Origin of the sequence: Microcoleus sp. Pol7_A1, from assembly GCF_036701085.1 — a bacterium.
Taxonomy (GTDB): domain Bacteria; phylum Cyanobacteriota; class Cyanobacteriia; order Cyanobacteriales; family Microcoleaceae; genus Microcoleus; species Microcoleus asticus.
Window position 1 is genome coordinate 1 of sequence record NZ_JAUBQD010000029.1, and the last position, 85,302, is coordinate 85,302.

The window sequence follows — 85,302 nt, forward strand, 5'->3', positions numbered from 1 at the left end:
ATTTGCCACCGCTTATCCAGATGATTTGCATATAATTCAACTAGACAATGGAGGATTTCATAGTTCATTGAACCTAAGTATACCAGAAAACGTGATTTTACTGTTTCAGCCGGCTTAGAGTCCGGAAGTGAATCCAATAGAAAGGCTATGGGGGTAGATCAAGGAACAATTGAAATGGTTAAGATTTGATGGCATAGAAGAATTGAGAGAAGCGGTGCAAAAAGAGTTGAAAAAGCTAACTAACGAAGTGATTGCTTCTTTGACAGGATATCCATTCATATTAGAGGGGCTATCTGTAGCAGAAATTTAGGAAATTGGTATTACTTACCTGTGAATATCACCAACGTTGGGCAGTCGAGAATACGATTGATGAACTCAAAGTACATTTATGAGGACGAAAAAATCATATTCGTTCTCAAAGGGCATTCATAAGTTGTGCAAGAAATTTATGGTTTACTACTAGGACCGAAGAGCTGTAAGGTCATTAATTTTTCAAGCAGCAAGCAACGCAAGCATTTCACCCTTGCCTCTTTCTTTTACTGGAACATTACGAGTTGTTCGTCGCGCGCTCCCAAAAATTCAGGGGTTACAACCACAAGAACTTCCCTTTTTTTGAGTTGGTTGACTGGGGAGATTCTCGCTCAAAATATACCGGAAAGAGTCCAGAGAAACAACCCCAGAGTCGTGAAAAAACCGGGAGCAAAATTTCGGTCTAAACAAGTTAAACACAGAGGTACTGGCATCATAATGAATACTCCTGTATTTATTGTTTTAAGCACTGCATAGCCCTTAACTCAACCGTATTGGGCTATGTCCTTGATTCTATGAATGTTTTGACTCTTGTTGTCACCCGTCAGGTGTATGGCATTGCCAGTGAAACGCAGTGAAACGAATCATCAAAGTGCGTAGCGTTCCCCCCGACAGTATCTTACGAATTCGGTTCACCGACAAGGTGCGGTTGAGCAAGTCGCCGGAAGCATATTCCCGAAAAAAAGCCGGACTCAATCCCAGAAGTTTATCCCATACCGCCATTTGCAACGAACTATCAACGCTGTTCTCGACTCGCAGCCCTATAATCCCTTGAGACATTTCAAACGCTGACCTTCCCAAACCCAGCGCCAACAATGCCAGCGCTAATTGCCATAATAAATCGCGATCGCGCCATCTGGAATCACACTATCCACCAAAATTCCCATCGCCTGCGGCACCACCATCCCCAGCAGGGTACCAATAATTCCCACCACCATAATGCTGGCGATGTCTTTTTCATACCCCTTGAAGCCAAACTGTAACAAGGGCAACACATTATTAATAACACTAGGTAACGGTCGGTAAAACTGGTAAGCTTCCTGTGCCAAAGTCGCCGCCACCGTCTCATTCACCCTCGTCCGAGTTTGAGTTACTCCATCGAACAAAACGTAACCGTTACCAACAACTAACAAAGCCACCGGATGCCCTGCAATGGTGTAAGCTAAAGCCGGGCCGTATTCTCTTCGCCACCAGCCATCCTCCAACACCACCATCCGAATCCGAAATTGTGAGGAACACGCTATAGCCTCCACCGAATCTTTTAGAGATTTGAGTTCTTCCAACTGCGTCGGAGGACTAATCGTTATTCCCATCGCTTTTACCACTGCACCCGCCGCAATTAACAAAGGAATTCCTTGCTGGAAGGATACCGTTTATTGCTGCGGTTTTACCACACCCGCTAACTTAGAAAGGGCAGAATTGACTCTCATTAGATTCAGTTCTTCTATTTCTTGAATTTGGCGAAAAGCCGCCTCTGTTTTCTGAAACTCCTGCCCGTTCAAATAATTGAATAAATCGGTATGTAAATCGGCTAAAATGTTTGGCAGTGAAGCAGCACTCCCGGAATTTATGAAGGATAATTCCTGCGAAGCGAACGCCACTGTGTATTCCTGGCTGAATGTCTTCTTTAAACGGTTTACCCAACCATTCACTAACCCAATTGCATTTTCTTCGCCAACTGTTACCTGCGCAACCAAATCTGCTGTGTTAATTTGGTATAGTTCTGTGGGTTCGATCGCCACCGCCAACAGTCCCCATTCTTCTCCCAGCGCTGCACCAAATAAAGCTTCGCCCGCACCCACATCGAACAAATATTGGCGATCGCCACTAACCAAAATATCCTTGACTTTAGTAGCAAACAATGCTATATTACCACTCTTGATAATCCAGATATTTTGTCGATCGTCCAGCAACAGCGGTTCATTTCCTTTGAGGCAGTAAAGGATATTTATTCGAGAAAGATTTACATTTTTACATTCTATAGCGATCGTAGTAGTATCAAAAAAGATAAGTCGGCAGTAATAGAGTTTAAAAAAAGGCGTTGCATAATGGTGCGATGAATTGAGGTCAAACTTTCAAATTCTGGGATGTCTCCATTCCTCAATGATTCATAGCGCCATTGAGCAACGCCATATTTTCTTCATCTCTCACTGCCCACACTCTCTCCCTCTCCCACTCGCCCACTTTTCCCATGTCCCCTCTGCCATAAGAGAAAATTTATTATATGCGTAGCAGAGCTGGCGATCGCTAATTTTACGGCGTATAAATTATGTTGAAGTAAATGCCCTTATCTTGCAGATTGTCGCCCCGATCGCTAATCCTCACCAAAGGAAAAGCGTAATCTACGCGCAGGTTCACCCGCTCTATCGGTTCCCAGATTACCCCCAAACCCACACCTGCTAAAAATGTCTCATTGGTTAATTTATTAGGATTGTTCGCAACGTTCAATACCATACCCGCATCCAAAAAAGGAGCTAATTGAAGTTTGGGATTTCCCGAAGCATCGCGCTGCAAAGTAATCCGATCCTCGATGGAAACTCTGAAGCCGTTATCGCCAGAACGGACATTTTGGCGGTAGCCGCGTAAAGATTGCCCGCCGCCAATTACAAATTGCTGGGAAGGCAACAAACTATTAGCTGACAACTGCAAGTCGGCCTGCAAAATTAATAGATGTTTGTCGTTCAATCGCTGTACTCGCTGCACTTGACCCAGCCAACTAAAAAATTGTCCGTCGGGATCGGAACCTTCGTATTGAGTAGCATCAAACAAGCTAGTGCCGATCGTAAATTGCGATCGCACGGCCCAAGCACCCTGCGGGTCGCGCCGAATGTAGTCCTGTCCCAGCTTAATTGCGCTCGTAGTGGTGACACCCTTGGACTCCTCGCGGATGCCAATAGAAACCGGTTCGCCGGCGACAAAAGTTCTGCCTGTCTGATAAGTAAAACCGGCAGACAAGGCAAATTCTTCGATGGGCGTTCTCCGCAGCGGCTGGCGGTAACTAACTTCAAATAAATGCGATTTTCCCGAAATGTCCAAACTGTTATAAGGTGCTTGTACGATACTGTTGCGGTTCGGCGCCGCCCTCAATTGCAAAGTGCCGTTCATCGCATTTAGCGGCACGCGATAGCTGAAATCAAACACGTCAGAATCGCCGAGCGATCGGTAATAAGCCCCTGCCAGTTCGTCACCATTTCCCGTTATATTGCGGTGCCGCAAACTAACTCCCAATCTTTCGGAGCCAACACTCGGAGGCGAGTAATTGTCAATGCTGAAACTAGGTTGAAACGGATTAGCTTCCAAGACTCGGACGATCAGAATGCTCTCGCCTTCATTCTCCCCAGCCCGCAGACTGGCTTCTACATTGTCAAATAAAGGATCGACTCGCAGCAGCCGGAGTTGGTCTTCTAATGAAGCTGTGCTTAAAGGCATTCCCGCCCCGAGTCGAATCCGGCTGCGGATGTAACTTGGATGCAATCTTTTAGTTCCTTCTACCTCAATTCGGGCTAGCTTGCCTTCGATAACTTGAATTTGGACTACCCCTGCGGTGATAGTTTGGGGCGGCAAGACTGCTCTCGAAGTGATGTAGCCACGATTGAGGTAAATTTCGGTAATTTTGTCGGCGATTTGTTTGAGCTGTTCTAAGGTGGTAGAACGGCCTTCTAACGGGTTGACTAAGGCATTAATTTCGTCTTGGCTTAAAATTGTGCTGCCAACTACTTGAATTTTCTGCACCTCAATTGCTGTATTCGGCAGGGTTGGGGGTACTGGCGACGGGGGGCTAGGCGCTACTGTTGGCGGTACTTGGGGAGGTTCTGGCGAAGGCTGCGGGGCCGGTTGCAGAAAGCGATCGCGATTTGGATCGGGCTGAGTCGGCGGCGACGGTAACAGCGGATTGGGTACTCGATCGCGGTTTAAATCGGGCGGGAGGTTTCCCGGTGGCGTCTGCGGGTTCTGGGCTAAAACTGGATTGCAATCTAGCTGGTTCTGACATTGGGGATCGCTGTCAACCAGATTTTTTGGTTCGGGCAAGATGCCCGCACCACAAGCAGTTTCATCGATTGTGGAACAAGCATCTTGCCTGTTCTCGGCGGGGTTCGATTTTGTTTCTGGTTCAGGATTGCTCTCGATCGAATCGGGAAGCTGATTTAAGTTTGTTGCTGTTTCATCCTGCTTGATTTCCAGTTTTTGCAGTGCTAATACTTGATTGCCCGTATCTGCTGAGTTGTCAGCGGCGACGGGCAACTGAGAAATATCCTTTGTTTGGGATATAGCTTTATTGGCATAAAAGCAAGCCATCGGGAGCGCAGTTAGAAGTGAAATTCCCAACCGAAATAGTGCAATATTTGCATTCGGGCGCATAATTAATAATTTCTCTAAAATAAGTTTGTCGGCTGCTTGACTATGCCAGTTTATCATTTAGTATTAGGCGAAATTTGACCATCAAAATCTCCACAGTCCGGCTTTCAAGATGCCAGAAGTCCGAACTGCTGATCGGTACAAAAATTTTAATTTATTTAGGACGATAGACCAAAAAACCCGGAACAGGCAAAAATCATCTGTGGCGCTGCCAAATACCGCGCTCGAAACCGAGTTTTTCGTACTTGCTGCACAAGTCATACTATTTTAGGTTTTAGATTTTAGATTTGGCAATGACTTATGGCAGCTATCACGGTTTGGGGCTTGCCTACCGTTACATTTTTTTGGAAACAGGTATCGAATTATTGTCTTGTGATAGGTGTTAACTCACTTGCGACTAAGGGTTCTTGGGCGATTTTGCCGAGTTGGACAGAGTTCAACACTGCTGACCACTTGATCGCTAAACTGGCATCGCTGGGAAACGCGATGCGCAATTGAGCTAGAGTTGCCAGGTACTCGTACCAGAGACTTTGTTGGGCGAAGATGCTGAGCTTGGCGCGATCGAGCGATCGATCCAACTGTGTTTTCACGTTTGGGGCGAGTGCGGTGCGGTTGATCCACCCGGAAACGAGAACATCATCTGTTGTATTTTTTGGGTTGCATTTGATAGTAAAGTACCATTGATAGTTTTTGCCAACTTCCAGGGCTGGCGAGTTGTCGTCGGAGCCGAGGCTGACGCTAACGATACCTGCACGGCTAGTTACCATGCGAAAACTTTTTTTGTATAGTGTTTTGTCCCTTTCGTCTGCTAACTCAAACTCAACTGTTTTGTCTAGGGCTACGGGAAGGTAGTAGAAAAATGTTGGCTTTGCTGATATGGTTTGCCCCATAGTTGATTGGGGAATCAAGGCAGTTAAGGCTGCTGTGGCGGTCGGGCATTCTAAGCCGCGGGTTCCTCCCCCTTCCCGCCTTCCGGGTACTCCGCCCTCCGGCGGTTGAAAGCTATTCCACGCGGCTCCCGTTGGCTGAATGTTCGGTCTGCTTCCCCTGGGTTCAGGGGGTTGAACTGTGTGCCAGTTGAGGGGTAGCTGCGGTTGTGAGTGGCGGTCCACGCTGTTTGCGGGGCTGTTGAGAGCCTCTGCTGGTATTAAAAAACTACCGGCGGCAACTGCCTCTAAAGACAGAATTAATGAAAAGGCACCGATATTTAGAGCAGACTTCCAAGCCATGACGAACCTGCCTTCTGATGAATCTAGGAACTTTATCGCACGGTTTTATTCTATCCAAGGTTTTGACGGATATAGTAATCTGTTGTACTTAATTTATATCTTCAGGCAGATACGATTATTTGGGTCGCTCCGATCAACATAGAATTCTGGGTCGCGTTTGTCAGTGGTAGCTTAGTAGTTATACTTACTTTTATTCACGGCAGCAGGTTGGGTTGAGCTTGTTCAACCCAACTTTGACAAAGACTAATATTCGGGCTCTTTTAACTCTGACAAGAGGCTACAACGCCTCTTTTCGTAAAAACACCCGGTTGATGCGTCAGTCCTGGATATCAGGAAACTCGGCAATTTTGCTGGTGAACCTCAAGCGCTCGGCTACAAGTTACAAATCAGGTTTTCTGTACAATACCGGCAAGAAATTTAGCATGAATCTCGATTCACCTGTTCTCTCGGACAAACAGCCTTCGGGGCTGCGGATGGTAAGACCCATAGGAGTCTTGGCACTGCACGGCATTGCTTTTTTAGGAAATAGGTTGTTCGCTATCGATCGCGCCGAAGGGCTGCTATTGGAGATCGATCGAGAAAGTGACAACACTACTGTTTTGAATCCTTATCAAACGGCTAAGTTTGCCGGCGCAACGGGGCTGGCTATTTCGGAAGATACTCTCTGGTTTGCGCGGGATGAGGATATTTGTTGCTGTCGGGGCGCAATTCTGGACGGGGCGATAACTGAACTCAAACCGGAACATTTTGTTTCGCTTTCTTATCCTGCTGACGGGATTGCTGTTTGGAAATCTACGCTTTATGTTACGTGCCATAGATTGGGATATATTCTGGTTTTTGACCTGAAAAGCGGTCGGGAAATTACTCGGTTTTACGCTCCCGGTATTGGGGTAGAAAATATCACTGTCCGGGATGAGGAACTTTGGGTTTGCGACAAGACTGAGCAAACTGTTTACTGTTTGGAACGGGGAACTGGGGAGATTAAATTTAGCGTTTTAACTCCTTTTGAGTCGCCTTCTGGTTTGGCTTTTTACAAGGATTCCGAAACCGGAGAGGAGGTTCTGTACGTGGCTTATGCCGGGGATGAACTTTACATCCGGGATGACCCGAATTCGGAAGATCCTTTTCAGTTGACGAAGCGCGATCGCACTTTTATTCACCCTTTGTATTTTCACTACAATGAAGCCGACCGCTACGCTCTGTCAAACGGTTTTTTGATGGAAATGTCTTATGTGGAGGAACTGTCTCCTCTCGATGAGGTAGAAATCGAAAATTTGGAGTGGCGGATTGCTTTGCCTTCGGAAACTCACCGGCAAAAGGTCAGGAAAATTACGCCGATCGGAATGCCTTTTACTGAGGAAATTCAGGAAGGGGAACGGGTGGCGGTATTTAAGTTCGATCGGCTGCACCCTGGGGAACGCCGAATTTTTGGCTGGAAGGCTTTGTTAGAAGTTCGATCGATTAAGTATCAGTTGTCGCCTCGGGATGTCGAAAAGATTCCGAAGTTGTCGCCGGAGTTTGCAGCTAAGTATTTGGTGGACAATGACAATTTGGCGATGGATACGGAGATTGTGCGATCGGCTGCTGTGGCTGCCATTGGCTCAGAAACTAATATTTTGAGGCAGTTACTGAGCATTCGCAATTTTGTTTACGACCAACTTTCTTACGGGATTAGGCCTCACATTGACACTCCCGATCTTGTACTGCGCCGCGGCATCGGTTCTTGCGGCGAGTACGTGGGGGTATTGTTGGCTTTGGCAAGGTTGAACCGGATTGCTTGTCGCACCATAGGCCGCTACAAGTGCCCGGCTTTTGCTGACAGAAAAGGGGTGTCGCTGGAGCCGGATTTCAATCACGTTTGGCTGGAGTTTTACATTCCGGGTTTTGGCTGGGTGCCGATGGAATCTAATCCTGATGACATTCAAGACAGAGGCCCTTATCCTTTGCGATTTTTTATGGGTTTGGCTTGGTATCACGTAGAGATTGGCAAGGGAATTCGGTTTCAAAGTCTCACGAGCGGCGGTCTTCCTTTAAACAAGGAGGATGTTTCCGTGGGGAGTCTGGCAATTAATCATGTGAGGTTTACAATTTTGGAAGAGTTGCCAGCAGTTTGAATGGAGTGTTAACAGTTAACAGTTAGCCCTCAACATTCAACTGTTCATTGTTAACATTTTTCATCTAAAATCGAAAGTAGAAAATGTAAAATCAGAGGAAGAGGGGTTGTGGAATTTTCGATTGCTAATATTCTCGTTTTAGTAGCCTTTGTACTGCTGCTGACGGTGACTGGCGGGGTCGCTTATTTGACAGCGGCTGAGTGGCGCGATCGCAGGCGGTTAGATAAGGCTAAACGGAAAAAAGAGTAGCTCTTTGCTGTTGACAAAGTGCATATTTTATGATAAAAAACAAGGCGACATGGTTGGTCGCCTTGTTTTTTGATTAGATGTATTTTCACGGCATATGATATCAAGTTTGGTAACACAACCATTATAGGTTTGTAGTGAGGACTTGAGTCATAATACAAAACTGTGATTCACGGGCTTTGAGCCCGCGCCACAATCAACACACTACAATAAATACAGATGAAAAAGGGAATTTTGGAGTCGATTTCTTAAGTCCACTGTCGGAAAAAGGTATTTTCTTCCCAAGCGGCGGCGGTGCGCTTTTCAAGTGCTGCCATTTCTGTTTGGTTCAGGGGTTTGAATGCTTGGGCGACTTTGAAGTTTTCTTCTAATTGCTTTACTGAGTCGGCAGCGATGATGCAGCAGTGCACGCCGGGAAGTGAAAGCGTGTAGCCCATTGCTTGGTGCATTCCATCTAAAACACCGTTCTGAAATAATTTGCCGTAAGCTGGTATTTTCATGGCTATGACACCGATGTTTTTGGCTTTGGCGACTGGTAAAGCGCTGGTAACAAAGGAGCGCGGGTGATGTTTTTCGGCGGCGTTGAGGGAGATTAATGTTGTGTCAAAAGGATAGCGCTGCAAGCCTGTGGCAATGATGGCTGGTTCGTGGTGTCCGGTGATGCCGGAAAAACGAATTATTTTTTGCTGTTTGGCTTCTTCGATCGCCTTTATTGCTCCTTTGGCACTGAAAATTTGGTCTAATTCTGTTTGGAATGAGACGTGATGGAGTTGCCACAAGTCTAGCCGATCGGTTTTCAATCTTTTGAGCGATCGCTCTAAGTCTCTCCACGCGCCATCTCTGTCTCTGGCGGAAGTTTTTGTGGCTAAAAATAGGCGCGATCGATATGGTGGCAAAACTTTGCCTAAGTTTTCTTCGCTGGGCCCGTACTCGGCCGCCGTGTCAAAATAGCGAATGCCTAGTTCGATCGCGCGTTCAATTTGCGCCACCGCTTCTGCTTCTCTTCCCGGCTGCGACAGCGGTGTTTGTCCGGCCCCCCCCAAACCGAAAATCGGCACTTTCACGCCGGTGTTGCCTAACAGTCGTTCTGGCATTTTTACTGTGGCGGCCCCCTGGTTATTGGGTGCGGCTGCGATTTCCCGATCCTGCTGTTCGATCGCCTTAGCGCCTGCAATGCCGCTGGCAACAGCTATACTGCTCAATATAAAATTGCGGCGAGTCTTTTTGCGGGTCATGGTTTCGGTCTCCTCAGAATATGTGAGTAGAAATTAACCGCGTTTGTGAGAGCACAATACATAGATTTTTACCGCAAATTGGATAATTTTCCCCCTATCCGACGGAGGAGATAGCCGGGGGAAAATTATTTATGTGCCGATCGATTATTCGTCAATTATCCATCTCCGAATCAGTTCGTTGATCTGTTCTGGTACTTCGTCGTGGGGACAGTGACCGGCTTTGATAAAGTGTTCTGTCAACTCTGGATAGTGGTTGCGAAATTTGGCGCTTCTTTCTGTAGAATTCATCCACGGATCGCCTTCTCCCCACAGCATTAGCAATCGGCAGTTTAATTGACTCAGCAATACGTCGATTTTTTCGCCTTGGGGTGTTCTGAATACAGAAGCGAATACTTTGGGGGCACCGGGATCGCAGGAGGGAAGGTAAATTTCTTCTACTAATTGGTCTGTGACGGCGCTTTGGTCGAGATAAACTTTTTCTAGGGTTTTCCGAATTGTCGATCGCTGGCGCACGTACTGGAACAGCAGAAAACTTGCCCAATCTTGCTGAAATAAAGTTTTAGCTACCGTAGATATCGCTTTTTGCAAGGGCGGGGCTTCGGGTGCGGGCTGCGGTTCGCTGAAGGGGCCGGCGCTGTTGATTAATATGAGTCCGGCGGCTGATTCGGGGCGCTGGGCGGCTACACACAAGGCGGCGTAGCCTCCGAGGGAGTTGCCGGCTAGTACGGCAGGCCGGCCGATGATGTTGGTGATAAAGTCGTGGAGTTGGTCGCGCCAGAGGTCGCCGCTGTACTGCAATTCGGGTTTTGCCGATCGCCCGAATCCCAAAAGGTCGATCGCCCACACTTCAAAGTCTTTGCTCAGCCCGCTGATATTTTTGCGCCAGTGGTCTGTGGAGGCTCCAAAACCGTGAATTAACAGCAGGGGAGGGCGTTCTGGATGCCGTTCGCTCGTTAGCGGAGCCCTCGAAGAGGATCGAACGTAGTACACTGAATGCCCGCGCCACTGCCAGTAAGTGCCGGCTATGGGGGCGGAATTCATGGCTGGGGTTGCTTTCATAATGTAAAGAAATAATTATTTACTTTAAATATTGTATCGCGACCCTCAGATTTATAAAGTTTTCCAAACGCGCCTGGCTTATACCAGAAGAGAATTATTCAATTTGGGCGATTTGGGATATCGCGATCGCCCGCTCTCAGAATGAATAAGTTTTGTAACGAATATTGATTTTGTGAGGGTCGCAACAATCGGAGATATTTTGCCCGATCGCCTTTGGGAAATATATCCGGTTCGGGCTGCAACACACCTAGGTATGATGATTTTGCTGTGTGGTAGCCTAGCAAGTTGTTGGCGATCGGCCCTTGCCCAGCGGCTGCGAGGGTCGATCCCGATTCGCGATGGTGAAGGGATCGACTTTTTTATAGTTATTTCCGAGCTTTTCAAGGTGGGGATCGTTTGGTATGAGCTGTTGACGGCTTGGGGGATGCAGCGAGCCTAAGCGTTGCTAGGTGGCAAAAGCCGAGATCGAGAATCTGGCTGCTGGGAGAAGTTATAAGTAAAGTTACTGATGGTTCTCTGCAGAAGTTTCTCAGAATCGCTGAATATTTTGTGACGTTCTTTGCTGTTCTTAATTGCTTGGATACTCTAAGATAGAAGTAGAGCTGCGGCGCTCAATTAATTAGCATTTTGAATACTAGGGAGCCAACTATGCAGGGTGTGAACTTTATCCACCTGAAAGTTAGGGAGTTTTCTGAGTGATTGCTATTTCACCCCGTCCGGTCGGACGCAATTGGATTACGATTAGCTTCGCTTCTACTCTATACCTTTGTCCTATTTTGGATCTGCTCCTAGCAGAGGTGCCAGATTACTGGCAAGCGGAATTGCGGTTGGGGCTTCAAGAAGCTTTGGTAAATGCTGCTAAGCATGGAAACAAGTTAGACCCCGGTAAAACAGTTGGAGTCCGTTTTTCGGTCGTCCAAAACCAATATTGGTGGGTAATATCGGATGAAGGTTCTGGCTTTAAAGCTCCTTGCAGTTGCAACCTTTATACCGATGATTGCGAGAGTCTCCTAGCACAGGATGTTGTAGATGAATCTGCACTGCCCCATGTGGAACAGGAATGTGGTAGGGGGTTGTTTATTCTTTACCAAATATTCGATCGCGTAGAGTGGAATTCTCAAGGTACAGAGTTACGGCTGTGCAAAGGACTTACGGGTGGCTACAGTCTGCCGGGCTGGCGCTAGCACCCCTATTTTGCAGAAGTTTTCACCTCAGCTAGACCTGGAAATTTATTCGTTCCCGGGCTTAACCTTGGAATGAAAATTAGGAGAATCTGGGTATAGATAGCTGATTTTAATGCAAAATGTGAGTTTTGAGTTAAAAAAGTATAAATCTTTTGAACTCACAATCGCGCTGCTCGATCGAGTGGCGCGATTGTCTAAATTTTGAGCTACTAATCAAGTCCAAACTCAAGACTCAAAATTATTTGCCGTGGGTGGGACAGGGAGGAGCAGATATCGATCGATCCAGCCATCCTGCTGCTTGGTTTAAGCGCGGGAGAGCTTCTTCTGGCTGTTTTTTGAGCAAAAAGACCAGAGCGGCCGCGGCTTGCTCGCAGGCTCGCGCGGAACGGTTGGCTTTGAGGCGGTGCCAATCTTTTTCGTGGATGGCGAGGCGCGCGGCTAGAGCCTGGGCTAGTTCTACGGTGCTAAGCTCGTTGAGGTTGACAGTTTGGGTTGTTTGTGCAGTTTCAAGCATAGGTGGCAATTATAGCGATTTGGCTGCCGTTTCTAAATTTAACAAATAATATACTGGACATAATAACAACTAAATAGCCAATTGGTTTTTTTAAATTATTGTCAGGTTTGCAGATCAAAATGCCTCAACAGCCGTCAGATTTAAATCGAGAGACACCGGGAGATGATGAAAGTGAGTTTGTTCAAGCGATCGCAGCAGTGGAGCGATCGCTCGCGGCAGTCAAAGAACGGTACACTCAAATTCAGGTCGATCGACAGCGCCAAGTCGAACTCGGCCATCGGCGCGAAGAAATCCGCCAGTCTAGACGCCAAAATCCATTGCCGCAACTCAAAAAAGAATTGCGGGAAATTGAGCAAGAATTGGAAACTATCGAGTTGAATTTAGAAAGCAGCCTGTTTTCTTGGGGAAGCATAAAACAACCTTTTTGGCAAGCAGTTCGCTTTGGGGGACTCGGCATTTTGCTCGGTTGGATTTTGAAATCCTATGCAGGTTGAACTATGTTGAGATTTATGATTTTTTTAAAGAACCGCAGAAATTCACAGGCGGGACGCCTGTTCCACAGAGGGCGCAGAGGAAGAGAAAAGAGAGAAATATGGTGCAAAATATTAAATAAACAGGAGTGGATATTATGACAAATCAACGAATTGCAGCAATTTTGCGCGCAGGTGAACCCGACGAAACAGTAACTGTTCAAGGCTGGGTTCGCACTAAGCGCGAATTGAAAGAATTTGCCTTTGTCGAAGTCAACGACGGTTCGGCGATGGCTAACTTGCAAGTAGTCATAAATTCCGATTTGCCAGACTTTGAAAACGTACTCAAACAACTGAATACAGGTGCATCTCTAGAAGTTTCGGGAGTGCTGGTAGCGTCTCCCGCAAAAGGACAGCGAATTGAGTTGAAAGCCTCACAAGTGCAAGTTTACGGGGATGCAGACCCGCACACTTATCCGCTGCAAAAAAAGCGCCATTCCTTTGAATTTTTGCGGACAATCGCCCATTTGCGGCCGCGCACAAACACCCACGGTGCGGTCTTTAGAGTCCGCAATGCTTGTTCGGCGGCGGTACACCAATTTTTTCAAGAACGCGGTTTTTTGTGGGTTCATACTCCAATTATTGCGGCTAGCGACTGCGAAGGTGCGGGGGAAATGTTCGGCGTTACCAACTTTGATTTAAAGAACGTGCCGCGCACTGATTCGCAAGAAGTTGATTATGCTAAAGACTTTTTTGGAAAGCGTGCCTATTTAACAGTTAGCGGTCAGTTGGAAGCGGAAGTTATGGCGATGGCTTTCGGCAATGTTTACACTTTTGGGCCGACTTTTCGAGCGGAAAATTCTAATACTTCGCGGCATTTGGCGGAATTTTGGATGATTGAACCGGAGATGGCTTTCTGCGATTTGCAGGGAGATATGGATTTGGCTGAGGCGTTTTTAAAGTACATTTTTAAATACGTTTTGGAGCATTGCCCGGAAGATATGGAGTTTTTCAACGAGCGCATTGACAAAACGGTTTTGGCTACTGCTGAAAATATCATTAACAATCAGTTCGAGCGGATTACTTATACGGAGGCGATCGCACTTTTGGAAAAAGCCGACAAAAAGTTTGATTTTCCGGTAAGTTGGGGCTTGGATTTGCAGTCGGAACACGAGCGTTATTTGGCTGAGGACTTGTTTAAAAAGCCGACAATAGTCAGCGATTATCCCGTCGGGATTAAAGCATTTTATATGCGTTTAAATGAGGACGAGAAAACGGTGCGAGCAATGGATGTTTTGGCTCCTAATATTGGGGAAATAATCGGCGGTTCGCAGCGGGAAGAAAGGCTGGATGTGCTGGAGCGGCGCATGGAAGCGCAGGGTATGAATAAGGAGGAATTGTGGTGGTATTTGGATTTGCGCCGCTACGGTACTGTGCCTCACGCTGGGTTTGGTTTGGGATTTGAACGGCTGGTGCAGTTTATGACGGGAATGGGCAATATTCGGGATGTGATTCCGTTTCCGAGAGCACCTTTGAGTATTGATTTTTAGTTGAGGATTGTGCGGGAAAACGTAGGGACACGGCATTGCCGTGTCCTTACCCGGATCGGCGATTCACAATCACAAATAAATTAAGTCGCCGAGGGAATTGTGATATCAACAGATTGCACTTTTACCGAAGTTCCCAAACTCGATAACGGCGGTTGAATTGCCTCCGTATTTCCCACTACTAATGTTACCAAATTCTCCGGTTTCAAGTAAGTCTTGGCTACGCGCTGCACGTCGGCAATTGTTGCTGCTTCGATGCTGCGGCGGTAGCTAAAAATGAAATCTTCGGGATAACCGTAGTATTCGTAGCGCATTAATCGCGACAAAGTTTGACTGGGATTTTCAAATTTGAAGATGAAAGAATTCAGGGTGGAATCTTTAGCGAAAGCTAATTCTGCCGGGGTAATTGGTTCGGTGCGGATACGATCGATCTCTGCCCGAATTGCCTGGATAAACGGTACTGTTGCGTCCGATCGCGTTTGGCCTCCAGCGACAAACACCCCCGGATAGTCATATCTCGGACTCCAAGCTGCGTATACTGAATAAGCTAAACCTTGGCGCGATCGCACATTATTAAACAAACGGCCGCCGAAACCGTTGAGAACCCCATTCATTACGTCCAAAGCACCGTAATCTGGACTGCTGAGCATTCCGCCCAAATGTCCCATTTGCACGTAACTTTGACTTAATTGCGGCTGATTTACAAAAAATACGCCGCCGCCCTTTGCTGGCGATACGGTTGGTAGCGCAGGCACTTCTGCACTTGGATTCGGTTGCCAGTTGCCAAATTTTTGCTCGACGAGCGATCGCATTTTAGCAGTATCAAAATCGCCAGAAATACCCAAAATCATGTTTTTGGGGTGGAAATATTTCTGGTAGAAACTCACCACATCGTCGCGGGAAATATTGGCGATGGTTTTGTATTCTACCGTGCGCGCGTAAGGACTGCGATCGCCGTAAATTAACTTTTCAAACTCGCGGCCGGTAATATCGTTAGGATCGTCATTGCGGCGGGCTATGGAACCTTGAGTTTGATTCTTGGCTAAATCCAACTTTTCCTTAGCAAAGATTGGCTCCCGAATCACTTCCGCAAATAAGTCAAACACGGGTTCCACATCTTCAGCTAAAGCACTAAAATTAGCAGTGCCTGAAGTAACATCAATCCCTGTTTCTACCGAAGCTGCTCGCTGTTCTAGCAACTGATTTAGTTCATCAGCCGTATGCCTGCTAGTGCCGCCAGTTCGCATCACTTCTCCCGTCAAACCTCCCAATCCAATTTTCTCGGCAGGTTCAAAACGCTCGCCCGTGCGAAATAGCGCCGTTCCCCCAATTAGCGGGAGTTCCCGGTCTTCCATCAGATACACCCGGATGCCATTTGTCAGCTCGAAGCGAGTATATTTAGGCAGTTTAATTTCGGGCACCGCCGGGAATGTTAATTCGTCGTAGTGTTTCGGTGCAGCCGCTAACGAAGGTAACAAATTAAACGTGCCCAGTGAAACAGTAAAAATGCAAAGCGATAGCAGAAATAACTTTACGTTTTTCAGTCTCAATTTAGTCCTTTTCATTCTTTCTCCTAAGTTTCCTATTGTGACATAGCGTCGATATCGTGCCCCGCGCCCGCGCTAGATGCAAGACTATCTCTTAGTCTGCGAAGGCAGACTTTGTTTGTGTAGGATCGGTTTCAACCGCCGATTCTAAATCAAGGCAGAGCCTCAGGATCTGCGTTCCCAGGCAGATCCTGAGAACGAGTCTTTCTTCCTTCTTCCCTCTTCCCTCTTCCTTCTTCCTTCTTCCTTCTTCCTTCTTCCCTCTTCCTTCTTCCCTCTTCCTTCTTACAGCGGCAAAAGCTTGCCAATCGTGCGATTTTCCGGCCGGAAAGTTGCCTGAGCGACACGCTGAATGTCAGCCGGAGTAACAGCCGCGATCGCATCCAATTCCTTGAACAAATTTCGCCACGAACCGGTGTTTACTTGATAGTCCAGCAGCGAAAATGCCATGCCCATATTAGAATTGAGCGATCGCAACAAATCGGCTCTCGCCTGAGTTTTCACTCGATCCAATTCCAAATCAGAAACCGGCTCAGTTTTCAGGCGATCGATTTCCTTGCTCAAAGCTGCGGCTACTTCATCAACCGTGCGGCCCGGAGCAGTTTGAGCGTAAAACAACATCAAATTCGGATACTTTTCCCCTGGATAACCGCTGAAACCTTGAGCCGCCAGCGCTAATTGCTGTTGTTCTACCAAAGATTTGTAAAGCCGAGAAGTGCGGCCATCGCTGAGCAAAGAACCAATCATTTCATAAATCGCATTGTCGGGATGGTTCATCGCCGGTCTGTGGTATCCTTCCAAATACCAAGGTTGAGTTTTTAATTTCAGCGTGACTTCCTGAGTTTGGGTTTGGGGAGGCTCCACAATTTGCAATTCTGGAGGCGCAGGTTTCGCCTTGTAGCGGCCGAAATAAATTTGAGCGAGTCGTTTCACCTCCGCAGCTTTCACGTCTCCTACCACCGCCACAGTCAGCTTGCTGGGGACGTAGTGAGTCTCGAAAAACTTCTGCACGTCGCTGCGGCTGAGGTTTTTAATGTCTTCAGTGTAGCCAATTACGGGGCGGCGGTAGGGATGAACAGAGAAAGCTTTGTTGGCAAAAACTTCAACCATTTGTCCGATCGGAGAATTCTCGGTTCGCAGCCTGCGCTCTTCTAAAATTACTTGTTTTTCTTTGTAAAATTCCCGAAATACCGGTTCTAGAAATCGCTCGGATTCCAGCGACATCCACAGTTCTAACTTGTTAGCTGGGAGGCTGTAAAAATACATTGTGGCGTCGGTGGAAGTAGCGGCATTTAGTCCGACTCCGCCTGCTTGTTCAACTATTTTGCCTAGTTCGTTGCGCTTGACAAATTGCGAAGCTTCGGCTTCAACTTTGTCAAATTCTGCTTGGAATTTGGCGACTTCTTCAGTTTTGCCGCTGGCTTTTGCTGCTTGCATTTGCTCGAAGAGTTCGTCTTGTTTTTCTAGCAGCGGCTTTTCGGCTTTGTAATCGGTAGTGCCGATTTTTGGCGTGCCTTTGAAGGCTAAATGTTCGAGATAGTGCGCGACACCTGTTTGGCCCTCGGGTTCGTTTGCGCCTCCTACGTCAGCGTGAATTAGAAACGATGCTACGGGCGATCTGGGCCTTTCGAGCACGATGAATGTCATGCCGTTGTCGAGCTTAAATTCGGTGACTTGCTTGATTACTCGATCGAGCGACGGTTGAACAGAGACTGCTTGGGAGCCGCTAGCGGGGTTGGGGCGGGCGAGGGCGATTTCGGGAGAAATGCCCCACCACAGCAGTACAGCGGCCAGCAGGGAGGCGATGAATCGAGTTTGGCGATCGGGCGATTCCCTACGGGATAGCTTCGCTTCACGGGGTTTTTGGAACTGCGGGGTCATTCGATTTTAGATTTTAGATTTTGGATTTTGGATTGTCAAACAAAAAATGTTTGTGCTCGGCGGCCAGAGATTCTTTTTTAAGGATAAAGATTTTTGGAGGCATAAGCGATCTGTTGCGCCCCAGATGTTAGGCTGATACAGCAAATCTCACAAAGGGTCATGGGATTTTAGATTTTAGATTTTAGATTTTGGATTGTCAAACGGCAAGAAGTTTATGCCGAATAACAAGAGATGCTTTTTAAGCATGAAGATTTTTGGGGGCATAAGCGGTCTGTTGCGTCACTTCCAGTTTAAGATTAAAATCACGCACAACTTAAAACTTAACATAATTTAGTTTTTCAGTCCTGAACCTGCTGTTCCAAGTCGCCAATTACCGATTGCAAAGCCATGCGAATTTTTAATCAGTCTCCTCCTTCTGAAACAGAAACCAAAAAGCGGATTTTACAAGCCGCTCAGCGGTTGTTTGCCCGCAGCGGATACGACGGCACTACAACTCGCGATTTAGCAGCGGCGGCGGGGGTGGCGGAGGGTACGCTATTTCGGCATTTTGATAATAAAAAAGCGATTTTAATTGAGGTGGCGACGGAAGGATGGGTGGAGTTGCTGACGGATTTGCTGACTGAATTAAGCGAGATGGGCAGTTACAAAGCAGTGGCTCAGGTGATGCGGCGGCGGATGCTGAATATCCGCGAGAATAGCGACATGATGCGGGTGTGTTTTTTGGAGGCGCAATTTCACCCGGATTTGCGCGATCGAATTCAGTTGGAAGTCATCGGAAAAATGAGCGATGTGGCTGAGGCTTTTTTTGAAACGGCGATGGAAAAGGGAGTTTATCGGAAGATGAATCCGAAGATTGTCGCTCAGGTATTTTTGGGTATGTTTGCAGTCGCGGGTTTCAGTCAAAATACGATTATGGAACCCAATGCTTCTCCGCTGCAAATGCAGGAAATGGCGGAAGGATTAGCCGATATTTTTCTGAATGGGGTTTTAATTAAAGATGAATAATTAGGGCAGGGAAAAGTTGTTATGGGCAAAGTTTGGGACTATTCTATTCGGCCGCTAACGCAGGAAGACGAGCCTTTTTTGTGGCAAATGCTGTATGAAGCGGCGCACATGGCAGAAGAAGGCGAATCAACGGTGCAAGCGGTTGTCAATCATCCTTTAATTGCGAAATATGTCAAGAATTGGGGACGTGCAAGCGATTTGGGCTTCGCAGCAATCGAATTGAACGGCAGCCAGCCAGTAGGAGCCGCCTGGCTGCGTTTGTTTACAGAGGATGACAAGGGGTTTGGCTGGGTTGACGATACTACCCCGGAATTGGCGATCGCCGTTCTTCCAGAATATACAAATCAGGGTGTAGGAAGCCAGTTGCTGGCTCGTTTGCTCTCAGCAGCAAAAGCATCTTATCGATCGGTATCCCTGAGTGTAAGAAGCTCGAATCGAGCCCTGAGTTTGTACGAGCGATCGGGATTTAAAGTAATTGAGGGAAGCGAGATAATCAACCGCACAGGAGGGACATCATTCACGATGAAAGTTGATTTGGATTAAGTGAATGATTACTCTATAAATTCGTACATTTCCTGTACCCAATTCTCCCGATTTTCCTGCCATTCATCCGTCACGACTTCCCAAGTTGTATTGCTTTCAAGTTCCAGCAATAGACTTGATACTTCTTCCAGGGTCGATGCTGTATGACATTCTTGTACCCAACTTTCCCTGAGTATTTTCCAGAGACTTTGTACCGCTTCCCGCTGAAAATTAGATTCTAATTCAACTAGCAATTTGGCTAGGTGTTTTTCGTCAATTGCTGCTGACACCTCGCTCATCCAACAGTTGCGACGTTCATTCCATTCTTCCGTCACTGCGTCCCCGTTTAGGTGGGCTTGAAACTCTAACAGTAATTGGTTTAGCTCTACCATATTAAATTTGGTATTGTTGGGAGTTTGTGCTAAAATTATACAATTTTTATTGATTTAGACTGTTGGTTTTTTATAATGAGCGATGTGGCTGAGGCCTTTTTGGAAACGGCGATGGAACAACAAGTTTATCCAAAGATGAATCCGAAGATTGTCGCTCAGGTATTTTTGGGAATGTTTGCAGTCGTGCCCTTCAGTCAAAATACGATTATGGAGCCGAATGCTTCTCGGCAGCAAATGCAGGAAATGGCTGAAGGACTCGCTGATATTTTTCGGAATTGGGTTTTGCAGAAAGATGAATAATTAGTCATTAGTCATTAGGAAATTTTAGAGCCTGGGAACGCATATCTACAGGCTCTGACTCGTCGAAACTACTCCTTAAACTTGTGCATTTGCTGTACCCATTTCTCGCGATTCTGCTGCCATTCATCGGTCACAGCTTCCGAGTTTATATTGGTTTCTAGTTCCAGCAATAAACTTGATACTTCTTGAACAATCGACGCTCCCAGACATTTTGCTACCCAACTGTCCCGGCGCTCTTGCCACTTAACATCAACCGATTTTCCCTGCAAATTAGATTCCAATTCCACTAGCAATTTTGCTAGATATGTCAGGTTAACTGATGCGGCCACATCGCTAACCCAACTTTCGCGGCGCTGTTTCCATTCTTTTTTCACTCCTTCCGATTTGAGGTTGTTTTCAAGCTCTAACAGTAACTGATTTAGTTCTACCATCTTAAATGTTTGACTTGTTGTAGTTTGTGCTACAATTATACCATAAGTTTCAATAAGCAGAGTGTTAATTTTTTGACAGATGGCGGTCGCAGTGAAACTACAGAATAGATAACTGAATGATGAGCGATGAATTTACTTTAGATATGCTAGACATTCCCTGCGGTTGGAGGCGCGGCGAAGGGGACTGGACTGGAGTAGCGGCGGCTTTTGCTAGAGGGGAAACTGTCGAAGTAATTCAAGAAGTTGGTTCTACGTTGTGGCAAAACAGTCTGCCCGAAAAACATTGTTTGTATTGGGAGGGGGAAAATCTATCCACTATCAAAGCCCGAATTTGGATTAGTTTCACCCAGAGAAGATTTTCGCCGGACTCTGCTTTTCCCAAAGTTCAGTGGCATCCGAGAGTGTTGTGGCTAGGGATAGGTTGCGAACGCTACACAGGGCGAGAATTAATCGAAACTGCGATCCAAAATGTATGTCGCGGTTATCATTTAGCGGAAAGTGCGATCGCAGGTATTGCGACAATAGACACTAAAGCAGGTGAAGTCGGCTTGCTGGAACTTTGTCAAGCGCGAAACTGGCCGTTAAAAACCTTTGCTGCTGACATTTTAAGTTCCGTAGAAGTCCCCAATCCTTCAAATATTGCAGCAAAACAAGTCGGGACGCCCAGCGTAGCAGAAGCTGCGGCACTTTGTGCGATCGAACAGATATCTTGTACCATTCTCAAGAACAGGCAAGATGCCTGTGAAGCGAAGAGTGAATCTGCTTGTGGGGTGGGCATCCTGCCCGCCCGTGAAAGGCTTTTAGTCCCTAAAAAAATATTTCGCTCGGGCAAAAAAACAGGTTCTGTAACAGTAGCGGTTGCAGTTTGCCCGATCGAGTATCTGGGGTAATGTATTACTGAGACAAAGTATTGGCATTCACAAATCGACCAATCAACCCAGAAACGAATGACAACACAATTGAACCCAACAAAGCCGGCCAAAAACCGTTAACCGCAAAGCCGATATTGAACGCACCCGCCAACCATGAAGCCAGGGAAAGCGAAATTGCATTCACAACGAATAAAAACAAACCTAAAGTAATAATAGTCAAAGGCAGCGTCAGCAATGTAAGAATCGGTCTGACAATCGCGTTGACCAATCCGATAACAACAGCAGCCAGCATCGCCGCCGGAAAGCTAACCACCGCAATACCTGGTACAATGTTAGCGGTAATGACCAGCGAAACCGCTGCGACTATCCAAGTCAAGAAAAAACTTAGCATATGTTTTTTTTCATCTCCATCACTATTAATTAAGATTGTACCTGTTTAGTCGATCGACAAAAGTTCGGGATACACTACGAAATACCCACCTTGCGAGAATATCAGACTTATGAAACTCCGGCAACTAGCAGCCTTCCTCTTAGCCCTAACTATCTTCATCCTGCCGCGGTCAGCCCAGGCTCAATCTAAATATTACCCTCCTCCGCTGTCCTTTAGCAACGCCGAACTGACAAGACGCGATTTTTCGGGTCAAATGCTGCGGACTGCTGAATTTTCTAACGCTAATATGGACTTGACTAATTTTTCTAATGCCGATTTGCGGGGAGCAATTATGAGCGCTTCGGTGATGACTGAGGCGAATTTGCACGGAGCAAATTTAACTAATGCAATGATAGATCAAGTTAAATTTACTAAGGCAGATTTAAGCGATGCAATTTTAGTAGAAACAATTTTGCTGCGTTCTACTTTTGAGGAAGCTGATATCACCGGGGCTGACTTTACCGACGCAATTATGGATGGCGCACAAGTTAAAGAATTGTGCATAAAGGCAAGCGGTATTAATTCCCAAACTGGGATTTCTACTCGCGATTCTTTGGGATGCCGCTGATTTATTTTATAATCCCATAATTTAAATTTATGGAATATTGGTATGGGCGGCGCCGCAGCCCACTCCTAAATCAATAAATACACCAAATAAACTTGTTTGTGGAACGGGTTCTCCTGCTTCTGACAGCCTAAACCATAATTACTGAGGCTTGGCTTTTTTGAGAGAAGCCTCATAATTCTCACTCATTAACTGATTAACTTCTGGATTGTAAATCCGCAGATAATTCCAGTAATTCTCAAACACCGATTTTACGTATCCTTTCGTTTCAGGAAACGGAATCTTTTCCGCAAAAGCATCGGGGTCACTAAAATTAAACCTCTTCAACCAATCTGATACTGCATTCGGCCCGGCATTGTAACTCGCCACAGCTAACATCGAGTTATTCTTGTACTCGTCGTGAGTGTGATCCAAGTACCACGTACCGAGTTTAACGTTGTCGTCCACATTCTCCAATGAATACTTTTTGAGGCTGATTTTCTCAGCAACCCAAGCTGCTGTTTCCGGCATTACTTGCATTAACCCCGTGGCACCAACTGATGATTTGATAGCGGGCATAAACCGCGATTCTTGCCGGATTAATGCGGTTACTAATACTGAATTTATTGTGCGTTCTTTTGACCACTTGACAATGGTTTCTAAGTAAGGAAAAGGATAAAGTGCTTGCCAATAAATCGGTTGCTGTCTCAGAGCGAGGTATTGGGTTCTATCATCTGGTTTGTCGCGCTGCCGCAAACTCCCAACCATCCACAAACCGTCTAAATTGTCTCCGACTCCAATTCGCATTAAACCGTCGGTAAACTGTTCCGCAATACTTGGTTCTACGCGGTCGATAAATTCTACTTGCCACAGATTCCAGGCATCTCTATCTTGACCTAATTGATAGAGTTCTTTCAACGCAGGAGAACCGGCGGTTGGTTCGGGGCGCTGAGGGGGCCGCACTACATTCGGAGACAAATCTCGGACTGTGGTAAAGTCGCCTACGGGCCAGCCGAGAAGTACAGCCGATCGCCACGCAAAATATGATTCTGGATAGCGTAAGAGAGTATACTCAAATGCAGTCTTGGCGTCTTGTTGGCGGCCGAGTTGCTGTGCCCATTTTCCGACCCAAAATGCTGCTTCTGGAGCTTGTTCGCTGTCGGGATTGTTGGTGGTTAATTCTCTCGCCCACTGCCAAGCTGATTTTAAATCTCCGCCTTTGGCATACTGCTGGGCGATCGTCCACCGCAATTCGCCTGCTTTATCAGAATTATTGTATTTTGTCAAGAGCAACTTCCGGGTATCTGAGGCGGATTGACCGCTGCGTGCTTTGTCGAGAAGTTGGGATTTATCTAACAAAGCTTCGGGGGCATAATTGGGGAATTTGCTAATAACTCGATCGAGCCAAACGATCGCTTCTTTCGGTTCGCTCAGCCGCGACAGCCGAATTAAACCCAAACCAGTATCTTCGGCATCGGGAAACTCGCGCACTAATTCTTGATAGGCAATTCTCGATTCCGGAATTTTTCCTTCGAGCCACAAACCGCGAGCTTTTCGGTAAAGATTTTTGGGATTGCGGGGAGCTTTACCGTAAGCAATAGCTCCTTTGCCGTAATCCTGTTTTTCCCAATAGCCAAAGGCAATTTCTTCCCAATCTTCCGGTTTCAAAGCGGCGCTGTTTCGCTGCACAAGTTGTTCCAAAATTGTACCGTAATCGTTGACATAATGACCGTATTTTGCTACGAGCAGCATCAACTCCGGCTGATTGGGATTTTCTTTTAACTTAGCGAGGGCAATTTCTACGCTGCGGGGATGAGCGGGAAATTCAGTAATTGCCTGTTGCCAATATTCCGGTTTTGACTTGCCTAAAACATATAAAGCTTCCGCTGCTACCGGGTCGCTCGGATAGTTTTTGAGCAGTTCCTGCCAAGCTTTTTGGGCTTTACCTTTGTCCCCGCTCAATTGGTAAGCTTCTGCCCTTTTTAGGGCAATGTGAGCAGCTAAAACCGGATATTCTTGCTCTAATTTGTCCAATAATTTTAATGCTTTGGCGGCATTTCCTTGCTGGATTAAATCGCTGGCAAGCAGGTAGCGGGCGCGGCTTTGAGGGGAGATTTCCTGCTGCGGGTTCGTACTTGCAGACTGACTGGTTGCAAGTTCAACTAATTTCGCCGATCGCTCGCTCGGTGACAGCGATACCAGCATCTTGACTTGCGATTCGGAATTCGCGGCATTCAGGGGCTGCTGGGCCTTCTGGACAGAGCCAAAGCCCATCCATTTCATCGCAGCAACCAAAGAGCCGATCGCAATAACGCAAACTGAAACGCTGATTAAAACAGAAAATCGGGCCCGGCGTCGTTTTAGCATGGGAAAATTTAAGAGAATAAGAATAAAGAACCGATCGTTTGTCAAAAGGCATCACAGACCGGATGGGTGTTCAACGCCATCACAGGCCGGATACCTGTTTAACGAGAAATAAATGTTAAGAGTGGGGCGGGCCCTTTCAGCAGACCCCAAAACAGATTATTGAGATTGGTGCGAGATCCGATCGCAGGCGGACTTGGCTGATATAGTAGCAGAATTTATTTCGATGCGGAGCGGAGAATTTGTGCGATCGATCTATTTACCCGCACAAAGGAAAAACGACAAAGCACCAACTACAAAGTACAATCAAAAATCTAAAATCTAAACTGTAAATCAAAACATGGAATTTCTAGTCACCGATAAACCCGGCTCTGTTTGGACGGGAGACGCCCTGGCAATTGGTTTGTTTGAGGACGCCCTGGAACTCACCGGCGAGCTGGCACAATTAGATGAAAAGCTTGCAGGCACATTGAAAGAGCTGCTACTGGAAGTAGATTTTAAGGGCAAAGCTGGCACGAGCGCCATCACCCGCGTCGGTGGCAATAATCCCATTCGCAAAATAGCGATCGTCGGTTTGGGCAAAACAGAGGAGTTAAAATTAGACACCGTGCGGCAAGCTGCGGGTATTTGCGCCAAGTTAGCCAAAAAGGAAAAATGCAAAACCCTCGGAATTAGCTTTCCTGTATGGAACAACGCGCCGGATTCTACAGCAAGCGCGATCGCCGAAGGTGTAGAACTCTCCTTGAATCAAGACAACCGTTTCAAATCGGAACCTGACGACAAAAGCCCGCAAATCGAACAAATTCATTTGCTCGGTTTTGCCGGTACCGAAAGTGCGATCGCCCGCGCCCGCCAAATCACTGCCGGAGTCATTTTAGCACGGGAATTAGTCGCAGCGCCGGCAAATTTTGTCACCCCGATTACAATGGCCGAAACCGCTCAAAGTCTAGCGGCCGAATGCGGTTTAGAATTAGAAATATTGGAGCGGGAAGACTGCGAAAAACTAGGCATGGGAGCTTTTCTCGGCGTTGCCCTAGCATCTGATTTACCGCCAAAATTCATCCACCTCACTTACAAACCCGAAGGCACACCGCGCCGCAAAATAGCAATTGTGGGCAAAGGATTGACCTTTGATTCCGGCGGTTTGAACATCAAAGGAGCCGGCAGCGGCATTGAAATGATGAAAGTAGATATGGGCGGCGCTGCGGCTACTTTGGGAGCGGCAAAGGCGATCGGGCACATCAAACCCGATGTAGAAGTTCACTTTATCAGCGCCGTCACTGAAAACATGATTAGCGGCCGCGCCATGCGCCCTGGAGACATCCTTACAGCTTCCAACGGCAAAACAATTGAAGTCAACAATACTGACGCAGAAGGCCGTTTAACCCTGGCTGATGCTTTGGTATTTGCTGATAAATTGGGAGTTGACGCAATTGTCGATTTAGCAACTCTAACCGGGGCTTGCGTAATTGCTTTAGGCGAAGATATCGCGGGTTTGTGGAGTCCTCAAGATAGCGTCGCCGCCGAAATAGTCGCCGCCTCAGAATTGGCGGGCGAAAAATTTTGGCGAATGCCGATGGAAGAGAAGTATTTTGAGGGCTTGAAAGCATTGCACGCCGACATGAAAAACACAGGTCCGCGTCCCGGCGGTTCCATTACAGCGGCGCTATTTTTGAAGCAGTTTGTGAAGGATACTGCTTGGGCGCATTTAGATATTGCCGGCACGGTTTGGAGTGACAAAGAAAATGGCTACAATGGCCCTGGGGCTACCGGTTTTGGAGTTCGGACTTTGGTGCATTGGGTGCTGGGCGGCGCTTAATTGTGGATTTCCAGCACAAACATTGAGATGTTGTCTGCCTTAAAAGCCCGTTAGTCCATGAGTGAGCCAGGGGTTTAAGACCCCTGGCTTACAGCTTAAGTCATCTAAAAGTAAACTTAATAGCGATCATTAAAAATTTAAATGTTTCAGAAGCCATAAGTAGGCGAATTTATGTATTCCGTCACTACGAGGAACGTAAGCGTTGCGAGCCGCGACACGATCGCAATCTCTCATACTTGCCGAAAGCTTTGCTCCCCGGGCCCAACCTAGACTGTTTTGACATTCCCTGAAAAAATAGCTGTTTCATAAAAAATGAAAAAAGTATATAATTATGTAAACATTTCACTAGCAGAAATCAAATAATTATATTTGATCGGATTTGCATTGGTACAGATAACTTTTTTCTTGAACTTTATGCAAGAACAATTAACAATTTTTTTTTCAACACTTGCTGTATCTTCCCCACTCGGCTGCGACGCGCTGCCTGAGTTGCGACTGTACGCTGTTTTTGACTCGCTGACGGCACTGGCTTATTGCTCGATCGCCCTATCTTTAGTTTATTTTACCCGCCAAGGTTCTCACAGCAAGATTGTGCGGGTGTTTGCCGTTGGTTTTTTTGCCTGCGGCGCTGCTAAATTGACGGAAGTTTGGACGCTTTGGCATTCCATATATTGGCTGTCGGTAACTCTCAAAGCTGCAAGTGCTTTGATTTCTTTGCTTTTAGCCGCAGTCGCCCTCGCCGTCATGCCGAAAGCACTTGCCGAGTATGGTTTAAATCAAAAAGAAAAGTTTCAAAAACAGCCGTTAAAACAGGTAGAAGAAAATCAGCACCAGCATGATATTGAGAAAGGAGAATTGTCACAACAATCGCTCAATTTTTCTTCTTCAGATACTATTGTCGATCGCGCTTTAGCTCTCAATTCGCTTAACGAACAGTTAGAAAAAGAAATTGCCGACCGCCAGCGGGTTGAGGAACAGTTGCAACTGACTCAATGTGCGATCGACCGATCTGCAGATGCGGTATTCTGGATCGGGCCGGACGGTAAATTTTTGTATGTCAACGACGCTGCTTGCTCTTCATTGGGATATTCTGCAGCAGAATTGCTCTCGATGACCGTGCACGACATCAATCCAGATTTTCCCCAAACTGCTTGGAGTTTGCACTGGAAAGTCTTAAAACGCTGCGGTTCGGTTAATATTGAAGTTCACCACCTCACTAAGTACGGTCGTATTTTTCCGGTAGAAATTACGATCGACCATTTGGAATTTAACGGCAAAGAATATCAGTGTGCGTTTGCTCGCGACATTAGCGAGCGCAAGCGGATTGAGGCAGCTTTGCGAGAAAGGGAAGAAGAATTTAGGTCATTAGTTTCTAGCATTCCCGGTGCGGTTTACCGGTGCAGTGCTGCTGGGCGATCGAGCTTAACTTTTATCAGCAGCGGCATCGAAGCTATTTCTGGCTATCCCGCAGATAACTTTATGCAAAAACCGGTGCAGGCTTTTCCGAGTATAGTTCATCCCAATGACGTGCAGCATATCGAGACAACTATCGATCGGGCTATTAAAACAAAACAACCTTACACGCTCGAATATCGCCTGATTCACTGCGACGGAAATGTGCGGTGGGTTGCAGAGAAAGGTCAAGCCATTTTCACCGCAGCAGGTCAAGTCTTATCCCTCAACGGTGCCATTTTTGACATGACAGAGCGCAAAGCAGCGGAGGATGCTTTGAGGCTCTCCGAGGCGATCGCCAACAACAGAGCCCAGCAGCTAGAAATCGCTCTTAAAGAACTCCGAGAAACTCAAGCTCACCTAATTCATACCGAAAAAATGTCAAGTCTCGGTCAAATGGTAGCTGGAGTAGCTCACGAAATTAATAACCCTGTCAGTTTTATCTACGGCAATATTTCCTATGCCAGCCAATATATCAGAGACTTGTTGCAGCTTGTAGAACTTTACCAAAAACACTATCCTCAGCCAGCCGTAGAAATTCAACAATGTATTGATAATATCGATTTAGGATTTCTGAGAGAAGATTTGCTAAAAATATTATCTTCGATGAAAATGGGAGCCGATCGCATTCGCGAAATAGTTCTGAGCTTGCGAAACTTTTCGCGTTTAGACGGCTCGGTAAAAAAGCCTATTAACCTTCACGAAGGCATAGACAATACGCTCATAATTTTGCACAACAAACTGCGAGCCAGAGGCGACTCTCCCGAAATAAAAGTAATCAAAGATTACGGTAAACTGCCATTAATAGAATGTTATGCAGGTCAGCTAAATCAGGTATTTATGAATCTGCTTAGCAACAGTATTGACGCCTTGGAAGATGCTTGCCACCAAAAAAGGCGATCGGCTGTCGGCGACGATTGGGAACCAACTATTAGCATTCGCACAGAAGCCCTGAACGAAAATAGTATTTGCATCCGCATTGCCGATAATGCCATAGGCATGACAGAAGACGTGCGGAGCCGATTGTTTGACCCGTTTTTCACGACAAAACCGATGGGAAAAGGCACTGGTTTGGGGTTAGCCATCAGTTACCGAATTGTCGTGGAAAAACACGCCGGAGCCCTTAGCTGCCGTTCCGCCCTAGGAGAAGGTACGGAATTTGCGATCGAGATTCCTTTATGAATTAGTCCGACGGAAGTATCAAGACTTTGGCAGAAGCTATCGCTCACTCTAAATCGGGCAGTAGAAGTATCAAAAAAGGAAAACTTGCTGGAGTAGGAAGTGAAAACCAGCTCATATCAAATCCCGTAGCATCGTCGGGCGTAAAATCCAGTTCAGATGGCGACAATCGCCCCAAAACCATTACAGGCTAATGTTTTAGCGCTTGGGATAAGTTCATAAATTTGGGCTGATCGACTAAATAATCTCAATAGAGTAAAAAGTGCTTAGTTGTGATAAAAATGTGATAAAAACGAAAGGTCTCGTTAATACCACAAGACCCCAAGTGATAATATGCTACCCTCATTCTATCACAACATCCTCGCAAAATATCTCTACCCACAACAGCTATTTACGCTTCAGATGCTCGCACAAGTTGTTACAATTAGAGAAACAAGTTAGAAGAGAATGATTAGCTGCCACCCTGCCACTAACAATCTTACAAAATAGTCGCCGCCGTCACATACAACGTTTTTTGGCGTTGCTGGATTAAGGTATGATAAGCGCGATAGAGCAATCCTAAATGAGCCGTAAATTTTTTACCCCACCCCACCCCTCCCCTTACTAAGGGGAGGGAGTAAGAAATTCACAAATGATTGAGGATTGCTATATATCTTCATCTCACTCGATCGTAATGATTAATTGAATAGGGAACGGGAACACTATTAAACTTAAGATGTTGTTTCAACATCAATAAACTGACGACCGCAATCTACACAAATGTGATGAGTGTTTACCTCGGATCTTACCGTTCTTACGGAAGTCTTGGGAACAGCATTCAGGACATTGCATCAGGTTTGACCTCCATTTATAGCACCATTATGCAACGCCGAAAATATTTCCTTCTTGCTTGTTCCCTCTTGCTTGTTCCCTCTTCCTTCCACATCCGATATTAATCACCGACTTCCCCGACAACCTCCGCAGCAGCCTGAGTTTCGAGCCAGAGTTTGAGCAGTAAGAACTCCGCCCGATCGCCCAACACAGTCGCAAACACGCCGTCAGCCCCCTCAGACGCGTCAGAAATCCACGTACCGCGCAGAGTCACTTCTACAAAGTCAGCATCAGCAACACAAAGGGCGATCGCATCGTTGTCGTCTCGGCGGGCCTCAGATTCCAACAGAGACAGCGCCGGCAAATTCGCCGGCAGCAAAAATGCCGCAGTGCTCGGTTCGACGCTGATGCTTTGACCAACTCGCATAGCCAGCACAACTCGCAGCGCCACTAACTGTTCGGGAGATTGAGCCAAACGCTCGAGGTTAAAGCCCGTTTCAGTGTAAGTCAACTTCAGCATATTGACAGCCCTAAATTTGGAATTGAAAGTTAAAAATTGGTAATTGAAAATTGGTAATCGGGAATTGGTAATCGGAAATTGCGCTGCATGGTATCATCACGTTGATTTTTTGCTCCAAAATTACCTAAAAGCGGAGTTTTTTTTGTCAAAAAACCAGGTTGATTCGGTAATAAGTGCGTCCCTGAAAGTTGGTCATTTGTAATTTGTTTTAAGTTTTAAGATTGCCGCGGACAGCCCACAACCTAAATTTTGTTACCAATTACCAATTACCACTTACCAATTACCTATTCCCCAATTTGGTATTCGTGCCAAAACAGTTCGGCAAAAGCAACAGTGGGGTGTATGGGGGCCTTCGGCTTAGTTCGCAGAGACATTCCAGCTTCTACGGGAGTTCGATCGCCCTTACGGGAGTTGCACCGTTCGCAAGCAGTCACCACGTTGTCCCAAGTATGCGGGCCGCCCTTCGATCGAGGCATCACGTGATCTAGCGTCAAATGTCGATTGCTACCGCAGTATTGGCAAGAATGAGCGTCGCGGCGCAGAACTTCCCGGCGATTGACCGGGGGCACTTTCCACAGGCGTTCCCTGTTGCCAAAAGTCAAGCGGATTTGTTCGGGTACGTGGATGCTGCTGCTGGGCGATCGTACCAGCCAGCCGTTGCCAATGCTAAAATCCAGAGGTTCAGCCTTGCCTGTTACTAACAGTACGATCGCCCGTTTGATGTTGACACGGCTCATCGGTAGGTAATTCTGAGAAAACACCACCACAGATTGCCTCAATACATCAGTTACTACGTTCACGGCTTGCTCCTCCTCGTCAATTTTGGATTTTAGATTTTGGATTTTAGATGTTAGATTTTGAATTTTGGGTGCTTCATCAGCATTGGCTACATCTGGTTTTTTGCCAGTTACCCAAGCAGATCGAATTTCTCAAATATCCAATCAAATGCCCCCGCTTCTCTTACTTAGAAGCGGGGGCTAGAAAAACTGCTAAAGGCAAATTTTCATCCTGTCTTGGTACAGTCGTTTAGCTGTACCTCCCGCTTCGCGTATCTCGATATGGCTGTGCCACTTGCAGACCGTGCCGGTCTACCTCGTTGTAATTAATTTCTGCAATTTGTCCTAATCCACTATAACCGTGTTTATTTAGGCCCCGGCCCGCCCACGAGTTCGCTGCGACAGTCGCCCAACCCGTCCTAAAGACGTGCCGTAACGACTCGGAGCGACCCGTGGGGCGATCGCACTTCAGTTGATAGGTGGAGTAGGTGGGGAGAAATTTCAAAGTCGGCAGAAGGTGGTTAAGAGGCTTTCAATCTAGCTGTAAACATACTACACTGATATTACACATATGTCCACCCGTCACGGAGAAAAAATTATGCATACCCTACCTAGAACCTCAACCACCGAAATGGAAGTCACCAGCATTCGACTAGAAAGAGAACTCAAAGAGAGACTTAAAGAGCTCGCGGGCAATCAAGGCTATCAAGCTTTGATTCGAGATTTGCTCTGGAATTACGTGCAGCAGAAGTCTGGAGAGTATCGGCAGATGTTTTCTCGATCGGATATTCGAGCCAGCATTAATGCCACAGCGCAGCAGGAGGAACGCTGCGCGCTTACAGGAGAGTTGATTCGACCGGGCGGGCCGATGTTATTAGGCCTGACGATGCACGGGGAAATGGTGCCGCTGAGTATAGGGAGTATGGCTGGATAAACCAGTTTATCGAAAATTTGTCAGAGCGATCGGCCTGGGGCCTTCACCCCAGGCGCTGAAGATCGTACTATTTGAGATTTGAGATTTGAGATTTTAGATTTTAGATTGGGGAATGGCTTATAAGATAAGGGTTTGGATCGCTGGTCTAGAGTTGCATTATTTTTGGGAACTGGTATAACAATACTTCGGACAGTTTTTGATTGCCAACGGTAGAATAAGGGTTTCAAGGCGATTCGGCAAGTTCGCTACCAACGGCAAATCGTGGGTTTAAGACTACGAACTAAAAACAGTCCGGACTATTGTTATAAAATCCCGCAGTATTTAAACAATTTCTATTTAACCAACCACGAAGACGCCAACAGCGCGAAGAAAGATGGAGAAGAAGATAGCTACTGTCAGCGGTTCGCAATTCTGGTGAGGCAGATGCGGATGCTCCAAAACGCGCGGGCTAGTGCTAAACTTTCCATCGGGCGTGCCGAACAGACGATCGTACATTTGATGAAAAAAATTAAAGTAATGCTGAAAAACCGCTACTTGACTGCTGCGAGTTCGATCGCCCTTCTCACAATTATTGCCGGCTGCGCAGCTACTGAATCGCCCCAACTTGCATCTCCCTCTCCTGTAGCTGAATCTTCCCCGCCGCGGGTTAAACCAAGTCAGCCTCAGCCCTTAATAATCTCTGTTAACAATCCAGAAACCCCCACAAATACCAAAATCCAGCAATATCTCAACGGGTTGACAGCACAAGGTTTTGCCAAAGAAGACCAAGGGATCTGGATGCAATCTGGCAATACTTTGTTAGCCAATCATCAAGGTACAGTGCCTCTGTCAGCCGCTTCTATTACCAAAGTAGCAACATCTCTGGTAGCGCTGCAAGAATTTGGGCCGGAACATCAATTTATTACCTTAATTGGTACAACAGGAAAAATTGAAAACGGCGTATTAAAAGGCGATTTAATTGTTCAGGGAAGCGCCGATCCGTTGTTTGTTTGGGAAGAGGCGATCGCCCTCGGTAACGCCTTAAATCAAAAAGGCATCAAGCGAGTCACTGGCAGTTTGATAATTGTCGATAAGTTTTACATGAATTTTGAACTTGATTCCCTCAAATCGGGAGAATTGCTCAAACAAGGATTGAACAGTCAAATCTGGTCCAGCGAAGCCGCCGCCCAGTATCAAACATTACCTCCAAATACGCCGAAACCCCAAATAGAAATTGAGGGTACTGTAAAAGTTTTGCCAGCACCTCCCAACGGCGTCCAGCCTTTAGCAAAACATTATTCTTTACCCCTCGCCGAACTGATCAAAAAAATGAATCAGTACAGCAACAATCTCATGGCAGATATGCTAGCTGATACTGTCGGCGGAGCTAAAACAGTCGCGCAAAAAGCAGCAGCAGCAACCGGAGTTCCTCCCGCAGAAATAAAACTCGTCAACGGTTCGGGATTGAGCGAAGAAAATCTCATTTCTCCCCGGGCTGCTTGCGCGTTGTTTATCGCTTTAGAACGCTATCTTCAACCTTACAGCATGACAGTTGCTGATGTCTTAACTGTAGTTGGGAAAGATAAAGGAATACTGTCAGAACGGCCACTTCCAAAATTAGCAGTAGTCAAATCTGGCACGTTGGATAATGTTAGCGCTTTGGGCGGAGCGCTGCCAACTCAAAAACAAGAAACAGTGTGGTTTGTGATTATGAATCGCGGGGCAAATGTCGAGACATTTCGCACTCAGCAAGAGGTTTTGCTGAAAAGCTTTTTGAATGAGTGGGGAAGTGTTCAAGTTTCGCCGCCGGAATTAACGCCAAATCCTGCTAGAAATAGTAAGGTATCTCGCAGTGAAATTGTCAATTAATCGGGTTTGTAGTAAGGACTTTAGTTCTTGATTTTTAAGTAGCGTAAGGTGCGCCACAAGCACCTAGCCCGCTCAGGAGTGCGATCCTCTTCGAGGGCTGCGCTAACGCTTATTTGCGTCATTCTAGGTGTTGGCGATCGGCAATAAACAAGATTTATTACCGATCGGCAAATTACGAGTAACGCCCTATTTAGAAAGGTGATGAAACACTCTCAGGATAGAAACACCAGATTATTATTCCCCTAAAACTTCTCTGTCTTTACAGCTTGCGAAAATAGCCGTTGGAATACTCACAAGCATAGAGTACAGAGACTTTTTCAGGCTTGTCTGCAAAAAACTCATCACAAGCACGTTTTACACCAGGCGATTTGAAAGGCTCAGCAGTATGTGGACGTGAAAACACGTTTTCATCATAATAAATGCCAAATAAGCAAATAGCTCCTGGCGTTAGACGCTCGTAAACATGGGGCAGTACATATTTAGTAGAGCTATATAGATCGCCGTCCACAATTGCAAAGCTAATCTTATCTGGAAGACATGAAGGAACAGTATCCTCAAACCATCCTTTATGAATATGTGGTAGATCCAGTCCAACAGCGGAAAAATTATTTTTGAATTCGTCGAGTCTCGCTGTCATCGAACCTCGATCGTATACTCCATCTTTAATATCGTCTCCTTGTAGTTCTGGAAGCCCTTCAAAGCTGTCAAACACATGAAATTGTTTCTCTGGCGCATACTCATGCAGAACTTCTTGGATCACAATGGAGCTTTCGCCAGCATTGCAACCGACTTCGACAACATCACCAGATACTTTGTATGCTGCTGTTTGGCTTGCCAAATGAAAAATATTCATTCGAGCTTCTATACTTGCCATACCAGGCGATTTGGGAATAACTTGACCGTTCAAACGCAATTTATTCAATACCCGATTAGCCAAACGATGGCGTTTGCGTGGAGTCCGGTGATCCCAATCAAAATAAGTTGCAATGAAAGTATTGTTCATTTCGTTTGCGAGATGAATCGTGAATAGTGGCTTAGAGGATGGATGACTTCAATTAGAATCCTGGCATCAGCAGAGCGGTGGAACCGAATTACATAGTTTTGAATAGCGGTGGAAGAAACGTTTTGGAATCAGCTAATAGCAATGACTTTAAATAGAAGAACTGAAAATCCGATCTTTGCAAAGAAGTTGAGGAACACTCACTTCATTGATGAGACTAGAGATAGAGTACCGAAAAAAAATGTTGCTACCTGAGATACTCCAAATTGGTTTACTTCTATAGAATTGCACGCAATTATGAAATCAAGATGAAATGCTTGTCGCTGCAAAGCATGAAATCATCTCCCTTTCAGAAGAAAGAGGCAATTACTTGAATTCACATCTAAGCTAAAGCCTGATGCTGGGTAGGTTCTCACGTTTTGTCAATTCACCAGGACGTAAATTATGACGACCAGCCCGCCGGCTGAGTGCGATCCTCTTCGAGGGCTGCGCTAACGACGCAGTTGTGTCATCCCTGAGTAGGCGATCGGAAATAAACCTAGTTTATTGGTAATCATTTGTTAAAAGAATGGGGAGTTCTCATGTTTAACTTGGCAATTGAATTTAGCCAACTGTGGCATCCTCGTTTTTGGCAATGGATTAGGGCTACATTATTCTGGCGTCTATTTATCGGTAGCGGCTTTGCTTGCGAGGATTTTATCGGCTATATTTTGGGATGTATTCTGGACTGGGTTTTGGTGGTTTGTGTGAAGCATAAAATCCTGAAAAGACACCAAAAATCCTAACAGGTTGGTAGTAAGGACTAAAGTGTTTTCTTTTGATAACCTCACATATCCTCTTTATCTGGGATCGATCGCCCTAGCGACTACAATGCCGATCGCACTTTCGCCTCTCCTAATATATCTCTGCAAGTCGTAAGCAACTGTCACCTCCCCAGCCGGCGAAGCGTGAATTAAACCCATATTGCCGTCAGCATTGCGGTAGACTAAACCCGTGTGGGTGACATCCAATCCTTTAACCTCCGTGGCTACCGCTACAATATCCCCCGGTTTTAACTGAGAATAAACACTTTTTATCCGATTTGTCGGGATGTAATTAACAGTAGTTTTGGCTAAGTCTGCTTCTTGGCTGACAATGCACTGATAAGTTGCTTCGTCTTTGACCATTTGCGGGTAACTGCTGCGGTGCTGGCTCATGAAATTTAGTGTTTTATTCATGGGCACTCCGCCTAATTCAGCGGTGATATTTTCCACTGTTTGCCGTTTTTGATTGTCGTTAATCCATTCGGAAAAATAATGCAATCTGCTGCAATAACCGTTGATTTTACCGTTTAAATACCGCTGTTCTTCTATGCGATTGACAAAATTTTGATAGTGGTAATCTTTTACTGCTACGCCCCTGGCGATCGCCAAAACGGTTTCTACAAACAAAACGCAATCAAATTTATTCAACGTTACAATCAACTTTTCTTCGCCGGATTTGTCCAGCAAACCCTCGGCGTAGGGCTTTCCTAGGAAATTATCCGCGATCGCCTGAACGATTTCTCCGATCGGTCGATCGTGCAAATTTTGTCGTTTTGCATACTGTACAACTTTTTCAAAACGTGCTATGTCTTCGGGTTGTGCAGCAGTTTCTCTCTCCGTATTATTGGAGTCAGGTCGTCTCGCCAGCACCTCCAGCAATTGGGAATAGGAAATTTCAGGTAAATTCTTGAAGTCCCAAAATATACTCGGGAAACTGGAAACAGTTTGGTTGTTTGTCACTTCCCGATTTGCGCTTTCTCCCGTCAAGGAAAACGCTACATCCGCGCCCTGTCCTGCTGTTTGTCGATCGACAACATATCCCGTAGCAGATTGAGACTGAAATGCCCAAACATCAGGTATCAAAGAATTATTCACGCCGACGATCGCAAATCCCAAAACAGCCAGACTCCAAAAATTTCTCATGTTTTTCAAAGGATTTTGCTTCAACTCAGTGCTATCCTGAAAATTTTACAATTACTAGAAGTCTCAATCAGCCTAGTAGACATATAAAATTGGCAACAGCGGACTAGATCGATACACTTGTCATTTAGATGCCGCCCTATTATAAACTGATCGTGCGAGTTTGATAGCACAAAACTGTAATGCAAGTAGAACGCCGACGCCGCCCCATCGGGCCCCAACGCCCAATCGAGTCCCGACGCCAAAGCAGCGAGCGTCCAGTCCAGTCCCGACGCCAAAGCACCGAGCGCCGAGTCCCATCTCGTCGCCCAATCCAGACCCGACGCCCCATAGACCTCTTGCAAAAGTCGCTCTCAATTCTTGAAATTCTCTGGGTTAATCTGCGTTCATCTGCCTGGTATCTGCGGTTGACCGAGCGAGCAAAAATTCATGCAACAGGTCTAATCCAATCCCGACGACGCCAAAGCAGCCAGCGCCCAGTCGGACGCCGACGCCAAAGCAGCGAAGGCCCAGTGCCATCTCGTCGCCGAGTGAGGACGAAATTTTCTCGCTTAAAATACCGTAACATCCTGTGCTTAATTGCCGGGGCGATCGCGATCGGTTGGATTATCACAATACCGTTCAGAATTCGCCGTCCCCCTGAACCGCCAGTCATTTTGCCTCAACAGGTCATCTCGCCTCAAGAACCACTATCGCCACCGACAATTCAAACATCGGAAAATTTAGCCGATCGTCAAAGCGAGCCTACCTTTAGCTACAATATCAAAACACCTCCCAATCCAGTTTACTCTCAAGAATTGCAAGGGATTGTTGATGAAGCTGTGAAGATTGCAACCAGCAAAGGACTGCCTGCCGAACGGCTATCAATTAGCTTATTTGATGTCAGCAATTCCCAAAGTCACACCTTTGCCGGATATCAAAATCAAACTCTCCGATTTCCCGCTAGCGTTGCCAAATTATTTTGGATGGCAGCGTTTTACGCAGCCATAGAAAAAGGCCTCATTACGCAAAGAGAATCTGCCTTTAAAAACGACCTAGAGCAAATGATTCGCATCTCCAACAACGATGCTGCCAGCAGGCTTTTAGACAAAATCACAGATACAAAATCCGGCGGACGCCTCGCAGGAGAAGAGTTGCAAACATGGCTGAAAAAGCGCACTCAAATTAACACATTTTTCCAGTCAGCAGGCTACAATGATCTTCGTATAAGCACCAAAAATTATCCCATATACTATTTAAGACAAGAAGGGCCAATCGGTCGCGACTTGCAATTGCGGGGCGATGCTTCTCAGCCGATTCGCAATCAAGTAACTACCGACCAAGCCGCCAGATTAATATATGAAATCTATACTAGACAAGCGGTTTCTAGCGTCGCCAGCCGCAAAATGGCTTACTTGTTAACGAGAGACTTAGACCCCAAGGCGTGGAAAAAAGACCCTCTCAACTCGATACAAGGATTTTTGGGCGAATCTTTACCACCTAATATTTATTTTGGTTCCAAGGTTGGCTATACCTCCAAATCCCGCAGCGAAGCGGCATTTGTCAGAACTTTAGACGATCGCGCGATTTATATCTTAGTTGTTTTCGCAGACGATCCGGCTTATGCCAAGGACGAAACAGCATTTCCGGCCATTTCCCGATACGTTTTCGATCGGCTAAACGCTCGCGGCCCCAGCACTTTGCCGTGAGATGGAATAGGGCGGGTTGACTGTTGACTGTTGACTGTTAGTCGAAAAACTGAAGGATGGTTGATATCCAATCCGGTAGTATCGGAATTATTCGTCTCTCTGTTCTCTTCCTCTGTTTTCTCGGCGTCAAGAGCGGTTTAATCATTCCAATACAACCGGATTTGATATGAGTGTTGAATGTTGACTTGATTTTATAGCAACCGCCAAGACGGTTAGGACGTTGTTAATGGCTGAAACGATTGATTTTATTGCTTCTTCCTTCTTCCTTCTTCCTTCTTCCTTCTTCCTTCTGCTATACAATTCCGGCGCAGTCAGAAGTGATCTTACGCACAAACAACGGTTTCTGCGAAAAATGGGCACTGGCGACCAAAAAAACCAATTTCTTGACCACAAATCTAGGATTTTAGGTAAAACCCGCAGCAAGAAACCCGGTTTCTTATATCCTGTGAGTAAGTCCTAATTAGATTTGTAGTTAGCAAGTTGTTTGTATCTCGTCGGTCGATCGCTAACTCTAAACTATGAGTTAAACAATTGATTGACCGAACACAATTTAACTGGGGCGAAAGGATTCGAACCTCTGAATGGCGGGACCAAAACCCGCTGCCTTACCACTTGGCGACGCCCCAACGTCTTAACCTTCACTATCTTAACATTCTAACACAGCAATCTGTCAAGCATTTTGACAATAAAATTTAAAAAATGTTTTTGAAACCGATCGCCTGCAGGTTTATTCTTTGATCTTAGGGGGGCGAGCTACCGGGATTTCAATCCAGAACTCCGCTCCCTGTCCAGGTTCCGAGATACACTTCAAGCTGCCTCCGTGTTTTTCCACCACAATCTGGTAGCTGATAGACAAGCCGAGCCCCGTACCCTTGCCCACAGGTTTAGTGGTAAAGAAAGGGTCAAACAAGTGGCATTTAGCTTTTTCGACCAATCCCGGCCCGCTGTCTTGAATCCGAATCACCACAACTTGACCGATCGACTTTCCTGACTCACCAGCCTCCAAGTCTCGATCCACCAACGCAGTCGAGATTTTGATCGTCTTGGGTGCGGGCTGATTTTCCAAAGAGTCGATCGCATTCCCCAAAATATTCATAAATACTTGGTTGAGCTGTCCGGGATAGCACTCTACCTTCGGGAAGTTGCCGTAGTCTTTAATTACCTCAATTCCCGGTATTAGCTCGTTTGACTTCAAGCGGCTCTGCAAAATCAGCAGCGTGCTGTCAATCCCTTCGTGAATGTCCACCGGCTTCATCTCGGCTTCGTCAAGGCGCGCGAAGTTCCGCAGAGACAGGACTATTTTGCTGATGCGTTCGGTTCCTATCTCTATTGAAGACAGAATTTTCAGCAAATCCGGAACTATGAAATCAACATCGATTTCTTCGTTTTTGTGGAGAATTTCGTGGCAAGGCTCGGGGTAGTGCTTTTGATACAAGTGCAGCAAATCCAGCAGATTTTTCATGTACTGCTTGCAATAAGTCAAGTTGCCGTAAATAAAATTAACCGGATTGTTAATTTCGTGGGCGACGCCGGCGACCATTTGACCGAGAGAGGACATTTTTTCGTTTTGGATGAGCTGAGCTTCTTTCTGCTGCAAACTCTGCAATGTTTCCGTCAGTTGGCGGGCTTGAGTTTGAGCGGCTAAGGCGGCCGCCCGGGTTTGGGCGTAAAGTTCGGCTTGGTCGATCGCGATCGCCAGTTGATCCACCACCGCTTGCAGCAATTCCACTTCGCTCGTCGCCCATGAACGGCTGCTGCTGTAATGGTTGCAAACTACAGCACCCATTTGACCGGAGCGAGTCTTGAGCGGCAGCAGCAGGTTAGAAACAATCCCGAGACTGGTCAAAAAAACTCGCGTGGGCGGCTCTATGCAGAGTGCTGTTGCCGTGTCGCCAATCCGGAGCGTTTGGCGGTGGCTAATTTTCTCAGCCAGCAGCGTTACTTGTTCGATCGGGTATTCTGTGAGCCGCTCTTTGAGTTCGGGATTTGCCGCCTCGTGGGTGATCGCAAAGCTTGGCTCCCCGTCTCGCGAGATTGAGTACCACAAAAAGTAGCACTGGTCAACCTGCAACAAGCTGCGAATTTCGTTGACAGCCGTATCTAAAATTTTGTCGAGGTCGAGGGAATTCCGCATCTGGCTGGCGAGGCCGAACAGCAGGCCTTCGCGGCGGCTCAACAATTCTTCTCGGGCGGTGACGCGATCGATCGCCACGGCGATGGCGTTAGCCACACAGCCCAGAACTTCTAGCGCTCCGTCGCTTGCCAAAGCGCTACTGCACAGAAGCATCACTCCCACCAGCCGCTCTTCGACAATCAGCGGATAGGCAATGGCGCAGAGAGACGGGTTCGACAGTAGGCACACAGGAGCCGTTTGGAGTTTTCCCGGTTCTGCTCGCACCCAATCTTCTCTATCCCCTGCCCACTCTTCGCTGCTGAGTCCTGAATTAGCCTGCAATTCTAACCGCTCTGTGTGCGGGTTGAACGTCCAGATGCTCGCCGCTGTGGCGTCGAGGTACTCTACCATTGCCTCGGTGCAGCGGTTGAGGATTGCCGATAGTTTCCCGCCTTGTCCGAGGACTGCACCTACTTTAGCTTGCAGGGCTCCCAAGCGCGATGGATCTGGTAGCGAGGCTGCCCTTAGTTGGCCCTGGGAGCTGTCCCGGGATCGGGCAACGATTTCTCGGATTTTTTTGGTATCAGGATAGAGCCCGATGCTTGCTGAAGTTTCGCACAAATATTGAGATTTGCCGGTTCCCCCTAGCTTCGAGAGCTTTTTTGTTCGGTATATTCTGGTGCCGCTCTGTGGCGTCTGTACCGCACAGAAGCTCGATCGGTTCGAGCCACGAACTAACTGCGAGATTTGCTGGCTCTCAGAGGTGATATCTTCTACTTCTGGCAACTGTTTCTGGGCTTTGACTAATTGCCAGCGCAGCTCCACCAAACTCGCAACTTGCCGACTCAAAGCTTCCATAGCTTCTATGGTTTCTTTTGTCAAGTCTCTCGGCACGGAGTCCATGACGGATAGCACTCCCAGCATCTGCCCATCTGAGGTTACGACTGGGATTCCGGCGTAAAATTTCACTAAGGGGTAGGAAACGGTCAGCGGATGCTCGGCAAATCCCACGTCTGTGGAAGCGTCTCGGACAATGGCGGCGGGCGGTTCCATAAAGGAATTTGCAGGGGGTTCGATCGCAGATTCGGGAGCAACTGGCGGTTTTTGCAGGGGAATTGCCCGGTCAAATTCCGAGTTTGAGTTTGAGCCGACGGCGAACTCTTCGGGAGTGCGGTCGAGCGCGCGATCGCAAAAATCCAGGTAACTATCGGCCAAAGTTCGATCGAAACCTAACTGCGACTTCAACCAGTGGCGGTTACCGTCAATCAAGCTCAAGAAAGCAATAGGAGTTCGGCTGATATGAGCTGCCAAACCGACCAAATTGTCCAAGCAAACCTCTGGATCAGAGCCAAGAAGCTGATACAAGTCGATGTTATGGAGCTTGAACACTTTTTTTACCAAGAGGCAAGGTGCTTTTATCATTTGTAACTGCCCGTCTAGTTGGTGGCAACCGCCCTTCTCAATACTTCCCTTAAAAAACAAGCTATGAATTTTGTGCTGGGAGAATGTGGGCGCAAGTCCCGCGCAGGCTGCTTGCGCCGAACTCAGACTAACCTCTTGACTGACAGGGAAACTTTGGAATTATGGGAGTTAGATCACCCCAGATCTAAGACTGTATAAATTATACTTCCAGTGAATTCTGCTTTTGAATACCTCCGGCTCTCTCAATCTAAAAGCCTCTGTTGGGAGGAAGCAGCTTTCCAAAATATATGGCGATTGCTTATCTAGAATTTTTAAATCAGTTTAATTACATTTTAACAGACTTGTTTAATCGTGGGTAGGTGGCTTGCTGGTAGATTTAAATCATTGGCTTGTGCCACAATACCAATGTCCTTTACCGAGCTGTGCCGCAGCCTGCTGTTCAACTACACTTAGGAGATGAACTACAAAAGATTGCTAATATGTTAAAATTTGTAACAATAGTTTGTCAAACTCGACCGTCTAGGGTGTATGGGCTGGGATGCACATTTTGCAAATGTTGTAATCCCCGATCGACCACTCTCCCAATCCCTTTTTTCGAGTTTTAGGTAAAAAAAACAGGGGTAAGGTTTCTACTAACGCTCCAACGGGGTTGGCAATTATTACTCAGAGACAACTCTCAAAGAATGACGGGGGGAATTATGTTTTGTATTTTCAAGAACTATAAATAAACAGGGAGAAAAATATGTGTGCAAGTAATAGTCAAGTACCAACTATTTTGGCAGTTGATGATAGCGTCGTGATGCAAGGACTTGTTAAACAGGCTTTAAGCAAAGAGTTTAGAGTTCTCGTAACCGACAATGCAGTGGATGCTTTATCAACAATTTATCACGAACAAATTTCGGTTTTGTTGCTCGATGTTTCGATGCCTGGGATTGACGGATTGGAACTCTGCCGCACAGTGCGCAGCTTGCCTCAGTTTCAGAATTTGCCGATCGTAATGCTGACAGCGCGAGATGGAGCCTTTGATAAGGTACAGGGGCGTTTGGCGGGAGCAACCGAGTATTTAACTAAGCCGTTTGATGCTGATAAATTGCGCGAGGTAATTGGTAAGTTTATCAAAATCAAATAATCAGACTTAGAAAAAAAAGTTCAGTTTTGAGTAATTAATGAACTAAAAAGTTGCGATCGTCCTTTATAACCCGGCTTCTTTAACCCGTCGGGGGGCGGGGTATTGTGCACTATTTGGGGGGTTAGTCCTAAATTTTTAATTTTGTCAGGAGTAGAGGAGCGATCGCGCTGACAGGTAGAATATATTGGGCCGCACAGAGGGCGATCGCTTCTTTCGGCATTCCGAAAACAACGCAACTAGCTTCATCTTGAGCAATTGTCAAGCCGCCGAGTTGGGCGATCGCCAACATTCCCTCAGCACCATCTCTACCCATTCCTGTCAGCAAAACTCCCGCCGCCGCCCGACCGTAAACTTTAGCAACTGACTTAAATGTTACTGTTATTGAGGGGCAGTGTCCCGCGACGTGCTCAGCTTGAGAATAAATAAATCGCCCTTGAGAATCCAATTCTAAATGACGTTTTTCAGGCGGAAAGTAAACAACACCAGCTTGCGGTAATTCCCCCAAACCCGCTATTTTTACCGGCAGTTTTGATTCACAAGCCAGCCACTCAACTAATCCTTTCAAAAAACCTTCACTGATGTGCTGAACGCAAATTACAGGCACTGGAAAATTAGCCGGAAGCTTAGAAATAATAGTGTACAGTGCTTGAGGCCCCCCTGTAGAAGCCCCTATAGCCAAGACTTTAATAGTTGGAGATTTAACATTTTCGTTGGAAAATTTGTAATTAGAAACTGGTACTTGGTTAATTTTTACAATTGTGTTATTATCTTCTTTTTGCACCATTCTTTGATGCCGTGTAAATACTTTAACTCCTGAGAGTATTTTAATTTTAGCTATTAATTGATTGGCCATGCGAGCGTAATCTGATACCGATCCGCCAATCGGTTTCGGAAAAACATCCAATGCACCAGCATTTAACACTTGAAATACATTTTGAGTATCATCCGCTTGCACTGAAGCACTAATTACTAAAATTGGTAGCGGATATTTCTTCATTACTTCTTTCGTGAATTCTAACCCGTTCATTGGTGCCATGTTCAAATCAGTACAGATTACTTCTGGGTGAAGTTTAGGTATTAATTCCAGTGCTTTTAATCCGTTGGAAGCGGTTCCTACAACTTGGATTTCTGGCGAGGAATCAAAAATTCGTTTGAGGACGACCGTAACTACTGGAGAATCTTCAACTAACAATAATTTAATGGGCGATAACATCAGTTTATTGGTAAATTGGGAAGGGGAAATTGGGAAGGGGAAATTGGGCATCGATGCACTGGGAATTGTGTACTGGAGACTGAGCATTGGGCATTGCTAATAGGTAGTCAATAACAAATGGCTAATAACTAATGACTAATGACTAATGACTAATGACTAATGACTAATGGTTAAACTAACCTTTTTAGTGTCTCTACCAGCACATCTTGATTGAACGTACCTTTAGGAATATAAGCATTTGCCCCGGCATCAGCCCCTCTTTTTCTATCTTCATCCGACGCCAAAGATGTCACTAAAATTATCGGCAACTCACTGTATTCTTTTTGCTCTCGAATTTTAACAGTCAGCGCCAAACCGTCTAAATTTGGCATTTGTACGTCAGAAATCACTGCATCAAAGTAGCGAGTTTTTAATTTATGGAAAGCATCCAATCCGTCTACCGCTGTCACAACTTCGTAACCCGCGCCTTCCAGGATGCGCTTTTCTTGAGTGCGGGTAGCGATCGAGTCTTCTGCTAAAAGTATAACTTGTTTTCGGCTGACCGTCTCAATGGGCGATCGCCCACCAGAAACCCCACGCGGCGAAACTTGCTGGCGTACAGATTTTATCAAATCGTGGGGATTGAGTATCATACAAACTTCCCCCGTCCCGAGAATCGTTGCACCTGAAACATTTCGCACCCGTTTCAGCAATTGACTTTGAGGTTTAATCACCACATCCTGTGCCTCAATCAAAGCATCTATAAATAATCCCAATCTTTCCTCCCCAACTTTCAGAACAATACAAGACATTTTCGGAGAATTTGAATTCAGGGATTCTCCCTCTACTTTTCTGTTGATATCTCTCCCGCTTTCCTGTGTCCACTCCCGATTTTTCGGAAGCCATTCTCTCTTATTTAATTCTAGTATATCTGCCAAATAAGCAACTGATATGGGCTGACCATTTGCAAGTATAGTTGCCTTACCTTCCAGGGTAAAAATATCAGAAAAAGCAACCATTTTTGCCGTTTCCACAAACTCAATTGGCAGCCCGTAAGCAAGATTTTCAACCGCCACAATTAATATATTAGCAGTAGCTATAGACGTGCTGAGTATGAGCCGTAAGCTGCATCCTTTTCCTGATACAGATTCAACTTGAATGCTGCCTTTTAGTGCTTCAACATTAGTCTTAACTACATCTAAACCCACTCCCCGACCCGAGATTTCAGTAACAAATGTTCTGGTGGAAAAACCCGGAGAAAAAATCAGGGATTGAATTTGGCTTTCTGTCATGATGGCGAGTGCTTCCGGCGTGCAGATGTTGCGTTTGAGAGCAGTTTGTTTAATGCGATCGAGATTCAGCCCCTGACCATCATCAGCAACTTCAATGATAATATTACTAGCAGTATGGTAGCCTTTAATTCGGAGAGTTCCAGCCGGAGGTTTGCCGAGCTTTTCGCGTCCAGATGCAGTCTCGATGCCGTGGTCTATCGCATTCCGAATCATGTGCATCAAAGGGTCTTTCATTTCTTCTAAAATGCGTTTATCAACTAGAATTTCTCCACCTTCGATGATTAATTCAACTTCTTTTCCTTCCCGCTTCGCCAAGTCTCTAACCGCTCGGGGAAATAGATTAAAAATAGTAGACAAAGGCAGCAGTCTGAGAGTGCGAATTCCTGAGCCTAATTCCTCAGCAATTAATTCGAGTCTGGCAGTATCTTCATCAACTCGATTGTTCAAATGATTTACTAGATCTCCCAGACATTCTAAATGCTCTTCAGTCCGCTGGCAATAACTATGTAACTGCATGACGACCGCGTTTTTTTGAAACCCAGTTTCCTCAGCTTCTATCTGATTAAGAGCCAACCGATTTTGTAAAGCTTCTCGGCTCCAATCTTCCCACAAAGCGGTCAGCTTTCCGAGAGCAGCAAGTCGGTGTACTAGCCGAGTTTTGGTAACAGTAAGTTCCCCTGCTTGAGTCATTAAATCGTCTAGATTTTGGGTAGCAACGCGAATTGTTTCAATGCGGTAAGACGAATTAAAGGAACCGTTAACAGTGGGTTGAGAAGCCGATGCAGCAGCCGATGCAGCAGCGGGCCCAGCAGCGGCAGGCAAGTTTTGAGCTTGCTGCAGCAATTCTTGCTCGGATGGTAGCGTCAACAAAGAGAAATTATTATATAAATCAGTGGCGAAAGAAGTTTCACTGTTTGTTTCTGGTGGCGGCGTTTCCGAATCAGTAAATTGCATTTTTACTAATTCTTGTTCCGGTACTTGTGAAGATGCTGGCTCTGCTGTCGGGGGGACTAACTGGGGCTGGTTAGAAGCACCCATCATGCTAGCGAGCACGTAAAATGTATTGACGCCGGAATCTTGGCCCGTGACGGCTTCGTTAACGAGTTTGCGCATGGCGTCTAAACCTTGCGAAAGTCGATCGCTAATATCTAGATTTAGTTGAGTTTCTCCCCGCTTGACACCTCCCAAAATATGCTCTATTTGATGAGCTAAAGATGCTACATCTTTTACTCCCAGCATTCCAGCATCGCCTTTAAGAGAATGGGTTTCCCGCAGCAATTCTTCTAACTTAGCTGTGTCCCTCGGGTGTTGTTCCAAGTACAGCAATCCATCGTCTAGTTTCTGCAAGTGTTCTTGACTAGCGATTTTAAATACATCTCGGAGTTCTTCATCTTCAATCATATATATCTTTCGGTAATGGGTTATTGCTAATTGAGAAGCGGTAATCGGTAATCTAGAAGTTGTAATCGGTAATGGGTAATTCTTTCTTCTATCCGTTACATTTTTTGTCGAACATCTTCCAACATCTGACTAAACTACTGCTTTTAAATTTTGGGCTGCTTGGTTGAGTTGAGAAATGCCGAGTTTGACTTGAGAAATTCCGGTGGCAGTTTCCTGAGCAGCGAGGTTAAGAGAGTTGACAACTTCAACTACATCCTCAATGGCGCTCGCCTGGTTTATTGCTGTACAAGAAATTTGTTTGCTGTTCAAAACAATGCGCTCAATCGATTCTGCCACCCCAGCAAATGCGTCAGCAGTTTTTCTGGCAATTCTTACTCCATTTGCTACAGTTTTTGTGCCATTATCCATCACCGTTTCTGTTGAAATAATCGCTTTCTGGATGTCTGCAACTAAAGCATTAATCTTGCTAGCAGATTCCTTGCTCCGATCGGCTAATTTGCGAATCTCGCTGGCAACAACAGCAAATCCTTTGCCGCTTTCACCTGCTCTCACTGCTTCGACAGCAGCGTTGAGGGCAAGCATATTTGTTTGGTTTGCTAAATCGCTGACTAAACTGGAGATATTGCCAATGCGATCGGTTTGCTCGCTTAAACGCAAAATTTGCTTTTGAATTGCTGCTACCGTTTCTGTCAAAGTTGCCATTTCTTTCAAGGTATTGTCTACAGCTTGACTGCCTCCTGCTGTGAGTTTAAGAGCCTGTGCGGCCCCGAAAGCAGCCGCTTCGGCTTGTGAGGCACAAGCTTTGCTTGATTCCCCCAATTCATCCATTGTAGTAGCAGTTCGATGGACAGCATATAGTTGTTGGCTGGCGATGCGTTCCTGCTGTTCCACGGTGACACCAATTTGCGAGGAAGAAGAGGCGATCGCCCGCACAATTTCATTAACCGAGCCAGTAGTTCGACTAGCCAAAAAAGTGGCGATAACGCTAACAATAGCAGCCGTCATTCCAACTCCAGCAATCAGAGCATACAGCATATCTTTTTGGGGAGCAAATACATTTTTTGTATCGTTGGCAATAATCACGCTCCAACCCAATTCGGGCATATTTTTTATATTTTCAATAGGAGCATAAGTAATCAGTTGCTTAGATCCATCAATGCGATCGATATCGATCGCACTGTTAATCTTTTTTTCGGCTTGCAATTTGGCAAAAACATTAAATACTGACCGTGCATCTCTGCTCACATCATCAGTTTCTGTTGCTGAAAAAAACTTGCCATTGCCGTCAATCAAATGGTATTCCTCTTTTTGAAATTCCTCCGAGTATCTGATTAATTTATCTGTGTTTTCGTAAAAACCCTGGTCTAAATAAGTTGTAGGCGTGCGAGTTCTGATGACGGCAATAGTTTTTCCTGTATTGATATCGACAACTGGCGCCGCTGCAAAAATGGCGTATTTGCCATTGATAAATGACTTCCTGGGCTGCACAACAGTAGGACGATTAGTTTTAGTTACTTTTTGAAAATAGTCGCGTTTTCCGAAATCTATAATCGGTTCTCCGCTCGATTGCAAAATAGTATTCCCCTGGAGGTCGGCGACTGCAATACTGTCGTAGCCTTCCCCTCCATTTATATATTTATCTAACAGAGCTTGTTTTTGAATGGTTGATGTTTTTTTGCTAACTCTGGGGTCGTTCAGTATAGCTAAATTAGCTAGTTCATTAACGTCTAGGTAGCGTTCAAAAAGAAAGTTGCTGACTTCATTTGCTGTAGCGATCGCCCGTAATTCTTGGTACTTAATTACGTAGTTAGTCATGTTCTCGCTGGCAAATAAATAAGTCATGGCTCCTGTCAATAGAACTGGGATTGTACTGAGGGCGATCGCAAAAACAATTGCTTTAATTCTTAAAGACCACTTGTTAATTTTTTTGATCATAACTTCATAACTAATAACTTATACTATTTGAGATTTGAGATTTGAGATGTGGAAATGACTAATGAGTATCGGGGCTGGGAGCTTGCCTGCCGCTGCATTTTTTTGGCAAACTATCATAACTGATAACTATTCTAAACAACGGCTTTTAAATCTAAAGCAGCTTCATTCAATTTTTGAGTGCCGACTTTAGTTTGAGCGATACCGCAAGCCGTTTGTGCCGCTCCTTGGTTGAGAGAGTTCATCGCTTCCACCACTTGTTCGATCGCGAGCGCTTGCTGTTTGGCATTCAGCGAAACTTGCTGAGAACTCAAAACCACGTTGTTAATTGCATTAGCCACTCCGGCAAATGCCGCAGTGGTTTCTGATGCAATCTTCACCCCAGCTTCCACAGTTTTAGTACCTTCATCTGTCACCATTACTGTTAAATTAATCACTTTCTGAATATCAGCAACTAACAGATTAATTTGCGTGGCAGATTTTTTACTGCGATCGGCAAGTTTGCGAATTTCTGATGCCACAACGCCGAATCCTTTGCCGTGTTCGCCCGCCCGTACTGCTTCCACCGCAGCATTTAGCGCTAACATATTAGTTTGATTTGCCAAATCGCTAACTAAAGTTGAGATATTGCCAATGCGATCGGCTTGCTCGCTCAACTGCATAATTTGCCCTTGCATATCTTGCACTTTAGTTTTCAGGGTTGCCATTGCTTTTAAAGTTTCTTCGACAGCTTTTGTACCTATGCCAGCTAAACTTAAAGCTTGCATTGCTTGAGATGCGGCAATTTCTATCTGCTGTGAAGTCGCTTTAGAAGATGCGCCCAATTCGTCCATCGTCGTCGTAGTTTGATTGACTGAAGCTGCTTGCTGGCTTGCCATGCGTTCCTGTTCTTCAACTGTTGCTGCAATCTCAGTGGAAGAACTGGCGATCGAACTAATTGCGCGATCTATAGTTCCAACAATTTCTGACGAAATCAGCCAAGCTAGACCCGTACCAAACAGCACTAACAGCACCGAACCAACCACTAGCGTCGATACCAAAAAGTTTAAAGATTCCTTAGTCATTTGCGTTTTTTGCTTAACCAGATTGAATTCTCTTTCCCGAAATTCCCGGTTCACTTTCAAAAAGTTATTCACAAAATTTGTGTACTTGCCTGTATTAAATACAGCGGTGGCTTTCGCTGTCTGATTTTGCTCCAATAAGCGAACAATGTCTTTGTTAGAACCCTCATAATATTGGTTGACTAGCTCTCGCATCCTGTGCAAACGCATTCTCTGTTCTCGATCTTTAACGGTCGGCTCTACATTATTCGCCGACTGCCGAGCCAACTCTGCACCTGCGCGAAAATCAGTTAAAAACTCCTGATTTTTATTATTAATTAAATACCCGCGTAGCCCCCGTACCATTTGCTCAGCACCTAGGGATATATTAGTTGTTTCTCCGACTACCTGCTGTACCCTTTCCGTTTCTTGGAAAGTTTGAAACACCTGATTTATAGTAGAAATAACTACTACGGGAAACCCTAAGTATATAGCTGCTGGCGCTAGATATCCGAGCAGCACCTTGTTTCTAATTTTTAAATTGTTTATTTTAGCAAACATCTTTTTTTCCTGAAATTAAGATAGCATTTCCCTTAGTAAGGTTGTGACGATTCGATAGTGGTTGGGAGTCCCGCGTTGGCAAAAAAAATTAATCGGCGAGTTCTAGGATCGAGGCGGTACAGTGACATTAGAAAATAGTATCATAGCAAATTCTGTTCTATTACCGTCTTTTCTTTAGCTTTGGGCTGCGTGGACATCGTTTGTGCAGCGCGACCCTGATTCGCGGGTAAAATCATGTCCCTCTAAATACTTGTCGGCAGCGCGGCGGTTGCAACAACAGAGAAAAACAGTCTCAGATAAGAACGATTGCTTCACTTCACTGCGTTGCGTTTCGCTACGCGACATCAAACGCAATGACAGATTGTAAGTAATTTGTCGGCTGTGATATAAAATATTGTTTTAAACTGATCTTTTGCACCATTTTGAGCAAAGCCTAACATGGTATAACATTGGTTCTATGGGCGGAAGTTTAAAAACGGATTTAGGATAACATTTTTTTTCAAACCTCCTCATCAACAACAACTCCCCCTTTTGTCAGCAGTTTACGCAAGTTGAGAACAGCGATAATTTTTTCTTCATAAAAAGCAGTACCCCGAAGATATTCGCGGTTAGCCGAATTTAGTGCAGCGGGAATAGTCGCAAGCTCTGCCACATTCAAATATATAATATCTAAGATTTCGTCAACAGCTATACCAACGACCAAATCTTCAATTTCAACAACGATCGCCTTAGATAGAAATTTTGTATCCGCCGACATATTTAAAACATTCCGAATATCCACTAGCGTCAGAATCTCGCCGCGCAAATTCATATTTCCAATAATGCGATCGGGAGTACAAGGAACCGGAGTTACTTGGTTAATCTGAGTAAATTCGCGCACTACCTTTAGATTAATACCAAAGTATTCGCCGTTCAAAACAACCACAACCAACGACAGATTAATTTCCGCAGAATTTTCGCGATCGCCCAATAGCCTCAAATTGTCAGCTCGCTCTCGAAAAATCGCTTTTTCTTCCGGCGTAGCATCCGGACAAAAAACCTGAGGCTGGCTCAAAACTTTAGCATCTGCCGCTAACAATTTTGGCTCTATTTCTAACGGCAAATTTGTGCCATCTACCTTGCCTGCTGCCGCCCAAGAGCCTGCACCGCTTGCAAAAACTGGCATTTCTGGCTCTGTTTTCTCGGGAGAAGATCGAATTAAGCGATCGAGATTGAGCAGCATGATAATATCGCCTTCACAGCGGGCAAATCCAGCTAAAAAACGATGCGACGCCCCTGCCTTGTCTCCCCCGTAAGATAGCTGCGGAGTTATTGCCTCTTGGGGGATATACTTAACTTCGCTAACTTCATTGACAATGATGGCAACTCGAAATCCTTGCCATTCTATGACGATCGCGCTATCTGTCAAACAATATTTTTGCCAGAGATATCCCAAACGGAGATTCAGATCCATCACGGGCAGAATTTCGCCCCTGAGATCGATCGCCCCGACAATAGCTTGAGGCGCTTCGGCGATGGGTGTAAGCTCCGGCAGAAAGAAAATTTCCCGAACGCAGCCGACTTCTACACCGTAGAGCAAACCGTTCTGTTTAAATATAAGATACGGCTTAGTTTCCATATTTTCCCTGAGACTTTATTTACTAGGACTTGCGAAAAAAAAACCCATTTCTACGATCGTATTGGGTGGGGCAGCGAGGCATCTACAAAGAAACCTGGTTTTTAGCTTCTCCCGGCGTCACTTTTGTTGGCTGTACAATTTTACCAATTTTTTTTTAACATCCATCAATACTTGACTCGCTGTCATTTTTCCCTCCGGCTCGATCGGAGTATTTGGCGGTAGTTTTTGGAGAAGATCGCAAGATGAGTTGTACATTTTAATAGCTATATTTAGCTTACCTTCTTTATTGTATATATTCCCCATTTCTAGATAAGCTGAAACAAAATACGGGCCAAGATAAATAGTTTTTCTCAAAAAAATTTTAGCTGTTTCCAAGTCGCCCTGTTCTTCCGCAATGTGAGCTTGCAAATAATAAGGAAATACTGACATAGCATCTGCTTTGCTAGCTAGCTTGCAGTGTTCGAGCGCCTGAGAATACTTACCTAAATTTGCATAAATTATCGCCAATAAATAATCTGCATCAAAAGTATGAGATTGAATAGATAATGCCTGTTTTGCCTTGTAAATCGCCTCTGTATAATTTTTATTTTTTAAGCATTTTTTTGCGTCTAAAACTAGCATTAAATAAGTTTTTTGCGCTTGTTTTTCTTCTACAATAGGATGTAAAAATGCCTCATCCTTACGCGCCAAACCTCCCTCCACATAGGGAGTTCCCAGCGTATTTACCAACCCTGTATCTGCTGTTAACAGCGACCCGATATCCCCAAGATTGCCGTTAGCAACACTAGCTAGCAGGATTCGCCTCGGTAGCAACTGACCGCTGTCGCCGTCAACTCCTCCTTCCTTTCCCGATTCCCCAAACGCCGATTTTGCCTTGAATGCTGATGCAATCAAAGGCTCTATTTTACCTAGTTCTTCCCCTAGGACATTCTTGGCTTGATAAACAACCGACTCCGGGAAAACCTTTGGTTGAAAATCGTGCATCACATGATTGTGAACTTCAGCGTGACCAGTCATTAAATATCCTCCAGGTCTCAGCGTCTTGGCAAACTTTCTCAAGACCTGTGAAATATATCGATCTTCAAAATAAACAAAAACATTTCTGCACAGGATCAAATCCATGTTATTAATATCTGTGTAAATTTTAGGAAAATTATCTGTTACTAAATTTACACAGCTAAAGCTAACTAATTTGCGCAAATTCCGGTCGATTTTCCAATCGATTTTCAGCCTCTCGAAATACCGCCTTTGCAGTTCCGGGTCAACCAAGCGAAACGACCAAAGGCTGTAAATTCCTCGCTGCGCTTTTTCTATTACTTCTTGATTGATATCTGTACCTAAAACTAAAATATCCCATTTTTCCCAATCAGGAATTAGCTGTTTTAAAATAATAACTAAAGAATAAGGTTCTTCACCTGTCGAGCAGCCTGCACTCCAGACTCGCAGTGTTGGCTTAATTCCCAATGTCTCGTGCAATTTTATTTTACGAGCTATCAATTCAGGGAAAATAACTTTTTCCAGCAGCGAAAACTGTCCTTTGTCCCGCATGAAATAACTTTCGTTGGTTGTCAGCAGCAACGCGAGTTCTTGCCATTCGCTTTGACTTTCCAGACTCGGATCGGCTAACATTTGATAATACTTCTCTGGAAAGGGTATTTTTACAGCTTTCATCCGAGTCAAAAGTTTTTGAGAGAAAGCCGATCGATCTTGCGGGCGAATTTGTAAACCCGTGTGCGCCGCAATTAATTGAATAAATAAGTTAATTTGTGCATCATTCATATCAACCCTGCTAAATGTGTTGAGATATAATCTGCTATTATCTGGAATTGGTAATGGGGGATTGGCTAGGCATTTGAGCCGATCGCACTTACAAAAAAGATACCTACGTAAATAATATCATGTCCGGTCGATCGACCCCACGATTCGGGTCGGGGCGAGTAGACGCTTAGCTGCTGCCCCTTTTAAAGATCGGGCGCGAACCCTCCCAACAAAAATTATCGTCAATTTAGCGGGCACGATCTCAAAGACAAAAGGTAGAAAACAGAAGCCAGGAAAAAATTCGGCCGTTTGCCTTCTACCTTCTGCTTTCAAAGGCACCAATCTCCAACTTTAAGCTGGATAAATGCGCAGGCGGCGATTGGGTTCTTCCCCAAAACTGTGGGATTTCAGGTGATAGTGTTCCACAAGTTCGTGCTGCATTTTGCGGACGTTGGGAGAACGGGGCAGGAGTTCCACCGGCTGTCCCTTCGGAATGACAATTTGCTCGACTGCCAAGCGGGTTTCTTCGAGAGCTTCGAGCTCGTCAGAAGAACCGCTGCGGGCGAATAAGGCGAGGTCTGCCACTTCCGGGGTGCCCGGGTCATCCATGTCCAACAGGCGCCGCAAAGCTCTCGCTACGTGGGGAATAGTGCCGGCCTTAATTGTGTGCAGGGGAACTTGGCGAGTTTTGGCCAAGTGCCTCAATTTTGACTGGTTCCGAACGTTCGATCGCAAAGCCAAAACCACGTCAGCACTCTCAATATCCTTCGTCAGCAGCACCGGCAGGTTCAGCGTCGAAATCACCTGTTCGAGCTGGTGGCGAGCTATGCCGTAAGGATAAACGTGGAGGGGCAAATCTTCGCCGTTAGGGCCGACATTATGGGAATAGCGTCCGGGCTTAGGTACCGGCTCGACGGATAGGGATTCTTCGAGCAGTTGCTCGAAATACCGAGTCTCAGAAACCGGCGCGCTTTTAACAGCCAAGTTCTCGCTGGGAGCGGGCATCGGCACCATTTTGCCAGCACTCCGCCACCCAGAGATCGGTGTGACCGGCCGGATGGCCGATACCGCAGCCGGGCCGCTCGAAGCTGTTATCCCTGGAAACCGGGCGGGCGGAGCGGCCGACTCGCGCTCGATAATTACCTCTCCAGTCTCGCTGACGCTTCTGATTTGCTGGTTCGGTTCGCGTCCCCGCAGCAGAGTGTCGATCGAATCTGCAACTCGCTCGTGGATTACCCAGCGCTGGCGTTCCAGCATTTCAACGGCAATTTCAAAAGTGGGCGGTGCTTTGCGCTCCAAAACCGTCTTTTGAGAACCGCGGCGCCTTGCTTCGTCATCTCCCAGCGTCACCGCTTGGATGCCCCCAATTAAATCTGCCAGAGTCGGGTTTTTCATCAAGTTTTCGAGCCGGTTCCCGTGGGCGGTACCGACCAACTGCACGCCCCTTTCGGCGATCGTCCGAGCCGCCAAAGCTTCGAGTTCCGTGCCGATTTCATCAATCACGATCACTTCCGGCATATGGTTTTCCACTGCTTCGATCATGACTTGGTGCTGGAGTTCGGGACGGGAAACTTGCATTCTGCGAGCTCTGCCGATCGCCGGGTGCGGGATATCTCCATCTCCGGCGATTTCGTTGGAGGTGTCGATAATTACCACCCGTTTTTCCAAGTCATCGGCGAGCACGCGGGCAATTTCTCGCAGGGCCGTGGTTTTGCCCACTCCAGGGCGGCCGAGCATCAAAATTGACTGACCGGTTTCCACCAAATCGCGGATAATGCCGATCGTCCCAAACACAGCGCGGCCCACCCTCAAAGTCAAGCCGATAATCTCGCCGCTGCGGTTGCGAAGGGCGCTAATTCGGTGCAGGGTTTGCTCGATACCGGCTCGATTGTCGCCGCCGAAGTGGCCGACTCGCTCGATGCAATAGTTGAGGTGTGCCTTGGAAATCGGTGTTTGGGAAAGAGGTTCGGCCAAGGATGGAAAACGAGCTTCTGGTTGGCGGCCCAAATCCATAACAATCTCAATGAGATTGTTGCGCTGCGGGTGCTGCTCTAAAGGCTGCCGGATCTCATCTGGCACGATGTCTAATAATCTGTTGAGGTCGTCTGTAATCTGCATTCGCCTCGATGTGTTCGGTGACGTTTTCAACTTTTTAGTCAGTTGTCAGTTAACAGTTGTCAGTTGTCAGTTGCCAGTTGCCAGTTGTTTTTTACTTGTAACTAATGACTACTGACTAATGACTACTGACTAAAATTCTTTGAGCTGGGAAACTAGAGAACGAGCTAAACTCACGGCCTCCGAGAGAAGTTCTGGGACGGCTTCGAGCTGAGGTAGCCGAGATGTTTGAACTCCGGCTGCTGGCCGCGCGACTGCCACCGGAACCGCACAGGCTCGATCGGTCTGCATTGTTTCTAATTGTTCTAAAATTGGCGACAGCAAAACCCTGGCATAGCTGCCGTAAGCTACACCTGCAATGTACGGGACAGGGGGAACTGACAAATTTTTCCCGCCATCCAACAGCAGTCCGCCGGCTCTCAGCTTGCTGACAGTGTGAGCATTAGTGCCGCCTGCAAGTTGCACGTATCCCGGCAACTGGGCCGCCAAAACTTTTTGACCGAGTTTGACCGCGGCTCTAGTAGTTCCTGTTCCGATATCTCCGCTCATCGGCCTACCGTCGGTTTGCCAAATTAGGGGACAAGGAAGGGGGGAAATTATTTGATAGAGTGTCCGCAAATAATCAATCAAACCGTCTCCATCGGGGCAACTAATTGCTATTACCTTGAGTTGATCGACCCAGGGAGCTATGCTCGACCAAAGTCGCCCAAAATCTGCCTCTCTGCCTACTTGCGTGTGGATTTCTAGGGCGTCCGCACCGGATTGCAAGATTAAAGGTGCGATCGCGGCGGGAGCAGACACGTAAGAACGAGTATAAATTAGTTGGCTCGGACAAATCGGCAGACAGCGACCGCAGCCATAGCACTGCTGGTCTATCACCCCGGAAAAACCACTGCCAGCACTCTGAAAAACGATTGCTTCGGCTGGACATATTTTTTCGCACGGCCGCCAGCAGTCCGCCGGACAATCGGCTGGGTTGAATTCGGCTTTGCGAAAATGCGGGTCTTCCCCATCATTTAAACTCACCATCAGCAACGGCAACCCTTTGCCGCCAAACCTGCGGTTGTGAGTTCTTGCCTGTAATTCGCTGGCCACTTGTAGGGCTTCTTTCGCTGCGGTGACGGCGGCGGGATCTGCCGCGACATCGATACAGTCAGCGCCTGCTAAGGTGTAAGCCAAGGTGAGATTCCGTACAGCAGGCAGGTGTTGAAAGCTCGCCCCACAGATCAGCTTGAACCAATGGCCACTTTTTAATGAGTTTAGGGGATGATAATGTTCTGTCACCCTTATATGCTAATCCTTTCAGCTAAAAATTACGAGGTGCAAATTTCTACTTAATTTTAAAATTTAGGCGGGTACAAGCTGGAAACGCTACTGATAGCAGTAGCTCTGGTGCTATTGGCTCTATATGTAGAGTTCTGCCTTAATTTTTTTTCCTAAATTTGATTTTTTTGAGAACGGCTGCTGAGGGGCGATTGGGAGATTGGGCGAGCGGCTTGAGTTACACACAGACTTTAAACTATATCATAGTATGGTGATTTAGGCAAGGAAAAAGTAGGCTAGAGATTTTTTTTGAAGTTGCCGTGCAGTGGCAATTGCCATAAAGTTCGATCGACCTTTGAAACCAATCGACCAACCGCAGATGAACATTCTCATCCCTGACTAGAAGCTAAATTCATCTGGGTTAATCTGCGATTCAAGGAGCTATACTACTTGCTCAGCCGCTTGTAAACCGTAGCCAAAGCATGGCTATCGCCCACATTTCCCGGAAACAAAACAACTGGCAAATTGGGAAACAGAGGATGATTAGCCTCGGTTTTCACCACCGAACAACCTGCGATAATTTGACCGATTTGCCTGACACTTTTCAGCGACAAACCTGTACTCAAAACATCATTGGAAGTAATGCCGCCCTTGCTAATCAAAAACCCGATATCTGCCGGCAGTCCCCGCACGATATCCATCAATAAAGCAGAAACCGCCTCTCCAAATTTTAACCGGACTTCCGCATTTTCAAATTCGAGTTCCTTGCGGCTGGTATAAATTACAGGCGTTTTGCCATCGGCATGAGCAGTGCGGACTTTTTCGAGAATTTCATCGAGCATTTGGGTGCGATACTCGGGTGAATCTTCTAACAAGTGAGATACATCTATTTCAATGCTAACTATATTGGGTTCTTTTAACAAGCGATCCAATTGTTCCGTAGTTTTCTTAACGTGGGAACCAACTATTACTGCACCCGGTTTGCCATCCCTCACATATTTTGCCATTTCGTCGGCTGCTACTGGCTGCGGGCCGAGGTTAGCTAGGGATGTTAAAATACTCGCCGCGCTGCGGAATAAAAACTTTTTGCCTTGACTGACTGCATTGAGAATGTGTTTGGCAAATGTGTCTAAATCGCCTTGGCTTTGCCCGTCAACAACCGCACATTGGTTGTCTGTCATGTCCATCAGTCGATCTAAACTTCCGTAGCGAATGTCTGCGAGTAAAATGCGATCGACTGCATCAGCAGGGATGCGACCTTTGGTTTTTTCTTCTACATAGTCTGGCAGGTAACTGTGACTGTACCCGAAGACTGAATCTTTGGCAAATTCGGTTTCGTGTACTGGTGTCGGGACGCTGTTAACTATTAGGTAGTGCACGCTGTGGCGGGTAATTCTGCCTCCTTCAAAAAAGGCGGGAATTAGAAAATGGGCGTCGAAGGGGCCGAGTTCTTCGGCGATCGCGTCGGTTTCGATGGGATAGTGACCGCGCAGGGTAGAATCGGAACGGCTAACTATTAGGAAGTCTTCGATTTTTTCGCTGGCGATCGCCCTTTTTAGATTTTGGCACACTTCGCGGGTGACGGAGGCTGCTTTTTCTGGAGTTAGCGATCGAGTATTTGTCAGTATAAAGAAAATCGGGCACTTGTCCCGCAGCCCCAAACGCAGGGTGTCTTCGTCCCAACGTGTCAGCAGCAAGCAACTGTGCACGGTTTGAGAACCAGTCGGATCGTCGTCGAGAACTATAATCTTGGGTTTAACAGAAGACATAATGACCTGGTTGTTAACATCACTTTTCCAAGATATCCTTACCTGTTACGTAACAGGTAAAAATTTACAATAGTTATGATATTTTTTTAACTATTCTCATAACTCCTAATTTGGATAATGTGTTTGAGTTCGATCGGTTCATTAAGGTGCGCGTTGCTACAAAATAAGGTGCGCCGAGGCGCATCCTACTAATATTTTCCTTTTTTTAATTAGCACCGTTTCGATCTTGCAACTTTTTCATTTCTGCTTGAACTCCCACGGCTACCTGCAAAGCTTCGTTGAGCAATCGCCCTTGCTCGCTGGCTCGATCGCTAATTTGCAGGGCATTCAAACTTTTCAAATTATTGGCAAACAATTCGGAGTTAGTATCGACAAATTTTTTGTTTTCCCTGAGAATTCTCTCGGTTTTCAAAGCTCGAACTAAATCGTCTCTGATTAGCTGCAAGGCTTCAATAACTTTTGCTCTATCGCCGATTTTGACTTCCGCATTGCCAGCATCTTCTATCCGATCGTTAATGGCGATCGCTTCGATTATACCATTATAGCGATCGACATCATCAAAAAGATTGATTAAATGTTGGTTTTGCCGGCTGCACTGAATTTTCCACGCATCCTCAAAGATTAAACCGACGATCGCAGCGAAGTGGAGGGCGAACCACAACAAATAAGCTCTAGGAAATATCGCAACTAGCAGCCAACAACTGATGAGAACCAAAACAATTAAACCGACTGTTTTCAAAGCTTCGCGGGCAAACTTAGTTGCTGTCGGCGGCCGGTATACGCGATCGGGCCCGGCCCCTGTGAGGTGCTTGAGCTCACCAACAGTAATTTCTAATCCCTGAATGTCAGCTCGCATAAATCTTCACAAATATTTGTTAATTATAAAGTTTTGTAGTAGAACAAGGGGCTCGTCTACAATAAACCTAACACTTTTTTCAACCAAAACTGCACTATGTCCGCACGTCCTATATACCTCGACAACCACGCCACAACCCCCGTAGATCGACGGGTACTTGATGCGATGCTGCCGTATTTCACCGAACAATTCGGTAATGCAGCCAGTATCAACCACGTCTACGGCTGGGAAGCAGAAGCAGCGGTAAAACAGTCACGACAAATCATAGCAGAAGCGATCAATGCTTCTCCAGAAGAAATTGTTTTTACCAGCGGTGCAAGCGAAGCAAATAACTTAGCGATCAAAGGCATCGCCGAAGCTTATTTCAGTAAAGGAAAGCACATTATCACAGTAAAAACCGAACACAATGCAATTCTCGATCCCTGTACCTATTTGCAAAAATTGGGGTTTGACATTACTGTTTTACCCGTGAAAAGCGACGGGCTGATTGATATAGGCGATTTGATCAAAGCGATTCGGGCCGAGACAATTTTAGTTTCAGTGATGACGGCTAACAACGAAATTGGTGTCATCCAGCCGATCGCAGAAATTGCAGCAATTTGTCGCGGAAATGACATTCTTTTCCACACAGATGCGGCACAGGCGATCGGCAAAATTCCCCTCGACGTAGAGGAGATGAATATCGATCTAATGTCCTTGACAGCCCACAAAATCTACGGGCCAAAAGGGATCGGTGCTCTCTACGTCCGCCGCAACAAACCGAGAGTGCAGCTAGCGCCGCAAATGCACGGAGGAGGCCACGAACGGGGAATGCGATCGGGAACTCTCTACCCGCCGCAAATAGTTGGGTTTGCCAAAGCAGTAGAATTGGCAATTGCAGAAATGCAGTCGGAAACCGAACGAGTGGTTAATTTGCGGCAGCGTTTGTGGGAAAATTTGAGTGAATTGGGCGAGGTTTTTCTCAACGGTCACGCTACGAAGAGATTGCCGGGGAATCTCAATATTAGTGTAGCCGGGGTTGACGGTCAAGCGTTGATGTTGGGTTTGCAACCGGCGGCGGCAGTTTCTTCGGGCTCTGCTTGCACTTCGGCGAAAATATCTCCATCTCATGTTTTAGCAGCGATCGGGCGATCGGACAAATTAGCTTATGCTTCAATTCGGTTTGGTATTGGCCGGTTCAATACCGCAGCAGAAATAGATGCAGTTTCCCAACACGCGATCGCAACTATTACATCTCTCCGACAAGCACAAAAAGTCAATCAATTTTAGATTTTAGATTTTAGATTTTAGATGGGAGAATTGAACATTAGGAAGTAGTTTTGAGTTTTGAGTTTTAAATTATTTAACTTACAACTCAAAACTTTTCCTCTTTTTATGGCCGAGTATAATTGGGATCAACCCCTTACTTAGAACCAAATACCTCGCGCACCCGATAAATCGGTTTTCCCTGCGACTCGTGATAAGTCCGCATCATCACTTCCGCCAGCAAACCAAAACAAAATAACTGCACGCCCGTTAACAGCAAAACCACAGCCAAAATCAGCAAAGGACGATTGCCAATACTTTGACCAAAAGCCAATTTCAGGAAAGTCAAATAAATCCCTAAAACCGTTCCCAACGTCATAGAACTCAGTCCCAAAAGTCCAAAAACGTGCATCGGTCGAGTCAGGAACTTTTTCATAAAAGAAATAGTCAGCAAATCCATCAATACTCGAAAAGTCCGCCAAATTCCGTACTTACTTTGACCGAAACGGCGGGCGTGATGCCGTACCGGCAGTTCCGCAATTCTCGCCCCTTCAATAAACGCCAACGCTGGCAAAAAGCGGTGCAATTCCCCGTACAGATTCAAGTCTGCTACCAACTCGGATTTATAAGCTTTCAAAGAACAGCCGTAGTCGTGCAAAGTTACGCCTGTAACGCGACCAATTAACCAGTTCGCAATTTTAGAAGGAATCAACCTACTAATAGTATTATCCTGCCTATTTTTCCGCCAGCCGCTAACTAAATCGTAGCCTTCATCTAATTTTGCCAACAACAGCGGAATATCAGCCGGGTCATTTTGCAAATCGCCGTCTAGGGTAACAATAGCACGACCGCGAGCGCGATCGAAACCTGCCGACATGGCAGCAGTTTGCCCGTAATTGCGGCGCAAAATTACAGCACAAAGGTCATCGCGAGTGCTGGCTAACTCCTGGAGAAGTTCAGCAGAACCGTCCTTAGAACCGTCATCTACACAAATAATTTGATAGCTGAGTCCAGATGGTTGGATAGAAGAGGCGATCGCCTCAATTAAATGAGGCAAACTTTCCACCTCATTATACACCGGCACCACCACCGAAACGTCGAGAACAACCTCAGCCTCAGCTTGCTGTCTCGCCAATTTTTCCAAAAATAATGCAGCGTCCATTTTTTTATTCGATAATATCAACAGTCAACCCTCAACAGTCAACCCTCAACAACTAACTAGGTTGATAACTTGCCACAACTTTACCATATCCCCGCAATTGCTGGTAATAAGCTTGACTGACTCGATCGCCATCCTCCGACAAAACATCGATACCGATACCGTTGCGACCTGGTGATTTTCCAGAACTGTGAATGTAGCGACTATCTCCGAGATATAATCCTACATGAGTTGCTTTTTCTGGCGTACCAAAAAATACTAAGTCCCCCGCTTCTAAAGCACTGATACTAATAGATTTAGTAAAAGCTTCCTGCTGATAAGCATCCCTCGGCAACCAGATGCCTGCGGCCACAAAAGCCGCTTGCATCAAGCCAGAACAATCATAATTGGGCCCGACTGTACCGCCCCAAAGGTAATAATTGGATTGGTTCATAGCCTCACGAGCGAAAGTAATTACTCTTGGTAATTTTTCCTTGATTTGGGCCTCAGAAAGCACCAGAGGATGATACACTGTTTCTGTCGGATCGAGCAACTCAACATCTCGAATATCCAGCCATCCCGGATAATCATCTTCGCACAGCCGCACCATCACAGCCCTTGTATCCCCCTCAACAACCGAGTCTATGTCATTTCTCCCCCCCGACCTAACCTGGGGGGGGTCAACTACTCGCAAATGTCGCCCCAGCGCTGCTTGAGTTGCCAATCGATCGCACTTTGGGGAATCGTAAATATTTATGTGCGATCGCGCCCGGTACTCCTGAACATCAGATAATTGATAATTGGCCATTGCTAATTGCTCACTGTTTGCTGTTAATTGTTCGCATTTAACGATAGATTGCCATTAGCTGCTAGCCGTTAACCGTTAACCGTCAGCCATTAACCATGACATTTTTTCACAAAGACGAACAATTAGAAACCCTCGGCAGTAGCATTATAGACTCCGCATTGTCAGAATTTACAGGATTAAGTGGCGATCGTACAGCCATTACCTGGATAGTCTACGATCCGCCGGTGCGAGTCAATACAGGCGGCGCCCTGAGCCCAGAAGAATTTTGGAAATATCAACCGCGAGGTTTTAGCGCTAGAGCTTCCGAACGAATTTATCCAGCCAGCATCGTCAAATTATTCTACCTCGTTGCCATCTGGGAATGGGCGCAAAAAGGCATGATTCAAACATCGCCAGAATTAGAACGCGCCGTCCGAGATATGATAGTTGATTCCAGCAACGACGCCACCAGTTTAGTAGTAGACGCGCTCACCGGCACCACCAGCGGCCCAGAATTATCATCAGGCCCCTTTGAAACTTGGAAACAGCAGCGAAACATCGTCAACCGTTACTTTCAATCATTGGATTGGCCAGAATTAGAAAATATTAACGTCAATCAGAAAACCTGGTGTGAGGGCCCCTACGGTCGCGAGCGAGCAGTTCTGGGAGAATTAATGGAAAATAGAAATATGCTGACCACAAATGCAGCGGCGCGTTTGCTGCACACTATAATCGGCGGCGTAGCTGTTTCTGCCCAAGCATCGCAAGAAATGATGGGTTTAATGAAACGCAGTTTAGATCCAGCAGAATTAGAGGCAGATCCTGAAAATCAAGTTACAGGTTTTTTAGGTGGCGGATTGCCAGAATCAGCAAAATTGTGGTCAAAAGCGGGACTGACAAGTCAAGTTCGTCACGATGCTGCTTATATTGAAATATCGGGCTTGCGACCGTATTTGTTGGTTGTATTTACCGAAGGCAAAGATAATAGCAAGAATGAAGAGATTTTGCCTTTTATATCGCGGCAATTTGTCGAAGCGATGAAAGCACTGAATTAGACAGTTCTGGACGCAAAAACTGCTTTGCAACACTATTGTTAGAGGTAAGGTGCGGTATGCTTCGCCCTACAGATAGAGTTTATGCCTAAGTCCTAATTAAGTTATGGAACTATCGTCTTACTCTCATGCTATGCGTAAACGTTCAATATCCCTGATTAGTGGCGCACCGAACATACGATAATACTCGCGGCTGAATTGTGAGGCAGGGCTGCGATCGCCCGATGGCGTCGGGCCCCGCAAGCTACGATTTTATTTGCGATCGATCGACCCGATGATGTTGATATCAGCGAAATCATCGTCAGACCAACAGCCAGCCCTTACTAAAGCACCACACATAAATCGCCAAAAAGAAAAAGCAAATGCTAGGAAACACCTCTATTGAACAGAATAGATCGATGCGTCCCGGTTACGGACTTGCCGCTTTAAGCCGAGGCGAACCCCTCGTTCCCTGGGCATTGCAGCGCCGCGACTTGCGACCCAATGACATCGCCGTCAAAATTCAGTTTTGCGGCGTATGCCACAGCGATCTGCACGCAATTCGAGGGAATAGCCGTTTTCCTTTGGTTCCAGGTCACGAGATGGTAGGCGAAGTCACGGCGATCGGCGCGAATGTCACAAAATTCCAAATCGGCGATGCTGTAGTAGTGGGTACGATCGTCGATTCCTGCGGTCACTGCTCATCGTGCAAGCGACAGTTAGAACAATATTGCCTCGAAGGGGTGACAACAACCTATGACGGCATTGATAGGCACGACCGCAGTATCACGCGCGGAGGCTACTCGAACGAATATGTCGTCGATACCCATTTTGCCTATCACCTTCCCGCTGGTCTCGATCCGGCAAGCGTTGCACCGCTGCTGTGCGCGGGCATAACAACCTGGTCGCCACTACGCCACTGGGAAGTAGGGCCGGGTAAAACAGTTGGGATTGTCGGGTTGGGTGGACTCGGACACATGGCGGTGAAATTTGCTCGCGCGCTGGGCGCTCATGTCGTCGTATTCACCACGACTCCAGGAAAGCTGGACGATGCGAAGGCGCTGGGAGCAGATGAGGCAATCCTGTCCACCGACAAGGCGCAAATGGCAAGTCAAGCATCCCGCTTCGATTTTATTCTTGATACCGTTTCATCTCGCCATCCCCTCGACCCCTATCTGCGATCGCTCAAACTCGACGGTACGCTCTGTGGTCTGGGCATTCCCAAGGACTTGGATTTTAGCCCCGTCTTTCTGACGATGGGACGGCGGCGGTTAGCAAGTTCAGGTGTGGGAGGGACGCTGGAAACGCAGGAGATGCTGGACTTCTGCAGCCTGCACAACCTCGCAGCCGATGTCGAAATCATTGCGGCGGAGGATATCAACGAGGGTTTTGAACGGCTGGAGCGAGGAGATGTACGCTATCGTTTGGTAATCGACATGGCTACGCTCAATGCGCCAGCCGAGGACATTGCCCGATCGTGAAACCGCAAGATGTGGGAATGCCAGAATTCCGCAGATTGTGCATTCGGGCGATCGCATTCGCCCGATCGATCTTATTTGCGATCTGCCAACCTGACTGTGTTGATATCAGTGAAATTATCGTCAGATATACAGCAAGTCCTTACTAATGAAAAAAAGAGCTTAAATCACATGGCACATCTTCTTCAAATTGATGCAAGTCCGCGCGGGAATCGATCGATCTCGCGGACGCTTGGACAAGAGTTTATTGACAAATGGATAGCGGTTTATCCCAACGATACAGTGACTTATCGCGATCTCGGACATCATCCTGTTCCCCACCTCACCGAAACATGGATTGCTGCTGCATTCTCACCATCCATCGAGCATACGCCTGAACTAGCAGATACCATCCGCATATCGGATGAGTTAGTGGATGAATTGATTGCAGCCGATCGCTATTTGATTGCCACACCGATTTTCAACTTCACGGTTCCATCCACTCTCAAAGCATACATCGATCAGATTGTGCGGATCGGTCGCACCGTTGTGATGGATGGAAATAATTTCCAAGGACTCTTGCAAGACAAGAAAGTCTTAGTAATTGCGTCTCAAGGAGGTAATTATCAATGTGGAACTCCCGATGCGGCACTCAATCACCTCGAACCTTATTTAAGGACTGTTTTTGGCTTTATGGGGATTACTGACATGAGCTTTATTTACGCTCATAGTTTGCATAAACACCCTGAAGCCCGCGAAGAGGGACTTGCCAGCGCTAGGGAATCTATTCAAGGCGCGATCGATCGTTGGTGACATTTAGATAGCAAAGAAATCGAAACATGGAAGAATTCGATATGAAAGAAAAACAAAAAATTCAAGGGGATGATATCAAATCCGGTAGCATCGGAATTAATATTACTAATAGCCCGGACACCGCGAGTGCCGTGTCCCTACAATTAATCCGGGTAGTCCCAGGGCACGGCGCCGTGTCCTCTATATCCTTCCAGTGTAACTGAAATTGATATGACGAATCTCAAACCCTCAATCGATCAAATATTAAATAGAACGGAGAGGGGGGGATTCGAACCCCCGAAGGATGATAACACCCTTAACAGATTAGCAATCTGCCGCTTTCGACCACTCAGCCACCTCTCCCGATGACAGCAACTAATCATAGCACACACATCTAGCCTTTGGCAACCCCTAAATTCAAAAAATCCTCAATCCCTGACGCTGTATGGAAGGAAGAAGGGCACAACACGAATTTTGACACGGATACAGGATGTAAGAGGGAAGAAAAAGAAACTATTCGCAATGCCCGATGCCCGATGCCCAATTCCCGAAATCAAGACTGCTCCCCAAAGCCCCTAGCCTTCAAGTGCTTTTCCCAACTAAAATTGGAACTCAAAAAGAACCTCTTAGTATACAAATATCCCAAGCGGTACAGGTGAGCCTTGCGATCGGCATCGAGATTAAAATCCGTCGTTGTCACCCCAGCTTCAGTCACATCAATATTAATCACCCTGCCTTTATCCATCTCCCGCTGGTGATAGCGGTCTCTTGCTTTCATCATCGTTCTGAACATCGCCGCCAGCATCGACAGGGGAGTATCAATCTTAACTTTAGTCTCAATGCCGGTATCGACCAATCGAAACCCAAAGGTAAACCAGCGGGGCATAGCGGGAGTCGAACCGACGGATTGTTTGTCATAGATCCACAGGGGGAAATTGCTCAAAATTCCGCCATCGACAATTAAGTCATCGCCCAGTTTTCCCGGTTCAAAAAATAGGGGAATACTCATCGACAACCGCACGGCTTCAGCTACGCTAAAATCTTCGGGATTTGCGAGTCGCAACTGCTGGTATAAAGCATCGGAATCGGCAGATTCCTGCCGTCGCAAGTCGTCGGGGATTACCAACATTTCACCCCGACTGAGGTTGGATATTACTACTTTTAATTCCCGGTCTTTTACGATTTTTTTGACATCGGCAAAAGTGTGCAAGTTACCTCGACCGAGCATTGCTTCCAGCCACTGCCGGAACGGCTGCGCCGAATATTCTCCCATCTGACGGCTAACTGTGAGGAAAAGCAGCGTCCAAGCAGGAGATTGCAAGTCGTCGGCGGGGTCGCCGTTTAAAATTAGAGGACTGTTTTTTTGAGTTAAAAATATGCTGTAATCGAGCTGTCCTAAAATTTCCTCTAAATCATCAATTGACAAGTCGGTTGCCAAGACTGCGGCAGTAATTGCACCTGCAGAAGTGCCTGCCAATTTTCGCCAGCGGATGCCCAAATCGTTGCAGCATCTGAGTGCTCCTAAAAACGCAACTCCGCGCACGCCGCCGCCTTCAAAAACTCCGTCGGCAAAGATTTCACCGGTTGTTTCGTCGGGAGGCGGAAATTTGCTGAGAATTGTTTGTTTTTCGGTGGCGGTGATCCTGACACCGGGTTCTTGTAAAATTTGCTGCGGATACCACTTGCTCATGGGAAATACCTCGGATAGATTTGGGATTTTAGATTTTAGATTGATATCTATTGTTCTTGATTTTTGTGGGCATTCATGGCTTCTTTGACGTGTTCTTGAACTTGCGATCGCACTTGTTCGTAAGCCACCGACGCGCACCAAGGCCGGAGAGATAAAATAGTTGTGTCTGGAGTAATCTCGGCTACCAAACAAGTCGGGGGCGGATTCTCCAAAACCAGGGGGTGAGAGTGGGCAATTTCTAATAACTCAGCTACAGTTGGACGGATCGGTCGATCGCCAATATCAATTTTCAAGTCTACTCGCCTCGTTCCCATTGCCGTTGTATTTTTCAATGTACCGTTAAACAACTGATTGTTCGGGACAATAATTTTTATGCGATCGTCTGTCACCACGGTTGTTGAAAAAATCCCGATGCTGTCCACCACTCCCTTAACATCCCCAGCTTCGATCCCATCTCCGACTTCAAAAGGCCGCAAACTAATCAACATTACCCCAGCAGCAAAGTGCGACAAAGTATTTTGCCACGCCAAACCGATCGCCAAACCCGCCGCACCAACCACCGCAACCACACTGGTAGTTTGAATTCCCAACTGACTCAAAGCGGCGACTACTCCCACTACCAAAATCGTAATTTCAGCAGCTTGAACTAAGAATTTCCGCAGTGTGGCTTCGGTGCGACTCAGTGCTCGGCGAGTCACGCGCCCCGCAAAGCCGATCGCAAATCGCGTAATTAACAAAATGCCGATCGCCCACAGCAGTTGAGGTACAATTTTAAACCCCAATTCTACGAGTTTTCTCGAGAATTCTTGAGCTACTTCCAAGGCTTGTGTTCTTTCTGCATTTAGCTGAGAATAGAAGGTTTGGGCTATTGGTAAAAACGTCTGAATAACTGTCATGTTAATTTTAGATTGGTAATTGGTCACTTGTGCTGAGTGTAGCCGAAGTATGGGGCCTTGGGTATTGGTAAACGCAGTCTCAGTTTTCTGCATTAGTCCCAGATTCCGACAGGGGTTTTCAACTCCTGTCTCATAACTAAAGTCCTCTAAAATAAGACTAAAATCAATATTTTTCTCGCTCAAACTATTGAGTCGGTTTAAATAGAGATATTGCACCATTATCAATAACCCTTATATGGGCGGGCAGGATGCCCACCCCACAATAAAATGCACTTGTTGTGGAACAGGCATCTTGCCTGTTCTTGACAATGAAGCAACATCTCAGTTTAAACCCACTTTAGCGATGAGCCAGGGGGTTTAAACCCCTGCCGAACTACTGTTAATAGTTTACTGCTACGCGGGGCAATCGGTGTTTAAAACCGCAGAGAATTTCCCACGAAATAGTTCCTAAAGTCGCCGCCCAATCGTCAGCCGTAATTTGATTTTCCCCATTTTTGCCCAATAGCGTCACCACTTCACCGACTTCTAAATCGGGAATATCAGTTACATCCAGCATTAATTGATCCATCGTCACGGCTCCCACTTGCCGCACGAACTGACCCCTGACTAAAACCTGCATTTTATTAGAAAGATTGCGCGGAATACCATCTGCATAGCCGATACCAATTACGGCAATCTGTGTCTGGCGCTGAGCTATAAATTGATAGCCGTAACTGACGCCTGTTCCTGCTTCAATTGTTTTCACCTGCGTTACCCTAGCTTTTACCTGCATTGCGGGCTTCAAATTGGCGATCGACTGCAAGTGAGGTGCTGGATAAAGACCGTAGGTAGCTAAACCGACTCGCACTAAATCGTAGTGCAAATCGCGGTCAGCGAGGACGGCAGCAGAGTTTGCCAAGTGGAGGCGAGGGGGGTTAATTCCTGCTATTTTAATTTGCTCGATCGCCCGTTTAAACCGCTGGTGCTGCTCTCTCATCACTGCTGGATCGGGACTGTCTGCTGTCGCCAAGTGAGAGTAAATGCTGGCTAATTTTAAATTGGGCAACCGCTTGACTAATTGTACAAATTCTGTTGCTTCTTGCCAGGGCGTACCCAAGCGAGACATTCCCGTATCTAACTTAGCGTGAACTGGCAAAGATTGGTTGAGATCGGCGAGAACTTCCGAAAAAATTAAGGCTTGTTTGGCAGTACAAATAGTGGGCTGCAAGTGCCATTGGGCGATCGCCTTTACCTGTTCCGGTGTATGGGTTGCCCCCAATAGCAAAATCGGCGCTTCTATCCCAGCTTCTCGCAATTCTATGCCTTCGGGAATTGTCGCCACTCCCAGCCAACTAGCACCTGCTTGCAATGCTATTTGACTGACTGCAACAGCACCGTGTCCGTAAGCATCCGCTTTCACAACTGCCATCAGTTCTGTGTGGGGAGATAAGAGATTTTTAAGCTCTTTTACATTGTGAGTTAAAGCTGCTAAATCCATTTCTACCCAAGCCCGCTGGCAAAGTCCCCCGTCACCGTCCCCCAGCACCGTCTGGCGGGATTCTTTTGTCGTTGATTCTGCGGTTGTTTGTTCCCTACTCCACATTGTCGATCGCTCCTACTTGCTTGCACGCTTAAAAACTGCTCTAAAAGCTGCTCGGATATTTTACCCTAAGTTTGATTATAATAAGACTTTTTTTTAATCAATGTTATACAAGTTTAAAAAAAGAATGCAACTGCAGGCAAGCTGCAAACCCATATTGCATCAGTCATTCCCAATCTAAAATCTAAAATCTAAAATCTAAAAGGGTATTAACTGGTGTATCATAGCACCAAAAATACCCGGTAAAAACTATGGACGGACTGGCCTACCTACATTTAGCTGAAACTTGGGAAACGGCTGCGGGTCAAACTCGATCGACCAACTCAAAAAAGCACCTGAATTTAGCCTATACTTCTTTACTTTTCTTTACGCTCGCTCTCACAATTTTAAATTTAGTCAATCCCGCACTCGCCATCAAAAAAGGCGATTCAGGCCCAGAAGTAGCCCAACTCCAGAAAACTCTGCAAGCAGCAGGATATTTTAGCGGTAAGACTACAGGATTTTACGGTTCTATTACCCGGGCTGCTGTGAAAAAGTTCCAAGCAGACAACAACCTGAAAGTAGACGGAATTGTCGGCCCTAAAACCTTGTCAGTGCTGAAAGGTAACCAAAGCGCCAGCATTGAAGCTGCGGAAAAACAATCGCCAAATGTCGATCGACCTTCGCCATCTCCTAGCGCCACAGAAAACACAAACCAACCCGAAGATACAACTAACAATCCGCCTCAAGAACCTCTATTTCAAGAACCATTTTTACCACCATTTAAAACAGAAAGTCCCGAGGAGAAACAAGAAAGTGAATCGCAACCCCAAAGGCTAATAAATCCTCCCGACAACACTCAAGGAAAAATGACCTTGAAAAAAACAATTTACGGCAACATCTCGCCCAAATCAATAGTTTATTCGGGAGATGGCTTGTTTTTTGCTCAAAACATGATGTACCGCCACACAATCACAGTTTATGACAGGAACTTTAAATTAGTCAAGACTATTCCCGATACAGTAAACTTGTCGAAGTTCGGCTTTTCTAAATTCAAAGGCAATTATCAAGGCTCTCCCGTAGAAGCGGCTTTTTCAACCGATGGCAAATATGGCTACGTCTCCAACTACAAAATGTACGGTTCGGGGTTTAGCAATCCGGGAACCGACAGGTGTTCTCCAGCGGCAAAACACGACCAAAGTTTCCTGTACCGCATCAATACCCAAACTTTGAAAATAGAAAAGGTAATTCCTGTAGGTGCAGTTCCGAAATTCAATGCTGTTTCACCTGACAATCGCTTCGCGCTCGCGAGCAATTGGTGCAGTTGGGATTTGAGCGTAGTTGATATCAATAAAAATCTCGAAGTTGAGCGGGTAAAACTGGGTGCATATCCTCGGGGTATTGTTGTCACTCCCGACTCAAAAAATGCCTATGTTGCCGTCATGGGTTCTTCCGATATTGCCAAAGTGAATCTCATAGACTTTTCGGTAGAATGGCTGAGAAATATTGGCAATGCGCCGCGTCATTTGACGATCGACCCCAACGGAAATTATCTTTATGCGACTTTGAACGGTGAAGGAAATGTGGCAAAAATTGACCTAAAAACGGGTGAAGTGGCGAAGAAAGTTAGGACGGGAAAAGCGCCTCGCAGCATGACGATTTCTGATGATGGAAAACTACTTTATGTGGTCAACTATTTCTCGAATACTGTTAGCAAAGTTAGAACTAGCGATATGAAAGTGCTGCAAAAAGTGAATGTTAATTCCAGTCCGATAGGGATTACTTACGATCCGGAAACTAATCAGGTTTGGGTAGCTTGCTATTCGGGCAGTATTATGGTGTTTCAAGATTAATTTAGCTGCTTCGCAGTAAGGGCTGGACTCCTGACTGCAAACAATAGCGATTAAATGTTATTTTGGGGCGGCCTATGAGCAACGCCCCTAAAATACTATTTGGACAACTTTAAAGGCTTCACAACATACTCAGAAGACTTAGCAGGTACTTGACCTTTTTTTGCCATAGCTTGGTAAATCATGGCTGCTACTTCAGCGCGAGTTGCTATTCTATTCGGCTGCAAAAGTGTGCGCTTCGGGTGGTTGACAACAATACCAGCTTCTGTAGCTGATGCTACTTTGTTAACTGCCCATTTCGGCACTTTTGCCCTGTCTGTATAAACTTGTAAAGTTTTGGTTGCTTTTGTTGATGGTTTCAGGCTCAAACCGCTTGCTAAAGCTGCGATTACTTCGACACGCGGAATCTGTTTTTCGGGACGGAACTCATTGTTTGGGTATCCTTTAAGATATCCAGTTTTGACAGTGTGGTCGATCGCAGGAGCGACCGGACTCTTGTCTTTTACGTCTTTAAAATCAATCGGTTTTCGGATCGGTTCTTTGTCGTCGGACATTCGCTGAATTAAGCGCGCTAGTTCGGCTCGCGTCATCGGTTCGTCGGGACGAAATTTGTTGTCCGTGGAATCAGCAAAAATTTTCCGATCGACTAAAGCTACAATGAACGGACGCGCCCAATATTTGTCTGGAACATCGGATAATATAACGGGCCCAACTTTGGGTTTAGCCGCTTTCGGTTTGGTAATTGCCGGAGCGGGAGTCGATCGCACAATTGGCTTGGGAGGAACAACGACGATCGCCCCCACCGGAGGAGTTGCCGGTAAAATCGGCCCTAAAGGTGCCACAGGTGCGACATCCGATTCTGAGGGAACCAGGGTTGTAGCGGGAGATCGCAAATCCGAATTCGGCGGCGCAGGCGTTAATATTCCCGGGCTCGCGGGCGTAACAGCAGGTTGAGAAAAAACGGCTGGAAATTGCCAATTTCTGGCATTCAATCGATCGGGATTTTTACCTGTTACCCAAAATAAAATTGCTCCCATCGTGCCGAAGGCAACCAAGATAGCAATCAATTCATCCAATCCTAGAGGGTTTCTTTCCCCTGACGGGGGTTGTGAAGAAGACATATGGTCACCTACATATCAATGTAGAAATTAAATCACATATTTTTTTCGTCTGGGGGAAACAGAGAAGGCTAAATCAACTATTCCAAAGTTCTCACTCTCAATACCTGCGACGGCGTGGCATCGAGAGGAGATATAAAATCAACTTTTACCGATCTCAGTTGCTGATTTTTGCAATCTTTAACTCAGCGCCTTCTGCCACTCCCGAAAGAGCCACTCCGACTCGGTTGACGGGAACTCCTGCCGCTACCAAAACTCGGACTCCGCCTTTGCTGCGGGGAAGTTAAGTTGGGCGATCGCCTCAAAGTGCTGCCGCCGTAACCCGAACCGGTCGATCTATTATTGGCATTTGGACGTACGGAGGGTCTTACTGGCTGGTTAGATGTGGGCGATCGCAGGCGGCCGGTAGTCCTTAAAACTTGACGGTTTCTCACCTCAGGAGGCGGAGTTCGGTAGCGAGTTTGATATTGGTTAACAGCTTGGCTGTAAGTATTGCCATAGCCGCCATATCCTGTCATAATTCCCGGCTGATAGACTGGCGGCATATAATATTGCGGTCTAAATAACAAACTGCCGATCGCCTGACCGGCTATAGCCCCAGCAAACGGCGCCCAGAAGCCTGATTGCTGTCTCACTACTACGGTTTGGGGCTGACCGGTTTGAGGGTTATTGACAGTTTCAGTCACGTTGTGAACGTACTCAATTTTAAAATCTTCTGTCAAATGCAAAACCGCTTGATTGTTATTCACATTTAGATAACTTTTCTTGCCTGCCGATATTTCTTCATCCGTTAAGCGAGCCATTTGCAAATCCGTAGTGCGGTAAACTGGGGGACTGCCGGCGGGAGTATTCAGCAACATCAAACTGTATTCACCATTCGCATCGTCGTAGGTAGCTTGCTGTACGGGATATTGACCTTGAGCCAAGTTATTGTTGGCAGCAGCAGGACGCACCGTGTTAACATTACTATTTGGAGCTGGATTGGCAGGAGGTTGTGGGGTAGGAGAACCGCAGGCGGTTGCCGTCCATAACAAAGTTAAAGCCATTAAATAAATTGTCAGTTTTCGCAGCATCATAAATAATTATTGGTAATTAGTAAGGAAAAAGGAAGAAGCAAACAACTTCTAGCCCGGGTTCTGTGAATTGCGTGTCCTGAATCAAGGTAATTGGTAATTATCAACGACTCGATTTACATTCTATCGCTAATCCAGCTTGCAGTCAGGACTTGATTTCTTATTTATTCCCAGCTTGAGGAATTCCCTGCTCACTACAAACCTGTGTTATTTTCCCTCTTTTCTGCTCATCCGCTTGGGGCGGACATCGTTTTTGTCGGAGCGAATTCTCTTCGCCGCTTCGATCGTTGGGGTTTTTCTAGTTTTTAAAGGGGAATGAGTTCGGGGAAATTGACCAACACTTGGTCGTTGGTAAGTTCGTCACCCAACTGTGCGGGAGAAAAGTGAACTTGCACAGCTCGGAGCCTGTGCTGGTAATTTAAATTAATCATTGCTTTTAAACCGACTTTCAGCGCGCTGATGTCAGCTAGGTCAGTTTCTAGGGCAGGAATTTCGCCTTCATAAGCAACTGTCAGCATCACTACGACATTTCTAGTTACCGGCAAAGACAAGGGGGCATTTTTATCGTAAACAGATGTGCTGTATTGAGGCTCGCTGAGATAGCGCTCGGCTGAATCAGTGAAAAGTTCATCCACATAATCGCCGGCTTCGCCTTCATTCCAAAAAACATCGCCTTCATTGGCTGCTGCTTGCCAGTAGTTGTCGTACTGCAACAGGTGATTGCAAATTTCTACAAGACCTTCTCCTAAAACTGCTAGGTCGCCATCGGCATCAATTGCTTGTCTGGCGGTGCGGTTGAGAACTCCTAACAGCGGTGCAACTTCTTCGCCTGTTAGGTGAACGAACACCCGGCAAACTGCCAGTCGAGTTTTACCTGTAAATTGATTGAATCGATCGCGCCAAGCATTCATAACCTATAGTTGTAATCTGTAGGGCTATATTTCCCACCGTAGCAGGGGATTTGAACTTTTGCCGTCTACCCTCAGATTGATATGAAGAGTATTTCTGGCGATCGCCTGCGCAGCGTACTGTCTCGCTTTGAGTCATCTAATTTTATCGCAGTTTTCAATCGGATCAAATACTGTAGGGAGACGGCACTGCCGTTTACTGACGGGTATCTGCGATTTTTAATAATAATTGGTAAAAATTTGATAATTGTAGCAAGACTTTTTAAAATTGATATTAATTCGGCGTTCCTTTGCTTCGCCGGAATATGATATTGTTTGCGATCGATTCATTTGTCAATTGTTTGCAATGCTTCGCGATCGCACTGACAGGAAATTGTAGGGGTAGATAATTTTACATCAAAAAACCTCCAATCTTGCAAGATTGGAGGTTTTTTGAGCGAATACTTTGGTTTGAAATAACTATTTGACGATCGCGTTTTGGACTTGTTCGATCGCAATTTCAGAACTCAACTCGGCAACTGGCGAAACCGGCAAATCCAGCTCGCCGCCTGGAGCTTCTGGGTGTTCGCGAACGGCTGCAACCGCATCTGCTGACTCAGCTACAGCACCGGCAGCCGCCAAATCTAGCAACGCCGGAACTTCCAGGTATTCAGAAACACCTGCATCTGCGATCGGAGCGATCTGTTCTTCAAAAACTTCAAAATTATCGGTCATCGCAGCGCAAGCAGCAGAGGCGCGCTTGCCGGCACGGTAGCTCATGTAGGCCGCACCGCCACCCAAAACTCCAGCCAAACCTAGGAAACCGAGAGCTCCTGTTTTGTAGGATTTCCACGGATTCATTCGCTCCGAGCCGCCGGAACCTAGGAGCGTTGTCGCAGAACCTGATTTAGTCGCCCCAGATTTGCTGTAGGAACAGGGGTAAGCAGATGCGGCGTCACCGATGGCGATGCTGCTTGCGATCGCGACGACGGAAGCAATGCCAGCTAACACTTGAAACTTCTTCATAAAAAAAAATTCGGTAAGTGGGAAACGAGCAACTGGGAAACGAGCGCGGCTTTAGCCTGCTCGTGGGAAACAGCTCGGCGGTTTCAACCGCCTTGAATCTTTCCATTACACGGGGATTGCTTAATTCGGTGTAATGAATGTGATGTACTTTCACCCTTGACAATTACCATGTCAAATTTGGCAACCCCGCGAGCGCATAATGTTTGCTCCTTGCGGAGCCTCCCTTTCGGGGTGATGTTAGCTTCGACAATGTTAACGGCCGGTACTATATCTAGGACACTGACTTAACCCAATAAATCTGTTTAATCCTAAATTTCTAGAGCAAGGAACTAGCTTCGCATCCCTTGGTAGGTCTTTAAACTCTTACCGTTAACGTAGTGCAAGGCACTTAGTCTGGTCAACTGTGGTTTAAGTCTTAGGCTAGAAGCCCAGTGTGTCTTTAGACCTGGGTCGTTGACGGTGTTCTGGAGATTGTAAAGGACAATTAAAAAATTAATGGTAACAGCTCTTTACAAATGTATCAACTCTGCGCGCCGCCAAAATCGCGGATCGATCGCAAATGTCAACTATAGCCTGACGCAATTCAAATTTAAAATTGGCAGCTTAAAAATCTGCAATGGTTGCTCTGTAAGCGTTTTGAGTAACAGAACCGCAGAAGTTAAAGTATTGTGAACCAATATGCGCGATCGCGCCCAAATTAGAACATCTGAGGTGAGACAGTAGAAAATTTAGTTACAGACTGGCAAACACTTGGTGACAAACTACTTTTAAGGCTACTTTTGAAAAGGCTTAGTTATTGGAAAAACTCTTATTTTTATGACAGACAGCGGGAATCAAGGCATTGAGCGAGCCCCTCGCCGATTGTTGGTGACGGGCGGGGCTGGATTTATCGGCTCGAATTTTGTGCATCACTGGTGCAGCAGCTATCCGGGCGATCGAGTAGTCGTACTCGACGCTTTAACCTACGCCGGAAACAGAAAAACCCTGGCAACTTTGGAAGGAGGAGAAAATTTTCGGTTTGTGCAAGGGGATATTTGCGATCGTAGCCTAGTCGATACCTTGCTCAAAGAAGAAAACATCACCACAGTTGCCCACTTTGCCGCAGAATCCCACGTTGACAGGTCAATTATCGGGCCTGCCGCCTTTGTTCAAACAAACGTTGTCGGAACCTTCACGCTTTTAGAAGCCTTCCGCAAGCATTTTGAAGCAATTGATGAGCCCTCTCTCAAAGCAGAAATGCGCTTTCTCCACGTTTCTACCGACGAAGTTTACGGCAGTCTCGGCCCCGATGACCCAGCCTTCACAGAAACAACTGCCTACTCGCCCAACAGTCCCTACTCAGCCTCCAAAGCTGGCAGCGACCACCTCGCCCGCGCCTATTTCCACACCTACGGCGTCCCGACAATTATCACCAACTGTTCCAACAATTACGGCCCCTATCACTTCCCAGAAAAGCTCATTCCATTAATGTGCATCAATATGCTATTGGGCAAACCGCTGCCAGTTTACGGCGACGGTCAAAACGTGCGAGATTGGCTCTATGTTCTCGACCACTGCCGCGCTTTAGATGTCGTTATCCACCGCGGCCAGCCTGGGGAAACCTACAATGTTGGCGGCAACAACGAGGTAAAAAATCTCGATTTAGTAAAAATGCTGTGCCAGCTAATGGACGAATTAGCTGAGGATTTACCCGCCCGTCCTTGCGAACAATTGATCTCATTTGTCAAAGACAGAGCCGGGCACGATCGGCGTTACGCTATTGATGCCAGCAAAATTAAAACAGAGTTAGGTTGGACTCCCTCAGTAACAGTTGAAGAAGGTTTGCGACAAACTGTGGAATGGTACTTAGCCCATCGCGAGTGGTGGGAACCCCTGCTTTCCGAGGAATATCAAACTTACTACCGGAAAGTCTACTCTAATTAATCTACTCCTGGACGCACTGGCCGCGAGAAACCGGAACTAAAAACCCGCTTTTCAAGCTCAAGAGTGCGTCCTGAAAGGTTTTTGTCTTGCCTTCAAGCTTTACATTTAAACTCCTGGCGCAGAAACTGGGTTTTACGGAGGAAAATCTTTCGTGGAGTGCGATCGGTCAGAGTAAAAAAACCCGCTTTCTTTGGTATGAGTGCCTAACTTCAGATTTAATTAGGTGGAAGTAATTATCACAAAAATTCACTTTTGTCAATTTTTGTGAAGATTTACTTAACAATCATCCCAAAGGCATAAATTCAAGTGTTTGTGGCGGATAATTTGTATAGAGTTACCAGATTGAGAAAGCATTTTAGAAGCTTTTAGTAAAAACAAAAAGCAGCAATGACCGAAATAAACTCGCTCAAGCACATCCAAGAACCTAAATACTGGCTGTTAGGCATCGCCTCCGGTTTGATAGTCTTACACCTAACTCTGACTTCCAGAACCAATGACACTGACCTGTTCGGTACAATGTTACTGTTTTGGGGAGTCGTAGCATTTCTCATTTGGGAAAGGCACGAATCCTTAACTTTTGAAAGCGGAATTTTCGCCAGCTTCTTTGGGTCATCGTTAATTGCTTTAATATTGCTCAAAAGTTCGTCGATATCGGGATACGACTTTTTTATTAGAGCCACGCCTTTTTTGTCGGGAGTCAGTCTCGCATTGCTGGCTTCGGGAACAAAAGGACTGAAACAATATTGGCAGGAACTTCTAATTCTTGGCTATACAGCGATTCCTCCCGGGTTGATCGGAGTATTCGTTGATGTCGCCAAATTAACAGCTAAATTTTCAGCTTTCATCCTGCACTATCTAGGCTTTGAAGTTGTGCGGAAAGGGGTTTTCCTAATCCTGGAGAAGGGCAGCGTAGAAGTGTATCACGGCTGTTCTGGGGTGAATGCGATGCTACAATTGTTAGGAATGGCTCTGGTTTTCTTGCTGATGTTTCCTACAACACTTGGTCAGAAAATTGTACTGCCACTCGTGGCAATAATTATTGCATTTGTAGTGAATGCAGCGCGAGTTGCTCTCATGGCAGTGCTGGTATCGCTATCTCAACCCGAAGCATTTAAATACTGGCACGAAGGAAATGGTTCGGTAATCTTTTCGATGATTGCTGTATCTATTTTCGGGTTATTCTGCTGGTTTGCTATTTTGAAAGATCAACCCCAAAATAAGGAAGAACAGAATTGCTAATGGCTATTACCTCTTGGAAACCAGTTAGGCTTTCCCTGTTGGCTATTACTTTGGGAGCGGTTTTGTTGGTTGCCGGAAAATTGGTTTTCTATCCATCTGCCGGCAACACTCTGGCAACCCCGTTTGAGTTTCCCGAGTCGGTGCCTCTAGCCGATTGGAAAATGCAGAAGAGCGCGCCGCTGAAACTTAGCGACAATTCTGAATTCAAAGCTGCCAGGAAATATGAATATCAAAAAAATAGCATGGCTCTAGAAATAGAGATGCGCTATGCGGTAAACACCATTGGGGATGTGGAAGGTATGATGAAAGGACATACTGTTCTCAAGTCGTCTCCTGGTAAACTAGCATTAGTAAACACTCAAGGCACGGGGTTTCACGGAATTTTGCAACAGCAAAATCGACTGTATTTGAGTTCGTGTATCAATCCTAGCGGCGGTGCTACAGTCACTTCCCAACAGTTTAGATATAATCGAAATACTCGCGATTGGAACCCGAACCGCATTCTGTTTTGGTTGTTGGGTCGGGGAAATATTCAAGACCGACGCTGTTTGTGGACTCAGATGTCTGTGCCTTTGGATAAAACAACTCCAGAAGATGCAAAAAAAATTCTAGAGAATGCTTGGGTTTCTTGGTATGGGTGGTGGCAGCCGCGATTTCCCGAGCCTTGAGTCGAGTCAGTAGATTTTAGATTTTAGCTTTGAGATTTGAGATTTTAGATTTACTCCACAGGTGAATTTGGAAGCTTGAACAAGAGTCTAAAATTTTTGACTCTCCACGAGAGGAGTACGTGGCACGGTATCCGTTTTTGGGCGGAGTCAAGAGAGATTTTTCTTAACAACAATTCTGATTATTTTATGAATGACGTACAAGGCGAGCAAGGTTTTTCTATCTACAGGCTGCGTTGGATTGGTTACGGTCTATTAATTCTGTCTGTATTAGATACGATTGCAGTTCTTATACCAGCAAATTTTGGCAATCGCGTCTGGGAATTGCAGACGATTGGGGCTGTAGTGGAACGGGTGCCAGTTCCTTTACTGGCAATGGCGCTGATATTTTTTGGAGAAGGGTACGACCGCAGAGGTTTGGAAGACCTTTTTTTGAAGGTTTTGTCTTGGGTTTGTCTGCTGCTAGGTCTGGTTTTTCTGTTGATGCTGCCTTTGGGAATTTTTGGTACTATCTACGTCAACAACCAAAACAACCAGCAAATTACTACTCAAGCAAACCAACAATTAGCTCAGTTGCAGCAGGTGGAAGAACGGCTGAATAAGGGTACTCCTGAAGATTTAAGGAATTTGGCGGGGGAACTTACTCGTTTGGGGGTACAAGCGGATGCGCAAAACCCACAGCAATTGAAGGAGCAAATTCTTTCGAGAATTACTCCGGCTAAGGAACGGTTACAGACGCAAAGCGCTGCGGTTCAGTCAGGCCAGCGCTTGGGGTTATTTAAAAATGCTGTTAAGTGGCTGCTGGGCGCGCTGATTTCTAGTGTTTTGTTTTTTACTTTGTGGCGCGGTACTGATTGGGCTCGCTAGTAGTTTTCAGTTTTGAGTTGCGATTTGTGAGCTAGTAAGGTGCGCCTAGCGCACCCGGAGAGCGTTGTTGAGGACTAAGATGCGCCCTGTGTACGCAGCCGGCTTCTTGGTGGTGAAGAAGACTCTCAAACCCTGCAAATTTTGTTGGGGGGAGCGCTCGCTCTTTTTCTTTTCAAAAGATATCGGTAATAAATCTTGTTTATTGCCGATAGCCAACACCTAGAATGAGGCAAATCCGTCGTTAGCGCAGCCCTCGAAGACGATCGCACCAAGACGCGAGCTGGCATTGTGCAATCCACAATCTAAAATCCACAATCTAAAATCTAAAATCTAAAATCTAAAATCGATTGATGGTATTTTCTAGTTTGTCGGCAATGCCTTCAACCCAGTTTTCATCTTGTTTGGTGTAGCTGCGGGGCGCGTTAGCACCTAAGATTAAAACGCCTTGAGTGCCGATCGGCTGACAGATGACTCCTTGAGTATTTTCTGGCAAATAGTCAAATTCAATTCGCCCGGGATAAATATTGAGATTTACTAAATAAACTGGTTTGTTTTTGTCGAACACTCGCTGCAAAATCGGCCCTATTTTGACTTCGGGATTGATGCCTAAAATGCCGCGCCGCAATAGGACTTTTCCCTGATAGACAATTACGATCGACCTTGTGGCGGTATTTGTCAACAGCAAACGCGACGCCCAGGCTAATTCTATTTTCACCGCCTCCGGCAAATCCGGCGCAAATTCAAAACCTTCTTCGCCGATAAGTTTTACGGAATCCGGCGATCGCGCTTGCACCTGCTGCCACAGCAAACCTGTTAAAATCAGCAGAGCGCTGATAATTACTCCTAAAGCGTCCGATCGAGCTTGAGAATCTGTAATTTGCTCTGTCAGCAAGCGGTTGACCATTAGCAGCGTACCTGCTAACCCTCCTGCAACTAAGGGCAATTGCCGCAAAACTCTATTGGGATCAGATTTAGTCATTAGTCATCAGTCAGTAATCATTAGTCATTAGTCATTGGTAATTGGTAGTTGGTAATTTAACTAATGCCAACTGCCAACTGCCAACTGCCAACTGACTTTATCCTACTTCTCCAATTTCGACAATTCGCTGGAACAGATAGCCGGTGCCGCGGGCGGTGAGAATTAATTCGGGATTGCTGGGGTCGTCTTCCAACTTTGCCCTAAGCCGCGAGATGTGAACGTCCACTACGCGCGTGTCTACGTGGCGTTCTGGCGTGTATCCCCACACTTCCTGCAAAATTTCCGATCGCGAAAAAGGCTCTCCAGAACGGCTGACAAGCAGTTCTAACAAGCTGAATTCCATGCCCGTGAGCCGAATTCGTTCGTCGCCTTTGTAAACTTGGCGCTTGTTGGTGTCAATCCTAATATTGGTGACGTGGATGACTCCGGAACTGGGAATCCCCGAGGCTCCGTTTTTGTCAACCCTCCGCAGTACCGAACGGATGCGGGCTTCAAGTTCTTTGGGAGAGAAAGGTTTGACGACGTAATCGTCGGCACCCAATTCTAAACCGGTGATGCGATCGGCTACGTCTCCCAAAGCGGTTAGCATGATGATGGGCACGTCTGACTCTTTGCGCAACTCCTGACAGACGCCGTAACCGTCTAGCTTCGGCATCATCACGTCCAAAACCACTAAGTCGGGTTCGGTGTTGCGAAATGTTTCGAGAGCTTCTTCGCCGTCAGCAGCGGTGACGACATCGTAGCCAATCATGGAAAGGCGAGTCTCCAGAATGCGGCGGATACTGGCTTCGTCATCGACTACCAGAATTTTTTCTTTATGGTTTTCCAAGTTACCGAGCACTCCTTAAGTTACATTTCAGATAATGTTAATTTTTTGTACCCTATCATAGAAGACACAAATTGAATCATGTGTGGGGAGCGGTCTGAAAGCTTGATAATTGCTTTAACTCAGACTTTTCTAAATGTTAGGGTGACTATTTATCATAGTAAACAATGCCTAAGCCTCGAATACAATATATTTGTCGGGAATGCGGGTATGATTCACCACAATATTTTGGCAGGTGTCCTAGCTGTCAGAAGTGGGATTCTTTTGACGAGCAGGTAGAACAACCTACTGCTGGTGTGTCGCGGGCTGGTTTAACAGGGGTGACAACTAAGACAGCGGGCGGTTCGCCTCCTGATAAGTCGAAGGGTCAACCAAGGGTATCTTTCAGATTATCGCAGATTGCCGACCAAACTCAGTCTCGCTGGCCTTCGGGTTACGGGGAGCTCGATCGAGTTTTGGGAGGCGGGATTGTTCCCGGATCGCTGGTGTTGATTGGGGGGGAACCGGGAATCGGGAAATCGACCCTGCTGTTGCAGGTGGCGAATATGTTGTCCCGCAAGGATCGCATACTGTATGTCAGTGCGGAGGAGTCCGGCCAGCAGGTGAAGTTGCGATCGCAGCGTTTGGGCGTGGCTAATCCGGTTGAATTGTCAAGCAACGGCGGGCATAAATCCGGCAGCAACGGGGAAGCTAAAAAGGATTCTGAGGACAATTCAGCGGAGAATTTCTATTTGCTTCCAGAGACGGATTTAGAAGTTGTTTTGCGGGAGTTGGAAGCGCTGAAACCGAATGTGGCGGTGATTGACAGCATCCAAACTATTTATTTTGCTAGTTTAACATCGGCTCCGGGTTCGGTGGCTCAGGTGCGGGAATGTACTTCGGCTTTGATGCAGGTTGCGAAAAGGGAAAATATTACTTTATTTATTGTCGGTCACGTTACGAAAGATGGAGCTTTGGCCGGGCCGAGGGTTTTAGAACATTTAGTAGATACTGTACTTTATTTTGAGGGCGATCGCTTTGCTTCTCACCGGCTTTTGCGATCGATGAAAAACCGTTTTGGCGCTACTCACGAAATCGGTGTTTTTGAAATGGTAGCAAACGGTTTGCGAGAAGTAGATAACCCGTCGGAGTTATTTTTAGGCAATAAAGATGAATTTTCGCCCGGTACTTCGACGACTGTTACTTGCGAAGGAACTCGACCGATTTTAGTAGAAATTCAGGCGTTAGTCAGCCCTGCGAGTTTTGGTTCGCCGCGCCGCACTACTACAGGTGTGGACAATGCTAGATTGCAGCAAATTTTAGCTGTTTTGGAGAAAAGGGTGGGGATTCCTTTATCTAAATTAGATGTGATTTTGGCGACGGTGGGCGGGTTGAAAGTGGACGAACCTGCGGCGGATTTGGCAGTTGCGATCGCCGTTGTGGCCAGTTTTCGCGATCGGGTAATCGATGCGCGCACTGTTTTGCTCGGAGAAGTGGGTTTGGGGGGACAGGTGCGGCCCGTTTCCCAATTAGAATTGCGGCTGAGGGAAGCGGCGAAATTGGGTTTCAAAAGGGCGATTATTCCTAAGAATCAACCGGTGCCGGAGTTGGGGATGGAGATTATTCCGGTGGCGAAGGTAATCGATGCAATAATTGCAGCGATTCCGGCTACTCCCGCTCAGTTGCAGTCGGTTGATTTGGAGGAAGAGGATTTGTTTAATTGAGTTAGAATGGTGATGTTATAAATTGATAGTAAGGAGGCACGAATTATGTATCAAGTAGACATTATTGAGGCAAAAGAAAAGCTTCTGGAATTAATCGAAGCGGCGATGAGAGGCGAAGAAGTGGCGATTACTCAAGATAACCAGCCTGTTGTAAAATTGGTAGGAATACCCAAACAAGCTAAACCCAATCGGCAAGCAGGAAGTGCCAAAGGAATGGTTTGGATGTCCGATGATTTTGACGAACCGCTAGAAGAGTTTAAGGAGTACATGGAATGAGGTTGTTGTTGGACACTCATGCCTTTATTTGGTATACGACAGACAGTTCGAGACTCACCGCAACAGGGCGATCGCTAATTGACAACGGAGAGAACGATATTCTCCTGAGTACAGCTAGCGTCTGGGAAATGGCGATCAAACATAGTATAGGCAGGCTAACTTTTAGTATGCCTTTTATGGAGTTTATCAAGCAGCAGATCGCAGTTAATAGAATTGAGATATAGCAATCCTAAATCATTATCATGATTGTGATACAATTATATGCAATACTTGATTGTGACCATAAAAAAATGAA

General features: G+C 46.2%; 75 protein-coding genes, 2 tRNA genes and 2 pseudogenes. 33 read left to right on the forward strand and 46 right to left on the reverse strand.

What is annotated here, in order from left to right:
* Positions 1-169: 169 nt before the first annotated feature.
* Together QUA20_RS32025 and QUA20_RS17150 are read left to right on the forward strand one after the other, a co-directional pair.
* A complete protein-coding gene (locus QUA20_RS32025; protein WP_445304683.1) occupies positions 170-310 on the forward strand; it encodes a hypothetical protein in 141 nt (46 codons plus the stop codon).
* A 10-nt stretch (positions 311-320) separates the two neighbouring features.
* Positions 321-616, forward strand: a pseudogene (locus QUA20_RS17150) (IS4 family transposase); the annotation flags it as partial.
* A 230-nt stretch (positions 617-846) separates the two neighbouring features.
* On the opposite strand, the gene QUA20_RS17155 reads toward QUA20_RS17150, so the two are convergent.
* The 5 genes from QUA20_RS17155 to QUA20_RS17175 form a co-directional block, all read right to left on the reverse strand.
* Positions 847-1,089, reverse strand: coding sequence for a hypothetical protein (locus QUA20_RS17155; RefSeq protein ID WP_333190164.1), 243 nt, complete (start codon positions 1,087-1,089; stop codon positions 847-849).
* 44 nt (positions 1,090-1,133) lie between these two features.
* Entirely contained in the window at positions 1,134-1,622 is a 489-nt protein-coding gene (locus QUA20_RS17160; protein ID WP_333190166.1) for a hypothetical protein, read from the reverse strand.
* A 60-nt stretch (positions 1,623-1,682) separates the two neighbouring features.
* A complete protein-coding gene (locus tag QUA20_RS17165; RefSeq protein WP_333190168.1) occupies positions 1,683-2,222 on the reverse strand; it encodes a hypothetical protein in 540 nt (179 codons plus the stop codon).
* A gap of 340 nt (positions 2,223-2,562) precedes the next feature.
* Positions 2,563-4,725, reverse strand: a complete 2,163-nt coding sequence (locus tag QUA20_RS17170) for a ShlB/FhaC/HecB family hemolysin secretion/activation protein (protein WP_333190170.1) — start codon at positions 4,723-4,725, stop codon at positions 2,563-2,565.
* A 302-nt stretch (positions 4,726-5,027) separates the two neighbouring features.
* Entirely contained in the window at positions 5,028-5,894 is an 867-nt protein-coding gene (locus tag QUA20_RS17175; protein ID WP_333190171.1) for a DUF928 domain-containing protein, read from the reverse strand.
* A gap of 422 nt (positions 5,895-6,316) precedes the next feature.
* On the opposite strand from QUA20_RS17175, the gene QUA20_RS17180 reads away from it, so the two are divergent.
* Together QUA20_RS17180 and QUA20_RS17185 are read left to right on the forward strand one after the other, a co-directional pair.
* Positions 6,317-8,008 carry a transglutaminase family protein gene (locus QUA20_RS17180; RefSeq protein WP_333190272.1) on the forward strand — a complete coding sequence of 564 codons (1,692 nt, stop codon included), beginning with the start codon at positions 6,317-6,319 and terminating at the stop codon, positions 8,006-8,008.
* A gap of 108 nt (positions 8,009-8,116) precedes the next feature.
* Positions 8,117-8,257 (forward strand): hypothetical protein, encoded by a 141-nt coding sequence (locus QUA20_RS17185; RefSeq protein ID WP_172189208.1) that lies wholly within the window; start codon positions 8,117-8,119, stop codon positions 8,255-8,257.
* A 245-nt stretch (positions 8,258-8,502) separates the two neighbouring features.
* Here the strand turns inward: QUA20_RS17185 and QUA20_RS17190 are convergent, their stop codons facing one another.
* Positions 8,503-9,489 carry an aldo/keto reductase gene (locus QUA20_RS17190; RefSeq protein ID WP_333190174.1) on the reverse strand — a complete coding sequence of 329 codons (987 nt, stop codon included), beginning with the start codon at positions 9,487-9,489 and terminating at the stop codon, positions 8,503-8,505.
* 144 nt (positions 9,490-9,633) lie between these two features.
* Positions 9,634-10,548 (reverse strand): alpha/beta fold hydrolase, encoded by a 915-nt coding sequence (locus QUA20_RS17195; RefSeq protein WP_333190176.1) that lies wholly within the window; start codon positions 10,546-10,548, stop codon positions 9,634-9,636.
* Positions 10,549-10,720: 172 nt separating this feature from the next.
* Here QUA20_RS17195 and QUA20_RS17200 point away from each other — a divergent pair, with 172 nt between their 5' ends.
* Together QUA20_RS17200 and QUA20_RS17205 are read left to right on the forward strand one after the other, a co-directional pair.
* Entirely contained in the window at positions 10,721-10,987 is a 267-nt protein-coding gene (locus tag QUA20_RS17200; protein ID WP_333190177.1) for a hypothetical protein, read from the forward strand.
* A gap of 256 nt (positions 10,988-11,243) precedes the next feature.
* Positions 11,244-11,732 (forward strand): anti-sigma regulatory factor, encoded by a 489-nt coding sequence (locus tag QUA20_RS17205; RefSeq protein ID WP_333190180.1) that lies wholly within the window; start codon positions 11,244-11,246, stop codon positions 11,730-11,732.
* 238 nt (positions 11,733-11,970) lie between these two features.
* Here the strand turns inward: QUA20_RS17205 and QUA20_RS17210 are convergent, their stop codons facing one another.
* Entirely contained in the window at positions 11,971-12,246 is a 276-nt protein-coding gene (locus QUA20_RS17210; protein ID WP_172189200.1) for a DUF6439 family protein, read from the reverse strand.
* A 119-nt stretch (positions 12,247-12,365) separates the two neighbouring features.
* Here QUA20_RS17210 and QUA20_RS17215 point away from each other — a divergent pair, with 119 nt between their 5' ends.
* Both QUA20_RS17215 and asnS read left to right on the forward strand, forming a co-directional pair.
* Positions 12,366-12,740, forward strand: a complete 375-nt coding sequence (locus QUA20_RS17215) for a DUF2203 domain-containing protein (protein ID WP_172189197.1) — start codon at positions 12,366-12,368, stop codon at positions 12,738-12,740.
* A 134-nt stretch (positions 12,741-12,874) separates the two neighbouring features.
* Positions 12,875-14,266 carry an asparagine--tRNA ligase gene (gene asnS, locus QUA20_RS17220; protein WP_333190182.1) on the forward strand — a complete coding sequence of 464 codons (1,392 nt, stop codon included), beginning with the start codon at positions 12,875-12,877 and terminating at the stop codon, positions 14,264-14,266.
* A gap of 80 nt (positions 14,267-14,346) precedes the next feature.
* On the opposite strand, the gene QUA20_RS17225 is transcribed toward asnS, so the two are convergent.
* The 3 genes from QUA20_RS17225 to QUA20_RS17235 form a co-directional block, all read right to left on the reverse strand.
* Entirely contained in the window at positions 14,347-15,828 is a 1,482-nt protein-coding gene (locus QUA20_RS17225) for a pitrilysin family protein (protein ID WP_333190184.1), read from the reverse strand.
* A gap of 134 nt (positions 15,829-15,962) precedes the next feature.
* Positions 15,963-16,118, reverse strand: coding sequence for a hypothetical protein (locus QUA20_RS17230; protein ID WP_333190185.1), 156 nt, complete (start codon positions 16,116-16,118; stop codon positions 15,963-15,965).
* Entirely contained in the window at positions 16,096-17,691 is a 1,596-nt protein-coding gene (locus QUA20_RS17235; protein ID WP_333190187.1) for a pitrilysin family protein, read from the reverse strand. Before QUA20_RS17235 ends, QUA20_RS17230 begins: the two co-directional genes overlap by 23 nt.
* 387 nt (positions 17,692-18,078) lie before the next feature.
* On the opposite strand from QUA20_RS17235, the gene QUA20_RS17240 reads away from it, so the two are divergent.
* Both QUA20_RS17240 and QUA20_RS17245 read left to right on the forward strand, forming a co-directional pair.
* Positions 18,079-18,696 (forward strand): helix-turn-helix domain-containing protein, encoded by a 618-nt coding sequence (locus QUA20_RS17240; RefSeq protein WP_333190190.1) that lies wholly within the window; start codon positions 18,079-18,081, stop codon positions 18,694-18,696.
* Positions 18,697-18,717: 21 nt separating this feature from the next.
* On the forward strand, positions 18,718-19,239 hold the full coding sequence (locus QUA20_RS17245; RefSeq protein WP_333190191.1) for a GNAT family N-acetyltransferase: 522 nt from the start codon (positions 18,718-18,720) through the stop codon (positions 19,237-19,239).
* 8 nt (positions 19,240-19,247) lie between these two features.
* Here the strand turns inward: QUA20_RS17245 and QUA20_RS17250 are convergent, their stop codons facing one another.
* Entirely contained in the window at positions 19,248-19,610 is a 363-nt protein-coding gene (locus tag QUA20_RS17250; RefSeq protein ID WP_333190193.1) for a hypothetical protein, read from the reverse strand.
* A gap of 75 nt (positions 19,611-19,685) precedes the next feature.
* Between QUA20_RS17250 and QUA20_RS17255 the strand changes: the two are divergent.
* A pseudogene (locus QUA20_RS17255) lies at positions 19,686-19,910 on the forward strand (TetR/AcrR family transcriptional regulator); the annotation flags it as partial.
* A 68-nt stretch (positions 19,911-19,978) separates the two neighbouring features.
* Here QUA20_RS17255 and QUA20_RS17260 read toward each other — a convergent pair.
* Entirely contained in the window at positions 19,979-20,341 is a 363-nt protein-coding gene (locus QUA20_RS17260) for a hypothetical protein (RefSeq protein ID WP_333190195.1), read from the reverse strand.
* Positions 20,342-20,457: 116 nt separating this feature from the next.
* On the opposite strand from QUA20_RS17260, the gene QUA20_RS17265 reads away from it, so the two are divergent.
* Entirely contained in the window at positions 20,458-21,231 is a 774-nt protein-coding gene (locus QUA20_RS17265; protein ID WP_333190196.1) for a cobalamin biosynthesis protein, read from the forward strand.
* A gap of 4 nt (positions 21,232-21,235) precedes the next feature.
* Here the strand turns inward: QUA20_RS17265 and QUA20_RS17270 are convergent, their stop codons facing one another.
* Positions 21,236-21,604: a phage holin family protein gene (locus QUA20_RS17270; RefSeq protein ID WP_333190198.1), complete on the reverse strand. Its 369-nt coding sequence runs from the start codon at positions 21,602-21,604 to the stop codon at positions 21,236-21,238.
* Between the two features lie 109 nt (positions 21,605-21,713).
* Here QUA20_RS17270 and QUA20_RS17275 point away from each other — a divergent pair, with 109 nt between their 5' ends.
* The gene (locus QUA20_RS17275; protein ID WP_172189179.1) at positions 21,714-22,211 is read left to right on the forward strand and encodes a pentapeptide repeat-containing protein; all 498 of its coding nucleotides are present in this window, start codon (positions 21,714-21,716) and stop codon (positions 22,209-22,211) included.
* Between the two features lie 138 nt (positions 22,212-22,349).
* Here the strand turns inward: QUA20_RS17275 and QUA20_RS17280 are convergent, their stop codons facing one another.
* Positions 22,350-24,554: a transglycosylase SLT domain-containing protein gene (locus QUA20_RS17280; protein ID WP_333190201.1), complete on the reverse strand. Its 2,205-nt coding sequence runs from the start codon at positions 24,552-24,554 to the stop codon at positions 22,350-22,352.
* A 337-nt stretch (positions 24,555-24,891) separates the two neighbouring features.
* On the opposite strand from QUA20_RS17280, the gene QUA20_RS17285 reads away from it, so the two are divergent.
* The gene (locus QUA20_RS17285) at positions 24,892-26,370 is read left to right on the forward strand and encodes a leucyl aminopeptidase (RefSeq protein WP_333190203.1); all 1,479 of its coding nucleotides are present in this window, start codon (positions 24,892-24,894) and stop codon (positions 26,368-26,370) included.
* A gap of 414 nt (positions 26,371-26,784) precedes the next feature.
* Positions 26,785-29,004 (forward strand): PAS domain S-box protein, encoded by a 2,220-nt coding sequence (locus QUA20_RS17290; RefSeq protein ID WP_333190204.1) that lies wholly within the window; start codon positions 26,785-26,787, stop codon positions 29,002-29,004.
* Between the two features lie 928 nt (positions 29,005-29,932).
* Here QUA20_RS17290 and QUA20_RS17295 read toward each other — a convergent pair.
* The 3 genes from QUA20_RS17295 to QUA20_RS17305 form a co-directional block, all read right to left on the reverse strand.
* The gene (locus QUA20_RS17295; RefSeq protein ID WP_333190206.1) at positions 29,933-30,331 is read right to left on the reverse strand and encodes an alr0857 family protein; all 399 of its coding nucleotides are present in this window, start codon (positions 30,329-30,331) and stop codon (positions 29,933-29,935) included.
* Between the two features lie 284 nt (positions 30,332-30,615).
* Positions 30,616-31,131 carry an HNH endonuclease gene (locus QUA20_RS17300; protein ID WP_333190207.1) on the reverse strand — a complete coding sequence of 172 codons (516 nt, stop codon included), beginning with the start codon at positions 31,129-31,131 and terminating at the stop codon, positions 30,616-30,618.
* Positions 31,132-31,357: 226 nt separating this feature from the next.
* Positions 31,358-31,612 carry a hypothetical protein gene (locus QUA20_RS17305; protein WP_333190209.1) on the reverse strand — a complete coding sequence of 85 codons (255 nt, stop codon included), beginning with the start codon at positions 31,610-31,612 and terminating at the stop codon, positions 31,358-31,360.
* Between the two features lie 93 nt (positions 31,613-31,705).
* Here QUA20_RS17305 and QUA20_RS17310 point away from each other — a divergent pair, with 93 nt between their 5' ends.
* Positions 31,706-32,041: a ribbon-helix-helix domain-containing protein gene (locus QUA20_RS17310; RefSeq protein WP_039886507.1), complete on the forward strand. Its 336-nt coding sequence runs from the start codon at positions 31,706-31,708 to the stop codon at positions 32,039-32,041.
* Positions 32,042-32,557: 516 nt separating this feature from the next.
* Entirely contained in the window at positions 32,558-33,889 is a 1,332-nt protein-coding gene (locus QUA20_RS17315) for a D-alanyl-D-alanine carboxypeptidase (RefSeq protein WP_333190274.1), read from the forward strand.
* 259 nt (positions 33,890-34,148) lie between these two features.
* Here the strand turns inward: QUA20_RS17315 and QUA20_RS17320 are convergent, their stop codons facing one another.
* Positions 34,149-34,892 (reverse strand): TylF/MycF/NovP-related O-methyltransferase, encoded by a 744-nt coding sequence (locus QUA20_RS17320; RefSeq protein WP_333190211.1) that lies wholly within the window; start codon positions 34,890-34,892, stop codon positions 34,149-34,151.
* A 554-nt stretch (positions 34,893-35,446) separates the two neighbouring features.
* On the opposite strand from QUA20_RS17320, the gene QUA20_RS32030 reads away from it, so the two are divergent.
* Positions 35,447-35,674 (forward strand): DUF2809 domain-containing protein, encoded by a 228-nt coding sequence (locus QUA20_RS32030; RefSeq protein ID WP_445304684.1) that lies wholly within the window; start codon positions 35,447-35,449, stop codon positions 35,672-35,674.
* 54 nt (positions 35,675-35,728) lie between these two features.
* On the opposite strand, the gene QUA20_RS17325 is transcribed toward QUA20_RS32030, so the two are convergent.
* Positions 35,729-36,835, reverse strand: a complete 1,107-nt coding sequence (locus tag QUA20_RS17325; protein ID WP_333190212.1) for an N-acetylmuramoyl-L-alanine amidase-like domain-containing protein — start codon at positions 36,833-36,835, stop codon at positions 35,729-35,731.
* 509 nt (positions 36,836-37,344) lie between these two features.
* On the opposite strand from QUA20_RS17325, the gene QUA20_RS17330 reads away from it, so the two are divergent.
* Positions 37,345-38,520: a serine hydrolase gene (locus QUA20_RS17330; RefSeq protein WP_333190214.1), complete on the forward strand. Its 1,176-nt coding sequence runs from the start codon at positions 37,345-37,347 to the stop codon at positions 38,518-38,520.
* 141 nt (positions 38,521-38,661) lie between these two features.
* Here QUA20_RS17330 and QUA20_RS17335 read toward each other — a convergent pair whose 3' ends face one another.
* The 3 genes from QUA20_RS17335 to QUA20_RS17345 form a co-directional block, all read right to left on the reverse strand.
* Positions 38,662-38,853: a hypothetical protein gene (locus QUA20_RS17335; RefSeq protein ID WP_333190215.1), complete on the reverse strand. Its 192-nt coding sequence runs from the start codon at positions 38,851-38,853 to the stop codon at positions 38,662-38,664.
* A gap of 221 nt (positions 38,854-39,074) precedes the next feature.
* Positions 39,075-39,146 (reverse strand) — tRNA-Gln (locus tag QUA20_RS17340).
* Between the two features lie 101 nt (positions 39,147-39,247).
* Positions 39,248-42,022 (reverse strand): GAF domain-containing protein, encoded by a 2,775-nt coding sequence (locus QUA20_RS17345; RefSeq protein WP_333190217.1) that lies wholly within the window; start codon positions 42,020-42,022, stop codon positions 39,248-39,250.
* A gap of 775 nt (positions 42,023-42,797) precedes the next feature.
* On the opposite strand from QUA20_RS17345, the gene QUA20_RS17350 reads away from it, so the two are divergent.
* Positions 42,798-43,184 (forward strand): response regulator, encoded by a 387-nt coding sequence (locus QUA20_RS17350; RefSeq protein WP_172184656.1) that lies wholly within the window; start codon positions 42,798-42,800, stop codon positions 43,182-43,184.
* A gap of 127 nt (positions 43,185-43,311) precedes the next feature.
* On the opposite strand, the gene cheB is transcribed toward QUA20_RS17350, so the two are convergent.
* The 10 genes from cheB to QUA20_RS17400 all read right to left on the reverse strand — a co-directional run bounded on the left by cheB (position 43,312) and on the right by QUA20_RS17400 (position 59,981).
* Positions 43,312-44,397 (reverse strand): chemotaxis-specific protein-glutamate methyltransferase CheB, encoded by a 1,086-nt coding sequence (gene cheB / locus QUA20_RS17355; protein ID WP_333190219.1) that lies wholly within the window; start codon positions 44,395-44,397, stop codon positions 43,312-43,314.
* A 170-nt stretch (positions 44,398-44,567) separates the two neighbouring features.
* The gene (locus tag QUA20_RS17360; protein WP_333190221.1) at positions 44,568-47,069 is read right to left on the reverse strand and encodes a hybrid sensor histidine kinase/response regulator; all 2,502 of its coding nucleotides are present in this window, start codon (positions 47,067-47,069) and stop codon (positions 44,568-44,570) included.
* Positions 47,070-47,198: 129 nt separating this feature from the next.
* On the reverse strand, positions 47,199-49,004 hold the full coding sequence (locus QUA20_RS17365; RefSeq protein ID WP_333190222.1) for a methyl-accepting chemotaxis protein: 1,806 nt from the start codon (positions 49,002-49,004) through the stop codon (positions 47,199-47,201).
* Positions 49,005-49,135: 131 nt separating this feature from the next.
* Positions 49,136-50,602 carry a methyl-accepting chemotaxis protein gene (locus QUA20_RS17370; protein WP_333190224.1) on the reverse strand — a complete coding sequence of 489 codons (1,467 nt, stop codon included), beginning with the start codon at positions 50,600-50,602 and terminating at the stop codon, positions 49,136-49,138.
* Between the two features lie 499 nt (positions 50,603-51,101).
* Positions 51,102-52,220, reverse strand: coding sequence for a chemotaxis protein CheW (locus tag QUA20_RS17375; RefSeq protein WP_333190226.1), 1,119 nt, complete (start codon positions 52,218-52,220; stop codon positions 51,102-51,104).
* 117 nt (positions 52,221-52,337) lie between these two features.
* A complete protein-coding gene (locus QUA20_RS17380; protein ID WP_333190228.1) occupies positions 52,338-53,999 on the reverse strand; it encodes a CheR family methyltransferase in 1,662 nt (553 codons plus the stop codon).
* 330 nt (positions 54,000-54,329) lie between these two features.
* Positions 54,330-56,096: a R3H domain-containing nucleic acid-binding protein gene (locus tag QUA20_RS17385; RefSeq protein WP_333190230.1), complete on the reverse strand. Its 1,767-nt coding sequence runs from the start codon at positions 56,094-56,096 to the stop codon at positions 54,330-54,332.
* A 129-nt stretch (positions 56,097-56,225) separates the two neighbouring features.
* Positions 56,226-57,377 carry a circadian clock protein LdpA gene (gene ldpA / locus QUA20_RS17390; RefSeq protein WP_333190232.1) on the reverse strand — a complete coding sequence of 384 codons (1,152 nt, stop codon included), beginning with the start codon at positions 57,375-57,377 and terminating at the stop codon, positions 56,226-56,228.
* Positions 57,378-57,802: 425 nt separating this feature from the next.
* The gene (locus QUA20_RS17395; protein WP_333190233.1) at positions 57,803-59,125 is read right to left on the reverse strand and encodes a four-carbon acid sugar kinase family protein; all 1,323 of its coding nucleotides are present in this window, start codon (positions 59,123-59,125) and stop codon (positions 57,803-57,805) included.
* 205 nt (positions 59,126-59,330) lie between these two features.
* Entirely contained in the window at positions 59,331-59,981 is a 651-nt protein-coding gene (locus QUA20_RS17400) for a hypothetical protein (RefSeq protein WP_333190235.1), read from the reverse strand.
* 96 nt (positions 59,982-60,077) lie between these two features.
* On the opposite strand from QUA20_RS17400, the gene QUA20_RS17405 reads away from it, so the two are divergent.
* Positions 60,078-61,250: an IscS subfamily cysteine desulfurase gene (locus tag QUA20_RS17405; RefSeq protein ID WP_333190237.1), complete on the forward strand. Its 1,173-nt coding sequence runs from the start codon at positions 60,078-60,080 to the stop codon at positions 61,248-61,250.
* A 133-nt stretch (positions 61,251-61,383) separates the two neighbouring features.
* Here QUA20_RS17405 and QUA20_RS17410 read toward each other — a convergent pair whose 3' ends face one another.
* Positions 61,384-62,388, reverse strand: a complete 1,005-nt coding sequence (locus QUA20_RS17410; RefSeq protein WP_333190239.1) for a glycosyltransferase family 2 protein — start codon at positions 62,386-62,388, stop codon at positions 61,384-61,386.
* 52 nt (positions 62,389-62,440) lie between these two features.
* A complete protein-coding gene (locus tag QUA20_RS17415; protein ID WP_333190240.1) occupies positions 62,441-63,172 on the reverse strand; it encodes a C40 family peptidase in 732 nt (243 codons plus the stop codon).
* 95 nt (positions 63,173-63,267) lie between these two features.
* Here QUA20_RS17415 and QUA20_RS17420 point away from each other — a divergent pair, with 95 nt between their 5' ends.
* The 4 genes from QUA20_RS17420 (at position 63,268) to QUA20_RS17435 (ending at position 66,452) form a co-directional block, all read left to right on the forward strand.
* Positions 63,268-64,206, forward strand: coding sequence for a serine hydrolase (locus tag QUA20_RS17420; protein ID WP_333190242.1), 939 nt, complete (start codon positions 63,268-63,270; stop codon positions 64,204-64,206).
* Positions 64,207-64,565: 359 nt separating this feature from the next.
* A complete protein-coding gene (locus tag QUA20_RS17425) occupies positions 64,566-65,663 on the forward strand; it encodes an NAD(P)-dependent alcohol dehydrogenase (protein WP_333190244.1) in 1,098 nt (365 codons plus the stop codon).
* Positions 65,660-65,809 carry a hypothetical protein gene (locus QUA20_RS17430; protein WP_333190245.1) on the forward strand — a complete coding sequence of 50 codons (150 nt, stop codon included), beginning with the start codon at positions 65,660-65,662 and terminating at the stop codon, positions 65,807-65,809. Before QUA20_RS17425 ends, QUA20_RS17430 begins: the two co-directional genes overlap by 4 nt.
* Positions 65,810-65,831: 22 nt before the next feature.
* Positions 65,832-66,452 (forward strand): FMN-dependent NADH-azoreductase, encoded by a 621-nt coding sequence (locus tag QUA20_RS17435; RefSeq protein ID WP_333190247.1) that lies wholly within the window; start codon positions 65,832-65,834, stop codon positions 66,450-66,452.
* Between the two features lie 253 nt (positions 66,453-66,705).
* Here QUA20_RS17435 and QUA20_RS17440 read toward each other — a convergent pair.
* The 4 genes from QUA20_RS17440 to alr form a co-directional block, all read right to left on the reverse strand.
* Positions 66,706-66,794, reverse strand: a tRNA-Ser gene (locus tag QUA20_RS17440).
* 190 nt (positions 66,795-66,984) lie between these two features.
* A complete protein-coding gene (locus tag QUA20_RS17445; protein ID WP_333190248.1) occupies positions 66,985-68,121 on the reverse strand; it encodes a patatin-like phospholipase family protein in 1,137 nt (378 codons plus the stop codon).
* A gap of 47 nt (positions 68,122-68,168) precedes the next feature.
* Positions 68,169-69,017, reverse strand: a complete 849-nt coding sequence (locus tag QUA20_RS17450; protein WP_333190250.1) for a mechanosensitive ion channel family protein — start codon at positions 69,015-69,017, stop codon at positions 68,169-68,171.
* 379 nt (positions 69,018-69,396) lie between these two features.
* On the reverse strand, positions 69,397-70,599 hold the full coding sequence (gene alr, locus QUA20_RS17455) for an alanine racemase (RefSeq protein WP_333190252.1): 1,203 nt from the start codon (positions 70,597-70,599) through the stop codon (positions 69,397-69,399).
* Positions 70,600-70,847: 248 nt separating this feature from the next.
* On the opposite strand from alr, the gene QUA20_RS17460 reads away from it, so the two are divergent.
* The gene (locus QUA20_RS17460; protein ID WP_333190253.1) at positions 70,848-72,428 is read left to right on the forward strand and encodes a peptidoglycan-binding protein; all 1,581 of its coding nucleotides are present in this window, start codon (positions 70,848-70,850) and stop codon (positions 72,426-72,428) included.
* 95 nt (positions 72,429-72,523) lie between these two features.
* Here QUA20_RS17460 and QUA20_RS17465 read toward each other — a convergent pair whose 3' ends face one another.
* The 5 genes from QUA20_RS17465 to QUA20_RS17480 all read right to left on the reverse strand — a co-directional run bounded on the left by QUA20_RS17465 (position 72,524) and on the right by QUA20_RS17480 (position 76,529).
* Entirely contained in the window at positions 72,524-73,546 is a 1,023-nt protein-coding gene (locus QUA20_RS17465; protein WP_333190254.1) for an S-layer homology domain-containing protein, read from the reverse strand.
* Between the two features lie 77 nt (positions 73,547-73,623).
* A complete protein-coding gene (locus QUA20_RS32035) occupies positions 73,624-73,704 on the reverse strand; it encodes a hypothetical protein (protein ID WP_172184665.1) in 81 nt (26 codons plus the stop codon).
* A gap of 24 nt (positions 73,705-73,728) precedes the next feature.
* Positions 73,729-74,619, reverse strand: a complete 891-nt coding sequence (locus tag QUA20_RS17470; RefSeq protein ID WP_246276570.1) for a hypothetical protein — start codon at positions 74,617-74,619, stop codon at positions 73,729-73,731.
* 302 nt (positions 74,620-74,921) lie between these two features.
* On the reverse strand, positions 74,922-75,527 hold the full coding sequence (locus QUA20_RS17475; protein WP_333190256.1) for a DUF1517 domain-containing protein: 606 nt from the start codon (positions 75,525-75,527) through the stop codon (positions 74,922-74,924).
* A gap of 456 nt (positions 75,528-75,983) precedes the next feature.
* Entirely contained in the window at positions 75,984-76,529 is a 546-nt protein-coding gene (locus QUA20_RS17480) for a hypothetical protein (RefSeq protein WP_333190258.1), read from the reverse strand.
* Between the two features lie 816 nt (positions 76,530-77,345).
* Between QUA20_RS17480 and rfbB the strand changes: the two genes are divergently transcribed.
* The 4 genes from rfbB to hpsJ-A all read left to right on the forward strand — a co-directional run bounded on the left by rfbB (position 77,346) and on the right by hpsJ-A (position 81,223).
* Positions 77,346-78,452 carry a dTDP-glucose 4,6-dehydratase gene (rfbB, locus tag QUA20_RS17485; RefSeq protein ID WP_333190260.1) on the forward strand — a complete coding sequence of 369 codons (1,107 nt, stop codon included), beginning with the start codon at positions 77,346-77,348 and terminating at the stop codon, positions 78,450-78,452.
* A gap of 387 nt (positions 78,453-78,839) precedes the next feature.
* Positions 78,840-79,691, forward strand: a complete 852-nt coding sequence (gene crtA, locus QUA20_RS17490) for a cyanoexosortase A (RefSeq protein ID WP_333190261.1) — start codon at positions 78,840-78,842, stop codon at positions 79,689-79,691.
* The gene (locus QUA20_RS17495) at positions 79,691-80,359 is read left to right on the forward strand and encodes a cyanoexosortase A system-associated protein (protein WP_333190263.1); all 669 of its coding nucleotides are present in this window, start codon (positions 79,691-79,693) and stop codon (positions 80,357-80,359) included. The genes crtA and QUA20_RS17495 overlap by 1 nt, the downstream gene beginning before the upstream one ends.
* 186 nt (positions 80,360-80,545) lie before the next feature.
* The gene (gene hpsJ-A / locus QUA20_RS17500) at positions 80,546-81,223 is read left to right on the forward strand and encodes an HpsJ-like protein, cyanoexosortase A-associated (protein WP_333190264.1); all 678 of its coding nucleotides are present in this window, start codon (positions 80,546-80,548) and stop codon (positions 81,221-81,223) included.
* A 337-nt stretch (positions 81,224-81,560) separates the two neighbouring features.
* Here hpsJ-A and QUA20_RS17505 read toward each other — a convergent pair whose 3' ends face one another.
* Both QUA20_RS17505 and rpaB read right to left on the reverse strand, forming a co-directional pair.
* Entirely contained in the window at positions 81,561-82,202 is a 642-nt protein-coding gene (locus QUA20_RS17505) for a cofactor assembly of complex C subunit B (protein ID WP_333190266.1), read from the reverse strand.
* A gap of 97 nt (positions 82,203-82,299) precedes the next feature.
* Positions 82,300-83,031, reverse strand: a complete 732-nt coding sequence (gene rpaB, locus QUA20_RS17510) for a response regulator transcription factor RpaB (RefSeq protein ID WP_071587789.1) — start codon at positions 83,029-83,031, stop codon at positions 82,300-82,302.
* A gap of 164 nt (positions 83,032-83,195) precedes the next feature.
* Here rpaB and radA point away from each other — a divergent pair, with 164 nt between their 5' ends.
* The 3 genes from radA to QUA20_RS17525 are packed head-to-tail and all read left to right on the forward strand — an operon-like array spanning position 83,196 to position 85,231.
* Positions 83,196-84,731, forward strand: a complete 1,536-nt coding sequence (gene radA / locus QUA20_RS17515) for a DNA repair protein RadA (RefSeq protein WP_333190268.1) — start codon at positions 83,196-83,198, stop codon at positions 84,729-84,731.
* Positions 84,732-84,776: 45 nt separating this feature from the next.
* A complete protein-coding gene (locus tag QUA20_RS17520; protein ID WP_333190269.1) occupies positions 84,777-85,007 on the forward strand; it encodes a type II toxin-antitoxin system prevent-host-death family antitoxin in 231 nt (76 codons plus the stop codon).
* Positions 85,004-85,231 (forward strand): type II toxin-antitoxin system VapC family toxin, encoded by a 228-nt coding sequence (locus QUA20_RS17525; protein WP_333190271.1) that lies wholly within the window; start codon positions 85,004-85,006, stop codon positions 85,229-85,231. The genes QUA20_RS17520 and QUA20_RS17525 overlap by 4 nt, the downstream gene beginning before the upstream one ends.
* Positions 85,232-85,302 lie beyond the last annotated feature (71 nt).

What these genes read in the sequence shown, in the direction of transcription:
- QUA20_RS17315 (WP_333190274.1), top strand. Translation starts at nt 32,558, where the DNA reads ATGCTGAAAAACCGCTACTTGACTGCTGCGAGTTCGATCGCCCTTCTC.
- QUA20_RS17265 (WP_333190196.1), top strand. Translation starts at nt 20,458, where the DNA reads ATGATGAGCGATGAATTTACTTTAGATATGCTAGACATTCCCTGCGGT.
- QUA20_RS17410 (WP_333190239.1), bottom strand. Translation starts at nt 62,388, where the DNA reads ATGGACGCTGCATTATTTTTGGAAAAATTGGCGAGACAGCAAGCTGAG.
- QUA20_RS17295 (WP_333190206.1), bottom strand. Translation starts at nt 30,331, where the DNA reads ATGCTGAAGTTGACTTACACTGAAACGGGCTTTAACCTCGAGCGTTTG.
- QUA20_RS17280 (WP_333190201.1), bottom strand. Translation starts at nt 24,554, where the DNA reads ATGCTAAAACGACGCCGGGCCCGATTTTCTGTTTTAATCAGCGTTTCA.
- QUA20_RS17190 (WP_333190174.1), bottom strand. Translation starts at nt 9,489, where the DNA reads ATGACCCGCAAAAAGACTCGCCGCAATTTTATATTGAGCAGTATAGCT.
- QUA20_RS17215 (WP_172189197.1), top strand. Translation starts at nt 12,366, where the DNA reads ATGCCTCAACAGCCGTCAGATTTAAATCGAGAGACACCGGGAGATGAT.
- alr (WP_333190252.1), bottom strand. Translation starts at nt 70,599, where the DNA reads ATGTGGAGTAGGGAACAAACAACCGCAGAATCAACGACAAAAGAATCC.
- QUA20_RS17290 (WP_333190204.1), top strand. Translation starts at nt 26,785, where the DNA reads ATGCAAGAACAATTAACAATTTTTTTTTCAACACTTGCTGTATCTTCC.
- QUA20_RS17370 (WP_333190224.1), bottom strand. Translation starts at nt 50,602, where the DNA reads ATGTTTGCTAAAATAAACAATTTAAAAATTAGAAACAAGGTGCTGCTC.
- QUA20_RS17365 (WP_333190222.1), bottom strand. Translation starts at nt 49,004, where the DNA reads ATGATCAAAAAAATTAACAAGTGGTCTTTAAGAATTAAAGCAATTGTT.
- cheB (WP_333190219.1), bottom strand. Translation starts at nt 44,397, where the DNA reads ATGTTATCGCCCATTAAATTATTGTTAGTTGAAGATTCTCCAGTAGTT.
- QUA20_RS17470 (WP_246276570.1), bottom strand. Translation starts at nt 74,619, where the DNA reads ATGATGCTGCGAAAACTGACAATTTATTTAATGGCTTTAACTTTGTTA.
- QUA20_RS17245 (WP_333190191.1), top strand. Translation starts at nt 18,718, where the DNA reads ATGGGCAAAGTTTGGGACTATTCTATTCGGCCGCTAACGCAGGAAGAC.
- QUA20_RS17155 (WP_333190164.1), bottom strand. Translation starts at nt 1,089, where the DNA reads ATGTCTCAAGGGATTATAGGGCTGCGAGTCGAGAACAGCGTTGATAGT.
- QUA20_RS17505 (WP_333190266.1), bottom strand. Translation starts at nt 82,202, where the DNA reads ATGACTAAATCTGATCCCAATAGAGTTTTGCGGCAATTGCCCTTAGTT.
- QUA20_RS17460 (WP_333190253.1), top strand. Translation starts at nt 70,848, where the DNA reads ATGGACGGACTGGCCTACCTACATTTAGCTGAAACTTGGGAAACGGCT.
- QUA20_RS17425 (WP_333190244.1), top strand. Translation starts at nt 64,566, where the DNA reads ATGCTAGGAAACACCTCTATTGAACAGAATAGATCGATGCGTCCCGGT.
- QUA20_RS17175 (WP_333190171.1), bottom strand. Translation starts at nt 5,894, where the DNA reads ATGGCTTGGAAGTCTGCTCTAAATATCGGTGCCTTTTCATTAATTCTG.
- QUA20_RS17415 (WP_333190240.1), bottom strand. Translation starts at nt 63,172, where the DNA reads ATGGCCAATTATCAATTATCTGATGTTCAGGAGTACCGGGCGCGATCG.
- QUA20_RS17320 (WP_333190211.1), bottom strand. Translation starts at nt 34,892, where the DNA reads ATGAACAATACTTTCATTGCAACTTATTTTGATTGGGATCACCGGACT.
- QUA20_RS17520 (WP_333190269.1), top strand. Translation starts at nt 84,777, where the DNA reads ATGTATCAAGTAGACATTATTGAGGCAAAAGAAAAGCTTCTGGAATTA.
- hpsJ-A (WP_333190264.1), top strand. Translation starts at nt 80,546, where the DNA reads ATGAATGACGTACAAGGCGAGCAAGGTTTTTCTATCTACAGGCTGCGT.
- QUA20_RS17360 (WP_333190221.1), bottom strand. Translation starts at nt 47,069, where the DNA reads ATGATTGAAGATGAAGAACTCCGAGATGTATTTAAAATCGCTAGTCAA.
- QUA20_RS17350 (WP_172184656.1), top strand. Translation starts at nt 42,798, where the DNA reads ATGTGTGCAAGTAATAGTCAAGTACCAACTATTTTGGCAGTTGATGAT.
- rfbB (WP_333190260.1), top strand. Translation starts at nt 77,346, where the DNA reads ATGACAGACAGCGGGAATCAAGGCATTGAGCGAGCCCCTCGCCGATTG.
- asnS (WP_333190182.1), top strand. Translation starts at nt 12,875, where the DNA reads ATGACAAATCAACGAATTGCAGCAATTTTGCGCGCAGGTGAACCCGAC.
- QUA20_RS17310 (WP_039886507.1), top strand. Translation starts at nt 31,706, where the DNA reads ATGCATACCCTACCTAGAACCTCAACCACCGAAATGGAAGTCACCAGC.
- QUA20_RS17275 (WP_172189179.1), top strand. Translation starts at nt 21,714, where the DNA reads ATGAAACTCCGGCAACTAGCAGCCTTCCTCTTAGCCCTAACTATCTTC.
- radA (WP_333190268.1), top strand. Translation starts at nt 83,196, where the DNA reads ATGCCTAAGCCTCGAATACAATATATTTGTCGGGAATGCGGGTATGAT.
- QUA20_RS17270 (WP_333190198.1), bottom strand. Translation starts at nt 21,604, where the DNA reads ATGCTAAGTTTTTTCTTGACTTGGATAGTCGCAGCGGTTTCGCTGGTC.
- QUA20_RS17480 (WP_333190258.1), bottom strand. Translation starts at nt 76,529, where the DNA reads ATGAAGAAGTTTCAAGTGTTAGCTGGCATTGCTTCCGTCGTCGCGATC.
- QUA20_RS17260 (WP_333190195.1), bottom strand. Translation starts at nt 20,341, where the DNA reads ATGGTAGAACTAAATCAGTTACTGTTAGAGCTTGAAAACAACCTCAAA.
- QUA20_RS17285 (WP_333190203.1), top strand. Translation starts at nt 24,892, where the DNA reads ATGGAATTTCTAGTCACCGATAAACCCGGCTCTGTTTGGACGGGAGAC.
- QUA20_RS17445 (WP_333190248.1), bottom strand. Translation starts at nt 68,121, where the DNA reads ATGAGCAAGTGGTATCCGCAGCAAATTTTACAAGAACCCGGTGTCAGG.
- QUA20_RS17180 (WP_333190272.1), top strand. Translation starts at nt 6,317, where the DNA reads ATGAATCTCGATTCACCTGTTCTCTCGGACAAACAGCCTTCGGGGCTG.
- QUA20_RS17160 (WP_333190166.1), bottom strand. Translation starts at nt 1,622, where the DNA reads ATGGGAATAACGATTAGTCCTCCGACGCAGTTGGAAGAACTCAAATCT.
- crtA (WP_333190261.1), top strand. Translation starts at nt 78,840, where the DNA reads ATGACCGAAATAAACTCGCTCAAGCACATCCAAGAACCTAAATACTGG.
- QUA20_RS17240 (WP_333190190.1), top strand. Translation starts at nt 18,079, where the DNA reads ATGCGAATTTTTAATCAGTCTCCTCCTTCTGAAACAGAAACCAAAAAG.
- QUA20_RS17420 (WP_333190242.1), top strand. Translation starts at nt 63,268, where the DNA reads ATGACATTTTTTCACAAAGACGAACAATTAGAAACCCTCGGCAGTAGC.
- QUA20_RS17210 (WP_172189200.1), bottom strand. Translation starts at nt 12,246, where the DNA reads ATGCTTGAAACTGCACAAACAACCCAAACTGTCAACCTCAACGAGCTT.
- QUA20_RS17450 (WP_333190250.1), bottom strand. Translation starts at nt 69,017, where the DNA reads ATGACAGTTATTCAGACGTTTTTACCAATAGCCCAAACCTTCTATTCT.
- QUA20_RS17250 (WP_333190193.1), bottom strand. Translation starts at nt 19,610, where the DNA reads ATGGTAGAGCTAAACCAATTACTGTTAGAGTTTCAAGCCCACCTAAAC.
- QUA20_RS17325 (WP_333190212.1), bottom strand. Translation starts at nt 36,835, where the DNA reads ATGAGAAATTTTTGGAGTCTGGCTGTTTTGGGATTTGCGATCGTCGGC.
- QUA20_RS17435 (WP_333190247.1), top strand. Translation starts at nt 65,832, where the DNA reads ATGGCACATCTTCTTCAAATTGATGCAAGTCCGCGCGGGAATCGATCG.
- QUA20_RS17235 (WP_333190187.1), bottom strand. Translation starts at nt 17,691, where the DNA reads ATGACCCCGCAGTTCCAAAAACCCCGTGAAGCGAAGCTATCCCGTAGG.
- QUA20_RS17385 (WP_333190230.1), bottom strand. Translation starts at nt 56,096, where the DNA reads ATGCAGATTACAGACGACCTCAACAGATTATTAGACATCGTGCCAGAT.
- QUA20_RS17465 (WP_333190254.1), bottom strand. Translation starts at nt 73,546, where the DNA reads ATGTCTTCTTCACAACCCCCGTCAGGGGAAAGAAACCCTCTAGGATTG.
- QUA20_RS17405 (WP_333190237.1), top strand. Translation starts at nt 60,078, where the DNA reads ATGTCCGCACGTCCTATATACCTCGACAACCACGCCACAACCCCCGTA.
- QUA20_RS17475 (WP_333190256.1), bottom strand. Translation starts at nt 75,527, where the DNA reads ATGAATGCTTGGCGCGATCGATTCAATCAATTTACAGGTAAAACTCGA.
- QUA20_RS17375 (WP_333190226.1), bottom strand. Translation starts at nt 52,220, where the DNA reads ATGGAAACTAAGCCGTATCTTATATTTAAACAGAACGGTTTGCTCTAC.
- QUA20_RS17495 (WP_333190263.1), top strand. Translation starts at nt 79,691, where the DNA reads ATGGCTATTACCTCTTGGAAACCAGTTAGGCTTTCCCTGTTGGCTATT.
- QUA20_RS17395 (WP_333190233.1), bottom strand. Translation starts at nt 59,125, where the DNA reads ATGTCTTCTGTTAAACCCAAGATTATAGTTCTCGACGACGATCCGACT.
- QUA20_RS17400 (WP_333190235.1), bottom strand. Translation starts at nt 59,981, where the DNA reads ATGCGAGCTGACATTCAGGGATTAGAAATTACTGTTGGTGAGCTCAAG.
- QUA20_RS17170 (WP_333190170.1), bottom strand. Translation starts at nt 4,725, where the DNA reads ATGATAAACTGGCATAGTCAAGCAGCCGACAAACTTATTTTAGAGAAA.
- QUA20_RS17195 (WP_333190176.1), bottom strand. Translation starts at nt 10,548, where the DNA reads ATGAAAGCAACCCCAGCCATGAATTCCGCCCCCATAGCCGGCACTTAC.
- QUA20_RS17525 (WP_333190271.1), top strand. Translation starts at nt 85,004, where the DNA reads ATGAGGTTGTTGTTGGACACTCATGCCTTTATTTGGTATACGACAGAC.
- QUA20_RS17380 (WP_333190228.1), bottom strand. Translation starts at nt 53,999, where the DNA reads ATGAATGATGCACAAATTAACTTATTTATTCAATTAATTGCGGCGCAC.
- QUA20_RS17225 (WP_333190184.1), bottom strand. Translation starts at nt 15,828, where the DNA reads ATGAAAAGGACTAAATTGAGACTGAAAAACGTAAAGTTATTTCTGCTA.